This window comes from Nocardiopsis flavescens (genome assembly GCF_900141985.1).
In the GTDB taxonomy this organism is placed as follows: domain Bacteria; phylum Actinomycetota; class Actinomycetes; order Streptosporangiales; family Streptosporangiaceae; genus Nocardiopsis; species Nocardiopsis flavescens.
Genome location: NZ_FQZK01000008.1, coordinates 57672 through 173014, shown reverse-complemented (window position 1 = coordinate 173014; position 115343 = coordinate 57672). Strand labels below are relative to the sequence as shown.

Sequence of the window (115343 nt, the reverse complement as noted above, 5' to 3'; positions counted from 1 at the left end):
CAGCCTATCTCGCCCCCGGCGGACCGCCGCGCCGGGTCGGCCGTCGCAACCTGCGCGTTCACCCCCGGTCCCAGGCCGCCCGGTAGGTGTCCACCAGCCACCGGTCGGCCCAGGCGGCGTCCGGCTCCCCGGGCAGGTCGGCGCTCGTGCACAGCGCGGCCAGCCGCGCCTCCAGCTCCCCGGCGCGCTCCAGCGCCCGGGCCCTGGAGTGCTCGCCGCGGCGCAGCGCGCGCAGCCACGCCCGGTCGGGCTCGGGCATCGGCAGGGAGATGCGCCCGGTCTCCATCAGCTCCACGCCCTGCACCCCCAGCCGGACCATGTGGTAGGCGAACTTGGTGTCGAACCCGTACCGCTCCACGAGTTCGGGCCGGTTGGTGTGCCTGCCGCCGCGGGTGCCCTCCATCCGCTCGCGCTGGGCGCGCAGGTACCCCAGGAACCGGTGCCCGGCACGGCGGGAGACGATCCGGTCGGCCCGGGAGCGCAGGTCGCGCCCGGCGCCGGTGATCTCCACGACCTCCTCCTCGGGCACGAACAGCGGCAGCAGCACGGTGGGGTTGCCGTCCAGCGCCAGGCGCATCCACTTGCGCAGCGAGTAGACGGTGAGGTCGAGGTCGCCGTGCCCGGAGCGCTCGTGCTCGCCCTGGGAGCGGTACACGTACTGCTCGAACCCGCGCAGCCCGATCACGTACTCGGCGGGTTCGACGCAGATCCCCATCTCGTCGCGGTCGTGCAGGCCGGGCAGGCCGAGCCCGTGCGCGCCCGAGCCCACCTGGCAGCGCAGGAGGGTGTGCTCGGCGGCGATCGCGGCGAATTCCGGTGATGCGTGCTTCATGGGCGGCTCCCGTCGTCGGACCATCGGCAAACTACCGCTCCGGGGGCGGGGGCCGCCCGCGATTTCCGTACCGGACGCGCCGACGGGAGAGGCGTGTCCGGAATGTGCATTATTTGAAGAAACGGCCTTGAAGGGGCCTCCGGTACTTGCCCGTCGGGCCCGGGAACCGTTTACTGGGCGGCATATCGCGCGAACGGTGTTCCACCGCTCCCGAACCAGGAAGAAGGAACGTGTCCTCCGAGACTCCCCCCAAGATCGACACCACCGTCCCCCACAACGCCCGGATCTGGAACTACTGGCTCGGCGGCAAGGACAACTACCCGGTCGACCGCGAGATGGGCGAGCAGATCCGCTCGTTCTTCCCCGAGATCGTGGACAACGCGGTCGCCGACCGGGCCTTCCTGGTCCGGACCGTCACTTACCTCGCCCGCGAGGAGGGCATCCGCCAGTTCCTCGACATCGGCACCGGCCTGCCCACCCACAACAACACCCACGAGGTGGCGCAGTCCATCGCCCCGGACGCGCGCGTGGTCTACGTCGACAACGACCCCCTGGTGCTCACCCACGCCCGCGCCCTGCTCACCGGGAGCGGCGAGGGCGTGACCGCCTACATCGACGCCGACCTGCGCGACCCCGCGGGCATCCTCGCCAAGGCCGCGCAGACCCTGGACCTGTCGCAGCCGGTCGCGCTGATGCTGCTGGGCGTGGTCAACTTCATCGACGACGCCGCCGAGGTCCGCACCGTCCTGGACACGCTCCTGGAGGCGCTGGCCCCGGGCAGCTTCCTCGTCGTGTCCCACCCGGTGGACGACATCGACCGCGAGCGCGCCCACCAGGTGGCCGCCGCCTGGAACGAGAAGGGCACGCCCAAGCTCACCGTCCGCTCCGGCAAGGACGTCGAGGCCCTGTTCGACGGCCTCGAACTGCTGGAGCCGGGCGTGGTCTCCTGCGCGCTGTGGCGGCCGCTGGAGACCGAGGTCGGCGAGATCCGCCCGGTCGCCGAGTTCGGCGGCGTGGGCCGCAAGAACTGACCCGCCTCCTCCCGGTCCGGCGGGCCCCGCGCGGCGCCCGCCGTGCCGGGGAGACCACCGGCCGGTGCGCGGTCCTTTGCCCGGCCGGTGTCCTCCGGTGCGGGGCCGGCGCCGCCCTCTCCGGAGGCGAGTGCGCTCCGGGGCGGCCGGTCCGGCCGCCCCTCCCGCCGTGCGTCGGAGGCCGGCCGCGGCCGGCCTCCGCGTGCTCCACGAGGCGCCCGGCCCGCCTCTCGCGGCGGGGCACCGGAAACCGTCGGCGGGGCGTGCGAGGGTGGGCGCGGTACCGTCACGATCCGAGGAGAACGCCATGACCGAACGCGTGGACCGCGGGGAGCGGCGCGTCGCCGCCCCGGCCGGGGACGTCTACCGGGCCCTGCTGGACCCGGCCGCCCTGGAGCGGTGGCTGCCGCCCGAGGACATGACCGGCCGGATGGAGCACTTCGACGCGCGCCCGGGCGGCGGCTTCCGCATGACCCTCACCTACCGGGAGCCGGGCCACGGCAAGACGGACGCGGGCACCGACGTCGTCGAGGTGGGCTTCGCCGAACTCGCCCCGGGGGAGCGGGTGGTCCAGCGCGCGGTGTTCGACTCCGACGACCCGGCCTTCGCCGGGACCATGACCATGACCTGGACGCTCACCCCCGACGGCGACGCCACCGTGGTGTCCGTGGCCGCCCGGGACGTCCCGCCGGGCATCTCCGCCGAGGACCACGCGGCCGGGCTCGCCTCGTCCCTGGCCAAGCTCGCCGCCTTCGTCGAACCCGCCTGACCCCGGCCCGCCGGGCGCGTGGGTCGCCCGGACGGGGGCCTCGATGTGCCCGCGGATCATCGGCGGCCGGTGCGTCGAACGGCCCGGCCGGCGGGACCGGCCCCCGGCCCGGCGCTGCCGGGGCACACGGCTTTCCGCGCCCGGCCCGGCGGGACCGGGCGCTCTCCCGCCGGGGAGGCGTACACGCGGCGGGCCCGCACCGCACCGACCGCGGCGGGCCGCCTCCCGGCCACGGCGGGGTCCGGCGCGCCCACGGACGCGGGCCCGGCCGGGAGCACCCCGTTCCGCCCCCGGGGCGCCCGCAGCCGGTCCCCCGCAGCGGCCCCGGCGGGGTGCGGGCCGGGGCCCGGTCAGCGGTCGATCGGCAGGGCGTCCTCACCGGTGGCCCAGGCGGTGTTCGGCGTGGCCGACAGCGCGAACGACAGGTGGCCTCCTTCGAGCACGAACGACTCGGGCAGCCACGACCGCCCGTACGCGGCCCCGTCCAGCCGCACCGCGTGCACGTACACCGCGTCCGGCCCCGCCCCCGGGGCGGCGACGGTGATCGGCGGGCGCCCCGCCGGGGCGATCCGCGCGTAGGGGAACGCCGGGCCGGACAGCAGCAGCTCGGCCCGCCCCGGCGCCTGCGGGAACAGCCCCAGCGCCGCGAACACGTACCAGGCCGACATCGTGCCCAGGTCGTCGTTGCCCGGCAGCCCCTCCGGACCCGTCCCGTACTGGGACGACGCGATCTCGCGCACCGTCTCCTGCGTCTTCCAGAGCTGCCCGAGGGCGTTGTACAGCCACGGGGCGTGGATGCCCGGCTCGTTGGTCGGGTCGTAGCGCAGCGGGTCGCCGCCGCCCACCGACCACTCCCCGTCCGGCGTGCGGAAGAACCCGTCCAGGCGCTCGGCCGCCCGCTCCCGGCCCCCCATCGCCTCGGCGAGCCCGGCGACGTCCTGCGGCACCATCCAGGTGTAGGTGGCGCCGGAGCCCTGGGCGAACCCGTGCTGGGAGGCAGGGTCGAACGCCCCCGACCAGGACCCGTCCGCGTTCCACGGCCGGATGTACCCCTCGTCCGGGTCGAACACGTTGCGCCAGTACCCGCCCCGCGCGCCGAACAGCTCCGCGTCCGCGTCCCGCCCCGTGCGGGCCGCCCAGTGCGCCAGGGCGCCGTCCGCCACGGACGCCTCCAGCGTCTCGGCGGCGCCGCCCCAGCAGTGGCAGTCGTCCTGCGGCGCGTAGCGCAGCTCCAGGTAGCGCTCCAGCCCGGGGCGCTGGCCCTCGCACTGGCCCGGGCAGCCCGCGTCGGACAGCCCGTCCGGGTGCGGCTCGGTGGCCTGGGCCCGCAGGGACCCGTAGGCGGCCCCGGTGTCGAACCCGTCCGCGCCCATCGCGACGAAGGTCGCCAGGGTGGCCGCCGACGGGTCGCCCGTCATCACGTGCGTGGGCCCGTTGACGTGCACCCAGCGGTCCCACACGCCCCCGTTCTGCCCGGCGAAGTTCAGCAGCGACTGCGCGAAGTCCCCCGCCACCTCCGGCTCCAGCAGGGCGAGCAGCTGGATCTGCGCCCGGTACTGGTCCCAGCCGGAGAAGTTGGTGTACTGCGCCCCCTGCCCGTCGGCCACCCGGTGCGCCTCGCCGTCCATGCCCGGGTAGCGGCCGTCCACGTCGCTGACCAGGTTGGGCTGGAGCAGGGCGTGGTAGAGCGCGGTGTAGAACACCGAGTACTCCTCCTCCGTGCCGCCGCCCACCCGGACCGCGCCGAGCCGGTCGTCCCAGGACCGGCGCGCGCGCTCGGCCACCGCGTCCACGGTGTCGCCCGCCGAGACCTCCGCGTCCAGGTTGGCCGCCGCGTTCTCCCCGCTCACGTAGGAGATGCCGACCCGCACCCGCACGTCCGACCCCCCGGGGAAGCCCACGTACCCGCCCGAGCCGGTGCCCCGGCGCGCCGAACGGTCGTAGCCCTCGCCGCCGGAGGCCTCGGTGGTCCCCGGCCGCAGCCGGTCGTCCTCCCAGGTGCCCACCTCGCTGAAGGCGGTGTCGAACCGGGCCGTGAAGTGCAGCCGGTAGTAGGAGCGGCGGTTGTTCTCGCCGCCGTTGGCGCGCTGGCCGCAGAACGCGCCGGTCAGCACCGACCCCGACACCGTGCGGGACTCCTCGTCGATGCGGATCTCGGCGTCCTCGCTGCCGTTGAGCGAGTTGGACGTGCGGAACAGCAGGGCGGCGGGCTCCCCCTCGGGGAAGGAGAACGCGCCCAGCCCGGCCCGGTCGCCCACCGCCAGGTCCGTGCGCACCCCGTTGTCCAGGGTCACGGTGTAGCGGCCCGGCTCGGCCGACTCCCGGGCGTGGTCGAAGTCGCTCGCGAAGACCTCGTCGGCGGCGTCGGCGCTGGGGGAGGAGTCCACCGGCACGGTCACCGGCATGATCGGCACGTCCCCGGCCGCCCCGGGGTGGCAGCCCGCCCCGTTGACGTGCGTCAGCGCGAAGCCGCGCACCCGGGTGGTGCCGTAGTGGTAGCCGTTGGCCGCCCCCGTGTCGGTCTGGTCGCCGGGGGTCGTGGTGGGGCTCCACGAGATCATCCCGAAGGGGCGTACGGCGCCGGGGTAGGTGTTGCCGCCGCCCGCGGTCCCGACGAACGGGTCCACGTGGCGGGAGGGGGACGTGACCGTGGCGGGCGCGGGCGCCTGCACGGGGGCCGCCGCCGCGGGCGGCGCCAGCAGCGCGGCGCCCAGGGCCAGGGCCAGGACGGCGGTCGGGGGGCGGGGGGAGCGGAGCGGGGCGAACATCCTGGGTGCGTTCCTCCGTCGGGGGCGGTGCCGCAGCCGAGTATGCGCCACACGCGACCGCACCGGCAGGCCCCCAACGGCGGCCGGGGGCGAATTCGCCGTTTCTTCCCCGCCCTGTCACCCCCGGCTCCGTCACCGCGGCCCGCCACGGGCGCGGCCGTCGCCGGACGGCACCTGTGCCCGGGCCGCCTCCACCGGCCCGCACCCGACCCGGCCCGCCCCCGCTTCGACGACGTGGCCGGGCCCTCGGAGCGTGGCCCGCCGGGCCCGGACGGACCGGCCGCGCGTGCCCGTCGACGAGGGGACCGGCCGGCGCGGTGCGCGCGGCCCCGAGCACGCTCCCGGAGCCGGCCCGGCGGGCGCCCCACCCCGGGGCCGTGCGGCGGGGGGAGTGCCAGCGGTGTTTCCGGGGGTTGACAACTGGCCCACTGGCATATTGGCTAGGCCAATCGCTCATATGAGCTGAGTCACACCCCTCAGTCGAAGCTCGAACGGTCGGTCATGACACCCCAGTTGCTCACCATCATCGTGCTCGCGGCGATGTTCGTCGTCGCCACGGTCTTCCCGATCAACATCGGCGCCCTCGCCTTCGTCGCCGCCTTCCTCGTCGGCACCCTCGCCCTGTCCATGGCCCCCGAGGCGATCCTGGGCGGCTTCCCCGCGGACCTGTTCCTGACCCTGGTGGGCGTCACCTACCTGTTCGCCATCGCCAAGAACAACGGGACCGTCGACCTCATGGTCCGCGCCGCCACCCGCCTGGTCGGCGGCCGGGTCGTCGCCATCCCGTGGGTCATGTTCGGCATCACCGCCCTGCTCACCGCCGTGGGCGCGCTCAGCCCCGCGGCCGTGGCCATCGTCGCGCCCATCGCCCTGGGCTTCGCCGTCAAGTACCGGATCGACCCGCTGATGATGGGGATGATGGTGGTCCACGGGGCGCAGGGCGGCGGGTTCTCCCCGGCCAGCGTCTACGGCGTCACCGTCAACACCATCGTGGCGGACAACGGGCTCGCCGTACACCCCGTCACCCTGTTCCTGGGCAGCCTGGCCTTCAACCTCGCGATCGCGCTCCTGCTGTTCGTCTCGCTGGGCGGCCACCGGCTCGTCGGGGTCAGGGTCGAGCAGATCGAGAACGAGCCCGTCACCGTCGCGGGCGGCTCCGGGGGCAAGGGCGGCGGTACCGCCGTGGCCGCGGGGGGAGCCGGCGGGGAGGCCGGTGCCGCGGACCCCGACGCCGGGCGGGCCCCCGGGATCCGCCTCGACCAGGCCGCCACCCTGCTGGGCATCCTCGCCCTGGGCGTCCTGGCCCTGGGGTTCGGCCTCAACGTCGGCTTCGTCGCCATCACCGTCACCGTCGTGCTGGCGCTCATCTCGCCCAAGGCGCAGAAGAACGCGGTCTCGCAGATCAGCTGGCCCACCGTGCTGCTCATCACCGGCATGCTCACGTTCGTCGGCGTCATGGAGAGCGCCGGGACCATCGAGTACGTGGGGCTGGCCGCGGCCGGGCTGGGCGCGGGCCTGCTCGTCGCCCTGCTGCTGTGCTACATCGGCGGTGTCGTCTCGGCCTTCGCCTCCTCCACCGCCATCCTGGGCGCGACCATCCCGCTGGCGGTGCCGTTCCTGCTCATGGGCGAGGTGAGCGCCACGGGGGTGATCGTCGCGCTCGCGGTGTCCTCCACGATCGTGGACGTCAGCCCGTTCTCCACCAACGGCGCCCTGGTCCTGGCCAACGCCACCGGGACCGACCCCGAGCGCTTCTACCGGCGCATCCTGGTCTACAGCGCGATCGTGGTGGTCCTGGGCCCGCTGGCGGCCTGGGGCGTGCTGGTGGCGCCCGGCCTGCTCTGACCCCGGCGGCACCGGTACCGGCCCCGGCCGCGTCCGGGGCGCGCGGGCGGCGGCCCGGCGCGGCGGCACCGCGCCGGGCCGGCCCGCGGGTTCAGCCCGCGGTGGGCCCGGCGGGGGCGCCGTCCACCTGCGACACCAGCCGCAGGTGGCGGCGCATGGCCTCGGCGGCCATGTCGGGGTCGCCCAGGCGGATGGCGGAGGCGATCTTCTCGTGCCCGGCCAGGGAGTCCTGCGGCCGTCCCGGCTGGGACAGCGACTCCAGTCGGGTCTCCCGGATCATCGGGGCCAGCTCGTTCATCATGCGGGTGAGCAGCCGCGAGCGCGCGGCCTCGGTGACGGCGGCGTGGAAGCGCTCGTCGCCCTCCACCCCGCGCCCGCCCCCGCGCAGCTCGGCGCGCATGACGTCCAGGGCGGTGTCGATGGCGGCCAGGTCGCCGTCGGTACGGCGCTCGGCGGCCAGCTCGGCGAGCTTGACCTCCAGCGCCTGGCGCGCCTCGATGATCTCCGCCCGCCGGTTGGCGCGGTCGCGCAGCAGGGCCAGTACCCCCTCCTCGGAGGTGGTGCGGCGGATGATGGCGCCGTCGCCGTGGCGCACGTCGATGATGCCCTGCACCTCCAGCGCCACCAGCGCCTGGCTGAGCGAGGCGCGGCTCACGCCCAGGGAGGCGGCCAGCTCCCGCTCGGCGGGCAGGCGGTCGCCGGGGACCAGCCCGGCCTCGCGCATGTACTCCGCCAGCCGTTCCACCAGCTGCTCGTAGAGACGAGGCCGTACCGGCGGCCGGGGGGTGGGCTTGGTGGGCACGCGGGCGCGCTCCTTCCGGCTTCGGCGGGGCAGGCCTCCAGACTAGTCCGGGCCCGTCGCTCCGGTCGACTCGGCCCGACGCGGCGGGGCGCGGGGTCCCGGTGCGGGTAGGGGGATGTCGGCCTTCCCAAAGCCACGGGCGTGTGCCATGCTGGCGAAGAGACCTAGTGGCCTAGCCACTGAGCCAATAAGGAGCTGACGATGGCCACCCGGTACGGCGCCCGCGACCTCCTCGACCGGATCCTCGACCCCGGGAGCCTGCGCTCCTGGGACACCGCCCCCGTCGACGTCCGCCCCGACCCCGCCTACGCCGCCGACCTCGCCCGGGCCCGCGCCGCCTCCGGCTGCGACGAGGCGGTCCTGACCGGCGAGGGCCTGCTCCGCGGGCGCCGCGTCGCCGTCGCCGCCGGGGAGTTCGCCTTCCTCGCCGGATCCGTCGGCGTCGCCGCCGCGGAGCGCCTGGTCACCGCCGTCGAACGCGCCACCGCCGCCCGGCTGCCCCTGCTCGTCTCCCCGGCCTCCGGCGGCACCCGCATGCAGGAGGGCACCGTCGCCTTCCTGTCGATGGTCAAGATCACCGCCGCCGTCGCCGCCCACAAGGCCGCCGGGCTGCCCTACCTCGTCTACCTGCGCGACCCCACCACCGGCGGGGTCCTGGCCTCCTGGGGGTCCCTGGGCCACGTCACCGTCGCCGAGCCCGGCGCCCTCATCGGCTTCCTGGGCCCGCGCGTGTACACCGCCCTGTACGGGGACGACTTCCCCGAGGGCGTCCAGCGCGCCGAGAACCTCCTGGACCACGGCCTCATCGACGCCGTCCTGCCCCCCGAGGACCTGCCCGCCATCGCCGACCGCGCCCTCACCGTCCTGCTCTCGCGCGACGCCGGGCCGGTCCCGCCGCCGCCCCCCGAACCCGCCGCCGCCACCCCCGCCTGGACCGCCGTCACCCGCTCGCGCCGCCCCGACCGGCCCGGGGTGCGCGCGCTACTGCGCCACGCGGCCACCGACGTCGTGCGCCTGCGCGGCAGCGGCGAGGGCGAGTCCGACCCCGGCCTGCTCCTGGCCCTGGCCCGGTTCGGCGGCACCTCCTGCGTCCTGCTGGGCCAGGACCGGGACCGCCAGACCCCCGAGCACCCCCTGGGACCGGACGCCCTGCGCGCCGCCCGCCGCGGCATGCGCCTGGCAGACGAGCTGGGCCTGCCCCTGGTCACCGTCATCGACACCCCCGGCGCCGCCCTGTCCCGGGAGGCCGAGGAGCAGGGCATGGCCGGGCAGATCGCCCGCTGCCTCACCGAGATGGCCACGCTCGCCGCGCCCACCCTCGCCCTGCTGCTGGGGCAGGGCACCGGCGGCGGGGCGCTCGCCCTCGTCCCCGCCGACCGGGTGCTGTGCGCCCAGAACGCCTGGCTGGCGCCGCTGCCCCCCGAGGGCGCCAGCGCCCTCGTGCACCGCACCACCGACCGGGCGCCCGACCTGGCCCGCGACCAGGGCATCGGCTCCACCGACCTGCGCGCCCACGGCATCGTCGACCGGATCGTGCCCGAGCACGACGACGCCGCCGACGAGCCGGAGGAGTTCTGCCGCCGCGCCGGCCTGGCCCTGCGCCACGAGCTGGCCTCCCTCACCCGCGCCCCCGGGTCCGCCCGGCGCGCCGCCCGGGCCGCCCGCCACCGCCGCCTGGGCCTGCCCTCCTGACGGGCCGCACCACCTTCCACCCCTCCACCGAAGGAGCCGCATGGACCGCGAAAGAGGACCGCTCCAGGGCATCGTCGTCGTCGACCTGTCCCGCGCGCTGGCCGGCCCGCACGCCGCGATGCTGCTGGGCGACCTGGGCGCCCGCGTCATCAAGGTCGAGCAGCCCGGCACCGGCGACGAGACCCGCGGCTGGGGGCCGCCCTTCACGGGACCCCAGGACGCGCGGACCAGCACCTACTTCCTCTCCTGCAACCGCAACAAGGAGTCCGTCGAGCTGGACCTCAAGTCCCCCGACGGCGTCGAGCAGCTCACCCGCCTGGTGCGCGCCGCCGACGTGCTCGTGGAGAACTTCCGCCCCGGCGTCCTGGACCGGCTCGGCTTCTCCACCGCGCGCCTGGGCGAGCTCAACCCCCGCCTGGTGGTGTGCTCCATCAGCGGGTTCGGCCACGACGGCCCCGAGGGCGGCCGGGCCGGGTACGACCAGATCGCCCAGGGCGAGGCCGGGCTGATGAGCCTGACCGGGCCCTCCCCGCAGGAGCCGACCAAGGTCGGCGTCCCCATCGGCGACCTCCTCGCCGGGATGAACGGCGCCCAGGGGGTGCTGGCCGCGCTCGTCCAGCGCGAGCGCACCGGCGCCGGCACGGTGGTCCGCACCTCGCTGCTGTCCTCCATCGTGGGCGTGCACGCCTTCCAGGGGACCCGCTGGACCGTGGCGGGCGAGGTGCCCCGGGCGATGGGCAACCACCACCCCTCCATCTCCCCCTACGGCGCCTTCGCCTGCGCGGACGGGGTCCTCCAGGTCGCCGTCGGCGGCGAGGCCCAGTGGGCGAAGTTCGCGGGCCTGCTGGGCCTGGACCCCGGCGACCCGCGGTTCGGCGACAATGCCGCCCGCGTCGTCCACCGGGAGGAGCTGGTGGCCGAGGTGGAGGCGGTGCTGGGCACCGCCCCCCGCGACGAGTGGCTGCGCCGCATCGGGGACATCGGCGTCCCCTGCGGGGCGGTGCGCACCGTCGACCAGGTCTACGCGTGGGAGCAGACCCGCTCCCAGGGGCTGGTCCTGGAGGTGGAGCACCCCGTCCTGGGCCGGGTGGAGCTGCCCGGGTCGGCGCTGCGCTTCGCCCCGCACGGCGGGGGGGAGGGGGAGCCCCCCGCCGCGGAGGGGCACCTGCCGCCGCCGCTGCTGGGCGAGCACAACGAGCGGGTCCGGGCCTGGCTCGACTCCGTCGAGCGCACCCCCGCCGCCTGAGGCGCGTCCGCCCGCGCCTCAGGCCCGTACGCCGGGGCGCGGGCGTCCCGGTGCCAGGGACCCGGGGCGCGCGGTGCCCGCCCCGGCCCGCCCGCGCGGGCGGGCCGGGGCTCCCGGTCCTAGGGTGGCGGTGGGTCCCGGGCGGGGCCCGGAGCCACCGGCCACGACCGACAAGGGGACCACCTTGCCCGACGAACCCACCGCCATCGACCCCGGCCGCTGGGCCGCGCGGCTGGCCGAGCTGGCCGGGCGCCACGGCGTCCCCGGAGCCCAGTTCGGCGTCCTGCGCCTGGCCCCCGACGGCCGGGAGGAGGCCTTCACGGTGGCGCACGGCGTCCTGGACACCGACACCGGCCACCCCGTCACCGCCCGGTCCGCCTTCCAGATCGGCTCCATCACCAAGCTCTGGACCGCCGCGGTCGTCATGGGCCTGGTCGAGGAGGGCCTGCTCACCGTCGACACCCCGGTCGCCGAGGTCCTGCCCGAGGCCGTCCCCTCCGACGGGGCGACCACCGCCGGCGTCACCGTGCGCCACCTGCTGACCCACACCAGCGGTATCGAGGGCGACCTGTTCACCGACACCGGCCGCGGCGACGACGCCGTGGAGAAGTACACCGCGCTGCTCGCCGGGGCTGCCCGCATCCACCCGCTGGGCGCCACCTTCTCCTACTGCAACTCCGGGTTCGTGCTGCTGGGACGCATCATCGAGCGGCTGACCGGCCGGGTCTGGGACGAGGCGATGCGCGAGCGCCTCTTCGTCCCCCTGGGCCTGGAGCGCACCGGCACCCTTCCCGAGGAGGCCCTGCTCAACGACCCCGCCGTCGGCCACGTCACGGGGCTGCCCGAGCCGGTGCGGGCACCGCGGTGGGGGCTGCCCCGCTCCGTGGCGCCCGCCGGGGGAGTGACCGCGGACATGGGCGACCTGCTGCGCTTCGCCGCCGCCCACCTGCGCGGCGGCACCACGGCCGACGGCACCCGGCTGCTGTCCCCGGACACCGTCCGGGCCATGACCGAACCGCAGGTCCGGCTGCCGGACGTGCGCACCCTGGGCGAGGCCTGGGGGCTGGGCTGGATCCTCTACGACTGGGACGGCCACCGCGTCGTCGGCCACGACGGCAACACCGTCGGCCAGTCCGCGTTCCTGCGCCTGCTGCCCGGGTCGGGCCTGGCCGTGGGCCTGCTCACCAACGGGGGCCGCACCCGCGACCTCTACCAGGACCTGTACGGCGAGGTGTTCGACGCCCTGGCCGGGGTGCGGGTCCCCGGCCCGGTGGAGCCGCCCGCCGAGCCCTCGCGGACCGACGTCTCCGCCCACACGGGGGTGTACGAGAACGCCGCCGAGCGCTTGGAGGTGCTGGCGGGCCCGGACGGCCCGGTGCTGCGCACGACCGCCCTGGGGCCGCTGGCCGAGCTGGACCCCGAGCCGTTCCAGGAGCTGCCCCTGGCGGCGGTCGCGCCCGGCGTGTACGCCGTCCGCCCGCAGGGGGCGCGCACCTGGACGCCGGTGACCTTCTACCGCCTGGAGACGGGGGAGGAGTACGTCCACCACGCGGGCCGCGCGCTGCCCCGGGTGGCCTCACCCGCCGAGTAGGGCCGCGGCGGTCGCCGTGCCGCGGATCCGCGCGGGCGGGCCCTGGTACAGGACCCGCCCGCCGCGTTCGCCCGGCCCGGGGCCCAGGTCGATGAGGTGGTCGGCGTGGCGCATCACGTCCACCTCGTGCTCGATGACGACCACGGTGTGCCCGCGTTCGATGAGCCGGTCCAGCACCCCGAGCAGCACCGCGACGTCGCTCGGGTGCAGCCCGGTGGTGGGCTCGTCCAGGACGTACAGGGACGGTTCGGCCGCCTCGCGCAGCTCCCGGGCGATCTTGAGGCGCTGGCACTCGCCACCCGACAGGCTCGTCAGCGGGCGGCCCAGGCGCAGGTGGCCCAGGCCCACCCGGTCCAGCCGGCCCAGCGCCGTTCGGATCCGCGGGTCGGGCAGCAGGTCCAGGGCCTCGGCGACCGTCAGGGCGTCGATGTCGGCGATGGTCAGCCCGGCCACCCGGTGGCGCAGCACCTCGTCGGTGAACCGCCGTCCCTCGCAGATCGGGCAGCGGACCTCCTCGGCCTCCAGGAACGCCAGGTCCACGCGGACCGTGCCCAGCCCGCGGCACTCGGGGCAGGCGCCCGCGGAGTTGGCGCTGAACCGGCCTGCGGGCAGGCCGCTGCGTGCGGCGAACAGGGCGCGCAGCGGCCCGGCGATCCCGGTGTAGGTGACCGGGGTGGAGCGCCGGTGGACGGCGACCGGCCGCTGGTCGAGCACCACAGCCCCGTGCCGGTCCACCAGCTCCGCGGCCAGGCTGGACTTGCCCGACCCGGCCACGCCGGTCAGCACGGTGAGCACCCCGGTGGGGACGTTCACGGTCACGTCCTTGAGGTTGTTGCGGCGGGCGCCGCTCACGGTGAGCGCCCCGGTGGCCGGGCGGGGCTCGGCCCGGACCGGCCACCGGGCGGCCAGGGCGGCGGCGGTGGCCGTGCCCGCGGACCGCAGCGCCTCGAAGGTTCCCTGGTGGACGACCCGGCCGCCGTCGGCCCCGGCGCCCGGGCCGATCTCCACGACCTCGTCGGCGGCCGCCATGACGGCCGGGTCGTGCTCGACCACCAGTATCGTGCCGCCCTGGTCGCGCAGCCGGGCCAGCAGCCCCGTCATGGACGCGGCGTCGCACGGGTGCAGGCCGGTGGTGGGCTCGTCGAAGATGTAGGTCATCCCCACCAGGCCGCCGCCCAGGTGGCGGACGGTCGTGATCTTCTGGGACTCCCCGCCCGACAGGGTCGTGGTGGCCCGGCCCGGGTGCAGGTACCCCAGCCCGACCTCGACCAGGGCCCGCAGGCGTGCGCCGAGCCCGGACACCACGGGGGCGACGGCGGGGTCGTCCACCTCTCGCAGCCAGGCGGCCAGGTCGGCGATCTCGGTGCGGGCGAGCTCGCCCGGGGTGCGGCCGCGCACGGTGGCGGCGCGGGCCGCCGCGTTCAGCCGGTCGCCTCCGCACTCCGGGCAGGGCGCCGTGCGGGTGAACCGGGTCAGCACCTCCCGCTTGCGGTCGGACACCTCCCCGGCGGCGCGCAGGTGGATGCGCTCGAACCGCTCCACGATCCCCTCGTACTCGCGGGCGGGCCGGGTGCCCAGCCGTGCCGCGTGTTCGCCGCCGTACAGCAGGGCGCGGCGCTCGTCCCCGGTCCATTCGCGCAGCGGGGTGTCGGCGGTGAAGGCGCCGACGTCCTTGAAGCGCTCGTACCAGTGGTGGCCGGCGCCGAACCCCGGGACCCGGATCGCGCCCTGGGCGAGCGACAGGTCCGGGTCCAGGAACCGGTCGACGGCGCTCACCACGGTCTCGCCCAGCCCCGAACAGGTGGGGCACATCCCCGCCGGGTCGTTGAACGAGAACCGGGACGCCTCGCCCACGTGCGGCGTTCCGATCCGGGAGAACAGCAGCCGCAGGTAGGTCCAGACCCCGGTGGCGGTGCCGACGGTGGAGCGGGCGTTGCCGCCCAGCCGCCGCTGGCCGACCACGACCACGGGGGACAGCCCCTCGATGAGGTCGGCATCGGGGCGGGTCCACCTGGGCAGCCGCTCCCGGGCGAACGGGGGGAAGGTCTCGTTGAGCCGACGCCCGGCCTCGGCCGCGACCGTCCCGAACACCAGCGACGACTTGCCCGACCCGGACACCCCCGCGAACACCACCAGGCGCCCGTGCGGGATGTCCAGCTCCAGGGACTTGAGGTTGTTGGTGCGCACTCCGCGCAGGCGGATCACCGCGTCGTTCTCCATACGGGCGACGCTAAAAGCAGATGTGGCCGGAATCCGGCCGTGATTTCGGCGAGACTGGAACCATGGCCGACGTCACCGGGCGCATCCTCGCCCTGCTCACCACGTTGCAGTCCGGGCGGTCGTTCACCGGGGAGGAACTGGCCGCGCGGCTGGACGTCAGCCCCCGGACGCTGCGCCGCGACGTGGAGCGCCTGCGCGGCTACGGCTACCCCGTCAGCACCCGCCCGGGGCCCGGCGGACACTACCGGCTGGTCGCGGGCAGTGCCGTGCCGCCGCTGGTGTTCGACGACGACGAGGCGACCGCGACCCTGCTGGCCCTGGCCGCCATGGCCACGGGCGGCTCCGCCGAGGGCGGCACCGTGGAGGAGGCCGCCACCCGCGCCTACGGCAAGGTCGACCAGTACCTGCCCGCCCGGCTGCGCCACCGCGCCGCCCGGCTCCGGGAGAGCCTGGAGAGCACCACCCCGCCCGGGCCGGGCACCGCGGCCGGGAACCTGGCGGTGCTCGCCGACGCGGTCCGGGACCGGCGGATCGTCGCGTTCGACTACCGGGGGCGCACCGGGCGGGCGTCCTCGCGGCGGGTCGAGCCCCACCGGCAGGTCCACCACCGGAGCCGCTGGTACCTGCTGGCCTGGGACACCGGGCGCGGGGACTGGCGGGTGTTCCGCACCGACCGCGTCGACGGGCTGCGGACCACGCACGACGTGTACGCGCCCCGACCGCTGCCCGCCGACACCGCCGCGGAGTACCTGCGGCGCGGCCTGGACAAGGAGCGCACCCGGGTTGTCCTCACCGTGGCCGCGCCCGCGGCGGCCGTCGCCGACGCCTTCGCCGAGCACGACGCCGAGGTCGGGGCGTTGACGGGGGAGCGGAGCCGGGTGGCGGTCATGGTCGACACGTGGCAGTGGCTGCTGACGCCCCTGGCGTTCCTGGACGCCGAGGTCACGGTGCAGGAGCCGGAGGGGGTGCGCGCGGCGCTGGAGGGCTTCGCGGGGCGGCTGGCGGGGAAGGCACCGGTCGTTCGACAGCGGTCGTAGTACGGTTGTCGTCGTACCAACGTCCCGACGTCCGGACATCCCAGGTCTGCGACCCAGCCCCCCGACACCCCGACACCCCGCGCCCAGGAGTAGTGAGGACCCGCCGTGAGCGCCCTGTTCACCCCGCTGGAACTGCGATCGCTGACCGTCCCCAACCGGGTGTGGATGGCCCCGATGTGCACGTATTCGGCGGTCGGCCGGGGCCCAGAGGCCGGCGTCCCCACCGACTTCCACCTGACCCACCTGGCCTCCCGCGCCGCGGGCGGGGCCGGCCTGGTCATGGCCGAGGCCACCGCCGTGCGCCCCGACGGCCGGATCAGCCCCGCCGACCTGGGGCTGTGGAACTCGGCCCAGCAGGCCGCCTTCTCCCGGATCACCGCCGCCGTCGCCTCGCACGGCGCGGTCCCCGCCGTCCAGCTCGCCCACGCCGGGCGCAAGGGCTCCAGCCGGCGGCCCTGGGACGGGCCGGGCACCGTCCCGCCGGAGGAGGGCGGCTGGGAGGGCGTCTCCTCCGACGACGCGCCCTTCCCCGGCCTGGCCGCGCCCCACGCCCTCACCGTCGCGGAGATCGAGCGCCTGGTCGGGGACTTCGCCGCGGCGGCCGAGCGCGCCCTGGCCGCCGGGTTCCAGGTCGCGGAGGTGCACGGCGCCCACGGCTACCTCCTCAACACCTTCCTGTCCCCGGCGGGCAACCGGCGCACCGACTCCTACGGCGGAAGCTTCGAGAACCGCCTGCGCTTCCCCCTGGCCGTGGTCGAGGCCGTGCGCGCGGTCTGGCCCGAGGACCTGCCGGTGCTCTTCCGGACCTCGGCCACCGACTGGCTGGCCGAGGACCCCGGGGACCCCCGCCGGGGCTGGACCGGGGAGGACACCGTGCGCCTGGCCGAGGAGCTCCGGGCCCGCGGGGTGGACCTGCTCGACGTCTCCACCGGGGGCGTGGCGGCCGGGGCGCGCATCCCCGTCGCCCCCGGGTACCAGGTGCCCTTCGCCGAGCGGGTGCGCGCCGAGACGGGGATGCCCACCGCCGCCGTCGGACTGGTCACCGAGCCCGCGCAGGCGGAGGAGATCGTGGCCTCCGGCCGCGCCGACGCCGTCATGCTGGGCCGCCAGCTGCTCCGCGAGCCCTACTGGGCGCACCGCGCCGCCGCCGAACTCGGCGCCGAGCCCCGCTGGCCGGTTCCCTACGGCTACGCCGTGGCGCCCCGCCGGTAGGCGCACCGGCCCTGGAGCCCGCCGCACCCGCCGACCGCCTCACGTCGGCCCACCACCACAGGGCGCCGGACGGGCCGCCGGCGCGAACACGGCGGGACCGACGGGCGCGACCGGCGCAGCCACCCCCACCACGGCCCGGGGCGCCCTCCCGCGCCGCCCCGGCGGGGACCGCCGGTGACACGCTCCCGCCCCTGAGCGGGAACGCCGCACCGCAAGGTGGGGGAGCACCGGTGAACCGCTCCCGTCCCCGGGCGAAGGCGCCGCACCGCACGAGGGCATCCGCCGCACACGCCCCGGGACCCGCGGACGCCTCCCCGGGCCGCACCGGAGCGGGCTCAGGAGGAGAAGGCGGGCGGAGGCGGGACCCACCGGGCGGTGCGGGAGGCGGCGGAGGCGACGCCGTACTCGTCCCTGAGCCGTTCGGGGACGGCGTACTGCATGACCCTGCCCCGGGTCAGGGAGCTGAGCTCCAGGTGGGTGGTGAGGTGGCCGAGCCGGTCCAGCGCCCAGGCCCCCAGCGGGGAGCGGTCCTCGATGCCCTCCAGGACGCCGAGCAGCGCGGGGGAGGCCTTGACGCCCGTGTCCCAGGCGCTGCGCGGCACCTGGAGCCAGTCGGCGCAGGTGTCGCCGATGAGGTAGCGGATCAGGGCGGCGACCACGGGGTCCAGGAGCGTCCCGGGGACGACCTCCTCGTAGAGGTCGATGAGCTGGCGGGTCAGCCGCGCGCCCTCCTCGGAGGGGCCCATGTACCGCGTCATGTACAGGTCGGAGAACAGGCGGGCCTCCTCCAGGTCGGCCGGGGCCCGCCCCGGGGCGATCCCGAGCATCTCGCCGACGACGCGCCAGGCGTAGAAGTAGGACGCCGCGCCCTCGGCCGACATGTGGACGCCCAGGCGGTGCAGGGCGTCCAGGACCTGGATCGAGAAGATCATCAGGCCGCCGATCATGTCCTCCTGGCAGATCGGGGTGCCCAGCGCCTCCTCGTCCCAGAGCCCCTCGCGGCGCATGTGGTGGCGGATGGAGGCGTGCAACAGGCGCACCTTCTGGACCGCGGGGACGAACCGGCTCCCCGCCTCGAAGGCGTCGGGCTGCATCAGCCAGACGGTGAACTGCCCCGTCTCGGCCATGCGCCGCGAGGGGTACTCCAGGCCGTGGGTGGCGCTGAGCAGCCTGGCCACGTGCGGGACGGCGTAGCAGGCGGGCATGGCGGAGAAGGCCAGGGCGGTGGAGATGTGCACGTTGTTGTCGATGAAGAAGAGCCGGGCCCGCTCCATCTCGCCCCAGTCGACCCAGTCGGGCGGGGCCGCGGTCGCCCGCAGGTACTCGTGGGCCACGTCCGGCAGCCCCTCGGGCAGCTCCTGTCCGGCCGTGGAGAAGTAGCGCATGAGGGTGTTGAACCTGCCGACCTCGCCGCGCTCGAACAGGGTCGCCACCGTGCCGTCGGCGAGTTCGTCCCCCACGAGCCGTAGCGCGCTCATGGACTCCGGTGTGTGCTGCATGCCATCCTCTCTGCGGCCGAGCCCCTCTGCGGCTCAGTTCTGCCGGTCCGCGGCCAGGGCCGCCATGTGGGTCAGGGCGGTGGCCGCCTCGCCGGGCAGGCCCGCGCGGGCCAGGGCGGCGGTCGCCTCCCCGGTGCGCAGGGTGATCATCTCCTCGACCCGTTCGGGCGCCCCGGTGCGCCGCGCGATCGCCCGGACCCTGGACAGGCCCGCCTCGTCCAGGTCGCGCCGGCCGAGCAGGCCGCGCAGCTCCCGCCGCTCGGCCGCGGTGGCGGCCGACCAGGTCTGGGCGAACAGGACCGTCGGCCGGTCGCCCCGGGCGTCGTCCAGGTTCGACTTGCCGGTGTGCGCCGGGTCGCCGAAGAGCCCCAGCAGGTCGTCCCGGAGCTGGAAGGCCTCGCCCAGGGGGATCCCGTAGGAGGTGAAGGCCTCCATCAGGGCCCGCGGGGCGCCGGCCAGCGCGCCGCCGATGTGCAGGGGGTGCTCGACCGTGTACTTGGCCGTCTTGTAGCGGATGACCTGGAGCGACCGGTCCGTGTCGGGTCGGGAGCCGGTGCGCAGGACTTCCAGGCACTCCCCGGCGACCAGCTCGCGGGCCATGGTCGACCACGGTCCGCGGGCACGGGACAGGTAGGCCGCGGGCAGGCCGCACAGGAGGAACATCTGCCCGGCCCACGCCATCAGCAGGTCCCCGGTGAGGAGGGCCAGCGCACGGCTCCGGGCCTGGGGCCGGGTCCCGCCGGCCAGCGCCGCTCGCAGGGCGGCGTGGGCGCTCGGGGCGCCGTGGCGCGTCGGGCTCTCGTCGATGAGGTCGTCGTGGACGACCGCCGCCGCGTGCACCAGCTCCATGGCCGCGGCGGCCCTGACCAGGGCGTCGCTGTCCGGCTGGCCGGCCGCGCGCCACCCCCAGTAGCAGAACGCGGCGCGCAGGCGCTTGCCGCCGGACACCGCCGCGGTCAGCTGCTCGGCGACCGGCAGCAGGTCGGCGTCGACGGCGAGGAGCTGCTCGGTCTCCTGCCGTGCGAAGGCCTCCAGCTCGGCGTCCACCCGCGCCCGGAACAGGGCCTGCCCCGGCGGCTCAGGCATCGCCCCGGCCGGGTTCCCGGGAGGCGGCGCGGCGGGCGAGCAGCTCCATGTGGGACTCGGGCGTGGGGGAGTACCGCCGCAGCGCCAGGATCCCCCGCTGCCGCAGCTCCTCCCGGCCGTCCCGGGCGAGTTCGGCCAGGTCCGACCGGCCCAGCAGCGCCCCGGTCCTGCGCAGGGCCGTTCCGATGCCCTCGATGACCAGGTCGGCGGCCCCGGCCGCGATCAGCACCGGATCGCCCACGCGCCCGCCCTCGGCACCGTCCTCGGTGTGCGCCACAGTGTTCTCCCGTTCGCGTCCCGTACGACAGGGACCACGGCTCCGGAGAGGGGGCCCGGGTATTTCGCGGGTGCGCCGTGGATCCTTTTTCGAGGATCATCTGGGGCCATGAACTCATTTGTCAATGCGCCGGTGTGATTCCGTGCGTTTTTCCGGGGGAGAGGAGCGCGCCGCCTTTTCGGGAGAAGCGGACAAGGGTGATAAGAATCAGACAGGGAGTGGGAAAAGATCCGCGACATTCTTTCCGGGACGGTGCTCCCGGGCCGGAACCGTCGCGGTTCCGGCGTCTCCGGCCGGAGTTCGTGCCAGGTCGCACGGCCGCGGGCGGACGACCGCAACCCCCGCTGCCCGGGGCGTCCGTGCTCGGGGTCGTCCGCGCGCCGGAAGGAGTGCGCGTGCGCGGCCGACCGCCCGCGCCGTTGGCATTCTCCGTATTTCTAATTTTTCTGCGGAAAAGGTGTTTTCTTTGTGAATTGCACGCTTTCCGATGCCGCCGGATGCGGGCGGTCGTATGCGGTCGTGCGGCCTTGCGCGCGGACCCCGGTCCCGCGTCGGCCCGGCCGGGGGTCCGCCGGCGGGGGACGCCCGGCACCCGCCCCTGCGGACGCGTCGGGGGCGGCCGCAGGGGCGGGGCGGGTTCAGGCCCGGGTGCTCTCCGCGCCCTCCGGCTCGGGGTCCCAGCACCGCACGTGGGGCAGCTCAGGCATCCGGTCCGCGGTGAACACCGGGTCCAGGCCCTGCCTGCGCTGGGCCGTGTAGTCCTTGAGGAGCTTGAGCGCGACGCCCGCCAGCGGCACGATCGCGGCCAGGTTGACCAGCGCCATGAACCCCATGGTGGTGTCGGCCAGCGTCCACACCAGCTGGATCGAACCGACGGAGCCGAGGAAGGTCGCCACCAGGAAGACCCACTTGTAGGCCGTCAGCAGCCGCTCGCTCGGGTTGAGGAAGCCCACGTTGGACTCGCCGTAGTAGTAGTTGCCCAGCACGGAGGTGAACGCCAGCAGGAAGATGATCACCGCGAGCGCGTGCACCGCCCAGCCGCCCAGGTTCGCGCCCAGCGCGTCCTGCGTCATGGTGGCGCCCAGGTCCTCGCCGTAGACGGGGTTGGAGACCAGGATGATGAAGGCGGTGATGGAGCAGACGACGAGGGTGTCGAAGTAGACGCCCAGGGTCTGCACCAGGCCCTGCTTGACCGGGTGGCTGACGCTCGCCGTCGCGCCCGCGTTGGGGGCCGAGCCCAGCCCGGCCTCGTTGGAGAACATCCCGCGCCGCACGCCCTGGATGATCGCCGTGCCCAGGCCGGCCGCGGCGACCTCGCGCAGGCCGAAGGCGTGCGCGAACATGAGGGAGACGACGCCGGGGATCTTCTCCAGGTTCATCAGGACCACGGCGATGCCGAGCAGCAGGTAGGCGAGCGCCATGAACGGCACCAGCAGCTGAGCGACGTTGGCGATGCGCCGGATGCCGCCGAAGATGACCGCGGCGGTCAGCGCCACCAGCCCCAGGCCGATGGCGGCGGGCAGCCACGGCATGGCGCCGGTGTCGGCGCCCGCCTGCGCGGCGGAGCCGACGAGGGTCGTGGAGATGGTGTTGGACTGCACCGCGTTGAACACGAACCCGAAGGTCACCGTGATGGTGATCGCGAAGACCACGCCCAGCCAGCGCCTCCCGAGCCCGTACTGCATGTAGTAGGCCGGGCCTCCCCGGAAGCCGTCCTTGTAGGGCACCTTCCACAGCTGGGCCAGCGTCGACTCCACGAAGCTCGCCGCGCCGACCAGCAGCGCCATCAGCCACATCCACACCACGGCGCCGGGACCGCCCAGCGAGATGGCGGTCGCCACCCCCGCCACGTTGCCGGTGCCGACGCGTGCCGCCGCGGACACCGCGAACGCCTGGAAGGAGGAGATGGAGCGCCCGTCGCCGTCGTCCGCGCGGCCCGAGCCGCCGAACGAGCGGAACATCTCGGGCAGGAGCCGGAGCTGGACCAGCCCCAGGCGGACGGTGAAGTACAGGCTCGCGGCGACCAGCACCACGATGACCAGGGGCCAGAAGAGGTCGTTGTTGAAGACGCCGATGGCGTCGGTCAACGCTTGCATGAGAGGGCGGTCCGCCGTTTCCGCAGAGGAGATCGGTACGAAGGTCCTTTCTCGCCTGATTCACCCGGAGCAAACACGGTGCGACCGAAAAGGCACTCTATGTCACATGATCGTTGCCCGACCGTGCCGGAACCGGAACCGGTGTGGAGGGGCTCACAGCGGACCGCCGCCGGGTCCCCGCCGCCACCCGGACGGTCCGTCGCCGGGTGTTCCCCGAGGTCCCAGTGGCGCGAGTGGCACCGGAACGGTCACGGGGCGCTGTACGGTCGAGGCGGGCGCTACCTCCGCCCCCGCGCACGGGGACGCGCCGCGGGGACGGCGGACGGGACCGCGCGCCCCGAACGACAAGGACCACCGTGAACGACAACGACCGGTACGGGCACGCGGCGTCCGCGCGGGTGGACGCGGCGCAGGTCGAGGAGGCCGCCGCCCGCCTCGCCGACGTCATCGGGCCCACCCCGCTCCAGCGCAGCGAGCGCCTCTCCGCCCGCTACGGCCTGGACGTGCGGCTCAAGCGCGAGGACCTCAACGCCGTCCGCTCCTACAAGGGGCGCGGCGCCCTCAACTTCGTGCGCTCCCTCTCCCCGGGCGAGCGCGGGCGCGGGGTGGTCTGCGCGAGCGCCGGCAATCACGCCCAGGGGGTGGCCTTCGCCTGCGCCTCCCTGGGGATCGCGGCCCGCGTGTACCTGCCCCGGACCACGCCGCGCCAGAAGCGCGAGCGGGTCACGGCGCTGGGCGGGGAGAGCGTGCGCGTCATCGTCACCGGCGACACCTACGACGACGCCGCCGCGGCCGCCCTGCGCGACGCCCACGAGCAGGGGGCGACCCTGCTGCCCGCGTTCGACGACCCGCGCACCATCGCGGGTCAGGGCACCGTCGTCAAGGAGGCCGTCGAGCAGCTCGGCCGCGCCCCCGACGCCGTGGTGGTGCCGGTGGGCGGCGGCGGGCTGCTGGCCGGGACCCTCACCTGGCTCCGCGCGCGCCACCCGCGGGTCAGGGTGATCGGCGCCGAACCCGCCGGGGCCGCGAGCATGGCCGCCGCCCTGCGGGCGGGCCGCCCCGTGGACGTCGACGGCCTCGACCCGTTCGTGGACGGTGCCGCCGTCCGCCGGGTCGGCCGCATCACTTTCGCGGTGGCGGCCGAGCGGCCGCCGCGGCTGGTCGCCGTGCCGGAGGGGCGCCTCTGCCGCGAGATGCTGGACCTGTACCAGGTGGACGGGATCATCAGCGAGCCCGCGGGCGCGCTCGCCCCGGCCGCGCTCGACGCGGGCGTCGACCTCCCCGAGGGCGCGACGGTCGTGTGCGTGCTCTCCGGCGGCAACAACGACGTCAGCCGGTACGCGGAGATCGTGGAGCGGGCGCTGGTCCACGAGGGGCGCAAGCACTACTTCCTGGTGGACTTCCCCCAGGAGCCGGGGGCGCTGCGCCGGTTCCTCGACGACGTCCTGGGGCCGGACGACGACATCACCCGGTTCGAGTACGTCAAGCGCAACAACCGCGAGACCGGGCCCGCCCTGGTGGGGGTGGAGCTGGGCGCGGCGCAGGACCTGGATCCCATGCTCAAGCGCATGGAGGCCGCACCGCACCGCATCGAGCGGGTACGTCCGGACAGCGCGCTGTACGGTTTCCTGGTGTGAGCGACGAACACGTGCGGGCGGCCCGCTCGACCGACCGCTGTCCCGGATGCGGCGGCACCCGCACCTGGGAGGCGGCCCAGTCGGTGGAGGGCCGCCGGCTGTGCTGGACCCTGGACCGGCACTGCGCCGCCTGCGGGGTGCAGAGCTGCGACCGGGGCCGCGGCCCGGCGCCGGAGGCGGTGCGCGCCGCGGTGGTCGCGCGGCACGGGACGCACCTCCTGCGCCTGGAGGATCCCGGCGCCCGGGGCGGGACGGTCCCCAAGGTGTTCCGCGACGTGTTCGACCTGTCCCTGGCCGGGACGGCGCGGGCGGCGGCGGCGCTGCGCGGCGACGGCTACGAGGGCACCCACCCCGAGGTCCGCCTCCTCGCCGCGCTCCTGGCCGCCGCGGGCCTGCCCGCGGTGATCGACGGCTGACCGCCCCCGGAGCCGCGGACTCCTCCCCGGAGCACCCGTCCCCAGGGCGCGCCGCCACGCGGTGCCGACCGCCGCCCTGCGGGCCGGGCGGCCGATCCGCACCGGGCTCCACCCCCGGTCGACGGACACGGGGAGCCCGGCCATCGCGCGTCGGCCCCCGCGTCACCGGTCGGACACGGCCCGCCCGCCCCCGGGACGGCCCGGTCCGCCGCCCCCTTCGAGGGGCGCCGGCGCGGTCCGGCCGACGGGACGCCGCCGCTCACGCCCCCCATCCCCGCTCCCGGTCGGCGAGGAACCCGTCCAGCAGCCGGAACAGGACGGCGACGGCGTGCGCGTCCTCCTCCGGCGCGAGGTCCGTGACGCGGTCCCGGTCCGGGAAGGCCACCCGGTGCGCCTGCCCCCACCAGCCCGTGGCCCCGCGCGGAGTCCCCCGCTCCTCGATCCACCGGTCGAAGCCGTCCAGCACGGATTCCCCGCGCCGCCGCGCCTGCATCTCGTAGCCGTGCAGGAACGCGACCACCCTCCCGTAGGTCGCGCTGAGCGTGTACATGCCCGGACGCCTTCCCACCAGTGCCAGGAACTCGCGGTCGCTCATCGCCGTCATGTCCACCCGTGCCCCGCCTTCGCCTGTGCTCACCGATCCGGCGAATCCTAGTCCGTGCCCCACCCCCGACGGCGCTCGCGCCCGTCGCCGCCCGCGCCCCTGACCCGGGGCGGGACCCGTACGGGCACCCCGGATGTGCATTATCGGCCGGGGCCTGACAGGCTTCCCCCACGGTGCGACCGGGTGGGAAGCGCAGCCCCGCGGGGCCAACGACACCCGTCCGGCGCACGGTCGCGCCCCGCAGGGCGACGGCCCCGCCCCCGCCCGCCGCGGCGGAACCGCCGTGCGGGTGGGAACGGGGCCGTGACGCGCCCGCGGAGGGGCTACTCCTTGGGGCGGTTGTCGATGATGCGGCGGAACTTGCCCACCGACCGCTCGATCTGCTCGGGGTCCACGACGTCCACCGTCACGCTCACCCCGACCCGGTCCTTCACGGTCGCGGTGATCTCCCGGACCAGCGCCGCGCGCCGGTCGGACGTGCAGTCGGGCGCGGCCTCGATGCGCACCGCCATGCGGTCCAGCCGGCCGTCCCTGGTGAGCACCAGCTGGAAGTGCGGGGCCAGTCCGTCCAGGCCCAGCACGATCTCCTCGATCTGGGTCGGGAACACGTTCACCCCGCGCAGGATGATCATGTCGTCGCTGCGGCCGGTCACCTTGTCCATCCGCCGCATCGGCCGGGCGGTGCCCGGGCGCAGCGTGGTCAGGTCGCGGGTGCGGTAGCGGATGACCGGCATCGCCTGCTTGGTGAGCGAGGTGAAGACCAGCTCGCCCTCCTCGCCGTCGGCCAGCACGTCCTGCGTGACCGGGTCCAGTACCTCGGGGTAGAAGTGGTCCTCCCAGACGTGCAGCCCGTCCTTGGTCTCCACGCACTCGTTGGCCACACCCGGCCCCATGACCTCCGACAGCCCGTAGATGTCCACGGCGTGGATGTCGAACCGCTCCTCGATCTCCGCGCGCATCTTTTCGGTCCACGGCTCGGCGCCGAAGATGCCGGTCGTCAGGGAGGTGCTCCGCGGGTCGATGCCCTGGCGCTCGAACTCGTCCATGAGCGTCAGCATGTAGCTGGGCGTCACCATGATGATCTCGGGCCGGAAGTCCTGGATCAGCTGCACCTGCTTGGCCGTCTGCCCGCCCGAGGCCGGGATGACGGTGCACCCCAGCTTCTCGGCGCCGTAGTGCGCCCCCAGGCCGCCGGTGAACAGCCCGTACCCGTAGGACACGTGCACCTTGTGCCCCGGGCGCCCGCCCGAGGCGCGGATGGAGCGGGCCACCACGGTCGCCCAGGTGTCGATGTCCTCGCGGGTGTAGCCCACCACGGTCGGCTTGCCGGTGGTGCCGCTGGAGGCGTGGACGCGGGCCACCCGCTCCTGCGGGACGGCGAACATGCCGAACGGGTAGTTGTCCCGCAGGTCGGCCTTGGTGGTGTGCGGGAAGTGCCGCAGGTCGGCCAGCTCCCGCAGGTCCCGCGGGTGGACGCCGGCGTCATCGAACTTCTTCCGGTACAGCGGCACGTTGGTGTACGCGTGCTCCAGCGTCCACTTCAGGCGGTCCAGCTGGAGGGCGCGCAGCTCGTCGACACCCATGCGCTCGGCCGGGTCCAGGATCTCGGGGGAGGGGGCCTCCCCGAGCCGTCGGGTGCTACCGGTGACACCGGTCGACCGCCGGATGGTGTCGTGGCTCGCCATATGAGACTCTCCGTGTGCGAGTGCGCGGTGGGCCGCCGGGCCGACGCCCGGGAGGGTGGTGCGACGAGTGTTCCGCGCGTTCGAGGTGGGTTCACGCCTGCTCAGAGGCGGTCCGACTTGCTTACTGACCGAACGTTCGGTTACTAATGCATTAAGTCAGTCTCCGGGACCCGTGTCAAGGAGACGTGTCGATCAGTTCACTGTCGACGGTGGCACAGGCCACCGTCAACCATCATGGGAGGCCGTTCGTGAGCGACGTTTACGTGGTCGACGGGGTACGCACCCCCCAGGGCCGGTACGGTGGCGCCCTCGCCGCAGTCCGCCCCGACGACCTGGCCGCCGCGGCCGTCGCCGAGGCGGTCCGCCGCGCCGGCGTCCCGCGTGACGCGGTCGACGAGGTCGTCCTGGGCGCCGCCAACCAGGCGGGCGAGGACAACCGCAACGTCGCGCGCATGGCCGCGCTGCTGGCCGGGCTGGACCCGAGCGTCCCCGGCTACACGGTCAACCGCCTGTGCGCCAGCGGGCTGACCGCGGTCTCCTCCGCCGCCCAGGCCATCCGCGCGGGCGAGGCCGACGTTGTCGTCGCGGGAGGCGTGGAGTCCATGACCCGCGCCCCCTGGGTGATGGCCAAGCCCGGCACCCCCTGGGCCAAGCCCGGCGAGGTCGCCGACACCTCCCTGGGCTGGCGCTTCACCAACCCCCGCTTCGCCGCCCACGACGCCGGCGTCCCCGCCGGGGCGACCCCCGACGACCTGCGCTACACCCTCTCCATGGGTGAGACGGCCGAGGAGGTCGCCGCTCTGGAGGGCATCACCCGCGAGGAGTCCGACGCCTTCGCGCTGGCCAGCCACCGCAGGGCGCTCGCCGCCGCCGCGGCGGGCCGGTTCGACCGCGAGATCGTGCCCGTCACGGTCACCGGCCGCAAGGGCGCCACCCACGAGGTCACCGCCGACGAGGGCCCCCGGCCCGACACCGACGAGGCCACCCTCGCCGGGCTGCGCCCGGTGTTCCGCAAGGGCGGCATCGTCACCGCGGGCAACTCCTCCTCCCTCGCCGACGGCGCCTGCGCCCTGGTCCTGGCCTCGGCCGCCGCCGTCGAGCGGTACGGACTCACCCCGCGCGCCCGCGTCGTGGCCTCCGCCTCCGCCGGGGTGCCGCCGCAGGTCATGGGCCTGGGGCCGGTGCCCGCCACGCGCAAGGTCCTGGCCCGCGCGGGCTGGACCCTGGACGAGGTCGGCTCCGTCGAGCTCAACGAGGCCTTCGCCGCCCAGTCGCTGGGCGTCATCCGGCAGCTGGAGCTGGACCCCGCGCGCGTCAACGCCGACGGCGGCGCCATCGCCCTGGGCCACCCGCTGGGCAGCTCCGGCGCCCGCATCCTGGTCACCCTCCTCAACCGCATGGAGCGCGAGGGCACCGACCGCGGCCTGGCCACCCTGTGCGTGGGCGTGGGCCAGGGCGCGGCCCTGCTGGTCGAGCGGGTCGGCGGAGGCGCGGCGTGACCGGGGCCGGCGAGAACGCCTTCGAGACCCTGCGGGTCGAGCGGCGCGAGGACCGGGTGGTGGTGGAACTGCACCGCCCCCGGGCCCGCAACGCCATCAACGGCACGATGATCGCCGAGCTGCACGAGGTGTGCGCCCGGATCGAGGCCGACCCGCTCCCGCTGCTGCTCATCGGGCACGGGAACGTGTTCGCGGGCGGAGCCGACATCTCCGAGCTGCGCGAGCGCGGACGGGAGGAGGCGCTGGCCGGCATCAACAGCCGCCTGTTCGAGCGCCTGCACCGCCTGCGGGTCCCCACCGTCGCCGCCGTGGACGGCTGGGCGCTGGGCGGGGGCGCCGAGCTGTCCTACGCCTGCGACATCCGCATCGCCACCCCCGCCGCCGTGTTCGCCCAGCCCGAGCCTGGCCTGGGCATCATCGCCGGCGCGGGCGCCTGCTGGCGGCTCAAGGAGCTGGTGGGCGCGTCGGTGGCCAAGCAGGTGCTGCTGGGCGGCTACCGCCTGGACGCCGAGGCCGCGCTGCGCCACGGCCTGGTCGCGGAGATCGTCCCCGCCGAGGAACTGGGCGAGCGCGCCCACGCCCTCATCGACCGCATGGCCGCCTCCTCCGCCCTCGCCCTGCGCATGACCAAGATGGTGCTGGACGCGGACGGGCCCCACCCGCTGGCCGACGACCTGACCCAGGCGGTGCTGTTCGAGACCGCCGACAAGCACGACCGGATGACCCGGTTCCTGGAGAGGAAGAAGCGTTGACCTCGGGCACCACCGACACCGCGGCGTCCGCCGCCGCCCCCGCCCGCGTCGCCGTCATCGGCGGCGGCACCATGGGCGCCGGGATCGTCCAGCAGTTCCTCGCAGCGGGATCGGCGGTGACGCTGGTCGAGGCCACCGCCGAGGCCGCCGCGGCGGGCCGCGCCCGGGTCGCCTCCGGCCTGGCCGCCTCCGCCGCGCGCGGCCGGCTCGACGGGGACCCCGACACCCACCTGGCCCGGCTGTCCACCGCCACCGACGCCGCCGGCATCCCCGCCGGGACCGGCCTGGTGGTCGAGGCCGTCCCGGAGCGGCCCGAGCTGAAGATCGCCGTCCTCACCGCCGCCGAGGCCGCCGTGGGCGAGGAGGCCGTGCTGGCCTCCAACACCAGCTCCCTGTCGGTCGCCGAGCTGGCCGCCGCCCTGAAGCACCCGCGCCGGTTCCTGGGCACGCACTTCTTCAACCCGGTCCCCGCGTCCAAGCTGGTGGAGATCGTCACCGCCCCCGACACCGACCCGGCCGTGGTCGCCTCGGTGCGCGGCTGGGTCGCCGCCCTGGGCAAGACCGAGATCGTCGTCCGCGACGCCCCCGGGTTCGCCACCAGCCGCCTGGGCGTCGTGCTCGGCCTGGAGGCCATCCGCATGGTCGAGGAGGGCGTCGCCTCCCCGACCGACATCGACACCGCCATGGAGCTGGGCTACCGCCACCCGATGGGGCCGCTCCGGCTCACCGACCTGGTCGGCCTGGACGTGCGCTTGGCCATCGCCGAGTACCTCGCGTCCGAGCTGGGGGAGCGCTTCTCCCCGCCGGAGCTGCTGCGGCGTATGGTCGCAGAAGGGAAGCTCGGCAAGAAGTCCGGACAGGGCTTCCACACCTGGAACAAGGGAGCATAGGGCGTTGAGCGAGCAGAAAGCGGCGGAGTTCTCCGAGGCCGACGGGCTGGCCGTGGTGCGGCTGCACCGTCCCGCGCTCACCCGGCAGGTGAAGGAGGAGCTGCTGGCCGCGCTGCGCGGGGCCGCCGCCTCCACCACCGCGCGCGCGGTGCTGCTGCTGGGGTCGGACCGGGCGTTCTGCGTGGGGCAGGACCTGGCCGAGCACGCGCGCGTCCTGGAGGAGGCGCCCGACCAGGCGCTCACCACCGTGCGCGAGCACTACAACCCGATCGTGCTGGCCCTGGAGTCGATCCAGGTCCCGGTCGTGGTGGGCATCGGCGGCGCCTGTGTGGGCGCGGGGCTGGGCTTCGCCCTGGCCGGGGACGTGCGGGTGGCGGCGCGCAGGGCCAGGTTCGGCACCGCGTTCACCGGCATCGGCCTGGCCTCCGACTCCGGCCTCGCCTCCAGACTGGTCACCGCGCTGGGCCGGGCGCGGGCCATGGAGCTGATGCTCCTGGGCACCGTGTTCGGCGCGGACCGGGCCCTGGAGCTGGGCCTGGTCACCGAGGTCGTCGACGACGACGCCTGGGAGGAGCGCGCCCGCGAGGTGGCCGCGGGGCTGGCGGCCGGGCCGACCGCGGCGCTCGTGGCCGCCAAGCGCGAGGTGGCCGCGGCGGCCGAGGGCGTGCGCCCGCTGGCCGAGCTGCTGGAGGAGGAGGCGGACCTCCAGAACCAGCTGGGGGTGACCGCCGACCACGCCGGTGCGGTGCGGGCGTTCCTGGACAAGCGCAAGCCGACCTTCACCGGGGGCTGATCCGCGGCGGTACGCCGCCGCCGGACCGGTCACGGCCCGGCGGCGGTGGCCGACCCGCCCCCGCGCCCCGCGTGCGGACTTGACCGGCGCGGTCGGATGTGGGGATACTAATTACTGACCGAACGTTCGGTTATGAATGGGGAATGAGCAATGACCGTGACGCAGGAGGCGCCCCCCGGCGCCGACGACGCGTTCCAGGCCGACTTCGACGCGAAGATCGCCGCGGACCGGCGCATCGAGCCGCGCGACTGGATGCCCGAGGCCTACCGCCGGAGCCTCGTGCGCCAGGTCTCCCAGCACGCCCACTCCGAGATCATCGGCATGCAGCCCGAGGGCGACTGGATCGCCTCCGCGCCCAGCCTGCGCCGCAAGGCCATCCTCCTGGCCAAGGTCCAGGACGAGGCCGGCCACGGCCTGTACCTGTACGCCGCCGCCGAGACCCTGGGCGTCGACCGCGCCGACCTCACCGCGCGCCTCATCGAGGGCCGCCAGAAGTACTCCTCGATCTTCAACTACCCCTCGCTGACCTTCGCCGACGTCGGCGTCATCGGCTGGCTGGTGGACGGCGCCGCCATCTGCAACCAGGTCCCGCTGTGCCGCAGCTCGTTCGGCCCCTACGCCCGCGCCATGGTGCGCATCTGCAAGGAGGAGTCCTTCCACCAGCGGCAGGGCTACGAGCTGCTCCTGCGCATGATGGAGGGCACCGAGGGCCAGCGGGCCATGGTCCAGGACGCCGTCGACCGCTGGTGGTGGCCGTCCCTGATGATGTTCGGCCCGCCCGACGCCGACTCCCCGAACACCGCCCGGTCCATGGCCTGGCGGATCAAGCGCGACACCAACGACGACCTGCGCCAGAAGTTCGTCGACATGAGCGTCCCGCAGGCCGAGAAGCTCGGCGTCACCCTCCCCGACCCCGAGCTCGCCTGGAACGCCGAGCGCGGCCACTACGACTTCGGCGAGCCCGACTGGGTCGAGTTCAAGCAGGTCGTCTCCGGCGCCGGCCCCAAGAACGCCGAGCGCATCGCCCGCCGCCGGGCCGCCCACGAGAAGGGCGCCTGGGTCCGCGAGGCCGCCACCGCCTACGCCGCCAAGCGGGCCGCCCGGGCGCAGAACACCACGGACACCCAGGAGGCCACGGCATGAGCAAGGACACCACCGCGGGCTCCGGCGCGCAGGACGGACGCCCGGAGGGCGGCAGTGCAGCCCGCCCGGAGTGGCCGCTGTACGAGGTCTTCGTCCGCGGCAAGCGCGGGCTCAACCACGTCCACGTGGGCTCCCTGCACGCGCCCGACGACACCATGGCGCTGCACAACGCCCGCAACCTCTACACCCGCCGCAACGAGGGCGTCAGCATCTGGGTGGTCCTGGCCGAGGACATCACCGCGTCCAGCCCCGACGAGAAGGACCCCTACTTCGCGCCCAGCGGAGACAAGGTCTACCGCCACCCGACCTTCTACCCCATCCCCGAGGACGTCCCGCACATCTAGGCGGCGACCCGGGACGACGAGGCGACGAGGAACAGAGCACATGAGCGGCGACAACATTTTCACCGGCCTGGTCGAAGAGCACGACGGCGACGCCCGCTGGGCCTTCGGCACCGGTTTCACCGACGCCCTCGCGGGCGTCGACACCACCCTCCCCGAGGGGGTCGACGGCGCCGACCTGGCCCTGTACTGCCAGATGCTCGGCGACGACGCCCTGGTCCAGGCCCAGCGGCTCGTCGACTGGGTGACCGACGCGCCCGAGTTGGAGGAGGAGGTGGCCCTGGCCAACATCGCCCTGGACCTCCTGGGCCAGGCGCGCCTGCTGCTGGCCCGCGCCGGGCAGGCCGACGGCACCGGCCGGGACGAGGACGCCTTCGCCTACCGGCGCGCGCCGCGCGAGTTCCGCAACGTGCACCTGGCCGAGGCGCCCCGCGGCGACTTCGCCCGCGCCGTCGTCACCCTGCTGGTGCTCTCCAGCCACCGGCTGGCCCTGTTCACCCGGCTGGCCGACAGCGCCGACCCCGTGGTCGCGGCCATCGCCGCCAAGGGCGTCAACGAGCTGGCCTACCACCGCGAGTACGCGGTGTCCTGGGCGCTGCGCCTGGGCGACGGCACCCCGTACTCGCACGAGCGCGCGGCCGAGGCCGTCGCCGACGTGTGGCCGCTCACCGGCGAGCTGTTCGCCGCCCACCCCGTCGAGTCCCGCCTCGCGGCCCGCGGCGCCGCCGTGGACCCCGCCGACGTCCGCGAGGAGGTCCACACCGTCCTCACACGGGTCCTCACCGAGGCCACCCTGCCGGCCCCCGGCCCCTTCCCCGAGGGCACGGTCGCCGGGCGCGAAGGCCGCCACACCGCCGAGCTGGCCCCCCTGCTGGAGGAGCTCCAGCGGGTGGCCCGGGAGCACCCGGAGGCGACGTGGTGACCGCCGCACCGGCCCGGGGGGCCGCGCGCGCCCGCGCCGCGGCCGAGGCCGTCACCGACCCCGAGCTTCCCATGCTCACCCTCGCCGACCTGGGCATCCTGCGCCGGGTGGAGGTCGACGGGGCGGGCGCCGTCCAGGTGTGGATCACCCCCACCTACTCCGGCTGCCCGGCCCTGGCCGAGATGCGGGCGGACGTCGACCGGGCGGTCCGCGCCGCCGGGTTCGACGCCGTGGAGGTGCGCACCGAGCTGTCCCCGGCCTGGACCACCGACTGGATCACCGACGAGGGGCGGCGCAAGCTCGCCGAGCACGGCATCTCCCCGCCGGGGGCCGCCCCGCGCCGGGACGCCGGGCCCGTCCCGCTGACCCTGCTGCCCACCCGGACCGTCCCGCACTGCCCGCTGTGCGGGTCGTCCGAGACCGAGGAGCTGTCCCGGTTCGGGGCGACCTCCTGCAAGTCGCTGCACCGCTGCAGGTCCTGCCTCGAACCGTTCGAGCACGTCAAGGAGATCTGACCGTGACCACACCCGTCACCGACGCCCCCGCGGCCCCGCGCCGCGGGTCGGTGTTCCACCGGCTGCGCGTGGCCGCCGTCGAGAGGCTGTGCGACGACGCCGTCGCCGTGAGCTTCGACGTGCCCGACCACCTGGCCGCGGAGTTCGCGTTCGCCCCCGGCCAGTCGCTGACCCTGCGCCGGGAGGTCGACGGGGCCGAGGAGCGGCGCAGCTACTCCATCTGCGCACCCGCGGGCGACGCGCCCCGGGTGGGCGTGCGCCTGGTCGCGGGCGGGCTGTTCTCCACCTGGCTGGTGGAGGAGGTGCGCCCCGGCGACGAGATCGAGGTGGGCGCGCCCACCGGCCGGTTCTGCCCGGACCTGTCCGCCTCCGCCCGCCACGTGATGGTCGCGGCGGGGTCGGGGATCACCCCGGTGCTGTCCATGGCGGCGTCGCTGCTGCGCGGCACCGGCTCCCACGTCACGCTGCTGTACGGCAACCGGCGCAGCGACACGGTGATGTTCGCCGACGAGCTGGCCGACCTCAAGGACGCGTACGGCCCGCGCTTGGAGCTGGTGCACGTGCTGTCCCGCGAGCCGCGCGAGGCGGAGCTGTTCACCGGCCGCCTGGACGGCGCCAAGCTGGGGGCGCTGCTGGACACCGTCGTGGCGGCCGACGCCGCCGACCACTGGTGGCTGTGCGGGCCCTTCGAGATGGTCACCGACGCCCGCCGGGTGCTCGCCGAGCGCGGGGTGTCCGCCGAGCGGGTCCACCAGGAGCTGTTCTTCGTCGAGGGGGCCGAGCCGCCGCCCACGGCCCGCCACGAGGACCCGGGGGTGGACGGACCGTCCAGCGAGGTCACCGTCGTCCTGGACGGGCGCACCACCACGCTCACCCTGCCGCGCGGGGTGCCCGTGCTGGACGCCGCCCAGCGCTACCGGCCCGACCTGCCCTTCGCCTGCAAGGGCGGGGTGTGCGGCACCTGCCGGGTCAGGGTGTGCGAGGGCGAGGTGCGCATGCTGCGCAACTACGCCCTGGACGAGGCCGAGGTGGCGGCCGGGTACGCCCTGTCCTGCCAGGCGCTGCCCCAGACCGACGCCGTGACCGTGGACTTCGACTCGTGAGCGGGGAGGGAGCGGTGCGCAACGAGGCCGCCTGGACGATGTTCGAGGCCGACCGGGCCTCCAAGAACCTGGGGATGCGCCTGGTGCGCGCCGACCTCGGGATCGCGGTGGTGGAGATGGCCGTGGGGCCGCTCATGGTCAACGGCCACGGGATCGCCCACGGCGGGTTCGTGTTCACGCTGGCCGACACGGCGTTCGCCTGCGCCTGCAACGTGGACGGGCGCGGGGTGACCGTGGCCTCGGGCGCCGACGTCACGTTCGTGGCGCCGGCCCGGGAGGGCGACCTGCTGGTGGCGACCGCCGAGGAGCGGACGGTGTTCGGGCGCAGCGGCCTCTACGACGTCACCGTGCGCCGCGGCGGCGAGGTCGTCGCCGAGTTCCGCGGACGCAGCCGCACCCTGCCCGCCCGCGCCTGACGCCGCCCCCGGCCGGAGCCCCCCGCGGGGACTCCGGCCGGGGCGCCCGGCGTTCGGTGACGTGCCGTTCGTCGGGCGCGCGGTGGGTCGTGGCCGGCCCGGAGACGTCCCGGGGCCCGTCGGTGCCCGGATGCGCCGGCCGTCGCCGGTACTCCTCGGTGCGGCCCCGGTCCCGCAGCGGTTCCGGGGGCGCGGCGTCCCGCGGCGTGACCGGTTGCGGCCAGGGGGGCCGCGGGAAACGGAAAAGTATGGTGGCGGCCTTTCACTTATGTATAGGTTTCCTATGCTTTTCGACCTGTTTCCTCCTCTGGTCCCTTGAGGGCCGGATAGACGGGTGATCCCCCTGATGCGTCGTTCCCTGACCCGTTCGGCGGCGGCCGCGGCCGTCCTCGCCCTGGTCGCCTCCCTGTTCGGGCCGGCCCCCGCGTCCGCGAACGAGAACCGTCCCCCCGACCGGCCCGACACCGCCTCCCTCACCGCCCGGGGCGAGGCCTGCTCCACCGACAGGACGAACCCCACCCTCCTCAACAGCACCCAGCTCACCCTGGCCGGGGTGTTCTCCGACCCCGACCCCGCCGCCACCGGGGTCTCCCAGCAGGTCAAGGCCGAGTTCGAGTGGGGGCCGGAGGACTCCGGGGAGCCTTGGGGGCGCGCGGAGTCCGCGTACACCACGCAGAGCCCCGGGGCCGCGCCGCCGGGCCGGTCGGTCACGGCCCGGGACCTGCCCGAGAAGACCCTGATCGGCTACCGCGCCCGTGCCCACGACACCCGGACGGCGGGGGAGTGGTCCGCGTACTGCTGGATCGAGATCAGCACGGCAAAGCCCGCGTCACCGCCCTCGGTCACCTCCGAGGACTACCCGAACGACAACCGGTTCCACGGGGCGCCCGGGAAGCCCGGCGCGTTCACCTTCGACGGCAACGGCGTGGACACGGCCGTGGCCTACGACTACGGCCTCCAGGGTGCCTGTGAGACCCGGGTCGAGCCCGAGACGCCGGGCGGACCGGTGACGGTCTCCATCACGCCCTCACGAAGCGGTCCGAACCTCCTCCACGCCAGGAGCGTGGACGCCTACGGCAATTCCTCCGGCTGCGGGCTGGTCCACACGTTCGGGGTGGCCCCGCCCGCCGACCCCGTCGCCCACTTCCCCCTGGACGAGGGGGAGGGGGACGCCTCGGCCGACGCCATGGTCGACGACCGCGTCGCCACGGCCGTCGGCGGCATCGACTGGACCCGGGGCCGAGCCGGAGTGCACGAAGGCGGCACGGAGTACCGGCTCGCGGGCACGGCCGTTTCCACGGCGAACGGTGCCCTGCGGACGGAGGCCCCCGTCGTCGACACGGACGGCACCTTCACGGTCTCCGCGTGGCTGCGCCTGGACGACACCGGCGACGACGCGGTCGTGCTCTCCCAGGACGGCGAGGCCGTGAGCGGGTTCCGGCTCGGCTACGACGCAGACGAAAAGGCGTGGTACTTCGACGCCCCGACCGCCGACGACCCGGCCGCGGCGCACACCCGCGTCTCGTCCACCGCGCCGGTGCGCACCGGCGCCTGGACCCAGCTGATCGGCGTGCACGACGCGGACACCGGGGAACTCGGCCTGTACGTGGACGGCTCCCACCAGGGCGCCGCCGAACACGATGGGGCTTGGAACGCCGAGGGCGCCTTCGTGATCGGCGGCGGGCACGGGCCGCAGGGGCCGGGGTGGCCCGGCGCCGTCGACCACGTCCTGGTCTGGGACCGCCTCCTGTACACGGAGGACACCACGACCACTTTCTCCGGCCGCTCCGAGGTCTGGGAGGCCGCCACCAGGCCCGTCGTCCCGGAGGGCGTCTGGCATCTGAACGAGACGGGGGGCACGGTCGCCGCGGACGCTTCGGACCACGGCCTCGACGCCACGCTGCACGGGGATCCGGCAGAAGTGTGGAACGGCGAGCGCAACCCGGTGACCCGGGACCCCAGCGCCCGATTGGACGGAACCGCTCACCTGAGTACTGAAGGCCCGGCCGTGCGAACGGACAACGGATTCTCCGCGTCCGCGTGGGTGCGCCTGGACGACGCGGACCGCGACGCCGTGTTCCTTTCCCAGAGCGGGGAGGACACCGACGGCTTCGCCCTGGGGTACGACTCCTCGACAGGGAGGTGGTTCTTCGAGACCGCCGTCGAGGACGCTCCGGGAGCCGAGACCCACCGTGCGGCTTCGAGGTCGTCGGCCCGGACCGGCCGGTGGGTCCATGTCGCCGGAACGTACGACCACATCGACGGGACCCTGACCCTCTACGTCGACGGGGTCTCCCAGGAGGCCGTCGGGCGCGAGGGCTCCTGGAACGCTGACGGAGGGGTCCTCATCGGTGCCGGCACCGCAGGGACGGCGGCCGAACGCCACTGGACAGGGGGGATCGCCGTCGTGCAGGTCCACCAGGGGGTCGCTCTGGAGGATGACGTCAACCTGATCTCCATGGGGTTCCCACCCGTCTGACCGGCGGTGGCGGCGGACCTGTACCGGCCCGTCGCCACCGGCTCCGGTCGGCCGTGCCCGGCGTTCGGTGACGTGCCGTTCGTCGGGCGCGCGGTGGGTCATGGTCAGCCCGGAGACGTCCCGGGGCCCGATGCCCAGGCCATCGCCGACGCCGCGTCCGTGCGCGCCGGGGAAGTACCCCGGCACCCTGGAGATCCGGCACTGCGACGGCGGTGGCGCGCCGCCCGCCTGCACGGCACCGCCCCCGGAGGCGCCTGAGCGCCCCCTGGACCCGACCGATCTGACGGTAAGGGGTGTTTGGGGCTAAGATGACCCAGCGTGCGTACCCCCATGGTCTTCCTCCCGATAGCCCTCCTCGCCACCGCGCTCACAGGCTGCTCTCCGCTGCGGATCGCGCTGCCCCAAGGGGGCGTCGAACCGGACCAGGGCCTGTTCGACCACCCGCCCTCGGAACTCAGCGCCGAGGAGCCCCTGCTGTGCCTGGACGGTGAGCGCGACGGCGCCGACTGCACCGAGCCCGGCGCCCTGCGCTGGTCGGTGCCGCTGGAAGGAGTGCACTACGTCGGGCTCAGGAAACCTGAGGTCGTTTTCGACACCCGCAGCCGGCTGAACCGAAGCGACCATCTCAGAGGACTTGTCTCCGACGGGGCGCTGCACCATTTCTCCGACGACCTTGTGCTCGTCCACGATCTGGAGACCGGTCGGCACCTCTGGACCGCGGACCTGCGCCGGGGCGCCCCCAAGCAGGTCGACATTGCCGCTCGGACCGGAGACCGCGTGTTCGTCGGGCTCCAGGACGGCCGTCACCTCTTCGAGGGTTTCGACGAACTCGTGGTCCTGGACTCCGAAGACGGTACGGAGACGGCCCGTCTGGTGCTGGCCGACACCATCGAGGGGGTCTCCAGGGCCCACCTGGTGGGGATCGCGGAGGAGGGCGGGGCGGTGGTGCTCCGGCACTCCGAGAACGGCTTTTTCGGCATGGACCCGATCAGCGGTGACGAGCTCTGGCGGGTCGAGACACGCCTTCCATGGCTCACGGACGCCCTCCATGATCGGACGCACTGGTTCGCGGACGGGTCCCTCGACATCATCGCCTGGAGCAAGGAGACCCCGCACAGCGACTGGGAGGCGGTCGACGCGCAGCGCTTCGACGGGCTCTCCGGGGCGGAGCTGGCAGCCCCGGAGTCCGGTGTCGAGTACCGACGAGAACCTGGTTTCTGGCCGGGTGCCTATCGCCCGGGCGAACTTTTCGACGAGGAGGGCGACGGTGCCGCCCGGCCCGTCCCCCTGACGATCCCTTCCTATGACATCCACCCCGGCCGGTGGGAGGCCCTGTCCGGAGTGGGGACGAGGACCCTGTCGAACCGGGGCGGGGGAACCGCGGAGGCCGTGTCCGTCACATGTGCTCCGGACGCTCTGCGGGTCGAGTACCCCCCGCCCCTGCCGGAAGCGGTGCGCTGCGACAACGCACGGTTGTTCGTGGTCAACCTCTGAGGGTGCGCGATCAGTCGCCGAGCCCGCATCCGGGCTCGGCGCAGCGGTGCAGGGCCACGACACCGTTGAGGCCGTACCCGTCGGCCCTGACCGCGGCGGGGTCGATGAAGGCCGCGACCACCGGGCGCCCCCCGTCGTCGATGAGCAGTTCGGCACCGCTGCGCACCCGCACGGCGTCGTGGAGGACGAGGCTGTCCCACTCGCTGCATCCGGTGTCCGTACAGGCCACCAGGGAGAGCATTGCCGTGCCGCTGTCGGCCAGCGCCAGCACGGGACGGCCCTGCGGGTCCAGTGCCAGGCCGGGCAGGTGCTGTTCCCAGCCGGGCCCGGTGAGCACCCGCTCCGTGAAGTCCGCGCAGTCCGCGGAAGCGCAGTCCACGAGCCGGGCCGAACCGTCGGTCGCCCGGTAGGCGACCACCGGGCGGCCGTCGGGGCGGACCTCCGTCCTGGCTCCGGTCCGTGTCCCGTCCCACGCCGCCGGTTGGAGGATGTTGTGGGCGGCGACGGCCGGCGGGACGATCTCGGTGCTGCTGGTGGCGGTGCAGGCGGTGTCGGAGCAGCGGAGCAGGTGCACCGCGCCGGTGTTGCGGTCGTAGAGCGTCGCCGCCGGTTCTCCGGCGGGCCCGGTCGCCGTGTCCAGGAGGTGTTCCGGCAGACCCCGTTCGGTCGAGGCGGGGAAGCGGCCCACGGTGACCGGTGCCGAGCACTCCTCGTCACAGGAACGCACGTCGACGGCCGTCTCGCCGTCCTCCGGGAACGCCGAGACCACGTGGAAGCCGTCGTCGTACTCGGCCACGTCGGCCAGGTACACCGGCTCATGCACGGTGTCTCCGAAGACCTCCAGGGTGTCCAGCTCCTGCTCCGGGCCGTGGCATCCCCGAGCGTCGCAGTCGGTGCCCAGGGTCAGCGTCCATGCCCTGTCGGCGTCGGAGTCCGCCGGTGGGCGTCCCCGCTCCCAGACGGCGCGCACCTGCCCGCCCGGGACACGGGAGTGGGTGCCCTCTCCGGCTTCGGCCTCCTCGTCCCGGGGGTGCAGTGCCACGGTGCAGCGGGGGGCGCACCACAGTTCCACCGTCGGTGCGGACAGTCTCAGGCCGTCATCGAAGGCGGCCATGTTCAGGACATCCCACCCGGGCCACTGTCCCCTGTCCATGGAGACGTACTCCACCGAGAAGTCGACGGGCTCGCCCGGGCGCACCCACAGCGCACCGGGCAGGACCAGCACCGCGGCCACGGCCGCCCCCAGTACCGGGAAGGCGTTCCGAAGCCGGGACTCCGAGGCCTTCCCACCGGCCGGAGCGGGGGCCAGGGGCCCGAGCAGGGCCGCGCGCAGTTCCTCCACCGAGGCGTCCCGCCGGGCCGCGCGCTCCTCCCCGTGCTCGTTCCCGACCGCACCCGGGGAGTCGGAGTCCCGGTACTCCATGGCCCCCGTCACCAGGAGCGCGGCCAGCCAGGAACCGCCCGCCACGCACACGGCCCCCACGAGGAACAGCGCCGTGGTCCAGCGGAACGGGGGCGGTCCGGGCAGGAAGGACGTTCCCCAGCCGACCAGGAGGGCCACCGCGAGGGTGGTGACGACGGTCACGGCGGGACGGAGCGTGTAGGAGGGCATGCGGCCCCGCGGGACCGGCCACCACGCACGCCCGGTGCGCGGCCCCGCCGCACGGGGCGGACCGGCGACCAGCCGGGCTGCCCGGTGGGCCAGGACGGTCGCGGCCCACAGGGGGACCGCGCCGGCCGCCAGTCCCCAGAGCACCGTGAACCGCTCGGCCACCACCAGCGCCGGCACCGGGGCGGCCAGGAACAGGGCGGCGGCCAGCACCGCGGCTCCGGTGGCCCGCCGGGGGCGCGCCGCCCAGCGGACGGCGGTCCGCGCGCTCACGGGCACGTCCAGGCAGGAGGCGGTCGCGACCACCAGCGCCGCCGTCAGGGAGATCCCCAGGGCCAGGGGGAGCGCCAGCGCGAACACCGCCAGCGCGGCCGACTCCGGACCGGTCAGCGGGGCGGTGGCGGGACCGGCGGTGAAGACGATCGGCCCGTCGGTCCACGCGAACCGCTGCGGGACCAGGAGCGCGAACAGCACCGACCCCAGCACCACCACCGGCAGCAGCGGTACGGCGAAGGCCGACGTCAACAGCCCCGGGGCCAGGCGGGCCAGGGCCAGGGCGGCGGCCTGGGTGGGCTCGCCTCCGTCACGCGGCGGCTGCCGCTCCGCGGCCTCGGCGGCGCTCTGCTCACTCGATCGGGGGACGGGTGTTCCGGGGGAGGGCAAGGGGACCTCGGGATGGTTCGGCGGCCGGGGGACGGAGTACAAACTACTGGGCGGTTTCCCCCGCTGCCACTCAGCGCCGTGTCCGGTGGGCAGGCCGGGTAGCAGCACTCCCCGGCGCGTCGGGAGAGGCGGCCGGCCGCAGGGGACGGACGTTTCGAGGCCTGGCCGGGAACACAGGCCCCCACACCTCGGCCTCGGCGCCACCCGTCGCCGCACTCCGCCCACCGGCGTGGACAGGACCCGCCCCGGAGGCGCTCACCACCGGCCGGTGAACCGGGGAGGGGCCACCGCCACACGCCGCGGCAGCCCTCCCCCTGCCGGCGGTGAACGGTTCCGTCCCGGTGGGCGATAGAAAGGGTGTCCCCGACGATCACCGAACCCCTTCCCCCGTTCCCCCGTGAGAAAGCCCCCCATGCCCGCCGAACCCTCTTCCCCCCAGGAGCCGACCGCTCCCGCCGACGTCCCGTCCGCCACGGGCGCCGGTCCCTCTCTCGCCCACGCCGTGTCCTGGTGGGCGGTACGCCTGGCCGCTCCGGGGGCCGTGCCGTGGGCGCTGTGGGGGCTGGTCCCGCCCCTGGCCGCGATCGCCGCAGGCGCGGCCCTGTGCTTCCTGTGCCTGGTGTTCCTCGCCCCCGGGGACCTGCCGTGGCGCCCGCTGCGCCCGAGCGGTGCCGCGATCGTCCTGTGGGACCTGCTCCTGGTCACGGTCCTGGTCGCGGCCCTGTTCCTCATCGTTCCCGGGCACGCCCTCCTGGCCCCGATCCTGCTCACGGCGCTCCTGGTGCTGATCCGACTGAAGCACTGGATCCGGCTGACCGGGGAACCCCACCACCGTGCCGCCACCGGCCGCCGCCTGCGCTGGCTGGCCACGGGCGTGGCCGCCCTGCTGCTCCTCGGCCTGGCCTTCCCGCTGCACCCCGAACCGATCAGGGCGGCCGTGGACTGCGTGCTCCCCTCCACCGCCCCCTGGAGCGGTTCCCGGTGGGCAGATGCCGCCCCGCCCGCCGCGGACACCGACCCCGAGCACCTGGTCGGGCCCGCGCGATGGGCCGTCCCGGAAGGCGAGCGCGTGGTGGCCGGGCACCGGGACACCGTGGTGCTGTCCGGCGGGGAGGGCTTCGTCGTGCGCGCCGCCGACGACGGCCGGGCCCTGTGGCACGTGGGCACCGGCCGTCTGCGCAGCGTGCGCGGTGCCTCCCTCCCGGGCCCGGAGTACGAGCCGGGCCGACTCCACCAGGTCGGCGACACGGTGATCGCCGAGTACCGCGTCCCCGGGGACGGGGACGGGGACGGTGGCCGCCCGCAGGCCCACGGCCTGGCCGTCGGCTACGAAGCCGCCACCGGAAGGCTGCGCTGGTGCGGCCGGGGACTCTGGAACCTGGTGAGCGATCCGCACGAGACCGCGCGATTCGCCGCCCGCGACAGCCGCGACGGCCACCACTGGGGCCTCTACGACGCCGCTGACGGAGGGCTCGTCGCCAGGGTGGCGGCCCACAGCTGGGACTCCTCCGCCGGTGTCGCGGACCCCGACCAGGACCGGATGCTGCTCGGTGACGGCCGGGCCACGGTCTGGTCCGGCCACGGCTACTCCAGCTACGCGGTCGACTCGGGTGAGCGCCTCGCCGCCGTCGCCGCCCCCGTGGACCTGGACCGCACGCTCTCCGGGCTCCTGCACGTCGAGGACGTCACCGTTCTCGCCTTCGGCCCTTCCTCCGCGGACGGGACGGGGGACCGCCAACGGCACGAGAGGTATCTACTGGCCGCGCACGGCGCGGACGGCGCGCCCCTGTGGGACTCCGAGGGCACCGGCCCGCTGGCAGAGGGGGAGCCCGTCGTCGGGTCGACCTTCGACCAGTGCAGGGGGCAGGACGAGGACTTCGGGGTCGTGAGCCACCGGGGTTTCGACGGGCACTTCGTCGCTCTGGACGGTGCGAGGGCCGAACACCGGGCCGTCGTCGTCCGCGCCGAGGACGGCACGGTCGCCTCGGTCTTCGACTCGGACCTTTTCATGGCCGGCTGCTCCGTGCGGCGGTACGAGCTGGACGGCCGGCTCCACCTCGGCAGCGGCGCGGTCCTGGACACCGGGGGCGTCGTGAGGCGACCGGAGAACCCCTTGTACGCGGAGCTGGTCACGTTCACCGGCAACGGCGTCGCGGTCCGCACCGGTTCCGCCTCCACGTTCCACGCCCTGCCCTGACGGGAGAACCTCCGTGCCGCCACCCGTCCGGGTGGCGGCGCCGGCACGGCCGAGGAGCCGGTGCCCGGACGGGGGCGGGGCACGGCCACGGGTTCGCAGGCCTGCCCCCACCGGTCAGTGGCCGGGCCGAGGAGCCGCAGCGCGGAGCACTGTTCCGGTGCTCCTCGACCCCGTGCCGGAGCCGACCCGCGGGCGGGGCCGTGCATCGGGCGGGTGCCGACCCGTGGGAGAAGCCATGCACACGGGAAGCGGGGCCCGGCGGCGGCGCTCCCGGACCCGGGCACCACCGGTGACCGCTGGTCCGTCCGAGACGTATAGGGGGCGGCTTCGGTGCCGCGACCGCCCCCGTGGGACGGGTGCGGCGGATGCCCGTCCTTGTGCCGGCTGAGCGAGAGGTGGGTCCGTGTTCTCCTATGAGTTCTCGGTGGTCGAGTGGATCTGGACCGAGGGGTCCATCCGGGTGAACCTGCCGGGGGGCGAGGAGCGGATGCTCTCGGGCACCTACGGCGAGGTCGTCGCCGTGCTCTCGGAGCTCGGCTCCCAGGGGTGGGACGTGGCCTCGTGCGCGAGCGAGGGGAACTGGCTGCTGTGGACGCTGCGCCGCCACCCCTGACCCGGACTCGGGTCGGGCACCGGTGGTCGGTGCGGGGGCGCACGGCTCCCTCCGTGGGCGGGCGCCGGACCCCGCTCCGAGCGGTGCCCGGCGTTCCTTCCACGGCGGCGGGGAGGCCGGACATCACCGTTTCCACGGGGCGGTTCGAAGCGATCTGAGCGAAGAGGTCCGCGGTGGCGTCCAGCACCGGAGCGTCCTCGTGCCCGGCGACGCGCTGGTCCAGCGGGCGCGCGTCCGGCCGGTCATCGTCGGCGCCCTGATGAACGGTGGGCCGCGCGCACAGGGTCGCCCCGGAGGCCGGGGGCCGGTACCAGGGCGACAGCAGTCCGGCGAAGACGGCTGCGGCCGTCGCGGCGGCCACGGCCCGGGCGGCGGTCCTGACCGCCCGATCCGGGCTCCCGTTCATCGTGCGCGGACCAGGGGTGTGCCGTCGCGGCGGGGCACCTGGCACGCGATCAGGGCGAGCACGACGACCGCCGCGCCCCGGCCGCGACGGGTGAGAACACGATGAGCGTCCCCACCACCGCCGCCGCCGAGCTCAGGAGGAGCGCCGCGGTATGCAGGAGGGCTCGGCCGATGCGCGCGGGCGTTCAGGTCTCGAAAAGCCGTTTTGTGTGGGATGCGTGGGACATCCCGGAATCCTCTCACCGCCCTGGGCCCCGTTGGCCGCGGTCCGGGTGCAGGCCGGTACGGTCCCCGGCATCATCCGCCGAGGCGGTGACCTGAGCGGACGCTCCGACCGGAGCGATACCACCACGAGCGGGTGCGCCGTGCTTCACCCGCGACCGTGTACCGACCCGCCACCGGGGCCGTACGTGTGCCGCGCGGCGGGAGCCGCATGGGAGGCTTTCGCGGGAGCGGGCGGACGGTTGGCAGGAGACCGGCACAGGGCCCGGACAGGGGTGTGCCCGGGGGCGCCGTCGGGTGGGGACGGCGCACTCCCGGGCACGGGCCGGGCCCATGTCCCCCAACACGGGCCCGGTGGGCGCGGCCGGTGTGCACAGGGTGCGGTCCGGCCGCTGGGAAGGCGAACGTGGCGGTCGGGTACGTGCCGGAAACCCCCATCGCCGGCACGAGCGCTCACGTTCGCGCATGGTCTGTCGTTGTCACGCCCGACGTCCCCTTGCGGGTTCCGTCCGCGTTCACCTGAGAGAACGTGCCGGAGCGGCCGGATGTTCCCGACTAGCACGTTCGCCGGGAGATGTCCAGGTCACACTTTTGTACCCCGCGCCCCCGGGGCCGCGCGGTAGCGTCGGGGACGCCCCGGGAACGGGCGCACCGCCGGACACGGGGAGGACCGCCCACCATGGCCGACCGGACCATCGGCGTCGTCGGCGCCGGGATCGTCGGACTCGCCACCGCCCGCGAACTCGCCCTGCGCCGCCCCGGCACCCGCGTCGTCGTGCTGGAGAAGGAGGACCGGGTGGCCGCCCACCAGACCGGCCGCAACTCCGGCGTGGTGCACGCGGGCCTCTACTACGCGCCCGGCGGCCTCAAGGCCCGCCTGTGCACCCGGGGCCGGGGCCTGCTCCGCGACTACTGCGCCGACCGGGGGCTGCCCTACGAGGAGTGCGGCAAGCTCGTCGTCGCCCTCACCCCGGACGAGGAGGCCCGGCTGGACGCCCTGCACGCCCGCGCCGACCGCAACGCCGTTCCCGGCCTGCGCCGCCTGGGCCCCGAGGGAATCCGGGAGGTCGAGCCCGCCGCGGCCGGCCTGGCCGCCCTGCACTCCCCCCGCACCGCCATCACCGACTACACCCGGATCGCCCGCTCCTTCGCCGCCGACGTCGCCGCCGCCGGGGGAGAGATCCGGCTCGGCGCGCCGGTCACCGCCGCGGTGTCCGACGGCGACGGGGCGCGCGTCACCGCGGGGGGCCGGGACCTGCGCGTCGACCGGCTCGTCGTCTGCGCCGGGCTGCACGCCGACCGGGTCGCCCGCGCCGCCGGGGACGGCGCGGAGCCCCGGATCGTGCCGTTCCGCGGCGAGTACATGCTCGTGCGCCCGGAGAAGGCCGCCCTGGTGCGCGGCCTCGTCTACCCGGTGCCCGACCCCCGCTACCCCTTCCTGGGCGTGCACTTCACCCGCCGTGTCTCCGGCGACGTGGAGGTGGGCCCCAATGCCGTCCTGGCGCTGGCCCGCGAGGGCTACCGGCGCTCCGACATCCGCCTCGCGGACCTGCGCGACACCCTGGCCTGGCCCGGGTTCTGGACCCTGGCGCGGCGCCACTGGCGCACCGGGCTCGCCGAGGCGCACGGCTCCCTCTCCACGCGGGCGTACATGCGGTCGGCCCGCCGCTACATCCCCGGTATCGGCCCCGCCGACGTCGTGCGCGCCGGCTCAGGGGTGCGCGCCCAGGCGCTGGACCGCGACGGCTCCCTCGTGGACGACTTCCGCATCCACCGGGTGGGGCCCGTCACCGCCGTGCGCAACGCCCCCTCGCCCGCGGCCACCTCCTGCATGGCCATCGCCGAGCACATCGCCGACGCCCTGGACGGGGACCGGGGCGGCGCACCCTAGGGAGGCCTTCGAGTACGTCCCCGGGTGCGACCTGCGCGCCCACGTGCGGGCGTTCGGTCCGCTGGAGGGCGAGATGCTCCGGGCGTTCGCCGTCGGCACCGCGGAGGGCGGCCTGGCCGCCCTGCACGCGGCCGGGATCGCCCACCGCGACATCACACCCGGGAACGTGGTGCTCGCACCGGACGGCCCGCGGATCGTCGACTTCGGCATCGCCACCGACATCGGCGCCGACCGGACCGCGGACCGCTCCGCCTCCTACGGCACCCCCGGCCGGGTGGCGGTGGACGCCGACGGCGCCCCCGTCCCGGCGGAGTACGCCTCCGGCGACTGGGAGGTCCGGGTGGAGTTCACCGACACCGGGGGCGGTGCCGGGGTGGAGGACCCGCAGATCACCTCCGCCGGGGACGGGTTCGGCGATCGACGACCACGCCGTCACCTGACCCGCCGGCGCCGGGGAGAGAGGTCCGGGGCCCGCCGCGGTGCGGCGGACCCCGGACACAGGCCGGGCCCGTGTCCCCCAACACGGGCCCGGCGGGCGCGGCCAGAAGCACTGAGTGCGGTCCGGCCGCTGGGAAGGCGAACGTGGCGATGGATTCGTGCCGGAAACCCCCATTGCCGACACGACGCGCACGTTCGCGCTTGGTCTGTGATGTACGGTGAGGCGCCTTCGGGACCTGCTGCGGCGGGTGCGGGATCGGGGACGGCGGGGTTTCGAGGTCCGGGGTTCGGGGCGCTTCACCTGTGAGAACGCTTTGTACAGTTCCTGTGTTCCCCGTGGCTCCGGGGATTTTCTCCCCCCGTGGTAAAAACCGGGTGCGGACCCGGCCATGGAATCCCTAAGCTCCTGGCCGCGCGGGGTCGCCGATCCGCGCGGAAGCGACGAAGGGGGCGGTCGGTGTGGCCGGTGTCATGACGCTGTGGCGTCCGACGGGACCGGAGGAGCTGGACCTGGTGCGCGGCTCGGGCTGGCGGGAGTGGCCGCCGCGCCTGCCCGACCAGCCGATCTTCTACCCGGTCCTCAACGAGGACTACGCGGTGCGCATCGCCCGGGACTGGAACCTGCCCCGGTCGGGGGCGGGGTACGTGACGCGCTTCGGCGTGGACGCGGACTTCGCCGCCCGCTACCCGGTGCGGCAGGCGGGCGGGCGCACGATCCTGGAGCTGTGGGTGCCCGCGGAGGAGCTGGCCGCGTTCAACGCGCACCTGGTGGGGCCGATCCGCCTGGTGGTGTCGTTCCTGCCCGGCCACCCCGGGGGCGTTCGCCACGGCGGCGGCGCAACGGCCTGACCCGGCCCCGCTCCGTGCCGGAACGGATCGTCGGCGACCGGCCCGGCAGGGCCGGGGACGTTTCCGTGCGGGCCCCGCCGCCGTTCCCCCGCGTCCCCGGGCGGCCGGCGGGGCGTGACCGCGCTCCCGCTCGCCAGGCCCCGTCCGCCGGACCCCCGGCGTCCCGGCCGGCCCCGGGCTCAGCCCCGGGCGGTCTCCCGCGCCCGGAGCTCCTCCATGGCCCGCCGTCCCAGGCTCTGGGAGATGTGCAGGCGCATGACCTCCTCGGCCCGCTCCCCGTCGCCGTCGGCCACGGCGTCCGCGAGCGCCTGGTGCTCCCCGCGCACGCGCTCGACCTCCGCCTCGGAGTCGGAGCGGTACTTGAGAGTGAACTGCCGGTACCGGTCGGCCTTGTCCCACAGGCCGTCGAGGATCTCGATCAGCGGCGTGTTGTGCGAGGCCCGGTACACCGCCCGGTGGAACTCCCGGTGCGCGGTGAGGGCCGCGATGCCCGCGGCGCCGGTCAGCGGGTGCAGGGCCCCGACCGCCTCCCGCAGCGCCGCGACGTCCGCCTCGGTGCGGCGGTCGGCGGCCCACCGGGCGGCCAGCGGGTCGATGGTGAGCCGGACCTCGTACAGGCTCTGGGCCTCGGCGAAGGTCAGGTCGGTGACCCTGGCGTCCCGGTGGGTGGCCAGCACCATGAGCCCCTCGGTGGCCAGGCGCTTGAGCGCCTCGCGCACGGGTGTGGTGGAGACGCCCAGTTCGGCGGCGATGCCCTCCTGGCTCACCGGTGCCCCGGGGGGCAGTTCGTCGGTGAGGATGCGCCGCTTGATCTCCTCGTAGGCGTACTCGCTCTTGCTGAAAACCGGTTTCGGTGTCACGTGTCCCCGTCCCTTTCGCGGGACCAGGTTACCGGCCGGGCCCGATGTCTGACATCGTGTAGCCTATAGGCTAGTAGGAGGTCAGATGTCCCTAGATTCACACCGCAGCAGACGCAGGCTCGGGTACGCCGGGAACGAGGTGGACTTCTTCCACGTCGGCGCCGTGCCGGGAACGGAGGACCTGCCCTTCGCGCACAAGGTCATGGTGGAGAACCTGCTGCGCCACGAGGACGGCGACCTCGTCACGGCCGACGACGTCCGGGCGGTCGTCCAGGGCCGGACGGGCACCCACGAGATCGCCTTCCACCCCTCGCGGGTCTTCCTGCACGACACCAACGGCGTGCCCGTCCTGACGGACCTGGCCGCCCTGCGCGACGCCGTCGCCGAACGGGGCGGGGACCCGGCCGCCGTCGACGGCGCGGTCCCCGCCGAGCTGACGGTCGACCACTCGGTCTCCACCGACTTCTTCGCCCGCCCCGACGCCCCGCTGCTCAACGTCCGCCGCGAGTACGAGCGCAACCGCGAGCGCTACCGCTTCCTCAAGTGGGGGCAGCGGGCCCTGAGCACCCTGGAGGTGGTGCCGCCCGGCGCGGGCATCATGCACCAGATCAACGTCGAGTACCTGGCCCGGGTGGTCGAGGTGCGCGACGGGGTGGCGCTCCCCGACACCGTGGCCGGGACCGACTCCCACACCACCATGGTCAACGGCCTGTCGGTGCTGGCCTGGGGCGTGGGCGGGATCGAGGCCGAGGCCGCCGTGCTGGGCCAGCCCGTGTCCCTGCTCATCCCGCCCGTGGTCGGGGTCGAGCTGGTCGGGGAGCTGCGGCCGGGGGTGACCGCCACCGACCTCGTCCTCACCGTCACCGAGCGGATGCGGCGCCTGGGCGTGGTCGGCGCGATCGTCGAGTTCACCGGGCCCGGAGTGGGCGCCACCGGCATCGCCACCCGCTGCACGCTGGCCAACATGAGCCCCGAGTTCGGCTCCACCGCCGCGGTCTTCCCCGTCGACCGCACCACCCTGGACTTCCTCCGCCTCACCGGCCGCTCCGAGGACCGGGTGCGCCTGGTCGAGGCCTACGCCAAGGAGCAGGGGCTCTGGCACGACCCCGACCGCCGCACCCGCTTCGACCGCACCGTCACGGTGGACCTGGACGAGGTCACCTCCAGCCTGGCCGGGCCCCGGCGCCCCCAGGACCGGCTCGACCTGGGCGGCACCCGGCGCGCCCTGCGCGACGCCCTCCCCGCGTCCGGGCTCGGGGACGCCGGGGACGCCGGGGAGCCGGCGGACGGTCCCCGGGACGGCGCGGTCGCCATCGCCGCCGTCACCTCCTGCACCAACACCTCCAACCCCGCGGTGATGATCGCCGCCGGGCTGCTGGCGCGCAACGCGGTGCGCCGCGGCCTGCGCCCCCGCACCTGGGTCAAGACCAGCCTGGCCCCCGGCTCCCGCGTCGTGGCCGACTACCTGGAGCGGGCCGGGCTGATGCGCGACCTGGAGGCCCTGGGGTTCGGGCTGGTCGGCTTCGGCTGCATGACGTGCATCGGCAACTCCGGCTCCCTGGTGCCCGAGCTGGCCGCGCGGGTGGACGAGGGCCTGGTGGCGGCCTCGGTGACCTCCGGCAACCGCAACTTCGACGGGCGCGTCAACAACGACGTCTCCCTGAACTTCCTCGCCTCGCCGCCCCTGGTCGTGGCGTTCGCCCTGGCCGGGACCGTGGACGTCGACCTCACGGCGGAGCCGCTGGGCACCGGCGCTGACGGTGGGCCCGTGACCCTCGCGGACCTGTGGCCCTCCGAGGCCGAGGTGGAGGCGGTGGCCGCGGCCTCCATCGACCCGTCGATGTACACCGAGGCCTACCGCACCCTCTTCGACGGGGACGACAACTGGCGCGGCCTGGACGCCCCCGGCGGCGCCCGGTTCTCCTGGGACCCCGAGTCCACCTACCTCCAGCGCCCCCCGTTCCCGGACGGCGGGCGGGACCCCGGCGCACCGCTCAGCGACATCACCGGGGCCCGCGTCCTGCAACTGCTCGGCGACTCGGTCACCACCGACCACATCTGCCCCGCCGGGCGCATTCCGGCCGACGGCGCGGCCGGCCGGTTCCTGGCGGAGCGGGGCACGGCCGTCCGGGACTTCAACACCTTCGCCTCGCGCCGCGGCAACTGGGAGGTCATGCTGCGGGGAGGGTTCGCCAACCCGCGGCTGGAGAACCGGACGACCCCCGGCCTGCCCGGCGGCCGGGCCGTCGACCTCGGCCCGGACGGCACCGGGCGCGTCGTGGACGACGTGCACGCCGTCGCCGAGCGCCACCGCCGGCGCGGGCAGCCGCTGGTGGTGATCGCCGGGAAGGAGTACGGCACCGGCTCCTCCCGGGACTGGGCCGCCAAGGTCACCGCCCTGCTGGGGGTGCGCGCTGTCCTGGCCGAGTCCTTCGAGCGCATCCACCGCTCCAACCTGGTCGGCATGGGCGTGCTGCCGCTCCAGTTCGAGGACGGGCAGGGCGCGCGCTCCCTGGGTCTGACCGGGGAGGAGGAGTACACGTTCACCGGGGCTCAAGGCCGCTCCGAGTACCCCGGGCGCCTGCGCGTGAGCGCGCGGCACGCGGCCACGGGCGAGGCCGTTGCGGAGTTCTCCGTGCGGGTGCGCCTGGACACCTCGCGCGAGCGGCTCTACCACCGCCACGGGGGCCTGCTGCCGTACATCCTGGACCGGGTCCTGCACCCGTCCTGACCGCGCCGGGGCCGCTCCCGGCCCCGCACACGCCGAGGGCCGCCCGGGAACCCCGGGCGGCCCTCGCGCCGTCCCGCGCGGCTACGCCCCGCGGGGGCCGGACGCGTCGGTCTCCCCCGCGACCCCTTCCGCGTCCCCGGCGGGGCGGTCGGGGACCGTCGGCCGCAGCCGCTGGCGGACCGCCCAGGCGATCCCGAGCAGCAGCAGCGCGTACAGGGACAGGGTGATGGGGCTGCCCACCAGGGTGAGCGGGTCGTTGCCGGAGTTGGCCATGGCGTCGCGCAGCGAGTACTCCGCCAGCGGGCCCAGGATCACCGCGATGAGCACCGGGGCCAGCGGCACCCCCGTGCGGCGCATCGCGAAGGCCAGCGCGCCCAGCACGCACATGATCGCCAGGTCGGTCCGGCTCGCCCCGGTCGCGTACACGCCCAGGCAGGCGAACACCGTGATCCCCGCGTACAGGTAGGACTGCGGGAGCAGGAGCAGCTTGGCCCACAGCGGCGCGAACGGCAGGTTGATGATCAGCAGGGCGACCGTGGCCAGCAGCAGCCCGGCCAGCAGCGCCCACACGATCTCGCCGTTGCGCTCGAACAGCAGCGGTCCCGGCTGCATGCCGTACTGCTGGAACGCGGCCAGCAGCACGGCGGCGGTCGCGGAGGTCGGCAGTCCCAGGGACAGCAGCGCGCCCATCGCGCTCCCGGCGGTGGCGTTGCCCGCGGCCTCGGGCGCCGCCACGCCCTGGATCGCGCCCTTCCCGAACATCGGCCTGCGCCTGCGCCGGTCCAGCTGGCGCTCGGCGCTGTAGGCCAGGAACGTGGGCACCTCGGCCCCGCCCGCCGGGATGATCCCGAAGGGGATGCCGATGCCCGCGCCGCGCAGCCAGGCGGGCAGGGCGGCCCGCAGGTCCCGGCCCGACAGCCAGGGCCGTCCGGCGGAGGGCACGATCTCGTGCGCGCCGCGGTGCCCGACCCGCCCCGCGGTGTGCAGCACCTCGCCCACCGCCAGCACGGCCACGGTGATCACCACGATGCTGACGCCGTCGAACAGCGCCGGAACCCCGAAGGTGAACCGCGCGGTGCCCGTGGACTGGTCGGTCCCCACCAGGGCGAGCCCGAGCCCGATGGTCAGCGCGGCCACGCCCTTGAGGGGCGAGTCCGAGACGATGGAGGAGATCGCCACGAAGGCGAACAGCGCCAGCGCGAAGTACTCGCCGGGCCCGAACTCGGTGGCCAGGTCCGCCATGGCCGGGGCGAAGAACACCACCAGCACGGTGGCCAGCAGCCCGCCGACGAAGGCGCCGATCGCCGAGGTGGCCAGCGCCTGGGGCGCCCGGCCGGTGCGGGCCATGGTGTGGCCCTCGAAGGTGGTGGCGATGGCGGTGCTGTTGCCGGGGGTGTTCATCAGGATGCCCGCGGTGGAGTCGCCGAACAGGCCGCCGAAGTACACGCCGCTGAACAGGATGAGGGCGGCCAGCGGGTCGAGGGTGAAGGTCATCGGCAGCAGCAGCGCCACGGCCATCGCCGAGCCCAGGCCGGGCATCACGCCCACCGCGGTGCCCAGGAAGGCGCCGACGACGATCCACACGAGGTTCATCGGGGTCAGGACGGCGCCGAACCCGCCGACCAGGTGCGTCAGCTGCTCCATCACAGGCCCCCCAGCACGCCGGAGGGCAGGTTCAGGCCGAGCATGCCGCTGAACACGATCTGGACGACGGCGGCCATCACGAACCCGACGGTGAGGTTGCGCAGCAGGTTGCGGTTGCCGAGCCCGGTCGCCACCGTCGCGAACATCAGGGTGGCCATGACGAGCCAGCCGACGGTGTCGATCAGCGCGCTGAAGGCGGCGATGCCGAGCATCACCAGGCCCACGGCCCGCCAGTTGGTGCGTTCGGCGGCGGCTGCGGCGCGCCGCCGCTCCGGCGACCGCCGCAGCGACGAGGCGGTCAGCAGGGCGCCGGTGGCCGCCGCCAGGACGGCCACGAACCAGCCCGCCCCCTGCGGGCCGAGCGGGCCGCCCTCGCCGATGACGTCCATTCCCAGGGTCCCGGCCAGCAGCACGCCCGCCAGGGCCAGCATGATGAGGCCGATGACCAGTTCTCCGCGCCCGTCCCAGAAGGAGAGGGGGCGCGGTGCGTCCGCCTCCCCGGGGGCGGCGGGCGGGGGTTCCGCCGGCGGACGACCGGCGCTTGTGTCCGACATGGTGTCTCCGTGTGGTCCTGGAGGGCTCAGCGCCCGTCGATGAGGCCGAGGTCGGTCATGAGCGTGCGGATGCGGGTCTCCTCCTCGGCGAGGAACCCGGTGAACTCCTCCGGCCCGGCCCAGTTGGGCTCCCAGCGGTTGCGTTCGACCGCCTCCTGCCAGGACCGCGCCCCGTACATCTCCTCCGTGATCTCCAGCAGCTCCGCCTGCTCCTCCGCGCTGATCCCGGGGGCGGCCACGATGCCGCGCCAGTTGACCAGGTCGACGGAGGGGTAGCCCAGCTCGGAGGTGGTGGGCACGTCCACGCCCTCCAGCCGCTCGGGGGCCACCACGGCCAGGGCGCGCAGGCGGCCGCCCTCGATGAGGTCGCGGAAGTCGTTGAACCCGCTGACCCCGATGCGGACGGTGCCCCCGGCGTCGGAGAGCAGGGAGAGGGTGAGCTCGCCGCCCCCGGCGTGCGGGGTGTAGTGCAGGTCGGCCGGGTCCAGCCCGGCGGCCTCGGCGAGCTGCCCCGCCACCAGGTGGTCGGGCGACCCGGCCGAGCCCCCGCCGACGGGGATCGCGGGGTCCTCGCGCCAGTCGTCGAGGAAGTCCTCCAGCGTCTCCCAGGGGGAGTCGGCCGGCACGGCGACGACCTCGAAGTCGTCGGTCAGCCGCGCGATGGGGGTGACGTCGCTCAGCCGCACCGGCGACCCGCCCATCTCGACGCCGCCGACCATGGCGGCGCCGGTGACCATCACGGTGGTGGGGTCGCCCTCCAGCCGGTCCAGGCCGCCCAGGCCGATGGTGCCGCCGGCCCCGGGGATGTTGACGACCTGCACGCTGTTGACGATCGACTCGGTGCGGGTGGCCTGCTGGAACTCGCGGGCGGCCAGGTCCCAGCCGCCGCCCGCCGCGGCCGGGGCGATGACGGTCAGGGCCGACCGCGCGGGCGCCCCCTCGTCCTGCCCCGCGGCGTCGCGGACCGCGAAGAAGCCGGTCACCAGGACCAGGGCCGTGCCCGCGGCGACGCCCAGGAGCCCTCTGTCGCCGATCATCGGCCCGCCTCCCGGGCCGTGTGCGCGCCGCTCACGCCTTCACCGCCAGGACCGGGCACCGCGCCTCCAGGAGCAGCCGCTGGGCGGTGCTCCCCAGGAGGAGCTTGCCGACGGCGGACCGGCGGCGCACGCCCACGACCAGGACCTCCGCGTCCTCCTGCTCGGCGAGCGCCAGCACCGCGCCGGCCGCGTCGGCGTCGCTCAGGCGCACCGGCCGGGCCCGCACCCCGGAGCGCCCGGCGCGCTCGGCCAGGTCCCGCAGGGCCGGTGCGCCGACGGCCCGGCTGTCGGCCAGGGCGTCGTCGGAGGCGGCGTTGGCGATCACCAGGTCGCGCCCGCGCAGGCCCGCCTCGTGTACGGCCGCGGCGAACGCGGCCTCGGCCGAGGGCCCCGGCGCGTGGGCCAGTACAACCGTCATCTGCATCCGTTCCTCTTCACCCGCGGCCGTGATCGGCATCACAGCCTGTAGTGTATAGGCTGTATCATTCTTTGCATCTCGTCAACTCCGGGGAAACACGGGGTTCACGGTGCGGGAGGGGAGAAAGGTGAGGACAGCGCCCGGAAGCGGGCCGGAGCCGGTTCGCCGCAGGCCCTCCCGTGTCCCGGGGCGGCCCGGCGCGGACGGGGCCGCGAAGGCCCGGGGGAGGGGCACGTGTGGGAGGCCCGCGCCCGCAGGCCCTCGGGAGGCGGGCCCGCCGCCACGGGCGGTCGCGGCACAGGGAGCCCGCGTGTCCGCGGGCCGTCCGGGGCGGCGGCGGGCGGACGGGCGGGGTCAGGGTGCGGCGTGCTCCGCGCGCCCGGCGAGCAGGCCCGCCAGGTCGTCGGTGAGGAACGCGCCCTCGGCGGCGACGCCGGGGCACAGCGCCCCCAGGTCCAGGAGGAAGACCTCCGCCGACTCCCGGCCCGCGGCCGGGTCGAAACCCGGCCCCGTCCGGCGCATGAGAAGCCCCCGCCCACCGCCGTCGTCACCGACGAGCACCCAGCCGGGCGCGTAGCGGTCCACCTCGGCGGTCGCGTTGCGCTCGGCCAGGGAGTGCGGGCCGTACACGGCCGTGCCGTCCGGCAGGTACAGGCCGGGCGTGCACCGCCACACCCCGGCCACCGCCGGGTTGGGCGCCGGTGCGAGCGCTCCGCGGTGCGCCTCCAGTTCGGCGCGGGTGCGGGCGTCCTCCCGCAGGGCGGGGCCCTCGGACGCCTCGCGCAGCCAGGAGTCCCGCAGCGGACCGGCGGGGTTGAGCCGCCGGACGGCCCCCGCGTCCCCCGGGTCCGGCGGCAGGGTCCCGGACAGCAGCAGGACGCCGCGCCGGTCGGCGCCCGCACCGAAGAACCCCTCGGCGTCCAGCAGGCGCAGCGCCTCCTCCATCGACGCGAGCCGGGCCGCGTACTCGGCGTCGCGGGCGGGCCCGCAGGAGAAGGAGAACAGGTCGCCGCGCGCCTCGAACGCGCCCACGACCGCGCCGAAGTGCTCCTCGTGGCCCCACACCGGATACGGGCCGTCGGGCAGGCTCCAGCGGTCGCCGCCGGTGCGGGCGACGCCCTCGGTGGAGAGCGCCGCCGGGTACGGGGGCAGCGCCTCGCCGGTCGTCAGCAGGGCGAAGGCGTAGAAGTCCTCGGGGTGCCGGGCGCGCAGGTCCGCGACCGCCGCGCGCGTGGCCGCGGCGATCACCCCTGTGAGCGCCGGGTCGGGGACCGGCCGCGGCGGGTCGGGCGCGCCCGCGGCCCCGGCGAGGACCGCGAGCAGGGCCGCCGCGTCGGTACGGGTCGCCGGCCCCGGGCCGGCGCCGCCGACGCACTCGTGCACCTCGTGGCGGTAGGGGGACACCAGGTCGAGCACCGCGCGCAGGAGCCGGGCCGCCTCCGGGTGGTCGTTGCCGAACAGCGCGCGCCGCAGCAGCGGGGCGCCCGACCCGGCGCGGCGCGCCACCTCGGACACGCCCAGCCCCAGCAGCCGGTGCAGGGCCATGAGGACGGCGGCGGGCGGGCGCTCGCGCAGCACCACGCAGGCGCTCACGGCGTGCGGATCGTCCACGCGTGCCCTCCCGTTCCCGTCGGCGGCGCCAGGTTAGCCCGCCCCACCGACACGGTTCCCGCGGCGCCCCGCGTCCCCGCCCGCCGGGCCCCGGGGCCGGGGCGTGCCCCCGCGGGGTGCCGTGCCGGACGCCCGGCCCGGGCGCCCGGCACGACCGCGCTCACAGCCGGGCGACCAGCTTGATCTCCACCAGGAGTTCGGGGAAGGCCAGCCGCGGCGTCCCGACCAGCGTGCTCGCCACCTGCGGGTCGGGCCGCCCGTAGGCCTCCTTGCGCACGGTGCCCGCGACGGCGTTCCCCTCGGCGGCGTCGACCACGTAGATCACCTCGTCCACGACGTCGTCCAGGGAGGCGCCGAACCGCTCCAGCAGCAGCGCCGCGTTGACATAGCACCGGCGCATCTGCGCGGCCGTGTTGCGGAAGTCGGTCACCCGCCCGTCGGCGTCCACCGGGGCGGGGGCGACCAGGTCCGCGCCCTCGTGCGCCACCTGGCCCGATATGTAGACGGTGTCCCCGTGCCGCAGCGCCTGGACGTACCCGTAGCCCTCCTCCCAGGGCACCCCGTGGGATTCGGTCTTATTCTTGCCGGACATGGTCCTCCACCTGTTCGGTCGCCTCCGTGTTCGCTGGAAACGCTACGGAGCCGCCGGAGGACGGACCAGACCGAGGAGTGCCGTCCACGGCAGGGATCGTGCCAGGGGGGAGTGCGGGGCATGGGGGAACAGGAGTCCGTGACGGTGGGGGTCCTCGCGATGCCGCGGCTGTACGCGCTGGACGTCGCCATACCCGTCCACATGCTGGGCCGCCTGCCGGCGTACCGGGTCCTGGTCTGCGGCGACCCGCGGGACGCGGCCCCCGCCGGGATCGCGGTCACCCACACGCTCCGGGACGCGGCGGAGGCCGACATCCTGGTCGTCCCGGGCTACGGGGAGCCCTACCTGCCGGTCGACGACCGCCACCGGGAGGTGCTGCGCGCCGCCCACGCGCGGGGCGCGCGCATCGTGGGCATCTGCACCGGCGTGTTCGCGCTCGCCGACGCCGGGCTGCTGGCGGGCCGTACCGCCGCCGTCCACTGGCACTACGCCGACCTCCTCCGGGAGGCCTTCCCGGACGTGGAGGTGGCCGGGAACCGGCTGCTCGCCGTGGACGGGCGCATCCTCACCTCGGCGGGGGCCGCCGCCGGGATCGACACCTGCCTGTACCTCATCGAGGCCGACCTCGGGACGGTGGCCGCCGACGAGGCGGCCCGGGAGGTGGTCGTGCCGTCGGCCCGCGCGGCGGGGGAGGCGCAGTACAGCACCGCCGCGCCGCACAGCCGCCGGGACCTGCGCGCCACGCTCGCCTGGGCGGACGAACGCCTGGGGGAGCCCCTCACCGTCGCCGCCCTGGCCGAGCACGGGCGCATGTCGCGCCGCACCCTCATCCGGCACTTCACCCGGGAGACGGGGCTGCCGCCCATGCGGTGGGTGACGCTGCGGCGGATCACGGCCGCGCGCCGGCTGCTGGAGTCCACCGACCGGACGGTCGAGGCGATCGCGGCGGAGACGGGGTTCGGCTCCCCGGTGAACTTCAGGACGATCTTCCGGCGCGAGGTGGGGGTGAACCCCGGCGCGTACCGCAGGCTGCGCGGCCCGGACGGCGAGCGCGCGGTGGAGGACCCGCGCTGACCCGCCCGGGCGCCCGGGCGCCGCCCGCCGGGCGGGGGCGCCCGCCGCCAGTGCCGCCGTGTCACCTCCCTCCGGCACGAACGTCACGGTGCGGAGGTGACACGGTGCGACTGCCGCGGGAGGGCGGCTGCGGCTGTACTGGGCGTATGGCCACTGCACCAGTCATCGACGTTCGGGACCTGAACGTGAAATACGGCGACTTCCACGCCGTCAAGGACCTCTCCTTCCAGGTGGAGCGGGGGGAGCTGTACGCCCTGCTCGGCACCAACGGGGCCGGCAAGACCTCCACGCTGGAGACCGTCGAGGGCCACCGCCCCGCCACGTCCGGCGCCGTGCGGGTCTTCGGGCGCGACCCGCGCGACCGCCGCGAGGTCCGGCCCCGGGTGGGCACCATGCTCCAGGAGAGCGGCTTCTCGCCGGACCTGACGGTGCGGGAGTCGGTCCGGCTGATCGGGAGCCTCACCGGCCGCACCGACCGGGTGGAGCGCCTGCTCGGCGTCGTCGGCCTCGCGCACAAGGCCGGCACCCGGGTGTCGCAGCTCTCCGGCGGCGAGAAGCGCCGACTCGACTTCGCCACCGCCGTGTACGGCACACCCGAGCTGGTCTTCCTGGACGAGCCCACCACCGGCCTGGACATCCAGTCCCGGGACGCCCTGTGGGACGCGGTGGACCGGCTGCGTGAGGAGGGCGCCACGGTCGTGCTCACCACGCACTACCTGGAGGAGGCCCAGCAGCGCGCCGACCGCATCGGGCTCATGCACCGCGGCACGCTGCGCCGGGAGGGCACGGTGTCCGAGCTGACGCGGGCGCTGCCCGCCACGATCCGCTTCTCCCCGCCGGCCGGCGCCCCGGACCTGCCGCTGCCGGCCGTACCGGAGGGCGGCGGGACGTTCCTCGTCGAGACCCCGGCCTTGCAGAAGGACCTGCACGTCCTCCTGGACTGGGCGCGGGACCACGGGGTGGAGCTGCGCGACCTCCAGGCCGGGCCGACCCGGCTCGACGACGTCTTCCGCGCCCTCGACGGCGAGTGACCGCGCGGCCCGCGCAGCCCGAACCGAACCCCAGTCAAAGGATGACGCCATGCTCGCGATCGCTCAGGGTGAGCTGATCCAGATCTTCCGCAACCGGCTGGTGCTGGTGACCATGCTGGTCATGCCCGCCGCGGCCAGCGCGTTCTACATGTACGTGCAGGACAGGATCCCGTTCCTGGACGTCGGCGGCGTCGCCGCGGTGCTGGTGTTCCTGGTGGTGGTGATGGGGCTGTACACCACGGCCGTCACCACGCTCGCCTCCCGCCGCCAGAACCTCTTCCTCAAGCGGCTGCGCTCCACGGCGGTGGACGACGGCCGCATCCTCACGGGGCTGCTGCTCCCGGTCACCGCCATCACGGTCGTCCAGGTGACCGTGATCCTGGCGGTCCTGTCCGTGGTCGCCTCCCCACCGGCCCACGCCCTGCTGCTGGGGGCGGCGGTCCTGGCGACGGTCGTCATGATGACCGGCCTGGCCCTGGCCACGGCCGGGGTCACCAACTCGCCCGAGCACGCGCAGGTCACCACCCTGCCGGTCCTGCTGGGCGTGCTGGCGGTGTCCGGCTGGGTGGGGTTCACCGGGACGGAGGAGCTGACCGTGCTCAAGCGGGCGCTCCCCGGCGGTGCCGCCGCGGAGCTGGTCGTGGACGCCTGGAACGGCGGGGCGCCCGTGGCGGACTCCCTGCTCCTGCTGGCCCCGACCGTGGCCTGGGTCGTGGTGGCCGTCGCCCTGGCCGTGCGGATCTTCCGGTGGGAGCCGCGCCGCTGACGGACCCGGGTCCCCGGTCGGGGACCCGGGCAGGGGCCCGTCCGGTCCCCGGGTTCCCGTGGTGGTCGCAACACCCCGGCTTTCAGGGGGTTGCGGCCACCGTGTCGTTCGCACAGGACCGCCGGGCACTCAGAACCGGGTTCCCGCGACCGACGGCGGAGACCGGTGACGTCGCCGGGTTCGCACGCCGCCCCGGGATGAAGGGAAGCCACTGGGACATAGCGTGCCGTATCGGTGCGGTCGGAGCGGACTTTTATCCCTTGGTGGTGCGGGGGAGGCGCACGGCCTTTTGGGTGACGTGAGCGGAGGTCACGCGGTCGTGCCGTTGCCGTCGGGGTGTTCGGTCAGGGGCGAACACCCCGGGTGGGGATGACAGTGCAGGTCGCAGGGGGTTCGGTCGGGCTGACGGCGGGCCGGTCGCCGGGACGGCGGCGGGGAGCGGCGGCCGGGGTCCGGCCGGGCCGGGGGCCCGTGGGCCGGGACGGCGGCGGTCGCGCAGGCGCGACCGCCGCCGCGGTGTCAGAGCAGGGACAGCTCGCGGAGCCTGGCCTCGACCTCGGCGTCGGCCGGTTCGACCTGGTGGGTCCCGTCCGGGTAGACGACCACCGGGATGTTCGTCCGCCCCGAGATCTCCCGGGCCCGCTCCGTCGCCGCCGGGTCGTGCTCGACGTCGATGTACTCGAAGGGCACGGCCAGTTCGGTGAGCCGCTTCTTCGTGCGTCGGCAGTCCCGGCACCAGTCGGCCCCGTAGACGCGGATCGCCGCCTCGTTCATCCGTCCTCCCCTGGGATGGTCGTCCGGCCAGTGTGCCCGACGGCGCGGAGCGTCCGGCCCGGGGGGCAGGGGCGCGTCCGGGACCCCTCGGCCGGAGTTCGAGCGCCTCGCGAGGCCGGTCGTCCCCGGGAGGCCGGTGCGGTGGCCGCGCACAACTTCCCTGTCCGGTGCGGTGGCGGCCGGGAAGCGGGCGGGCCCCGCCTTCCCGAGGGGGCCGGTGCACCGCTCGGCCCGTGCGCCCGGCGGCTGTCCGCCCCGCCCCCCGGCCGCAGGCCTACCCGAAGAGGTCGACCCCCTTCTCCTTCGCGAGGGCCTGGAGCTTCTCGGCATCGTCGGCGGGGACGCACACGAAGGCCCGGAACCCCTCCTCGCCCCGGCGCAGGACGTAGGCGGCGAAGCCGTCGGTCATCTGCCGACCGTCGCCGTCGTGGAAGAGCCAGCGCACCCGGACCAGGAAGACGGCGTCGCTGAGCCGTTCGTGGCCCAGCCGCTCGAATCCGACGGAGGCCAGGCCGAGCCTGCGGTAGAGGGGGTAGGACCGCTCCAGCCCCGCGGCCATGGCCTCGCGCGACTCCAGGACGCCCGCGCCCTGCCGGTCGGTGAGGATCATGCCGGGGCTTCCCCACAGGTCGGCCGCGGCCCGGGAGTCGTAGGCGGTGAGGGTGGCCGCGTAGCGGGTGAGGTAGTCGTCGAGTTCGGCTTCGATGGTGTCCATGCGACCAACGTAAGCGGGAACGCCGTCAGGGCTGTGGCGGCGTTCCGGGGGACTCTCGGGAGGGGGCCAGGGCGTCGGTGAGCTTGGCGAAGGCGCTCTGTGCGCCGGCCGAGCCGAACGGGCCGACCGCCACCGGCGCGGACGGCGGGGCGGACACCTCGCCCGGTGACAGGGAGACGCTCAGGTCGTGGGTCCGCGCGCTGATCCGGTAGCCGCCGTGCAGGCCCGTCACGGTTTCGAGCGGGATGCCCGCCTCGCGCAGCCGGGCCGCGTCGCGTTCGATCGTGTGCGGGCTGACGCCGATGAGGTCGGCCGGCCGTCGCACCGTCGTCGGCTCGGGGCGGCGGGCGCGCAGGTGCTCGATGATCGCGTGCCGGCGTTCCACCAGCGGGAGTGCCTGATGGAGCTGCACGGCGTTCGGCATGCCGACGGGCTCGCACACCGCGGACGTGCTCCGGCCGGGCGTGGTCGTGCACGGGCCGGGGTCCGCGTCCAGGGGGCGCCGGGCGCCGGGTGCGGTGGTGAGTCCGCGGCCGTGGGCCGTCCCCGAGGGGGAGGGAGGCCACGGCCGCGGGCCGCCGGTCGGGGCGGGGCGGCTACGGACGGTGGAGGGTGAGCGCAACGGGGGTTCAGCAGGACACGGACCGGCCGTCGCGGCCCGGCGGGCGGCGGGGAACCGGGTGGGTGTCCCCGCCCGGGGGGCCGTCGGCCACCGGGACACGGGGGCTCACACGTGCTCCCGGCGGGAGGACGGAGTGAGGGTCGACGCCGAGCGCAGCCCCCAGAACAGCCCCTGGAGGAGGTGGCGGGGCGCCCGCAGCGTCCAGTGGTCGATGCCGTGGCTGGTGTAGGTGGCGTCGAAGCGGTGGGTGTACGCGCGAAACGACGAGGGGGTGGACTCCAGGCGGCGGGCGGAGACCCCCGCCCGCATCCGTGGGGAGTAGGCGACGCGGATACCGGTCTGCTTGAGGTGCACGGCCAGGTCGATGTCCTCGTGCAGCAGGTCGTCGTGGTCCGGGCAGGCCGTGTGCTCGATGGCCTCCCACGCCCGCGCCCGGATCGCCATGTTGCTGCCGTACAGGAACGGGCAGCGCCTGCCCAGGTGCCACAGGGAGCGCCGCACGAGGTCGTCGGAGACGGGGGAGGAGCGGAACACGGGCACGTCGTAGTAGGTGACCGGTCCGGTGAGGGCGCCCACGGTCGGGTCGGCCATGGCGTCGGAGACGTTCTCGACCCAGGCGGGGGAGAGCACGGAGTCGGCGTCGATGCGCCCCAGGACCTCGCCCCGCGCCGCGGCGAACCCGGCGTTCCTGGTGGGGACCAGGCCCTGGGCGTCGAACTGGGACAGCAGCCGGATGCCCGCGTCGGGGTGGGCCCGCGCCAGGCGCCGCACGATGGCCGCCGTGCCGTCGGTCGAGCGGTTGTCGACCACGATGACCTCCAGGGCCGGCCGTGTCTGCCGGAGGGCGGCGAGCACGCAGCGCTCGATCGTGGCCTCCTCGTTGTAGGCCGGGATGACCAGCGACACCGTCGGCGCGGGCGTCGTCACCCGGGCCGACCTCCTGCGCGACCTTCGCGGGACCTCGATCTCCGTCACGGCTGTCCTTCCTTCCACACCGGTGCGGGCACTGCGGGGACGGCGCCCGCGCCGGGCCGACGCCACCGGGTGCCCGGTCCCGCCCGGCGGGGGCGCCGGGAGGGGCGGTCGGTCCCCCGCTCCGGGCGGGGGAGGGGGCCGGCGCGTCCCGTCCCCGGAGCCGTCGACGGGCTCCGAGGACCATGCGACCCCAGGGAGGGCAACGGTCGGCGCGATCCCCGTGACGACCAGGGGAACGTCCGGTGACCGGCTCCGGGTGGGGCCTCGGTGCTGGTGCGAGGACGCGGCGGCGCAGGGCTCCGCGGAAGGGGAGGGGGCGGTGGAGCCCCGGGGGAGGAGGTCCCGCCGGCGGGACCGGGTGGGGGCCGGGGAGGGGCCTGCGCGGGCCTCGGATCGCTCACCTTGTCCCCCGGCACGCCCGTGCGGGGCGGTGGCGCCCGGTTCCGGGCCGCCTGCCGCGCCCCGGTGTGCCGCACGGGAGGGCGGTGCCGGTTCCGGGCCGCTCACCTCGCTCGCCGGTGTACCGCGCGGGGTGGCGGCGCATGGCTCCGGGCCGTTCCCGGCACCTCCGGTACGACCGTGCGGGGTGGCGCACCGGAGCGGGCACCGGGGTGTGACCGGAGTGCAGGCCACGGCCCCGGGGCGGTGCCCGGGGGCGAGCGGTCGGGGCGGGCAGTGGTGCCCGGCGGTCCCCCGGGGACACGGGCAGGACCGGAACGCGGGGTGTCAGCCGGTGCCCAGCGGCGCGGCCACCCTCGCCTGCGCCTCGATCTCGCTCTCCCGCAGCACCGCGAGCCGGGGCTCGTCGGCCACCGGCGGCAGCGGGGCCCGGCCGGTCCGGGCCCGGACGAACGCGTACCCGCTGTCGGCCGCCACCTCCCCGGCCTCCTCGGCGGCCCCCGAGTCCGGGTCCAGGCGCCCCAGCGCCGTCAGCGCGTTGAACAGGTCGGCCTCGTCCCCGATGGCGCGGCTGACGTCCGCCGCCCGGCGCAGGAACCGGCACGCGTCCTGCGCCCGGCCGTGCTCCGCCACCACCCCGGCCCCGGCCAGGAGCACCGTCACCAGGTCGGCGTCGCCGGGCTCGGAGTCCAGCAGGTCGAGGACCCCGGTGAGCCGCCCCGCCCGGCCGGGGTCGGCCCCGGCCGCGTGGACCTCGACGGCGGCGTCGGTCAGGGCGGGGGAGTCCCCGCGGCCGGGGGCGGGCAGCGGGCGCCCCCCGTGCAGGGCCAGGAGGGCGTCGGCCTCGTGCAGGTGGGGGAGGTGGTCGGCGGCCTCGCGCCAGCGCTCGACGTGCGCGGCCAGCAGGTCCGCCCGGCCGCCCCGCAGGTACGCCTTGGCGGTCTCCGCCACGTGGGTGTCCACCACGAAGGCCCTGCCCTCGGCGGAGCCGAGGAGGAGGTCGGCCTCCTCCGGGGTCAGGCCCCCGGTCCCGGCCGGCCATCCCTCGAAGAACCGGGGGTCGCGCAGGGACTCGGGGGAGGGGAAGTGGGCGAGCGCCTCCTCCCAGCGGCCCTGGATCACCCGCAAACGGCCGATGTTGATCCACGGCTGGAGGATCCGGGGCAGCTCCGCGGCGGGCAGGGAGCCGTCGCGGATGAGCGCGAACAGGATGCGCGCCTGCCGTCCGCAGGAGCGCTCGCTCTCGGCGGTGTCACCGGCCATGGCCATCGCCAGGGCTCCGCGGTTGGCCGCCTGGCAGAAGGCCGCGGCGTCGAAGGGCCGGGCACTGGACGCCTCCCGGATCTGCCGGGCGGACGCGGCGGCGCGCTCCCACAGCGACACCTTGGGGAGCCGGGTCTCCGGGGACAGGAGGCGGTGGGGGAGGCGGTCCAGGGGGGCGGGCATGCGTGATCACGAACCTTTCTTCGCGGCGGCCGGGTGTCCGCCGCCGTGTGCTGCACGGTGGGCGGGACGGGGAGGGCGGTCCCGGGGCGGTGGACCGGAACCCCGCGGTCCCCGGCCGGCCCGGACCGGTGCGGAAGTGTAACAGCAGGAATCGCCGGGCGGGCTTTCCCGAGTGGCGCGGATTCGACGGCGTTCCCCGCGCATTCCTGTACGTCGTGCATTTCCCGAGCCGCGATCGGCGGGGCGGGTGGCCCCGAGGCCGGCGCCCGCAGGATGCGCTGCTCTCCCGGGACACGGCGCCGGCGCTGGGCTCGGATTTTTCGGTTCCCGGGTGCCGGGAGGTATTTTCGAGACGGGATTCCCTTTCCCCTCGCAGGGTGATTTCCCCGTCGCGCTCCGAAAGGGGAGGGAATTGCGTGGAGTCCGCCGCCCGCCGCGCCCGGGGCGTGCCGGGTCCGTGCCGGCGGCGCCGACCCGTACCGGGACCGGGGTCCGCGAGGGAGGCGTCCGCACCTGCGGGCCCGCCCGGGACGGGGCCTGCCCGGACGCGGATGGCCGCGGTAGCCGTGCCGGTGGGCGCGGGGCCTTCGTCGCGGACCGACGGACGCCCGGCCGGGGCGCGTCCCCCCACGCCACCCCGACCCGCCGTCGGCGACACCACCCCCTGCCCGAACCGGACCAGAGAGGCACCTCCCCCCATGGCCACCACCCCTCCGGCCGCCTCCACGCCCCTGCCCGCCGCCGGGGACCGCTCCCCGGCCCCCGACCTGGCCCGCGGCGTCATGCTGCTCGCCATCGCGGTGGCCCACACGCCCCCGCTCCTGGCCCACTGGGGCACGGGGGCGCTCGACCGCGCGGCCCTGTTCACCGCGACGCTGCTGGCCGAGGACCAGGCCCGCCTGCTGTTCGTGCTGCTCTTCGGCTACGGCCTGGGCCAGCTCGTGCGCCGGGAGGCCCAGCGGGGGAGCGACTGGCCCGACACCCGGGCTCTACTGCGCCGCCGCGGCGCGGTGCTGCTGCTCATCGGGTTCCTGCACACCCTGCTGCTCCCGCTCGACATCGTCGCCGTGTACGGCACGGCCCTGCTCCTGGTCGCGCCGCTGGTCCGCGCCCGCACGTCCACCCTGGTGTGGACGGGGGCCCTGACCGCCGTCCCGGGAGTGCTGATGCTGTCGGTCCCCACGGTGCTGCTGGAGCGCTCGGGCGTCTCGGCCACGCTCGCGCCGATGATGGCCGAGGGCCCCCTCGCGCACGTGCTCGGCAACCTCCAGGCGGGCTGGCCGCTGGAGACGCTGCTCTCCCTGGTGACGGTGCTCCCCGCCCTGGTCCTGGGCATCGCGGCCTCCCGGCTGCGCGTCCTGGAGGAGCCGCACCGCCACCGGGACCTGCTGGTGCGGGCCGCCGTGGTCCTGGGCGCCGTCTCCCTCGCCGGGCGGCTGCCGCACACGCTGGTCGTCACCGGGCTCTGGCCCACCGAGTCCGCGCCGCTCCTGCACACCGCCTCGGCGCTGCACGTCCTGAGCGGGCACGCGGGCGGCTTCGCGGCGGCTGCGCTGGTCGGCCTGTGGGCCCTGCGGCCGGTGGACGGGCCGTTCGCCACCGCCGTCGCCGCCCTGGGCCGCCGTTCGCTGACCTTCTACCTGTTCCAGTCGGTGGTGTTCGTGGCGCTGCTCTACCCGTTCACCCTGGGCCTGGCCGACGACCTCGGCGCCGCCGCGGGGCTGTGCGTCGCCACCGCCCTGTGGGCGGTGTCCCTGGCCCTGGCGGAGTGGATGCGCCGCACCGGGCGCCGCGGCCCGGCCGAGACCCTGCTGCGCCGCCTCACCCGGAGTCCGTGGCGCGTCCCCGCCGGGAGGTGATCCGCACCCGGGGCGCGCGGGGGCCCGGAGCCTTCCGGGGGGAGGCTCCGGGCCGACGGTGCCGGGGCAGGGGGAGGGGTCAGGAGATCTTCCGGCGGTAGGTGGCCATGGCCAGCGCGTAGGCGGCCACGAGGATGCCCGTGCACCAGGCCAGGGCGGTCCACAGGTCCTCCCCGCCCGACCCGCCCGCGAGCAGGTCGCGGAGGGTGTTGACGATGGAGGTCACCGGCTGGTGCTCGGCGAACCAGCGCACCGGGCCGGGCATGGTCTCGGTGGGGACGAACGCCGAGCTCAGGAACGGCAGGAAGATCAGCGGGTAGGAGAACGCGCTCGCGCCCTCCACCGACGAGGCCGATAGCCCCGGGATGACGGCGATCCACGTCAGCGCCAGGGTGAACAGCACCAGGATCCCGGCGACGGCGAGCCAGGCGCCCGCCCCGGCGTCGGAGCGGAAGCCCATGAGCAGGGCCGCGCCCACGACCACGGCCAGCGAGACGACGTTGGCGACGAGCGAGGTCAGCACGTGCGCCCACAGCACGCCCGACCGGGCGATCGGCATGGACTGGAAGCGTTCGAAGATCCCGCCCTGCATGTCCGTGAAGAGCCGGAACGCGGTGTAGGCGATGCCCGAGGCGACGGTGATGAGCAGGATGCCGGGCAGCATGTAGTCGATGTAGGCGCCCTGACCGGTGTCGATGGCGCCGCCGAACACGTACACGAACATCAGCATCATGGCGATGGGCATGACCGCGGTCGTGATGATCGTGTCCGGGCTGCGGGTGACGTGGCGCATGGTGCGCCCGGTGAGGGCGGCGGTGTCGCTGAGGAAGTGCGTTGCCATGGTCGCGGTCCCCTACTTCTCGCTCGGTGCGGTCCGGCGGGCCGGGCGGCCGCGTTCGGAGCCGCCGGTGACCGCGAAGAAGATCTCCTCCAGGGTCGGCTGCTTCTCGACGTACTCGACCTCGGCGGGCGGGAGCAGCCGCTTGAGCTCCTCCAGCGTGCCGTCGACGATGATCCGGCCCTCGTGCAGGATCGCGATCCGGTCGGCGAGCTGCTCGGCCTCCTCCAGGTACTGCGTGGTCAGCAGCACCGTGGTGCCGTTGTCGGCCAGCCCCTTGACGGCCTCCCACACCTCGACGCGCGCCTGCGGGTCGAGCCCGGTCGTCGGCTCGTCCAGGAAGACGACCGGCGGGTTCCCGATGAGGCTCATCGCGATGTCCAGGCGGCGGCGCATGCCGCCGGAGTAGGTCGACGCCCGGCGCGCGCCCGCGCCGGTCAGCGAGAAGCGGGCGAGCAGGTCGTCGGCGACCGCGCCCGGGTCCGCCACGTGGCGCAGTCTGGCGACGAGCACGAGGTTCTCCCGGCCGCTGAGGATCTCGTCCACCGCCGCGAACTGGCCGGTGAGGCTGATGGACTCGCGCACCCGCGCGGCCCGGCCGGCGACGTCGAAGCCGTTGACGGTGGCCGTACCGGCGTCGGCCCGCAGCAGGGTGGACAGGATCCTCACGAGTGTGGTCTTGCCCGCGCCGTTGGAGCCGAGCAGCGCGAAGACGCCGCCGCGTTCCACGTCGAGGTCGATCCCGCACAGCACCCGCAGGTCCTTGTAGGACTTCTCCAGGCCGCGCAGGCGGATCGCGGGGGGATTCTTTTCGTTCATCGGGGGGATTCCCCCTCCTTTTCGCTTTCCTCGCCGGCGGCGCGCTCGACGGCCCGCCGCAGCCGGTCGCGCTCCTTGTTGATCCACATGCCGTCCGCGTAATTCGCCAGGAACTCCTCGGCGAACTCCACGGGATCCTCGCCGACGACGTCGCGGACCGGGGTCCCGTCCGCCGCCGCCCGCTCGAAGAGGTCGATGAGGTCGTCCACCATGCGCAGCAGGACGTCGGATTTCCCTATGGACCCGAAGTACATGAGGTACCGGTCCAGAGCCTCGACCGCCGTGCGGTGGCTCTCGGGGAGCAGCTTGGTGCGGGCCTTGTACTCCCTGTAGCGCTTCTTGTCCTCGAACGGTCCGGTGATCTTCTCGATCCATTCTCCGGCCACGGTCATGCGCCTTCCTCTCGGATTCCTTCGAGCCTTTCCGCGAGGAACATGCGGTTCCTCCGGAATTCTTCGGGGTGTTCCCGGACCTGTGCGTCGGGCGGGTGCACCTTGTTCGGCGACCCCTTCCCGGCGGGGGCCTTCTCCGCGTCGGCCGGGCCGCGCCGCGCGAACCCGGCGGCGGGCAGTGCGTGGGCGGTGCCCCCGGCGATGCCGGAGAAGCCCCGGTCCCGCAGTCGCGCGGTGGTCTCGCGGCCGTACGCGGGCCGCCGGGACGGTGCCCTCCAGGACTCCCCCGGGCGCCTCCGTCGCCCGCCTGTCCACGGCGCACCTCCTCCAACTACTCGCTCACGCTGAGTACCAGTGCATAGTAGCGCTGACTACCGGTACATAGCAAGACTGAATACCGAGGGCTTCGGAGGTGGGGTGGCGGCGCGCTGAGCGCGGGCTGCTGGAGCCCGCTGCGCTTGGCCGACCTCGGTGAACGCGGGCGGGGGTGTCGTCGCGGGTCTGTTCCCGTGGGGCGGCGGACCGGACGGGTGTGAAGAGCGCGGGGTTCCGAGGTGCGCGGAGACCGGGTCCGGCCCGGGGGAGGGGCGCGTGTGCGACGCCCCCGAAGCCGTGGGGTGCGGGGAGGTCGAGGCGGCGGGAGCGCGTGGCCGGTGCGGGTGGGGCATGGGCCGCGCCCGCGCCTGCTTCGCGGGGCCGGGCACGGGCGGGAAGGCCGCGGTGGCCCCGGTCCGGGGTGGTCCGGCCCCGTTGTCCCGCCCGGGACGCACCGGACGTGGTCCGGTGGCCGGGGCGGTCCGGTGCCGGTGCGCCTCGTTTCGGCTCAGGTCCCGGCGGGCGGCCGGGGCGGCGGGACGCGGGTCCGTCCGCCGGTCGGCGGAGACGGGTCGGTCCGGTGCGGGTGTGCTCCGTCCCGGTCCGGACGCGCTGAGGAAGGGCAGGCCCGGGCCAAGTCCCGGCGGGTGGCCGCGACATCGGGGTGCGGGGCCTTCCTCCCGGTGGCGTGGTCCGGGGCGGTTCGGACGCGCGGCGCCGGGACGCCGCCCGGCCGGGCCCCGCGCCTGTCGCAGTGGCGGACCCGGCGGAGGATCCCGGGCCCCGTGCTCAGCGCGGCGGTGCCGCGCGGCGGCCCCGGGGTCGGACTACCGGGCGGCGGTGCCGGGCCAGGTCAGGCGGGCGGCGCCGCCGTCCAGGACGGACACCTCCACGACGCGCAGGTCCGGGACCCGGTCCAGGTCCCGGGTCGCGGGGGAGCGGTGGGCGCCCACCACGAGCGTGCGGGCCCCCGAGGCGACGCCCGCGCGGATGCCCGCGTCCGCGTCCTCCAGCACCAGGCACCGGTCCGGGGCCGCGCCCAGGCGCGCCGCGGCGTCCCGGTAGCCGGAGGGGTCGGGCTTGCCGGCCGCCACGTCCTCGGCGCAGACCAGGACCTCGGGGGCGGGCAGGCCCGCGGCGGCCAGCCGCACCTCGGCGAGGTCGCGCGGGGCGGAGGTGACGACGGCCGTGCGCGCGCCGCGCAGCGCCTCCAGCAGGCGGCGGGCGCCGGGGATCTCCGTGATGCCCTCGACCCGGTCCGCCTCGGTCCGTTCCAGCTCCTTCGCCACCGCCTCGATGTCGTGCCCCGGCGGCAGGAACCGGGCGAGCGTGTCGCGGGTGCGCCGGCCGTGGGAGTACGCGAGCAGGTCGGCGAGCACCAGGCCGTGGCGTGCGGCGAACACCGCCCACAGGTCCTCGACGACCCGGGTCGAGTCGACGAGGGTGCCGTCCATGTCGAACAGCACCGCCTCGACCTCCAGCGTTGTGCGGGCGGGTCGGTCCGCGGTCATCGGGCCTCCTCGGGGCGGCGGTCGGGCGGGGCGGGCGGCGGGGGCCGTCGCGCGGTACTTTACTCGGAGCACGAGTATATTGCCCGGACGAAAGGACCACCAGCGGTGAACAGAGACCGGATGCCCCGCTCGGCGCGCCTGCGCTGGTCCACCGCCTCGGAGCTGCTGCGCCTGGTGCACGCCGAGCCCGGGATCGCCCGCACCGCGGCCTGTGAGCGCCTGGCCCTGTCCAGCGGCGCGGCGGCCGAGCTGGTCGAGCGGCTGCGCGGCGCCCGCCTGCTGGCCGAGCACCGCGCCGGGCGGGGCGGGCGCGGGCGGCCCACCACCTCCCTGGGCGCGCACCCGCGCGGACCGCTCACGGCCGTGGCGGACCTGGGCGCCGGGGGCTGGCGGGTCCTGCTGGGCGACCTCGGCGGCGCCGTGGCCGAGGTGGCGGCGGGCTCCTACGGCGACCGGTACCCGGCGGAGTTCCTGCCGGAGGTCGCCGCGGCCGTCGACGCCGCGGCGCGCGGCGAGCCCGGCCGGGTCCGGGCGGTCGTCGCGGCGGTCGCGGGGGCGGTGAGCGGCACCCGGCTGCTGCAGTTCTCCACCCGCGGCTGGCACGAGGCCAACCTCGGCGTCCTGGCGGGCGGCACGGCCGCCGTCCCGGGGGTTCCGCTGCTCGTGGGCAACGACGCCACGCTCGGGGGGATCGCGGAGGCGCGCGGCGGCGCGGCCCGGGGGGCCGGGGCCGCCCTGCACCTGCTGGTCGCCGTCGGGGTCGGCGGCGCGCTGCTGGTCGGCGGACGCCCGGTGACCGGCGCCCGCGGGGCCGGGGGCGAGTACGGGCACCTGCCGTTCGGGGACCCGGCCCTGGCCTGCCCCTGCGGGGCGCGGGGCTGCTGGGACCTTCTGGTCGACGGCCGCGCGCTGGCCCGCTACCGCGGCGACCCCGAGCCCGCGGACCCCCTCGCCTACGGCCGGGACGTCATCGGGGCGGTCCGGTCCGGGACGGCGCCGGCCGGCGACCGGCGTGCGGTGGAGACCGCCGCCCGGGCGCTCGGGGCGGGCGTCGCCGGGCTCGTCAACCTCCACGACCCCGACGCGGTCACCGTCGCCGGGCTCGCGCCCGGCCTGCGCGCCGCCGCACCGGAGGCGTTCGCCGCCGCCTACCGCGCCGGCCTCATGGCGTTCCACCGCGCCGACCCGCCGCCGGTGGCCGACGCCGTCCACGGCACCGACGGCCCGGTCCGGGGCGCGCTCGGCCTCGGCTTCGACGAGATCACCGGCCCCTCCGCGCTCGCCCGCTGGGCCGCCCTCCCGCACACGTGAGTGCGCCCGGGGGCTCGCCCCGCGGGGGCCGTGCCGCCCCGGGCCCCCGCGGTGCGGCCCGGTCCGTGCCGCCGCTGCGTAGCGGCACGCCGGGCAGAGCGGGCATCGACCGCGCCGCCCACGGACATCGCCCCGGCCGGCCGGGGCGACCCGCGGCTCGCGGCCCGCGCTCACTCCGCAGGCGGTGCGCCCTCCGGGCCCCGCGCGGCGGCCGTGCGCAGCACGAGCCGCATGGTCAGCCCGCCGCCCGGCGTGGACTCGGGGGCCAGGGATCCGCCCATCGCCTCGGCGAACCCCTGCGAGAGCGCCAGGCCCAGCCCCAGGCCGGTCTCGTTGTCGGTGTCCCCGAACCGCTGGAAGGGCACGAACATCCGCTCCCGGTCCTCCTCCGGGACCCCCGGGCCGTGGTCGGCGACCAGCACCTCCACCGTGTCGCCGCCCCAGGACGCCGACACCGACGGCGGCCGGCCGGCGGGGCTGAAACGCACCGCGTTGCCGACGACGTTGGCCAGCACCCGGTCCAGCAGCCCGGGGTCGGCCCGCACGTCGGGCAGCTCCCCGGGCACCTCCACCCGCACCGCCGCCCCCTCCGGGCCCAGCTGCGCCAGCGCGGCGAACACCGACTCGCGCAGAGCCAGCGGCTCCAGCCCCACGCCCAGCACCCCCGCCTGGAGGCGGCTCATGTCCAGCAGGTCGGTCACCAGCCGCGTCAGCCGGTCCAGGGACTCGTCGGCCAGCGCCAGCAGCCCCTCCCGGTCCTCCTCGCCGAAGTCGACCTCCCGGCTGCGCAGGCTGGTCACCGAGGCCTTGGCGGAGGCCAGCGGGGCGCGCAGGTCGTGGCTGACCGCCGACAGCAGCGCGGTGCGCATCCGGTCCGCCTCCGCCAGCGGCTTGACCGTGGCGGCCTCCCGGGCCAGCCGCTCCTGGCGCAGGGCCACCGCCGCCTGCGCCGCGAACGCCTCGATCACGCGCCGGTCCCCGGCCTCGGGCTCGGGCCCGCGCACCACGAGGGTGAGCCGGTCGTCCACCGGCACGTCGATGTCCGCCCCGGCCGGCGCCGGGCAGGGGTGCGCGCCCTCGCGCGCGGCGGAGGCGACCACGGCCCAGGCCCGGGGGTCGGCCCGGTGCCCGGGGCCGCCGGCCGCCTCCGAGCGCCGCTCCAGCAGGGCGACCGAGGTGAAGGAGAAGGTCTCCAGCAGCCGCTCCATCAGCGCCTCCAGGGGCCGCGAGCCGCGCAGGACGTTGCCGGCGACGGTGGCCAGCAGCTGCGCCTCCGCCCCCGCCTGCGCCGCCTCCCGGGTGCGCCGGGCCGCCTGGTCCACGACCAGGCTCACCGACACCGCCACCACCACGAACCCCGCCAGGGCGATCAGGCTCTGCGGCCGCGCCACCGTGAAGGCCAGGTAGGGCTCGGTGTACAGCAGGTCGAGCAGCAGGGTCCCGCACACCGACGCCAGCAGCGCGGGCCACAGACCGCCCACCAGGGCCACCACCGTCACCGTGGCGAAGACCAGCACGACCCCGCTGGCGAGGCTGTCCTCGTCCGAGGGCAGGCCCATCACGAACCCCACCGCCACCAGCGCCGTGAGCGCCAGCGCGCACGCCGCCAGGCGCCGCCGCCGCGACACCGGGCTCGCCGTGCGGGCCCGCACCCGCATCCCCACCTGCTCGTGCGTGACCAGGTGGACGTCGATGGGCCCGGACAGGGCCGCCGTGGTGGCGCCGATCCCGGGGGAGAACATGCGGGCGACGCGCCCCCGGCGGCTGGCGCCCAGCACGAGCTGGGTCGCGTTGACCCCGCGGGCGAACGCGATGAGGGCGCGCGGCACGTCCTCGCCCAGCACCTGGTGGTAGGTGCCGCCCAGGCTCTCCGCCAGCAGGCGCTGGCGGGCCAGCAGCGCGGGGTCGGCCCCGGTGAGGCCGTCGCTGCGCGCCACGTGCACGGCCAGCAGGTCGGCGCCCCGCCCGCGCTGGGCGATCCGGGCGGCCCGGCGGATGAGCGTCTCGCCCTCGGGGCCGCCGGTGAGGGCCACCACCACCCGCTCCCGGGCCTCCCAGGTGTCGGTGACCCCGTGCTCGTAGCGGTACTTCTCCAGCTCGGCGTCCACCCGCCCGGCCAGCCACAGCAGGGCCAGCTCGCGCAGGGCCGACAGGTTGCCGGTCCGGAAGTAGTTGCCCAGGGAGGCGTCGATCTTCTCCGGGGCGTAGACGTTGCCGTGCGCCAGCCGGCGGCGCAGCGCCTCGGGGGTCATGTCGACCAGCTCGATCTGGTCGGCGCCGCGCACCCAGGCGTCCGGGACGGTCTCGCGCTGGCGGACCCCGGTGATCTGCTCGACGACGTCGTTGAGCGACTCCAGGTGCTGGATGTTGAGGGTGGACAGCACCGTGACGCCGGCTTCCAGCAGGACCTCGATGTCCTGCCAGCGTTTGCCGCCGCCCGCGCCCGGGACGTTGGTGTGGGCGAGCTCGTCCACCAGCACCACCTGCGGGCGGCGCCGGAGCACGGCCTCCAGGTCCATCTCCTCGAAGGCCGTCCCGCGGTGGGAGACCCGGCGCCGGGGGACGGTCTCCAGGTCGTCGACCATGGCCTCGGTCATCACCCGGCCGTGGCACTCCACGAACCCGATGACCACGTCCGCGCCCCGGTCGCGGCGCCGGTGCGCCTCGTCCAGCATCCGGTAGGTCTTGCCCACCCCCGGGGCCGCGCCCAGGTACACCCGAAGCTCACCACGTGTCGCCACAGCGCCTCCTCCGGCACCCATTGTGGCCGGTCAGCGGGGTGACGCGCGGCACTTGGGTGCTAATTGTCCGCTAAATCCCCCCGTGTCGGCGCTAAGGAACCGCTACGGCCGCGCCCCGGCCCCCGCCGCCGGTCGCAGAGTCGGTCCGGCGCGCACCGCGAGCGGCGGTGCGCGCCGGCGGGGGCCGGCCGGCCCCCGCGCGACCCCGACAAGGAAAAAGGACATGGCGGACACACTGTTCCTCCTGGCGACCACGGGCTTCTTCGGCCTGTGCGCCGCCTACGTCCGCGGATGCGCGCGCATCGTCGGCGCACCCGCGGCCGACCCCGCCCCCGGCGGCGGGCACGCCCCCTCCCGCGGAGCGGAGGACCCCCGATGACCTGGGAGGAGACCACCGCGCTCGTCCTCGCGGTCCCCCTGGCGGCCTACCTGGTGGCCGCCCTGCTGTTCCCGGAGAGGTTCTGATGGCCGCCACCGCGTGGGGCCAGTTCCTGGCGCTCGTCGCCCTGCTGGCCCTCACCGCCCCGGTCCTGGGCCGCTACGCCGGCGCCGTCTACGGGGGCGGCGGGGCCCCCGGCGACCGGCTGTTCCTGCCCGCCGAGCGCCTGGTCTACCGGATCTGCGGCGTGGACCCCGGCCGCGAGCAGCACTGGACGCGCTACGCCTTCTCCTTGCTCGCCTTCGGCCTGGTGTCGTTCCTGGCCCTGTACGCGCTGCTGCGCCTCCAGGGGGTGCTGCCCCTCAACCCGCTGGGGCTGCCCGGCCTGGACCCGCACGCCGCCTTCAACGCCTCCGTCAGCTTCACGACCAACACGAACTGGCAGGCGTACGCGGGCGAGGCGGCGATGAGCCACCTCTCCCAGATGAGCGGGCTCACCGTCCAGAACTTCGTGTCGGCCGCCGCGGGCATGGCCGTGATGGCGGCGTTCGTCCGCGGCATCGCCCGCCGCGGAGCCGAAACCGTCGGCAACTTCTGGGTGGACCTCACCCGCGGCGTGGTCCGCATCCTGCTCCCGCTCTCGTTCCTGCTGGCGCTGTTCCTGGTGGGGCAGGGGGTGGTCCAGAACCTCAACGGGCACACCGTCGCCACCACCGTCGAGGGCGCCGCCCAGGCGATCCCCGGCGGACCGGCCGCGAGCCAGGTGGCCGTCAAGCAGCTGGGCACCAACGGCGGCGGGTTCTTCGACGCCAACTCCGCCCACCCCTTCGAGAACCCCACCGCGCTGAGCAACCTCGTGCAGACGTGGGCGATCCTCATCGTCCCGTTCTCCCTGGCCCTCGCCTACGGCCACCTGTGCGGCGACCGCCGCCAGGGCCGCGCGGTCTTCGCCACCATGTTCGCGGTGTGGGCGCTGGTGTCCGTCGCCGTCATGCTCCTGGAGAGCGCCGCCAACCCGCTGCTGGCCGGCACGGGCGCGGACCAGGCGGCCGGGCACCTGGAGGGCAAGGAGACCCGGCTGGGCGCCGCCGCCTCGGGCCTGTGGGCGGCGTCGACCACCGGCACCTCCAACGGATCCGTCAACGCCATGCACGACAGCCTCTCCCCGCTCGGCGGCGGGCTGTCGATGCTGCACATGATGTTCGGCGAGGTCAGCCCGGGCGGCGCGGGGGTGGGCCTCAACGGCATGCTGGTCATGGTGCTCCTGACGGTGTTCCTCGCCGGGCTCATGACCGGCCGCACCCCCGAGTACCTGGGCAAGAAGATCACCGCCGCCGAGATCAAGCCCGTGGTGCTGTACCTCCTGGCGGTGCCGGTGGTCCTGCTCGGATTCGCGGCGGCCTCCGCCGTCAACGGCGCCGCCCTGGCCTCGCTGAACAACACGGGGCCGCACGGGCTGTCGGAGATCCTCTACGCCTACGCCTCCACCGCCAACAACAACGGCTCCGCCTTCGCCGGGCTCGACGCCTCCACCCCGTGGTTCACGGTCACGACGGGCGTCGCCATGCTGGCCGGCCGCTTCCTGCTCCTCATCCCGGTCCTGGCGATCGCCGGGTCGCTGGCCCGCAAGAGGCCGGTGCCCGCGGGCGTCTCCACCCTGCCCACCCACACCCCGCTGTTCGGCGGGCTGGTCGTCGCGGTGGTCGTGGTCGTCGCCGGACTGACCTTCCTGCCCGCCCTGACCCTCGGCCCGCTGGCCGAGTACTTCGCCCTGTGAGCCGCACCGTGAACGACACCCCGAAACCCGCCACCGCCACCGTCACCGCCGCCACCGCGGCGGGGCCGGACCGCGCCCGCCCCGGCGCGCTCGGCGCCCCGCTCCTGCGCCGCGCCCTGGCCGACTCCGTGCGCAAGCTCGACCCCCGCGTCCAGTTCCGCAACCCCGTCATGTTCGTGGTGCTGCTGGGCAGCGCCCTGGCCACCGTCCTGTCCGCCGCCGCCCTGTTCGGGGGTGAGACGGACCGGGCCGCGTTCGGCGGGCTCCTCACCCTCTTCCTCTGGGCGACCCTGCTGTTCGCGAACTTCGCCGAGGCCCTGGCCGAGGGCCGCGGCAAGGCCCGGGCCGCCGCCCTGCGCGCCACCCGCAGCGCGACCGAGGCCCTGGTCCGCACCCCCGACGGGACCCTGGTGAGCGTGCCCGGCACCGAGCTGAGGGTCGGCGACGAGTGCGTGGTCTCCGCCGGAGGGGTCGTCCCCGGCGACGGCGACGTCGTCGAGGGCATCGCGACCGTCGACGAGTCCGCCATCACCGGCGAGTCCGCCCCGGTCGTCCGAGAGTCCGGCGGGGACCGCTCCGCCGTCACCGGCGGCACCACGGTGCTCTCCGACCGGATCGTCGTGCGCATCACCACCCCGCCCGGCGAGACCTTCCTGGACCGGATGATCGCCCTGGTCGAGGGCGCCGAGCGCCAGAGGACGCCCAACGAGGTCGCCCTGACCATCCTGCTGTGCGGGCTCACCGCCGTCTTCCTCGTCGCCGTGGTCACCCTCCAGCCCCTGGCCGCCTACTCCGGGGCGCGCCAGGACCCCGTCGTGCTCATCGCCCTGCTGATCTGCCTCATCCCCACCACCATCGGCGCCCTGCTCTCCGCGATCGGCATCGCCGGGATGGAACGGCTGGTGCGCCGCAACGTGATGGCCACCTCCGGGCGGGCGGTGGAGGCCGCCGGGGACGTCACCACCCTGCTCCTGGACAAGACCGGCACCATCACGTTCGGCAACCGGCGGGCCGCGGAGTTCCTGTCCCTGCCCGGCGTCCCCGACGCCGAACTCGCCGAGGCGGCCCGCCGCTCCAGCCTGGCCGACGGGACCCCGGAGGGGCGCTCGATCGTGGACCTCGCCGCGGCGGGCCGCCCGTCCGGCGACGCCTCCGGGGAGAGCGGCGTCCCGGTCCCCTTCACCGCCCGGACCCGCATGAGCGGCCTGGACGACGGCGGCCGGCGCGTGCGCAAGGGGGCCGTCGACGCCGTCGCCCGCTGGACGCGCGAGAACGGCGGCGAGGTCCCCGACCGGCTCCGCGCCCTGGCGCAGGACGTCTCCGACCGGGGCGGCACGCCGCTGGCCGTCGCCGAGGTCCCCGCCCAGGGCGCGCCCGCCCGGCTTCTGGGGGTGGTCCACCTCAAGGACACCGTCAAGCCCGGCATGCGCGAGCGCTTCGAGCAGCTGCGCACCCTGGGCATCCGCACCGTCATGGTCACCGGCGACAACCCCGGGACCGCCGCGGTGATCGCCCGCGAGGCCGGGGTGGACGACTTCCTGGCCGAGGCCGCGCCCGAGGACAAGCTCGCCCTCATCCGCCGGGAGCAGGAGGGCGGCGCCCTCGTCGCCATGACCGGGGACGGCACCAACGACGCCCCCGCCCTGGCCCGGGCCGACGTGGGCGTGGCCATGAACACCGGGACCCAGGCGGCCCGCGAGGCCGGGAACATGGTCGACCTGGACTCCGACCCGACCAAGCTCATCGAGATCGTCCACATCGGCAAGCAGCTGCTCGTCACCCGCGGCGCGCTGACCACGTTCTCCCTCGCCAACGACGTCGCCAAGTACTTCGCGATCCTGCCCGCGATGTTCGCCGCCTCCCTGCCGGGGCTGGAGCGGATGAACGTCATGGGGCTGGCCTCGGCCGAGTCGGCGATCCTGTCGGCGGTGGTGTTCAACGCCCTGGTCATCGTCGCCCTGGTGCCGCTGGCCCTGCGCGGCGTCGCGTTCCGGCCCCTGTCGGCCGCGGCCCTGCTGCGCCGCAACCTCCTCGTCTACGGGCTGGGCGGCCTGGTGGCCCCGTTCGTCGGCATCAAGCTCATCGACCTGCTCATCAGCGCCCTGGGAGTGATCTGACATGCTGCGCCAGCTCTTCGCGGCCCTGGCCATGACGGCGGTGGCCACCGTGGTCCTGGGCCTGGCCTACCCGCTGGCCGTCACCGGGATCGCGCAGGTCCTGGCCCCGGAGCGGGCGGACGGGTCCCTCGTCGAGCGCGACGGGGAGGTCGTCGGCTCGGCGCTCCTGGCCCAGGGGTTCACCGGACCTGAGTACTTCCACCCGCGCCCCTCGGCCGTGGACCACGACCCCCGCGACAGCGGGGGCTCCAACCTGGGCCCCTCCGCCCCGGCCCTGGCGGCCGACGTGGCGGCCCGCGCCGCGGCCTACCGCGGGGCCAACGGCCTGGCGCCGGACGCCCCGGTCCCGGTCGACGCGGTGACCGCCTCCGCCTCCGGGCTGGACCCGCACATCTCCCCGGAGAACGCGCGGCTCCAGGCAGACCGGGTCGCCCGGGCCCGCGGCCTGGACGCCGCCGCGGTGCGGGCCCTGGTCGGGGAGCACACGGTGCCGCGGGCGCTGGGGGTGCTGGGCGAGCCGGGGGTGAACGTCCTCGGGCTCAACCTCGCCCTGGACCGGGCCGCGGACTGACACCGGCCGGCACCCGCGGTCGCCTGCGGGCGGAGCGGCCGTGCCTTTCCTACGATCGGTGCGGTGGGGGAGACCCCGCCGCACCGGACACACGAAGAACGGACCGACCATGAGCGACGGGAACGAGGCACCTCCCACGGTGCTCGTCGTCGACGACGACCCCCGCCTGCGCAAGACCCTGGAGCTGAACCTGCGCGCCCGCGGGTACACGCCCTACCTCTCCGACAGCGGCGAGCACGCGCTCAGGCTCGTCGCCCACCACCACCCCGGCCTCGTGCTGCTCGACCTGGGCCTGCCCGGGATGAGCGGGCTGGACGTCCTGCGCGGGCTGCGCGGCTGGACGCAGGTCCCGGTCGTGGTCCTGTCCGGGCGCGACACCGAGCAGATGAAGGTGCGGGCCCTGGACCTGGGCGCGGACGACTACGTGGTCAAACCGTTCGGCATGGACGAGCTGTTCGCCCGGGTGCGCGCCGCCCTGCGCCGCACCGCGCCCGCCGCCGGGCAGGGGGCCGTGGTCGAGACCGGCCACTTCACCGTGGACCTGGCCGCGCAGCAGGTCACCCGGGGCGGGGAGCAGGTGCGGCTGACGCCCCGCCAGTGGCACATCGTGGAGGTGCTGGTGCGCAACCGGGGGCGCCTGGTGACCCAGCGCGAGCTGCTGCGGGAGGTGTGGGGGCCCGAGTACGAGCGCGAGACCAACTACCTGCGCGTGTTCATGACCAAGATCCGCCAGCGGCTGGAGCCCGACCCGCCGCGCCCGCGCTACTTCCTCACCGACCCGGGCCTGGGGTACCGGTTCCAGGAGGAGGGGCGCCCGCCCGGGGACGCGGGCGGCGCCGGCTGACGCGTGGGAGCGGCTCCGCCGGGGCGGGGAGGGCTCGCGCCGTCCCGGGCACGGGGGAGGAAGAAGGGGCGGAGGTGGGTGCGCCCGGAGGCCGGCCGTGCCCCGTGCGGTCGCGCGGTCGGCGGCGCGGACCTTGCGGGGGTCTCCGGTCGGTGCCCGGGGCCCGGAGGGGCGGGTGCGCCCGGCGGCCGGCCGGGTCCGCCGGTGGGGCCTGGCCGGGCGGGGCCCACACGGCCCGCGGCCCCGACCGCCCGCCGAACCCGCGGGCGCCCGGCCGGGGCGGCCGGCCACCGCCCCGGCCGGAGCGCGCCGCGCGCTCCGGGGAACGCTTCGCGGCGGTGCGGGTCCTCGCCCCGGACCCGCCCGGCGACGGTGCCGCGGTCAGGGGGAACGGAGCCGCCGGGCCCTTCCGGGCGCGTCCGGCCGCCCGCCTCAGCGGCGGGCGAGGGCGCGCAGCTCCGCCAGGCCCGCGGCCCGGGACTCGGGGGCGTCGGCGTCCACCCGTCCCCCCACCGGATCGTCGACCCGGCCGGCGCAGGAGCGCAGCGCCTCCAGGGCGGTCAGCCCCCCGCCGCGCAGGCGCACGTGCTCCATCGTCCACCAGCCGCGGGCGACGTTGCCCGCGACGTCGGGCGGGAGGAGGGGCTGGAAGTCGCCGGCCTCCTCGGTCTCGGAGGCCCACAGGTACCCGATGAGGCCGCCGTCCCGGTACACGGGGACGTACAGCACGGGACCGGCGGTGACCGGGGCGTAGGAGCGGCCGACCAGCTCCGGCGCCAGCGCCTCGTCGCTCCACCGGTCCAACGCGCCGCCCCCGGCGCCCGCGTGCGCCTCCGCGCCGCCGGGCGGGTCCGCCGCCGGCCCGCCGGGGTCCGCGCGGTACCCGTCCTCCTGGGAGCGTCCACCGTCCATGGGCGTCCTCACTTCCTCTCGTCTCCAGCGGTCGCAGCGGTGCCCGGGACCCCTCCCGGATCAGGGCTCGGGCAGGTCCCGCAGGCGGTCGGCGCGCTCGGGCGCGCTCTCCGGGGGGACCGCCCCCGCCCGGTCGTCCTGCGGGGCCCCGGTCCAGCGTGCCAGGGCGCCGAGGGCGTCCAGGCCCTCCGCCCGGGCCTGGATCAGGCGGCGCACCCACGCGCCCTTGGCGTTGAGCCCCGCGGCGCCGGGCACGGGCACGAACCCCGCGGCGGCCCCGTCCCGCGACGCCCACAGCCGGCCCAGCGGGCTCCCGTCCCCCCGCAGAACCGGTACGTGCAGCACCGGTCCGTCGGTTTCGGCGTCGAACCGGGGCGCGGCGCCCGTGAACTCCGGGCGGAACGCGTCCCGGTCGGCCCGTCCCTCGTCGGTCATCTCTCCTCCGTCACGGTGCCGGGGCGAACGGGAGCACGGTGACCCGCAGGACCCACTGCCCGGTACCGGGGTCCTGGAGCGTGTCGTCGACCCTGAACCGCGTCCCGCGCGGCAGGAGGAGTTCGCGCTCGGACCGGTGCACGCTGCCGTCGCCGATCCACAGGGCGGGGTGCCCCGCGGGCACGGCCAGGTGGAACTGGTAGGCCGCGGTCCGGTTCACGGTCTCGACCCCCAGCGACGCCGAGAGGAACCCCCGCTCGACGAACTCCGTGCCGATCAGGTCCGTGGGGTCGCGGAAGGGCTTCCCGGGCGGGGCCATGTAGCCCACGCCGAACACCGACCGCCGGACCTCGACCGTCTCGGGGACCGGCACCATCGCCCGGTCGAGCATCTCCATCCCCTCGCGCAGCAGCCTCCAGGTCTCCCCGGCGTTCTCCCTGGTCGGGGTGTGCCCGTCGAACCACTTCTCGACCCACCCGCCGAAGAACCGGTGCTCGCTCAGCCGCAGCACCTCGCCCTCGGGGGCGGGGTGTCGGGAGAAGTCGTTGTAGAACTGCGCGTTCTTCGTGTAGGCCTGTGCGGAGTTCTGCTGCTCGGGGGCCAGGGACGGGAACCGGTCGCCCAGGACGAGCCTGCCGTACCCCGCGCCGTCGCCGTCGGTGTCGAACCGGCGCACGCCGTCGGGGTCGACCCGCCCGGGGCGGTCGGCGGGCAGGTCCGGCCCGGCGTCCTGCGTCGCGGACGCCGGGCCGGCGGAGTCCTGCGCGGCGGTCGCCGGGGGGTCCGCCGCGGCCTCGGCGCCGGCGGTGTCCAGCCCCAGGAGCGCGGTCATGAAGGCCTCGGTGCCGGCGTTCAGGCCGGGGTCGTCGGGGCCGGTCACGACGGTCTCCGTGTCGGTTCGCACGGTGAACACCTGGACGTCCGGGGCGTCCCCGGCCTGCGGCTGCGGCTGCGGCTGCGCGGGCGGGGCGGCCTCCGGCACCGGCGGCACGATCACCTCGGCCTCGATGTGGAACCCCCGCACGCCCGCCGGGCCGCCCCAGCCCGCGCGGGTGATCCGGTAGGAGGTCCCCCGGGCGAGGGCGATCTCGCGCTCCTCCGGGTACTCGCTCCGCTCGCCGATCCACAGGCCGCGGCTGCCGGCGGGCACGGTCAGGTGCAGGACGTGGTCGGATTCGGCCGCGAGGTGGTCCGCCTGTCGGCCGCCCAGCGAGACGGACATGAACCCCGGCTCCCGTTGGACGGTGCCCACCAGGGCGTAGGGGTCCAGGTCCCGGAACCCGTCGAGGAACGCCACGTCCTGGAGGCCGCGGACCGCCTCGACGGTCTCCGGCAGCGGCCGGTCGACGGTTCGGTCCAGACGCTCCAGCAGCGCGTCCACCATGGGCGCGGTGGGGAACACGCCCCCGTTGGACCGCGCCACGGTACCGGCGTCGCCCGCGTTGGCGTACCAGGCCGCCAGCTCCGCCCGCGGGTCGTCGGCGGCCAGGATGTAGCGGACGAAGCCCTCGGCGTGCTCGGGGACGCGGCCCTGCGCGAGCAGTTCCCCGAGCCGTTCGACGGTGGGCCAGGACAGGTCGTTCAGCTCGTACAGGATCCAGCCGCGGGCCGCCATCGGGTCCGTGTCGGTCTGGAAGAGGGTGGACTCCCGCACCCGGTCGAGGGACTCCTGGATCCGCTCGGTCGAGAGCCGGTCCCGGACGATCGCGTTGAGCCACCCGTCGGCCGTGTACCCGCGGACGTCGGCGCGCCGGTGCTCGTCGAGGGTGTCGAAGGCGTGCGGGTTGTTGGCCGGGTCGTGGAGCCAGCGGCCGTAGGCGTCGGCCTCCTCCTCGGTGCGGAACCGGCGCACGCCCCGGTCGTCGACGTACCCCCTGCCGTCGCCGGCGGGTGGGTCGGCGGCGGGGGTCCCGGTGTCGGAGGTGGCCGGGTCGGCCGTGTGCTCCGGCGTCCCGCCCGGAGCGTCCGTGTCCGGCCCGGACCCGGCGGTCTCGGGGGCGGCCCGCGTCCCCGGAGCCCCGGGGCTCCGCTCCGGCAGGACGACCTCGGCGGACAGCTCCAGGCCCCGCGAGGTGTTCTCCGCGCCGGTGACGCGGTAGGACGTCCCGCGGGGCAGCACGATCTCGTGGTTCGACGGCCGGGGGCCGTCCGCTCCGAGCCAGAGCCCGTGCGCCCCCTCGGGCAGGGTGAGCCGGACGGTCGCCACGGGGTGCCCCAGGCCGGTCGGGGCCGGGTTCACCGAGACCGTGGTGTACCCCGGGCTGTTCTGGACCGTCCCCACCAGGGCTGCGGGGTCGTGCCCGTCGTACCCCTCCGGGAACCGCAGGTCGCGGGTGTGGGTGAGCACCCACGTCGCCTCGATCGCGTGGGGGAGCGGGCGCCCCACCGCCGCGTCGTAGGTCTCCAGCAGCTCCCGGACGCCCTCGGCGGAGGGGTAGGTCCCCCCGTTCGCCGCGGCCAGCGCCCCGGCCGGGCCGCTCCTGCGGTACAGCCCGTCCAGCCGTTCCCCGACGGACCCCATGCTGAGGACCCCCCGCAGGAAGCGCGTCCGGGGTGTCTGCTCCGCCGCGTCCACGATCTCCCGGAGCCGTTCCGGGGTGGGCCAGGTGAGGCCGTTGGCCTCGTAGACCTCCCAGCCGCTGCTGCCGTGGGGGTCCACGATCGCGGGCCGCTCGGTGCGGCTCATGGAGCGCAGCCGGTCGAGTTGCGCCGGCACGTCGTCCGGGGGCACCAGGGCCAGGTCCGCCAGCCACGGGGTGTCCGAGAACGCCTCGGCGACGCGGCGCTCCCGCGCGGGGAGCGTGTCCGGCCCGCGCAGGCCGTCCTCCGCGTGCACGGCCCGGTGCGCGTACCAGTCGGCCTCGGCGGGCGTGCGGAACCGCCGCACGCCCGCGGCGTCGACGTACCCGTGGGAGAGCGGGTCCGCGAAGGACTCCGGCCGCAGGACCACCTCCGCCGAGAGCACGGTCACGGTGTCGCCCGTGCCCGGGTCGAACGTCTCCTGGGCGCCGGTGACGCGATAGGCGGTGCCGCGGGCGAGGGTGAGCTCGCGCTGTTCGGGGTCGTGGCTGCGGGAGCCGATCCAGAGCCCGTGCGCACCCTGGGGGACGTCCAGGCGCAGGAGGTACCGGAAGGGGTCGGCGTCGGTCTTGAAGGCCCGGTCCCCCAGGGTGGTGGACATGTAGCCGGGCTCGGTGTGGACCGTGCCCACCAGGCCGTCGGCGTCGCGGGCGCCGACCGCGCGCAGGAGGTGGTCGACCGTGTGCATGCCGCGGGAGACGGCCACGCCCTCGGGCAGGGGGCGGCCGGTGGCGTCGTCGAGCAGGCGGAAGAGCTCCAGGACCCGGTCGACGCCGGGGTAGGACCCGCCGTTGTGGCGGGCGATGACCCCCGCGTACCCGGCGTTGTGGAACCAGTGGAGCAGTTCGGCGGCGGGGTCGCGCGCGGTGAGGATGTGGCCGATGAGTCCGGCGGTGCGCGGGGGGAGCGGGTCCGGCGACGCCTGGATCTCGCGCAGCCGGTCGAGGGTGGGCCAGGTGAGGCCGTTGGCCTCGTACAGGTCCCACCCGTGCGCGGTGGCCACCGTCGCCGCCTGCCCGGCCTCGTTCCGGGAGGCGTTTCGGACCAGGGCCAGCTGGCTCGCCACCCCGGCCGGGGACAGGGGGCGGATCCGGGCCAGGCGGGTGATCCACGCGGACCTGGTGTAGACGTCGACCATCCTCTGCCGGTCGGCGGGCAGGGTGTCGAAGGCGTGCGGGTTGTGGGCCGGGTCCTGGAGCCACCGGTCGTAGGCGTCCAGTTCCTCCAGGGAGCGGAACCGCCGGTACCCGTCGTCGCCGACGTGCCCGCGCCCGTCGCCCTCCGGGAGGCGCGACTGCTCGTCGACGACGGTGGAGGCGTCCGAGCCGCCGTCCCCGGACTCCTCCGCCGACGGTTCCGCGGGCACGGCCCGGGCCGGGAGCCACGCGGCGGAGATCTCCATCCCCTCGTCCGTGATCCGGACGTCGGTGACGCGGTAGCCGGAGTCCCGGGGCAGGATCAGCGCATTCCGGTCGCCCGTCGCGCCCCCGTCGCCGACCCACAGGCCCCGGGCGCCCTCGGGCAGGACCATGCGCACGACCGCCAGCGTGTCGCGCGGGTCGGTGGTGAAGGGGGAGGCGCCCAGCGTGACGGGGAGGTACCCCGGCTCGCGCTGGTCCCTGCCCACCAGCGCGGACAGGTCGTCCCAGTCGTACCCGTCGAGTTCGGTCAGGTCCCGGTCGACGTCCAGTGCGAAGGAGACCTCGACCGGGCCGGGCAGCGGCCGGTCCACGGCGGTGTCCATGTCCCGGAGGAGTTCCAGCGCCCGCTCCGCCGTGGGGTAGACGCCGCCGTCGGCCCGGGCCAGGGCCCCCGCCTCGTCCGCGTTCCGGTACCAGTGCTCCAGGCGCAGCCCCGGGTCGGAGGACCGGAAGACGTCGGTCGCGATCGCCAGGAAGCCGGGGGTGCCCGCTCCCGCGGCGTACAGCTCCCGCACCCGTCCGAGCGAGGGCCAGGACAGGCCGTTCGCCTCGTAGAGCACCCACCCGTTGGGGTCGTCGGGGTCGTCGGCCCGCCACAGGCTGCTCCGGCGCACGTCGTCCAGCGCGCTCTGGACGGTCGCCGGGTCGGAGGTTCCGAGCCGGGCGAGGTCGTTCAGCCAGCGGCTGCCGGCGTGCGCGGTGACGAGGGCGCGCAGGTCCGGCGGGAGCGCGTCGTAGGTGTGCGGGTTGACTGCGGGGTCGGCCATCCGCTCCGCGTCCGCGTCCGTGTCCGTGTCCGGGGTACGCGTGTCTTCCGGGCCGTCCGGACCGGGCCCCGCGGCCGGGTTCGCGGTGCCGGGGCCGTCCGCGCCGTCCCGCGGCGGCCCGTACCCGGGGGAGGGCGACGGGGCGGTGTCCGCGCCGTCGTCGGAGTCGGAGTCGGAGTCCCAGCGGTGCGGCGGGGGCCCGTCGTCGTCGGAGTCGTAGCGGTCCAGGAGGGGCCGGTCGTCGTCGGACTCGGAGTCGTCGAGCAGGGGCCGGTCGTCGTACGCGTCGTCCCCGGCGTCCTCGCGCCCGGAGTCCTCCAGCCCCAGGAGCGCGGCCAGCCCGGCCTCCGCCTCCGTGTCGGGCGCGTCGGGACCGGTGACCGTGGCGTCCGTGTCGGTCTCCGCGGCGAACACGTGCAGGTCGGCGGAGCCCTCGGCCCCCGCCGGGGCCGGGGCGGCGCCCGGCTGCGGCACGACCACCTCGGCCTCGATGTACAGGCCCTCCAGCCCCCGGGAGCCGCCCCAGCCCGCCCGGGTGATCCGGTAGGTCGTCCCCGGGGGGAGGATCAGCTCGCGCTCCTCGGGGTACCTGCTCCGCGAACCGATCCACATGCCCCGGGAGCCGCGGGGCAGGACCAGGTGCAGCGCGTGGGTGTACCGGGCCGTGATCCCGGCCGGCTCGCCGCCCAGCGACGTGGACATGAACCCGCGCTCGGTGTGGAGGGTGCCCACGAGGGAGTAGGGGTCCTTGCCGTCGAACCCCTTGATGTGGTTCAGCTCCTCCAGCCCGCGGGTCACCTCGATCCCCTCGGGCAGCGGCCTGTCGATGGCCTCCGTCAGGACCCGGAGGTGTTCCAGCGCGCGCTCGGGGGTCGGGAACGCGTCGCCGCTCGACCTGGCGATCTCCCCGGCCTCGCCGGCGTGCACGTACCAGTGCAGCAGCTCCCCCCGCGGGTCCGGCGCGTCCAGGATGTACCGGACGAAGCCCTCGGCCCGCTCCGGGACGCGCCCCTGGTCCAGGAGGTCGCGCAGCCGGTCCAGGGTCGGCCACTCCAGGCCGTTCATCTCGTACAGCTCCCAGCCGCGCGAGCCCATGGGGTTGATCTTGAAGCCCGCGACGGTGTCCTGGCGCATCTGGTCCAGCACGGTCCCGACCTGGTCCGGTCCCATGGACTCGCGGGCCACGGTGTTGAGCCAGCCCTCGATCGTGTAGCCGGTGATCCGGTCCCGGTGCGCCTGGTCCAGGGCGTCGAAGGCGTGCGGGTTGTGGGCCGGGTCGTGCAGCCAGCGGTCGTAGGCGTCGAGTTCCGCCGCGGTGCGGAACCTGCGGATCCCGTTCCCGTCGACGTACCCCCGCCCGTCGCCGGGCCCGTCCCCGGCACGGGGGGAGTCCGGCCCGGCGGCGCCGTCGTCCGCGCCCTCGGCGGCGGCCCCGTCGGGCGCGTCGGCGGGTGCCGGGACCGGCGCCGGAGCGGCCCCGGCGGCGGGCGGCGCGGCGGGCGGCGCGGCGTCCGCCACCGGCACGTGCACCCGGGCGGTGACCACGGGCCGGCCCCCGGAGGTGTCCACGGAGTCGATCCGGAACGCGGTCCCCGGCGGGAGCACGATCTCCTGGTTCTGCGGGTGCGTGCCCGCGTTGCCCAGCCAGAGGCCGTGCGCCCCGGCCGGCAGGACGAGCCGCACGACCGCGCCCGCCCCGTCGCCCCGGCCGGCCGGGCGCGGGTTGAGCGCGACCGCGGTGTGGCCCCGGGTGGCCTGCTCGCTCCCGGCCAGCGCGGCGGGGTCGGCCGGGTCGTATCCGTTCAGCTGTGCCCGCGCGGCGGCGGGGTCCAGGTACCAGGTGGCCTCGACCGTCTCGGGCAGGGGACGGCGGACGAGCCGGTCGTAGAAGGCCAGCATGTCCCGCAGCCTCGCGGGGGAGGGGAAGCCGCCCCCGTTCGCGCGGGCCAGGGTTCCGGCGTCCCCGGCGGTGGCGTACAGCCGCTCCAGCCTGCGGGCCGCCTCCTGGGGGCCGTGCCGGAGGATGTCGGTGATGAACCGCGCCCGTGCGGGGTTGCGCCCCTGCTCCACGGGCAGGAGCTGGAGCAGCCGCTGGGGGGAGGGCCAGGCGAACCCGTTCGCCTCGTACAGCTCCCACCCGAGGATCCGCTGTCGCTGCTCCGGGGTGGAGGCGGGCGTGACGCGGCTGGCCGCGCGCAGGGAGTCCAGCAGCTCCCGGGTGCCGTCCGGGTCGGTCCGGGTGAGGTCGTACCCGCCCGCGAGCGCGCTGAGGGCGCGGGCCAGGTCGTGCTGCGCCCGGGGGAGCGCGTTGACGGCGTACGGGTTGTACGCCGGGTCGTGGAGGCGGTGGCCGTACCAGTGGGCCTGCTCCGCGTTCCAGAACCTGCGGACGCCGTCCTCACCGGTGCTCCCCTCGGAGAAGAGGTCGGGCACCGCCCGCGGCAGGGCGGCCACGGTCGCCGTGACCACGGTCTGCGGGCCGCCGGACTCGGGGTCGATCCGGTCCTCGACGCCGGTGACGCGGTACGTGGTGCCGCGGCCGAGGGTGAGCTCCATCTGCTCCGGGTCGTGGCTGCGCGTGCCGATCCACAGGCCGCGGGTCCCCTCGGGCACGTCCAGGCGCAGCAGGTAGGGGAACCCGTCCACGTCCGTCTTGAACGGGGAGTCGCCCAGGGTGGTGGACATGTAGCCGGGCTCGGTGTGGACGGTGCCCACCAGGGCGCGGGGGTCCGTGCCCCCGGTCGTGCGCAGCAGGTGGTCGATCGTCTGCATGCCGCGGGACACGGCCATGCCCTCGGGCAGCGGGCGGTCGACCGCGCCGTCCAGGAGGCGGAACAGCTCCCGTGTGGCGGCGGCGTCGGGGTAGGTCCCCCCGTTGAGCCGGGCGATGACCCCCGCGTACCCGGCGTTGTGGTACCAGTGGCGGAGTTCGGCGCGGGGGTCGGGGGCGTCGAGGATGTTCCGGATGAGGCCCAGGGTCCGCGGGGGCGGCGGCTGCGGGGACGCCGCGATCAGCCGCAGCCGCTCCACCGACGGCCAGGCCAGCCCGTTGGCCTCGTACAGGTCCCAGCCGTGGGCGGTCTGCGCCGTGTCGGGGTCGGCCGCCTCCGCCCGGGACTGCGAGCGCCACTCCGTCAGCTGGCGCATGACGGTCTGGGGCAGGAAGGGCCGGATGCGGGCGACACGGGTGATCCACGCGGACCTGGTGTAGGTGTCGACCATCCGCTGCTGCTCGGGGGTGAGCGTGTCGAAGGCGTGCGGGTTCTCGGCCGGGTCGTTGAGCCACCGGTCCTGGCGGTCGATCTCCCCGGGGGAGCCGAAGCGGCGGATGCCGTCCTCGCCCAGGGTGCCCCGGCCGCCGGTGCCGGTGCCGGCATCGCCGTCCGTGTCCGGGAGCGAGGCCTCCGAGGCCGTGTCGTCGCCGGTGCCGTCCCCGGTCCCGTCGTCCGAGCGCTCCCCGTCGCCGTGGGCCGCCGCGGGCTCCGCCGGGGCGTCCGCGAGCGGTCGCGGACGCGGGGGCAGGGCCACGGCGGTGATCTCCACGGTCCCGTCCGACTCGGTGACGCCGGTGACGCGGTAGCCGGTGCCGCGGGGGAGGAGCAGCGTGTACGGGTCGGAGGTGCCCGCCCCGTCGCCGACCCACAGCCCGCGCCCGCCCCCGGGCACGGTCAGGCGGACCAGGACGGTGACGTCCCCGTCGCCCGCGGTCGCCGCGGAGCGGTCCAGGGAGGCGGGCAGGTATCCCGCCTCCCGCTGCTCGGTGCCCACCAGCGAGGAGGGGTCGCCCTCGACGTACCCGGTGAGGCCGTGCAGGCCCTCGTCCGGCGCGAAGGCCACCTCCACGGGGCCGGGCAGCGGCCGGTCGGTCGCGGCGTCCAGGGTGCGCAGGGTGTCCAGGACCTCGCGGGCCGTCGGGTAGGCGCCGCCGTTGGCCTTGGCCAGGGCCCCGGCCTCGTCCGCGTTGTCGTACCAGTGCCGCAGCCGCTCCGCCGGGTCGGGGGCCTGGAAGACGTCGTCGGCGAGCGCGTTGAAGGCGTGCGAGCCCGTGCGTTCGGAGTAGAGCTCCCGGACCTCGGTGAGCGTGGGCCACCGGTTCCCGTTCCTCTCGTAGAGGGGCCAGCCGTTGAGGTCGTCCCCGGTGGCGTTGTCGCCCGCGTCGTAGGTGAGGTCCTCCAGCCTGCTCCGGAGGGAGGGGACGTCCAGCGAGGGGGTCCAGGTGAGGGACGAGAGCCAGCCGGTGGCCGCCTGCGCGGCGACGGCCTCGCGCTGGTCCGCGGGCAGCGCGGTGAAGGTGTGCGGGTTGGCGGCGGGGTCCCGCAGCGGCGCGGCGCGGTCGGCCGGGTCCTCCAGCCCCAGGAGGTCGGCCATCCCGGCCTCCTGCGCGCGCGTCCACGCGGGCTCGGGGAGGCGGCCGTCCTCCTCGCCCGGGTCCGGGTCCGCCCGCTCCATCAGGAACACGGTGGTCTCTTCGTCCGCGCTCGGTTCGGGGACCGGGGTGCCGTCCCGCGGCTCCGGGGCCGGGGGCGCGGGCGGCGTGTTGAGGGCGGTGCGGAACACGTCCGCGAGCGAGGCGGGCGCGTCCGTCAGCCCCAGGCCGCGGGCGAGGCCGTCGAGGTCGGCGCCGCTCATCACGGCGTCCCCCGCGTCCGGCTCCCGGACCTCCCCGCCGGTGTCGGTCACGGCGAAGACCGCGGGGCCGTCCGTGTCCCCCGGACCCGGCGGCCGTGCCGCGGACGCCTCGGAGCCGTCCGGTGCGCCGATCCCCGGCATCTTCAGGCGCATCGCCAGCCGCATGCGCGCCCCGGAGCCGGGGGAGGTCAGCTCCGCGAGGGCCCGCGCGCGGGCGAGGGCGGAGGCCTCCGCCGCGGCGTCGCCGCGGGCGGCGGCCATGTCGCCGAGGGCGAGGCCCACCGCGACGCCGGCGGCGATGTTGACGTCCTCGACGAGGGAGTCGTGCCGTGCGGCCGCGTCGCGGGCGGCGGCGACGGCGGCGCCGCGGTCGGCGTCGGCCGCCCGCGCGACGGCGCGCACCTCCTCGGCGCGCGCCCGGTCCCCGGCCGTCCGCGCCGTACGGACGGCGGACTCCGCCGCCTCGTAGGCGATGCGCGCGGCGCGTTCGGCGTTCTCGCGCGCCGCGCCGGCGTCCGCGCCCCGTTCGGCCGCCGAGTCGCGCTCCCGCGCGGCGGCGAAGATCGTGTCCGGGTCCTCGGGGGTCGGCTCGGAGCGCCCGGGCAGGGCGTCCCGGGCCGCGGCGGCCCCGGCCGCGCCGCGGGCCGCGATGCCCCCCGCGGCGGCTGCGATGCCCCCCGCGGCGGCTGCGATGCCCGCGGCCGTGTCGATCGCGGCGCCGACCGCCTCCGGGGCGGTGCCGGCCATCGCCGCGGCGCGGTCCGCCAGCCGCTCGGCCGCGTCGCGCAGCCCTTCGAGGCGGTCCAGCGCCGCGGTGCGGGCGGGGCCGTCGGCGCTCCGCTCCGCGGCGGCCTCCGCGGCCTCGGCGGAGAGCCGCTCCGCGGCGCCGCGCACCTGCTCCAGGGCCGCCGCGGCGTCCTCCCCGGACAGGGCGTCGTCGATGCGGTCCAGCACCCCGCCGATCCCCGCCGGGGCCGCCGCGGCGGCCCCGGCGGAGCCGTGCGCGGGCGGCAGGACCTCGGCGTGGAACAGGTAGCCGCGCCCCCAGGGCTCGACCGCCGTGATCCGGTACCGGGTCCCCCGGGCGAGGATCGCCTCGCGTTCGTTCGGGTGCTCGCTGCGGTCGCCCACCCACAGGCCCGGCGAGCCCTCCGGCACGGCCAGCCGCATGAGGTCGACCGGGGCGCCGCCCGCCGCCGCCGGTGAGGTGCCCAGGGAGACCGACAGGTACCCGTGCTCCACGTGGGTGGTGCCCGCGAGGGAGAGGGGGTCGGCGGAGCCGTCCAGCAGGTGCCGGTGCTCGTACATGCCGTGCACGGCCTCGAAGCCCCCGGGGAGGGGCCGCCCGGTGGCGCGGTCCAGGCGCCGGACCATCGCCAGGACCTCCGAGGCGTCCGGGAAGCGGCCCGGCTCCCCCCGCAGGGCGAGGGACTCGGCGATCCGGCCCGCCCGCCCGGAGCGCTCGGCGAGGGCGGCCAGCGCCGCCGGGGGGTCCGCGGAGTCCAGGACGCCGCGGACGACCCGTTCCTGCTCGGGGCCGAGGCCGCCCCGCTCCGCGGCCTGCTCCAGGCGCGCGAGGTCGGGCCAGCGGCCGCCCCCGGCCTCGTAGACCAGCCATCCGGGGTGGGCGCCGCTCTCCCGGCGGATCCGGTCGAGTTCGGCCTGCACGGTCGCCTCGTCGAGCGGGCGCAGCCGTGCGAAGCCGCTCAGCCACGGGTCCCGGGTGTGGGAGGAGACCGTGTCCCTTGCCGCGGCGGGGAGCGCGTCGAAGGTGTTGGGGTTGTGGGCGGGGTCGTGCAGGAGCGCGCCGTAGCGGTCGGCGTCGGCCCCGGTGGGCAGGCGGCGGATCTCCCCGGCCCCCCGCGCGCCGGTGTCGGCGGAGGGGTCGTCCGTGTCGGTCAGCCCCAGGCCGCGGGCGAGGCCGTCGAGGTCGGCGCCGTCCCCCTCGGGGGCGCGCACCTCCCCGGCGATGTCGGTCACGGCGAGGACGGCCAGGTCGGGCGCGGTCCCGGAACCGGACGGCCGTGCCGGGGGCGCCGGGACCGTCGTCGTACCGTCGGCCGGCGCCTCCCGGAGCCCGGTGCCGAACACGGGGCGGAGCTGGTCGTCCAGGGGGGCGTTGGCACCGGGGCGCTCCCACGGTGGCGGGGCGTCGGGCGGGGTGATGCCGGCCAGGTGGGCCGCGGTGGCGTTGACGGCGTCGGTCCAGGCGGTGATCGCGCGCTCGTAGGAGGCCAGGGCGGTCCGGTAGGCGGTGTCCTGGGCCTCGTAGGCGGTGCGGGCGCCGTCCAGGGCGGCGCGGTCGGCCGCGGCCCCGTCGGCGGCGTGGGTCCGGTGCGCGTCGAGGTAGGCCTTGACCAGGGCGGGGAGCTTGGCCCGCTCCTCGGTGTAGGCCGCCTCGGCGTCGGCCATGGCCTTGGCCGCGTCGTACTCGGCGGTGACGGGGGCCTCGGCCGCGTCGGCCTGCTCGGCGGTGAGGACGCCCAGGGCGATGGCGTCGCTCCGGGAGATCCAGGCACTGGCCCTGCCGGTGTGGTGGGAGGTGAACTGCCGGGGGGTGGTCCCCCCGAAGAACGCCTTCTCCTCGGTGCGGGCGCCGACGGTCCAGGTGGTGTCGAACTCGACGAGGTAGGCGGTGCCGAGCCGCTGGCGCTCCACCTCGGAGGGCTCGCCCGTCGCGAGGCCGTCGCCCGTGGGCGAGTCGCCGCCGATGGTGCGGGCCGCTGCCTCCCCGGAGCCGGTCAGCATCGCGGTGCGGTTGTTGTCGTCGGCGTCGACGGTGTGGTGGCCGGTCGGGCGGAAGGCCGTGGTGGCCGTGGTGCCGCCGCCCTGGGAACGGCCGTGGGAGATGCCCTGTCCCTGGGCCTCCTTGTGGACGAGCCGGGCGTCGGGGCGGGCGGTGACGATGCGGGAGCCGGTGAAGTCGGGGGTGGCGGCGACGCGCCACTGCGTGCGACCGATGCGGAGGATGTCGGTCCCGGAGGGGCGGCCGAGGTTGTGCGACAGCAGGCCCTTGAGGGCGACGGGGTTGAGGGAGTTGTCGATGGGCGTGTAGCGGGGGTCGAGTTCGAGGTGGTCGGCGATGTGGCGGCGGGCGTCGTCGGCGGCCCGGGTGTGGTGGGCGCGGATCCGGTCGAGCTGCTCGGCGGTCGGGGCGGGGCCGAAGTCGGGGGCCGCGGGGGCCTTCCAGCCCAGCGACGTGGCGATGGTCCGCAGTGCGGTGTCGCGCACGTCGGGTCCGTGGACTGCGGTGGGCATGATGACCGCGTCGCGCAGGGCGGCCGGGGGCGGGGTGAGCTCACCGGTGGCGGTGGTGACGGCGCCGGCGAGGGTGTCGCCCGCGCGGGGTGTCACGGGGGGCGGCGCGGGCACCGTGTCCAGGGGCGCCGCGGGGGCCGCCGGCGGGGTGAGGTCCAGCGACGAGCCCAGGTGGAACGTGCGGATGCGCCCGCCGTCCACGGTCACCGTCTCCACGACCGCCCGCTTGTGCTCCAGGTAGGGCGCCTTCCCGCCCTCGCGGACCCCCGCCGTGGGCACCAGCCCGTCGCCGTCGACCTCGATGGTCAGGGTCAGGGTCGCGTCCTGCGACACCTTCACGTAGGGGCCGGAGGACTCCATCACGATGGTGTGGGTGGTCTCCGAGGCCGAGGACCGCGACTGGGACCCGTTCCGGGCCGCGGCGGCCCCCGCGGCCGGCGAGGCCAGCATGAGGCTGCTGTCCGCCGGGCGGTCGCCGCCGCCGTTCATGCCGCTGGGCTGCCAGGGGAGGAAGTCCGCGCCCGTGGTGCTGGACTTGTGACGGGAGTCCTCGTGCGCGTGCTCGGCCTGCCAGGAGTGGGCCTCGATGGTGGCGGCGGCCGAGGTGACGTAGTCGACCCGGGGGGCGGTCCTGGCCAGGTCCACCAGGACCCGCGCCGGCTTGGAGAAGTGGGCGTTGCGGTCCGTGGACACCACGTTGACCGGGACCGGGGGGAGCGCGTCCGTCGCGGTCCCCAGCTGCTCGGACAGGGTCACGAGCAGGCGCTCCTTGCCGCCCCGGCTGAGGGTGAGGCCGTGGGTGCGCAGCCGCGTCTCCAGCGTGTCCACGGCGTGGGCGGGGTCGACGGGCAGGGCCTGGCGGCCCGCGCTGTCGAACCCGGCGCGGACGCGGGCGTGCGGCGGCGGCGCGGGGTTGGCCTGGGTCGCGGGTTCCGGTGCGCCGTCGTCGCCGTGGGTGACGGCGTCGGTGACGATGCCCGTCTGCTCGGCGTCGCGGGCGGTGATGTAGCCGGACACGAGGTCGGAGACCCGGGCCTTCCACCCGGAGTACCGGTGGGTCCACCAGTGGGGGAAGTTGAGGCCGCGGTGCTTCTTGAACTCCCACGCCTGCGCGATCGTGCCCGCGGCGGTGAAGGCGTAGACGGCCGCGGACCTGGGCAGCAGCAGGAGCCCCGAGGCGGAGGAGACGCCCGAGTCGCTGGTCTCGCCCCGGCGGAGGAAACTCCGGCTGTGGGAGGGGCCGGCCATGGGGACGATGCCGTTGGCGGAGGAGCGGTCGGCGCCGGAGTCGGCCCCGCCCTCCTCGATGGTGTTGGTGGTCCCTCCGGCGTAGCCCGTGAACCGGGCGAAGAACCCGCCGATCCTGGTGACGGCGGCGGACGCCGTCGAGGACGTCTCGGACTGGACGGTGACCTGTGCTTTGGTCAGCCGCAGGTCGGTGATCTCGCCGACCGTGACCTTGGTGACCCCGGTTGCCCGCATGTCGTTGGGGGACAGCCAGGTGCCGGGCACCTCGATCCGCCTGCGGCGGCCCGACTCCGCGAAGGAGGCGGGGTCGGAGGCGACCGCGGTGGGGGACATGAGGTTGGACAGCAGGGTCGCGCCGCCGACGCCGTCCAGGAAGGAGGACAGTTTCCTGAGCCCTCCGTCGGACCAGAACCGGCGCGGACGGGAGAACGTGTCGAAGGTGCGGCGCAGGAGGTTGCGGACCGGGCCCGCGCCCTCGGCCCCTCCGGCCTCCTGGAGCAGGGGGTTGACGTGCTCGATGATCGCGCCGTTGTCCAGCAGGACGCGCGTGTTGTCGGCGGGCGGGCCGGCGGCGGGCCCGTTCTCCGTTCCGGCGGTCTCGCCGGTCTCGCCGGTCGCGTCGGTCACCTCGGCCGGCGGGGTGCCGGACTCGGTCCGCGGCGCCTCCCGGGTCCCCTCCGCCGGGGTCGTGCCGGTGCCGTCCCCGGTCTCCGGGGCCTCCTCCTCGGCGGGGGCGCGGCGCCCCGGGCGGGGGTCGAGCATCTCCCGCGCCTCGTCGGGGGTCAGGGCCGACCCCTCCCCGTCGGCCCGGCCGGCCGCCGGTTCCGCGGAGACCAGGTTGTCGCCGACGGTGGTGGCCGTGATCAGGGAGTAGGTCGCCTTGAGGGGCCGGTCCAGCAGGTCCGTGCCCCCGTCGGTGCCGTAGGCCTGCTCGTCGGCGTCGTAGCCGTGCAGACGCGCGCTCAGGGTCACCTCGCCGTTCCACCGGTCCGAGCCCTCGGGGAAGAACAGGCGTGCGTCCGACTTGTGCCCCAGTCCGTAGGCCGCGTCGAAGTGGTTCACCCGGTTCCATCCCACCGCGGCCATGAACCCGCCGAGCAGCCGGGCGAGCCCGCGGGCGTCGCCCTCGGCCGAGCGCACCATGCCCGAGCCGGCGGAGACCGCGAGGGTGAACGCGCTCCCGGTCGCGGACTCGGTGGAGGCCGAGGCGGCTCCGCGCACCCGGAGCCCGGTCTCCGCCGTGCTCGGCCCGCCGTGGGACAGCCGGCCGAACTCCGCGTGCAGCCGGACGGTGATCGTGTCCGGGCGGAAGAACTCCTTCAGCCTCGCCATCAGGGTCGGGTCGACCGTCGCCGACTCCCGGAGCCGGACGGGCAGGCCCTCCCCGGGGCGGGCGAGCCTTTCGAGGTCGTCCTTGCCCAGGGTGCTCTGGAGGGTGTCGCGCACCAGCATCGTGTTCTTGTAGGCGACGTCGTAGGAGCGGCGGAACCCCCAGCGCTCACGGAAGGAGCGCTCGAAGTAGGAGGCCTCCTCCCGTCCGGGCCTGCGGGCGTAGGTGTCGCGGTCGCGGGCCAGCTCGGGGATGACCAGGCCCGGGTGCTCGCGCGCGATCCCGGCCAGTACGTCGTCCAGGTACCGCTCCAGTACGCCGCGCCGGTCGTCCGACGTGACCGGGGCCGCCGGTCCGCCGGAGGTGTCCGGGCCGCCGTCCTCCCCGGTGCCGTCGGAGTCCCGGCCGGCCGGCCCCGCGCCGTCGCCGCCGTCCCCGGGGGCGGGGCGGCTCCACTCCAGGCCGAGGAAGTGGGACCCGCGGAAGTGCACGGGGTTGTCGGAGTCCAGGTGCGGGAAGGGCGGGCGCCGCTCGGCGTCGCCCCCGGTATCGGCGGCCCCCTCGCCCCGGGCCGCCCGGTCCAGCTGGGCCGCGGTCTCGCCGGGGAGGAGTTCCACACCGGTGACGGTGAAGCGGTGGGGCTCCGTCTCGCCCTGGATGCGCACCGACAGCTCGTGGGAGGACTCGTAGGCGGCGAACTTCTCCGTGGAGGAGACGTAGCGGCTCAGGGACCGGTGCTCTCCCGATCCGGAGGTGTTGTGGCTCTCGGAGTGGAGCGACTGCCACCAGGTGGCCTCCACGTGGGGTGCGTTGACGCGGAGCGTGCCGCCGGAGGGGAGTTCGGCCACGATGCCGAAACCGGCTCCCCCGGTCAGGGTGAAGCTCGTGTTGCGGCTCTGGGAGAGGCTGGTGCCGTCCTTGATGCTCTCCTTGAAGGTCGCGTCGTCGATCAGGGGGCCGTGGTCCTTGATCCGGTAGTCGCGCGGCGTCGCGGAGAACTCCATCATCACCTCGCCCAGGCGGGGGTGGGAGACGCTCACGGTGACCGGACCCCGGTCCAGGTGGGGGAGGTACTCCTGAAGGGAGTCGTTGTCGAGGACGGCCCGGACCTCCTGCTTCCACCGCCCGATGTCCTGGCCGGTGCCCGGCCCGGTGACGTCCTTCATCCACTGGACCGCGGCGTTGTCGCTGCTCGCCTGCCGGTTCAGCCGGTAGGCGTCGGACACCAGGTGGTCGGCGATCCAGGAGCCCAGGTCGGTGTGCGCGGGGCCGGACCCGGCCGGGGTGCGCGGCGTGACGCTGTGGACGGCGATGGGCAGGCCGCCCAGGGGGCCGAGGCCGCGGTGCCGGTGTCCCGGTCCGCCCTCCCCGCCGGCGCCCGGGGCGAGGTCGATGTGCCCGGGCATCTCGTCGGGACGCGCCTGGACCTCGCCGGCCAGCGTGAACACCATGCCGTCGCGGATCACGGAGGAGCCGACCGGAAGGTCCACGGCGGGCGCGGAGGCCTCCCCGGTGCCGCTCCCGCCGTCGTCGCCGTCCGTCCCGGGGTCCGTTCCGCCCGCTTCCGGCCGTGCGGTCACCTCGGCCCACACCCGCAGGTCGTTGGCGTAGAACTCGGGCGCGGCGAAGGTCGAGTACTCGATCTTGGAGGCGGCCTCGGTCGTTCCCCCCTGGGACGCCGCGCGCTGTCCGCGCGAGAAGCTGCCGCCGACCGTCACCCACGGGCCCGCCGCGGACCCGGTGACGTCCCCCAGCAGCAGCGGGCTCCCCGTGAAGCGCGCCGCGAGGACGCGGCGCGGGTCGTAGGACGAGGAGCCGCCGGTGGTGGTGGAGCGGCTGCGCTCCTCCTCGCGGGACTCCAGCGGCGCCCCCGACTCCCGGTGCCCGACGTCCAGGTGCCGGTACCCGGCGGGGTCGTCGGAGGCCAGCGAGACCCGGACGGTCCAGGACCGGGGGCCGGCGCCGTCCGCCCCGGGGTCGGTGACGGTGATCTCCCGGCCCCCGGGGACGAAGAAGGCGGACATCCCGTGCTCGTGGGCCACCCGGTTCAGGGCCGCGTCGACCAGCCGCGGGAGGCCGGGCGGCGGGTCGGTGATCCGCGCGCCGACGATGTCCGCGACCGCCTGGTGGACCGCCCGGGTGAACAGGCGGTCGGGGCCGCTCAGCCGCGAGGTGACGAGGTAGTCCAGGTCGTACCGCGCACCCGTCTTCTCGCGCAGGCGGGACGCCGACGGCAGGTCGCGGGGGAGCAGCGCCTCGGCGCGCGCGGCCGACTCCTCGGTGCGCAGGGCGTGGCGCCGGGCGTCGGCGAGGTCCTGCGCGGTGCGCCCGAGGAGGTCGCGGGCGCCGTCCACCAGCGCGTCCGTCCGCCGCAGGTCCGCCCCGATCCTCGTGGCCGCCGGGTGGTCCGCGTCCGGGGCGGCGCGCAGCGCGGTGGCCGCCCGGCCGAGCGCGTCGAGGGCCGCGGTGGTGGCGGCGACGCGCGCGGGACCGGCGGCGGACTCGGCGGCGGCACGCGCCCGCCCGGCCCCGTCCGCGGTCTCCCGGGTCTGCCGGACGGCGTCGGTGACCCTGTCGGCCGCGTCCCGGACGTCCTGTACCCGCCGGGGGCGGGCGGCGTCGGCCTGCTCCGCGGCGCGGACGGCCTCCTCCACCCGTGCGCGCCGGTTCTCGGCGATCCCGGACCGGCGGTAGGCCTCGTCGGCCGCGATCCGGGTCCCCGCGGAGTCGAACGCGGCCCGGTCCGCGGCGGCGGTCAGCGCGTCGACGGCCGCGGCGGTGGAGTCGTGGCGTGCGGTGGCGGCCTCCGCCACGAGCGCACGCGCCTCGGCCTGCCGACGGTCCGCACCGTCGCGGCCGGACCGGACGGCCGCCTCGTCGTCGGAGGCGGTGCGGTGGGCGTCCGTGCCGGGGGTGGCCGCCCGGGTGATCCGTCCGGCGAGTTCGACCGACGCGGCGGTCCGGCGGGCGAACCCCGCGGCCTGGTCCGCGGCCACCCGGACCGCTCCCGCCCCGGTGGCGGCGGCCTCCCGTTCCCGGATGCCCTGTTCGGCCGCGGTGACGGCCGTCGCGGTGGCGGCGGCCCCGGCCGCGTCCCGTGCGGCCTGCGCGGCCCGGTCCGCGGCCTCGCGCGTGACGCGCAGGGCGTTGGCCGCCCCCGCGGCGGCGCGCTCCGCCGCGGCCGAGGTCCGCCCGGCCTCGGCGGCGACGCGGCGGGAGACGGTCGTCAGGGCGTCGTCCGCGGTCGTGCCGGCGTCGCGGAGCGCGGTGTCGGCGTCCCGCGCGTGGCGCTGCGCCTCCTCCCGCAGCCGCACCGTCTCCTCGTGGCGGGTGCGGGCGGCGGCCTCGTCGTCGGAGGCGGCGCGGTGGGCGTCCGTGTCCGCGGCGGCCTCGCGGACCGCCTGCCCGGCGCGGTCGAGCGCGGCGGCCGTCCCGCGGGCGGCCTCGGCCGCCAGGCGCGCCGCGTCCCGTGCCGCGCCGGCCGCGCGGGCGGTGTCCTCGCGGGCCCGGGCGGCCTGCTCCGCGGCGGTCACGGCGTCGGCGGTGCCGGTGGCGGTGTCGGTCGCGGTCCGGGCCGCCGCGGACACCCGCTCGGCGGCCCCGCGCGCCAGGTCCAGGGCGTTCTCCGCCGTCCGGTGGGCCCGCTCCGCCACGGACCCGGCCTCGGAGGGGGAGAGGAGCGCCGGTGTCCCGGTGTCCCCGTCCTCCGTGCGCGCTCCGGTGTCCTCCGTGCGCGCCGGCGCGGAGGACCCGCCGGAGGTCCCCGCCGTGTCCGTCGTGATCCCTCCGCCGTCCACCCGTGCCATGTTGACGGTCGTGGCCGGGGCCGGGGCGCCGTAGGGGGAGGGTCCCCGGTCCGCGGGGTCCTGCATCGCGTAGCGGACGTAGTCCGTCGTCAGCCGTCCGCCGGGCAGCCAGAGCCGGGCGCGGACCGGGTCGTTGCGGTCCCGCAGGTGGCGGCCGATGCCGCGCGCCAGGGTCTGGGCGTCCCGGACGCGCTCGGGCGGCAGGGCCCCGGCGTCCACGGGGCGCTTGCGATCGGACGGGTCGGAGGTGACGTACACCAGCGCCTGCGCGAGCGTGCGCGCCTCGCGGACGGAGCGGTTCTCCGCGGCCGGGCCGCCGACCGGGCCCAGCAGCCTCCAGAACTCGGCACCCAGGGCCCGGGCGCGGGGGGCGTTCCCGGCCTCCAGGGCCGAGGTCAGCTCGGGCAGGCGGTCCAGGACCGACGCGGCGCGGGCGTCCGCGCGCGGGTCGGTCCCGGAGGCGGCGGGGCCGGTGCGCACCTCCCCGGGGGCGTCCGCTCCCTTCCCCGTCGCGGGCGCGTCCGTTCCGGCGGGTCCGGCGGGGGGCCGTGCCGCGGGTGTGTCCGTGTCGGTGCTCTGGGTGGTGACCGGCGCGCCGCCGGTGGTGCCGGGCGCCGTGGCCGCGGCGGGCGGGGCGTCCGCGGTGCGCGGCGCAGGGGCCGGGCCGCTCTCCGTGGCGCTCGCCGCGGGTGCGGCGGGCAGGGTGTCGCGGACGTACTGCGTGGTCAGCAGGCCGCCCGGGAGCCAGAGCCGGGCGCGGACCGGGTCGTTGCGGTCCCGGAGGTTGCGTTCGACGCCCGCCAGGAGGGTGGCGGCGTCCTCGGCCCGGTCCGCCGGGAAGGTGCCCCCGTCGGCGGGGGCCCGCCGGTCCGCCGGGTCGGACAGGGTGAAGACCAGCCCGAGCGCCAGGGTGCGGGCCCTGCGCACGGAGGGGTTCTGCCCGGCGTCGTCGCCGGACCGGGGGGAGAGCAGGCCCTGGATGTCCGCGCTCACCGCCCGGGCCCGCGCGAGGTCCCCGTCGCCCAGGTGCCGGCGGGCCTCGGCGACCAGGTCCGCGGCGCGTTCGGCACGTGCGTCCGCCGGATCGGCGGCGCGGGCCGCCTCCCCGGTGGCGGGCTCCCCGCCGGTCTCGGAGCGGACCGCGGGGGCGTCGCCGCCCCGGTCCCGTGCGGCGTCGCTTTCGGTCCCGGGCCCCCGGGCCGTGTCCGCGTCCCCGGTGTCCCGGGCGGCGGGGCGGTCCCCGGAGGGGGCGGCCGTGCCGGGCGGGGGCGCCTGCGGGGCAGTGCGCTCGGCGGCCGGGGGCCGCTGGTCCGCCGCCGGCGAGGGGCGCGCGGACGGGGCCGACCCGTCCGCGGGGGCCGAAGCGTTGGGAGTGCGCCCCGCCGGACCGCCCTCGGTCACGGGGAAGGCCAGGATGTCGGGAGCGGGGACCGCGCCGGGGGCGTCCGGGACGCCCTCCGGGGCCTTGGGGTCCTTGGCCGCCGGGTGCGGGGCGTCGGCCCCGGCGAACGGCGCGTCCTCGGTGTCCGACCACGCGGTGTCCAGGCTCGACGTGTCGGACGCGGCGTCGTCGAACAGGGAGGACGTGTCGGAGTCCGTGTCGCCGACGGAGGAGGCGTCGTCGAAGCCGTCGGTGTCGTCGGCGTCGTCCCGGGTGGCCGGGGCGCCGTCGACGGGGTTGAGCGAGGCGTCGAACGAGTACGGGGGCGTGCTCCCGCTCCGGTCCGCGGCGGAGGGGGCGGCGGCCGGCGGAGCCGGGGGCGCGTCCGTCCCCGGACGGTCGGTTCCGGCGGTGGCCGGGGCGTCGGAGGCGGCGGTGCCCTCCGCGCTCTCCGTCCGCGGGGCCGGCGTCTCCCGGCCGTCGGCCGGGGCGGGGGACTCCACGGTGGCGGGGGAGCCGTTGTGCCCGGGGCCGGTCTCCCCGGCGGGGGACGGTTGCGGACGGGACCCCGGTGCCTCCTGCGTTCCCGGGCGGGACTGCTGGCCCGCCTCACCCGAGGGGCGGCCGGGGGGAGCCGTGCCCTGCGGCGGTGCGGTGCGGTCGGCGCCGGCCGGGGACGGCGGGGCCACGGCGGCCGGGGACGCCGGCGGTTCGTCGGCGCCCTGCTCCCGGGAGGGGACCGGAGCGACCGGCCGGGTGCCGTCCGCCGTGTCGGGGTCGCGGTCCCGGGGTCCGCGGACGGCCGGGGCGTCCCGGTCCTGGGCGTTCGGGTCCGGGGTGTCGCCGGTGCGGTGCGCGTCCGCGCCGTCGTTCCCGTCCGGGGCGCGGTGCTGCGGCCCGCGTGCCGCCGGGGTGTCCCGGTCCCCGGTGCGGTCCGCGCCGTCGGGGTCGCGGTCCCGGGGGGCCCGCGTGTCCGGGGTGTCGGCGGCCCGTTCGGGAGGGTTCCCGTCCGGGGCGCGGTCGTCCGGTCGTCGGGTCGCCGGGGCGTCCCGGTCCTGCGAGTTCGGGTCGGGGGAGCCTCCGGGGAGGTGCGCGTCGGCGCCGTTCGCCGCGGACCCGTCCCCGTCGCCCTCGCCGGCGGGCGGGACGAGGGTGATCTCGGGGATGACCGGGCCGCGGGCGGGCGTCGGCCTCCCGCCGCCGTCGTTGCCGGCGGCGGGTCCCGTCGCGGGGGACTCGCCCCGGGCCGGGTCCTCCTCGCCCCGGACGGGCCGCTCCGGCTCCAGGGGCGGGGGCAGGTCGGGGGGGAGGATGGTGCCGCCGGGACCGCTGAGCGCGTCCATGCCCGCCAGCGCCGAGTCGGTCGTCAGCTGGTGGGCCGTGTTCATGGTCGCGCCGGACGTGGCGGACCAGGGGGTGACGGTGAACCCCTGGCCGCTGGCGGCACTGCCCAGGCCCTCGCCGAGGAACCCCTCGGCGGCGCCGGTCCCCGCGCCCAGCCCCAGTCCCCGCATGTAGGGCAGGAACCCCTGCATGCTCTGGTGCAGCGAGCCGGCGAGGTTGTGCGGGACGTCGGACAGGTGCTCGCGCAGGGGCGGGGGCAGCCGGTCTCCGATCGTCCGGGAGAGGTGGGAGCCCAGGTCCGGGTCACCCCACGAGCGGACCAGCGTGTCCGCGTAGTCGTCGCCCAGCCGCCTCGCCTGGTCGGTCCCGAGGCGTTCGGCGAAGGCGCGCTGGAACACGTCCGCGACCTCCGTCCGGAACACGTTCCGTTCGACCGCGTTGTCCCAGGCCCGGGCGCCGGTGGGGGAGTTGGGGTGGAACGGGACGAGCATCTCGTCCCGGTGGCGGGTGAAGAGGTCGGCGAGGTCGTCGTTGAGCGTGCCGGGCGCGGGGACGGGCTCGGGTGTGCCCTCCCTGATCGGGGGTGCGGGTGTGGGGTCCGGCGGGCCCTCCCTGACCGGCGGGGGTACGGGTTCGGGTGCGCCCTCCCTGACCGGGGGCGGGGGCACGGGCTCGGGTGCGCCTTCCCTGATCGGGGGTGCGGGTGTGGGGTCGGGTGCGCCCTCCCTGACGGGCGGCGGCGGTGCGGGCTCGGGTGCGCCCTCCCTGACGGGCGGCGGGGGTACCGGGTCGGGCATGCCGCGCAGGTCGTCGATGTTGCGGGTGAAGGTCGTCGCGAAACCGTTGTTGATGAAGGCGCCGATGCCCCCGGAGATCCCGGCGGAGACGAGGCCCTCGATCACGGCCCCCACGTGCGCGTCGCGCAGCAGGGTCTGGTCGAACCCGTCCCGGTCGCCGTTGGCGATCTGGACGCGCTGGATCAGCGCGCCGAAGCTCGCGAAGACCTGGCTCACGATCTGGTGGCTGGGAACCGTGAAGAGGAACCAGGCGATGAGCCGCCGGATGGCCAGGCTCCGGATCGCCTTGAAGACCGGGATCCACTTCAGGGACGCGCCGAAGGTGAACTTGGCCGTCGCGATGGCCCAGGTGATCTCGGCGATGAGCTGCGCCACCTGCACCCAGACCATGGCCACCATGTAGTCGACGTTCGCCGCCGCCTTGCGCAGCTCGGTCGAGAGCATGCGGCTCGTGCTCGCCGCGTTGCCGAGGTAGTCCTTCTCCCCGCGCGTGAACGCCGCGAGGGACCGGTCGTAGTAGTCGGAGGCCGCCCCGCCGAAGTTGCGCCTGATGCGGCCGCGCGTGACGTCCATGACGTCGGACAGCTCCTTGAGCTGCCGGTCGAGGTTGTCGTAGACCTCCGAGGCGGCGCGCATGGCCGGTGCGCTGGCCCGTGGCAGGTCGATCCCCAGCACCACTTTGACGAAGCCGTGTGCCGAGTCGCCCATTTTCTGGGGGTCAAACAGCATGCCCGACCCCTTCCTTGCCACATGCGCCTGAAGCGACGGTAAAGATATCACCGGTATACGGCGACGTGGAAGCGGCCCCCGGATTGCGTCGTGTTCCGCACAAGCCGTCCGGCGTCCGATGTTGCGTCCGTGTTTCCGAATGGAATTCGATCGGTTGCCGAATGCGGAGGGGCGTGACCGATATGTATAGTCGTGGCCGCGCGGGTTGCGTTCGGCTCGCTCGGCGCGGTACCTCTGGTGTCGGGCCGGAAGGAATGCTCCGCCGGGACGGGCCCGCCCCGTGCGGGGTGCCCCCTGTCCTTCGTCCTGCTTCTCCGTTTCCCGTGGTCGCTTTTGTGTCCCCTCTCCCTCCGGTGCGTGCTGTCGGACAAGGACCCCTGGTCGGGTCCCTTTCCGGTCCGCGGGTCCCCGCCCGTGAACCGGGGTCCGCCCGGGCGCGCGTCCGCCTCTCCGGGGCGGTCGCAGATCCGGACCACGGGAAATCGGGTGGGGTCCGACGGCTAATGGAGTTCTTCGTCTCATTCGGAAGGGCTGTCGGCGCGGTGTTCTCCTTTGTGTGAGGATCTGCGCGACCGCGATCGTATTTGTGAAGAGTCTGTTTTCGTGTCCCGGCGCGGTACTCCGGGAGTCACCGGGAAACAGCGGGGCGCCCGGTGGTGCCGACCGTGGTGTGGAACACACCGGCAGGGGTGCTTTCCAGGGTTCGCCCCTGCCGTGAACGACCTGTGTAAAACCTTGAAGGAGATCCGGCGGCATGAGTTCACCGATGCGCGAGCAGATGGAAGCCGAACTGCGGCGGCTCGATACCACGATGAGGGAGCTCTCGGACGCGGGCGCGAGCCTGGAGTCGGCGACCGAGGAGGCCGTGGCCAAGAACCGGCTGGCGACCGCGAAGGTCGACGCGGCCGGCGCCCTCACCGGACTCGTGTTCCACACCGAGGGCTACCGGAGCATGGCCGCGGCCGAGCTGGCGGCGACGCTGGTCGAGGTGATCGACCGCGCCCAGCGGCGGATGGCGGACCGGGCCGCGCAGGCGTACGACTTCTTCGCCCCCGAGGGCATCGACACGGCCGCCGCGGTACGCGGCGAGATCGACGTCGACGAGGCCCTGCGCGCCCTGGGGTTCTCCCCGCGCGACTTCGAGTGACCGTCCGCCCGCAGTGACCAGACAGCAACAGGAGGAGAACGATGTCCGTATCACGTGAGAGCCTCTCCGTCGACGCCGACGGGATCAGCCGGGACAACAGGCGCGTCTACGAGGCAGCCGACTTCACGGACGAGATCGTGGACCACGCGCACAGCGCCCGTACGTCCATCGAGGTGCCCTGGGGGGACCGGGGGGACTACTCCAAGCGGATGCAGGAGACCCTCGGCGAGGCCGAGAAGATCCTGTGGCAGCTGCTCGACTATGTGGCCGTCGCCCAGAGACAGGCGGCCGACGGTGCGATCCGCACCGCCCGCGGCTTCTCCGCCACCGAGGACGTCAACATCGACACCTCCGGCTCGTTCGACCCGCGCACCCGCGGCGGCCGACGCTGACGGGGACCCGCCCGCCGGCCGGACCGTAGGTCCCGCCCCCGCCCCCGCCGTCACCGGGGGCGGGGGCGGTCCCCGTTCCGGTCGGTCCTCCGTGGCGGACGCGCGGGGCGGTCCGGGGAGGCGCGGGCGGTGCCGACGCTTCTCGGCAGGGGTGACGGACCCGTCGGCGGGCGGTGCCGCCTGCGGTGTTCGCGCCCCGGGGTGGCCTTGTGCGGTGGACGCGTAGGGCCGCCCCGCGGGGAGCCGCCGGCGGTGCCGACGCTCCCGACACGGGCGCCGGCACCGCTCCGACCCGGTTCATCCCCCGTCAGGAGGCACGGCGGACCCGCCGCGTCGCGGGCCGCCCCCCGGCCGGGGGACCACCGGGGCCGGTGCCCGCGCCCCCGGAGCGGGCGGCGGCCCGGACCGCCTCGCGCGCCCGGGCCGAGCCCGCCCCCAGCGCCAGGCCGGCCAGGCGCCGGCACTCCTCCGGGGTGTGGCGGCCCAGGGCCTGGCGCACCGCGGGCAGGGCCGGAGCTGCCATGGACAGGCTGGTCACTCCCAGCCCCGCCAGCACCAGGGCCAGCAGCGGGTCGGTGACGGCGTCCCCGCACACCCCCACGGGGACGTGCAGGCTCTGGCCCGCGAGCCCGACCGAGCCGATCAGGGACAGCACCGCCGGCTGCCACGGGTCCAGCAGGCCCGGGGGGAAGTGCGCCGCCCGGTCGACGGCCATCGTGTACCGGGCGAGGTCTGTCGCGCAGACCGTCACGAAGTCCACCTCGTACAGCAGCCGGTCGGCGAGCAGCGCCGCCGCCGGGACCTGCACCATCACCCCGGCCCGGGTCAGTCCCTGGGCGCGGGCGAGGTCCGCGAACTCCCCGGCCTCTTCCGGCGTGGACACCATCGGCGCCATCACCCCCACGTCGGCCCCGGTCCGCGCGGCCCCCGCCGCGATGGCGGCGAGCTGCTCCACCAGCATGTCCCGTCGCGGACCGCCGGCGGGGGCCGGCCGCCGCGCGGACCGGTGGCGGTCCACCGCACCCGGGGCAGGGGGCGCCGGCTCGCACGCCCGGGCGTTGAGCACGCGGACGGTGAGGGGTCGGCCCGGAACCGCGGCGAACATCCGCGTGTAGGCGGTGGTCTGCTCCTCGCGGGTGGGCGGCTCCGCCCGGCCGCGGAACAGGAAGTCGGTGCGGAGCAGCCCCACGCCGTCGGCCTCGCCCGCGGAACTCGGTTGCAGCGCCTCCCCGCTGATGTCGAGGAGCAGCCGCACCGCCGCGTTCCCGGTGGCGGACACCGGTTCGCGCGGTGGCCGTGGCGAGGCGTGGGCGGGGGGAAGGCGGGGGGCGATGTGTGCCACGGTCTCTCCAGAGGACGGCGTGTCGGGCCCGGGCGGCCTGGGGCCGCAAGAGGGGGCTGTCGCACGCACGGCGGGGGACCCGGCGGGTCCCGGGCCTGTGCGGCAAGGGGCGCCGGAACTGGATCGGCGCCGCCCGCCCGCCGGGACGAGGGGAGAACGGCGGCACGGGGGCGCCGACCGGGCGGAGCCACACGGCGTACGGGGGGAACCGGAACCGCCGGGTGGTCCGCCGCGGACCGGTTCGGGCGCCCCGCCGCGGTGCCGGGAACGCCGGCGGGTGCAGCGGGACGGCCTCTCCGGAGCAGGGGAGGGCCGATGGGTGCGGCGGGGACGAGAACCGCGCACCCCGAGGCGGCACGCCCGGGTATCCGGGCTCTCGCGCGCCACCTCGATGTTGGAACGTTTGTGTTTGCTTGTGGTTCGGTTGATTTTATGGAGTTCGTGCATGTGCCGTCAAGGTGTTCCGTGCCGGTGGGACGTGCGCCGCAGGGGCGGGGGACCCCCGGGGTGCACGGCGCTCTGAGACCCCCTCGGGCCGGCCACCGGCAGGGTCCCCCGGAGGGAGCCCGTGGGGGCGGGGATGCCGTGGGCCGGGCCTGGCGGCCGGTGTGTTTCGCGGACCCGTGCCCTGTTCGGGTCGGCGGCGGTCGTTCGCGCGGTGCGCCGGTCCGGGGCCCCCGGTGCCCGGTGCGTTGTGCGCACCCGTGTTCCGTCCGGGCCGGCGTACCGGCCGCGGGACCCGGCTCCGCCGCATGACGCGCCGGAGCCCGGCCCCCCCCTTCGAGGGCCGGGCTCCGGTCGCGGGGCGCCGCGCGGGCGGACCCGGGTCAGGAGGCGGCGGTGCCCGCCGCGGCCGTGCTCTGCGTGGTGCGGTACGTCCGGCCACAACAAGGCCGTGCTCGGAGCGCATCCCGGTTTGCTCACAACGAAAGAAGGGGGGTGCGGTTACTGCCCGGGGGGCGACCGGCAGGCCCTCCCGGCGGCGGCCCCGCCCCGGGCGGGGCCGCCGCGCGGGTCACGGCGGGGGCTGCGCGCCGCCGTCCCCGTTGCGGTGGCCGCGGCGCGCGTCGCGGTCGAAGATCCCCAGGATCTCGCAGGGCCCGCCCTCGGCACCCAGGGCGTGCGGCAGCATCGTGGGGAACTCCGCCGCCTGGTCGGTCTCCACCCGCAGGCGCCGGTGGCCCAGCATCAGGGTGGCCGTGCCGGACAGGACCACCAGCCACTCGCGGCCCGGGTGCGCCCGCATCCGCGCGGGGTCCTCGGGCGGCGGTGCGGTCAGCCGCTGGCGCATGACGGTCATCCCGGGCTCGGCCCGGATGGGCCAGCGCAGCAGGCCGTGGGCGCCGTCGATCATCGGGCTGAGCACGACGTCGTCCGAGGCGGTCTCCACCAGCTGGTCCAGGGTCGTGTCCAGGGCCCGCGCGAGCGTGACCAGGCTGTCCAGGGCCAGGCGCCGCTGCCCGTTCTCGATGCGGCTGAGCGTGGACTGGCTGAGCCGGGCGCGGGTCGCCAGCTCCTCCAGGGACCAGCCCTGGGCCACGCGCAGGGCGCGGATGCGTTTGCGCACCAGGCCGTCCAGGTCGTCATCTTCTTGCTTCATGGACAACAGTTTATGCCTCGAAGGCAAATTCGGGTCGGTGCCGTCCCTGCCGTCCCTGCCGGCCCCGGGCCGGCCGGACCGGACCGGACCGGACCGGCGCGCGGGACGTGACGCCGGGCCCCGCGGGGCCCGTGCGCTCCCGCCGGACGCGGGCCCGCGGGGGAGGGGGCGGTGCCCCGCGTCGAGGTCAAGTGATATGCCATGTATTGAATGCACATGGGGTAACCTGAATTTGCGCCCGGAGTGGCCGCCTTCGGAGCACCCCGGTCCGGCGCACGCCCCTGCGAACCCGAGAAGAGAGACGCCCCCGTGAGCGAAGCGATCCAGAACCCCGCCGCGAGCCCCACCGGTGAGGGGCGCACCTTCGTGCTCGGCACGGAGATGCGCACCACCATCCTGACCACGGGGGAGGAGACGGGCGGGCGCTTCGACGTCACCGACTCCGTCCAGGTCCCGGGGGCGCGCACCCCGCTCCACCTCCACACCCGGTACGAGGAGCGCCTCTACGTCACCGAGGGCTCGCTGACCGTATGGCTGGGCGAGGAGACGCACCGGCTGGCCCCGGGCGACCACCTCACCATCCCCCTCCGGGTGCCGCACGCCGTGGAGTCGGGGGAGGAGGGCTCGCGCGCCCTCCTCATCACCTCCCCGCCCGGGTTCGCCGAACTCATCGCGCGTACGGCCACCCCCGCCGACCAGGCCACGGACACCACCGAGATCGACCTCGAACTCTTCGCCCGCGTCTCGGAGGAACTCGGCGACGTCGTGCTCGGCCCGCCCGGCGCGGTCCCCGCCGACCTGGAGCGCGACGGGGCCGCCTAGCGCCGGTCACCGCCGTGCCCCGGACGGGGCCCCGTCCCGGACCCGGGCGGACGCGCTCCCCGCGGTCCCTCCCCGCACCGGGGAGGGACCGCGGGGCCGCCGCCCCTAAGGTCGGAATGTGACAGAGAGCCGTGCCTACCACTCGCCCCGCCGCCGGCAGGAGGCCGCCAACACCCGCAGGGCGGTCCTCGACGCGGCCCTGCGGCTGTTCGCCGACCGCGGGTACGACCGCGTGACCGTGGCGGAGATCGCGAGCCGCGCCGGGGTGGCGACCAAGACCGTCTACGCCAGCGTGGGCGGCAAGCCGGACCTGCTCAAGGAGGTCATCTCCGCCGCGGTCGACGAGTCCCGCGGCCAGGGCACCGCGGACCTCGTCCGCGCCTGCGACGACCCCCGGCGGATCGTCGAGCTGATCGCCGAGGGCACCCGCGGGGACAACGAGCAGCACCGGGACCTGCTGGCCGTCACCCACGCCGCCATGAGCGCGCACCAGGAGGAGGCCGCCGCGCTCTGGGAGCGGACCACCTCCCTGTACCGGGCGCTCCTGGCCGAGACAGCCGAGCGCCTGGACGGGCTGGGGGCGCTCCCCGAGGACCTGTCGGTGGAGGAGGCGTCCCAGATCCTGTGGTTCTGCTTCGGGATACCCGCCTGGCGGACCGCGGTCCACGACTTCGGCCTGGACTGGGACGCCGCCCAGCGGTGGCTGCTGCGCCGGGCCCTCGCCCTGCTGCTCCGCTGAACCGGGCGGGGCCGCCGCCGGGCCGGAACCGGGCCGGGTGCACCGGCGGCCCGTACGGAGTCGGAAGAAGTCCGCACGCGCGCCCATGGCCCCCCGCCGCCCCCCGCAGCACACTGGAGCCATGGCAGAACACCCCGCCCCCGCCCCCGCCGCCCCGGACCGGCCCGTCGCCCTGGTGACCGGCGCCGCCCACGGTCTGGGCCTCGAAGTGGCCGTGCAGCTCGCCCGGCTCGGAACCGACGTCCTGGTCGGAGCGCGCGACCCCGACCGGGCCGCGTCCGCCGTGCGGGGCCTGGCCGGTGTCGACGCGCTCCCGTGGCCGCTCGACATCACCGACCAGGACTCCGTCGACCGGGCGGTGCGCACCGTCGAGGAGACCCGCGGGCGCCTGGACATCCTCGTCAACAACGCCGCCGCCCACCCCGACCACGGGGCGGCCGTGACCGGCCCCGACCTGGATGCGGCGGCGCGGACGGTCGGCGTCGACCTCATCGGCACCTGGCGGATGACCGTCGCCGCCCTGCCGCTGCTGGAGCGGTCGCCCCGGCCGCGCGTGGTCAACGTGGGGTCGGGCGCGGGCTCGCGCACCGACCCCCGTTACGGGACCGCCGTCTCGGGCGGGGGCCACCCCGCCCACGCCTTGGGCAAGGCGGCGGTCCACGCCCTGACCGGCGTCCTGGCGGCCGGGCTCGCCGACTCACCGGTCGTGGTCAACGCCGTGTGCCCCGGCTTCACCGCCACCGTCCCCGGCGCCCGGGAGGCGGGGGCCCGGGACGCGGCCGAGAGCGCCCCGGGCGTGGTCTGGGCGGCGACACTGCCCGACGACGGACCCCGGGGCGGCCTCTTCCGAGACGGCGAGCCGCTGGGATGGTGACGCCGCCGCCGGGCGACCCCCTCGCGGACCTCCTCCACCGCTCCGCGGTCGGTGCCGAGGTTTCCGGGGGGTTCACGGCCACCGCCCCCTGGGTGTCCCGGGGTGCGGTGGCCGCGGACGTCAAGGTCATCGCGGTCCTGCGCGGACGCGCCGTCCTGAGCAGCGACGGCGGGGCCCCGGTGGAGCTGGAGGAGGGCGACGTCGCCGTACTGGCGCGCCGCTCCCGGCTCGTGCTGCACAGCGCCCCCCGGCAGGGGGCGCCCCGCGAGATCCCGCCCCCGGTGGGGTGGGAGGGGGCCGGGGGCCGGGACGGGGACGCCGCAGGCCTCCCGGACACCGTGGTCGGCGGGCACCTGCGGATGGGGCCCACCGGCCGCGAGCCGCTGCTCGCGGGCCTGCCCCCGCTCACCCGCGTCCGCGGCGCCGAGCCCGGGGCGCGGCGGATCCGGACGGTGCTGGGGCTCCTGCTCGATGAGGCCGCCGCGGGGGAGGCGGGGGCCGCCTTCGCCACCGCGCAGTACGCGCGGCTGCTCGCCCTGGAGTGCCTGCGCGCGGCAGTGCGCGGGGACGGCCTGCCGCCGGGGTGGCCGCGCCTGCACGCGGACCCGCGGCTGCGGCCCGCGGTGCTGCTCCTGCACGGGGACCCCGGCCGGTCCTGGCGGCTGGAGGAGCTGGCGCGGGCGGCGGCGATGTCGCGGACCGCGTTCGCGGAGCGGTTCCGCCGCACCGGCGGGCTCACCCCCTTCGCCTACCTGCGCCGCTGGCGCGTCCTCGTGGCCGAGCACGCCCTGCGGACCGGCGACACCGGCGTCGGGGCGCTGTCCGCGCGGCTGGGCTACGCGTCCCCGGGCTCGTTCAGCACGGCCTTTCGCCGCGCCACCGGCCTGTCGCCCTCGGGGTACCGCCGCGCGCACGGGGGCCTCCCCACGGACCCGGAGCGGCCGGACCCGGGATGACCGGGCCCGCCCGCCCCCGCGCCGGGCCGCGCGTCTGGCCCGCCCCCGCGCCGACGCCACCCGCCCCCGTACCGCGGCCCCGTGTCCGGCGGCACGGGGCGCCGCGCCGGGCGGAAGGGGCCGGGCCGCGGGGGAGCGCCCCGTTTTCGGTCCGGTGCGAGCACCCCGGCCGGGGGTATCCGGACACCGGCGCCATCCGGGCCGGGGAGGGGAGGGAACGGTCCTAACCTCCCGCGCCCCGGTGCCCGCCGCCGGTGGTCCGCCCGTCCGGGGCGCGGGGCCGCCCGCCCTCCTTTCCCCGGCCGATTCCCTCCGGTGGGACCGTTCGGGCATCCGCGCGGGTCCGAAAACAAGGTCTTTCTCTTTTTGCTTGCGGGGCCCCCTCGATTCGGAGAGGATTGGCGCGGTGATCCTCCGTGTCATTGGCGCGCTAGGGGGTCATTTCCATGAATCGCGTACGAAATGAGAGAGGATGGTGGAATGAGGGTTCTGTCCACCGCGTTCGCCCTCGCCCTGGGGACCGCGCTGCTGGGGGCCGCCCCCGCCCACGCGGCGACCGGCGAGGTCGTCGTCTTCACCACCGAGTTCGAAGACCTCATGCGCTACCCGGACCCCGCGTCGGGGAGCTGCACCGTGCTGCCCCGGACCGCCCACGTGCTGGTCAACCTCACCGACGCGGAGGTGACCATGCACGCCGGGCGCGGGTGCTTCGGCCCCGGCGTCACGGTGTCCCCGGACCGCGGCTGGCACGCCCCGCCGAGCGGCCTGTTCAGCTTCTCGGTCGCCTGACCTATCGGAAGAAATCCGGGCATTGACGGGTGAAATTCTCCCATCATGACGGATTAATCTTTGTCGGATTTCTCATTCCGGTTGTGGAACGCGGTTCCCCGGATTTCGGTCCCCGAGAACCCGTTCCACTCCTTGACGCCATTTCCACCACGGGGCCAGTCTGTCGTTCCGTTCGATGGTTCCGCGTGCCCGAACCGGGCCGCGGAACGACGGGGACCGCGAACGGAAAGGTGTCCTCCCTCCATGCTGCACACCCTCATCGTCGGCCTGGGGAGATCCGGACGGGGGCTGCACGCGCCGTCGCTCGCCAAGGCGCGGGCGGCGGACCGCCGCCTCTTCGCCCCGGGTCCGGTGATGGGCCACGACCCCCTGCGCACAGGGGCCGAGGGGGTGACGGCCGTGGCCTCCCTGGAGGAGGCCGCGCGCCGCCTCCCGCCCCGGCGCACCGTGGTCCACCTCTGCACCCCGCCCCACCTGCGGGCGGAACCCCTGGAGCGGCTCGCCCGCCTGGGCTACCGCATGGTCATCGTCGAGAAGCCCCTCGCCCTCGACCTGGCCGAGCTGGCCGCCATCGCGCGCCTGCGCCGCCGCTGGGGCCTGCGCCTGGCCGTGGCCACGCCGTGGACGGCCAGCGCGCTGAGCGCGCGGCTGCTGGCGGCCCGCCGCTCCGGGGCCTTCGGGCGGCTGCGCTCGCTCACGGTGGTCCAGCACAAGCCGCGGTTCACCCGGAGCCTGGAGACCACCGGGCACCCCACCGCGTTCGACGTGGAGGTCCCGCACGCCCTCGCCGTCGCGGTCGTGCTCGCCGGGGACGCCGAGGTGGCCTCCGCCGGGCTCGACGACATGGCCGTGGACGGCGTGCGCCTGCCCGGCCTGGGGGCCGCCCGCCTGGACCTGGTGCACCACACGGGGGTGCTCACCCGCATCGAGTCCGACCTCACCGCGCCGCTGCGCGAGCGCCGCATCGTGCTGGAGTTCGACGAGGCCGTCCTCACCGGCCACTACCCGTGCAGCGACGCCGACCACACCGCGCAGCTCGCCGTGGCCGCCCGCGGGCGCGAGCCCTCCCGGTCGGTGTTCACCGACGACGCCCTGACCGCGTTCCTGCGCCGCTGCTACGCCCGCTACTCCCGCCCCGGCCGCGACCTGGGCGACCTGCCCGTGCACGTGGAGGCGGTGCGGCTGCTCACCGAGGCCAAGGACCTGTGCGCCCGCCGGGCCCTGGAGGAGGAGGTGGGCAGTGTCGTCGGCGCCTGAACGCCCCCGCCCCGCGGGGATCGGCGACGAGGCCGCCCCCGGGCTGGACGGCCAGCTCGACGCCCTGCGCGCGCTCGGCTGGGACCTGCTGGAGCTGCGCACCCTCAACGGGGTGCCCGTCGCGGCCCTGCCCGAGGACGCGGTGGTGCGGACCGCCGCGCGCATCCGGGACGCCGGTGCGACGGTGGTCGCCGTCGCCGCCAAGATCGGCGACTGGTCCCGCCCCGCCACCGGCGACTTCGCCGCGGACGTGGCCGAACTCGACGCGCTGGTCCGGCGCTGCGCCCTGCTGGGGACGCGCACCGTCCGGATCATGTCCTATCCCTCCGGCGGCCTGACCGCGGCGGAGTGGGGGCGTACGGCCCGCGCCCGCGTGCGCGAGCTGGCCCGCCGCGCCGAGGACGCCGGCCTGCTCCTGGTGCACGAGAACTGCGCCGGGTGGGCGGGCGAGGACGCCGACCGCGCCCTGGACCTGCTCGCCCACGC

General features: G+C 75.9%; 80 protein-coding genes and 1 pseudogene (1 of these 81 only partly in view). 48 read left to right on the top strand and 33 right to left on the bottom strand.

Going from position 1 to position 115343, the window contains the following annotated elements:
* Positions 1-58: 58 nt before the first annotated feature.
* On the bottom strand, positions 59-832 hold the full coding sequence (locus tag BUE45_RS15335) for a nucleotidyltransferase domain-containing protein (protein WP_073379999.1): 774 nt from the start codon (positions 830-832) through the stop codon (positions 59-61).
* 230 nt (positions 833-1062) lie between these two features.
* Here BUE45_RS15335 and BUE45_RS15330 point away from each other — a divergent pair, with 230 nt between their 5' ends.
* Positions 1063-1863, top strand: coding sequence for an SAM-dependent methyltransferase (locus tag BUE45_RS15330; RefSeq protein ID WP_073379998.1), 801 nt, complete (start codon positions 1063-1065; stop codon positions 1861-1863).
* Positions 1864-2170: 307 nt separating this feature from the next.
* Positions 2171-2632: an SRPBCC family protein gene (locus BUE45_RS15325; RefSeq protein WP_073379997.1), complete on the top strand. Its 462-nt coding sequence runs from the start codon at positions 2171-2173 to the stop codon at positions 2630-2632.
* Positions 2633-2982: 350 nt separating this feature from the next.
* Here BUE45_RS15325 and BUE45_RS15320 read toward each other — a convergent pair whose 3' ends face one another.
* Positions 2983-5400 (bottom strand): GH92 family glycosyl hydrolase, encoded by a 2418-nt coding sequence (locus BUE45_RS15320; protein ID WP_073379996.1) that lies wholly within the window; start codon positions 5398-5400, stop codon positions 2983-2985.
* A 501-nt stretch (positions 5401-5901) separates the two neighbouring features.
* Between BUE45_RS15320 and BUE45_RS15315 the strand changes: the two genes are divergently transcribed.
* Entirely contained in the window at positions 5902-7245 is a 1344-nt protein-coding gene (locus BUE45_RS15315) for an SLC13 family permease (RefSeq protein WP_073379995.1), read from the top strand.
* Positions 7246-7336: 91 nt separating this feature from the next.
* On the opposite strand, the gene BUE45_RS15310 is transcribed toward BUE45_RS15315, so the two are convergent.
* Positions 7337-8047, bottom strand: coding sequence for a FadR/GntR family transcriptional regulator (locus tag BUE45_RS15310; protein ID WP_073379994.1), 711 nt, complete (start codon positions 8045-8047; stop codon positions 7337-7339).
* 201 nt (positions 8048-8248) lie between these two features.
* Here BUE45_RS15310 and BUE45_RS15305 point away from each other — a divergent pair, with 201 nt between their 5' ends.
* The 3 genes from BUE45_RS15305 to BUE45_RS15295 all read left to right on the top strand — a co-directional run bounded on the left by BUE45_RS15305 (position 8249) and on the right by BUE45_RS15295 (position 12576).
* Positions 8249-9739 carry a carboxyl transferase domain-containing protein gene (locus BUE45_RS15305; protein ID WP_073379993.1) on the top strand — a complete coding sequence of 497 codons (1491 nt, stop codon included), beginning with the start codon at positions 8249-8251 and terminating at the stop codon, positions 9737-9739.
* Between the two features lie 40 nt (positions 9740-9779).
* Entirely contained in the window at positions 9780-10985 is a 1206-nt protein-coding gene (locus BUE45_RS15300; RefSeq protein WP_073379992.1) for a CaiB/BaiF CoA transferase family protein, read from the top strand.
* 184 nt (positions 10986-11169) lie between these two features.
* Positions 11170-12576 carry a serine hydrolase domain-containing protein gene (locus BUE45_RS15295; protein WP_084737313.1) on the top strand — a complete coding sequence of 469 codons (1407 nt, stop codon included), beginning with the start codon at positions 11170-11172 and terminating at the stop codon, positions 12574-12576.
* Here BUE45_RS15295 and BUE45_RS15290 read toward each other — a convergent pair.
* The gene (locus BUE45_RS15290) at positions 12562-14796 is read right to left on the bottom strand and encodes an ATP-binding cassette domain-containing protein (RefSeq protein ID WP_073379991.1); all 2235 of its coding nucleotides are present in this window, start codon (positions 14794-14796) and stop codon (positions 12562-12564) included. The two genes, BUE45_RS15295 and BUE45_RS15290, sit on opposite strands and share 15 nt — an antisense overlap.
* Before the next feature lie 62 nt (positions 14797-14858).
* Here BUE45_RS15290 and BUE45_RS15285 point away from each other — a divergent pair, with 62 nt between their 5' ends.
* Together BUE45_RS15285 and BUE45_RS15280 are read left to right on the top strand one after the other, a co-directional pair.
* A complete protein-coding gene (locus BUE45_RS15285) occupies positions 14859-15833 on the top strand; it encodes a helix-turn-helix transcriptional regulator (RefSeq protein WP_073379990.1) in 975 nt (324 codons plus the stop codon).
* Positions 15834-15938: 105 nt separating this feature from the next.
* Entirely contained in the window at positions 15939-17045 is a 1107-nt protein-coding gene (locus BUE45_RS15280; protein ID WP_073379989.1) for an NADH:flavin oxidoreductase/NADH oxidase, read from the top strand.
* Positions 17046-17380: 335 nt separating this feature from the next.
* Here the strand turns inward: BUE45_RS15280 and BUE45_RS15275 are convergent, their stop codons facing one another.
* The 4 genes from BUE45_RS15275 to BUE45_RS15260 form a co-directional block, all read right to left on the bottom strand.
* On the bottom strand, positions 17381-18544 hold the full coding sequence (locus tag BUE45_RS15275; protein WP_073379988.1) for an oxygenase MpaB family protein: 1164 nt from the start codon (positions 18542-18544) through the stop codon (positions 17381-17383).
* A gap of 33 nt (positions 18545-18577) precedes the next feature.
* Complete coding sequence (locus tag BUE45_RS15270; protein WP_073379987.1) at positions 18578-19630, bottom strand: polyprenyl synthetase family protein; 1053 nt, start codon at positions 19628-19630, stop codon at positions 18578-18580.
* The gene (locus BUE45_RS15265; protein ID WP_073379986.1) at positions 19623-19907 is read right to left on the bottom strand and encodes a hypothetical protein; all 285 of its coding nucleotides are present in this window, start codon (positions 19905-19907) and stop codon (positions 19623-19625) included. Before BUE45_RS15265 ends, BUE45_RS15270 begins: the two co-directional genes overlap by 8 nt.
* 638 nt (positions 19908-20545) lie before the next feature.
* Positions 20546-22003, bottom strand: a complete 1458-nt coding sequence (locus BUE45_RS15260; RefSeq protein WP_073379985.1) for an alanine/glycine:cation symporter family protein — start codon at positions 22001-22003, stop codon at positions 20546-20548.
* Positions 22004-22359: 356 nt separating this feature from the next.
* Here BUE45_RS15260 and ilvA point away from each other — a divergent pair, with 356 nt between their 5' ends.
* Both ilvA and BUE45_RS15250 read left to right on the top strand, forming a co-directional pair.
* Positions 22360-23640 carry a threonine ammonia-lyase IlvA gene (ilvA, locus tag BUE45_RS15255; protein ID WP_218619550.1) on the top strand — a complete coding sequence of 427 codons (1281 nt, stop codon included), beginning with the start codon at positions 22360-22362 and terminating at the stop codon, positions 23638-23640.
* Positions 23637-24056, top strand: coding sequence for a hypothetical protein (locus BUE45_RS15250; protein ID WP_073379984.1), 420 nt, complete (start codon positions 23637-23639; stop codon positions 24054-24056). The genes ilvA and BUE45_RS15250 overlap by 4 nt, the downstream gene beginning before the upstream one ends.
* 259 nt (positions 24057-24315) lie before the next feature.
* Here the strand turns inward: BUE45_RS15250 and BUE45_RS15245 are convergent, their stop codons facing one another.
* Together BUE45_RS15245 and paaK are read right to left on the bottom strand one after the other, a co-directional pair.
* A complete protein-coding gene (locus tag BUE45_RS15245; protein ID WP_143173367.1) occupies positions 24316-24693 on the bottom strand; it encodes a hypothetical protein in 378 nt (125 codons plus the stop codon).
* Between the two features lie 290 nt (positions 24694-24983).
* Positions 24984-26345 (bottom strand): phenylacetate--CoA ligase PaaK, encoded by a 1362-nt coding sequence (gene paaK, locus BUE45_RS15240; RefSeq protein WP_073379982.1) that lies wholly within the window; start codon positions 26343-26345, stop codon positions 24984-24986.
* A 248-nt stretch (positions 26346-26593) separates the two neighbouring features.
* Here paaK and BUE45_RS15235 point away from each other — a divergent pair, with 248 nt between their 5' ends.
* From BUE45_RS15235 to BUE45_RS15180, 12 genes are all read left to right on the top strand, one after another.
* Positions 26594-27844 (top strand): thiolase family protein, encoded by a 1251-nt coding sequence (locus BUE45_RS15235; protein WP_073379981.1) that lies wholly within the window; start codon positions 26594-26596, stop codon positions 27842-27844.
* Positions 27841-28596, top strand: coding sequence for an enoyl-CoA hydratase/isomerase family protein (locus BUE45_RS15230; RefSeq protein ID WP_073379980.1), 756 nt, complete (start codon positions 27841-27843; stop codon positions 28594-28596). Before BUE45_RS15235 ends, BUE45_RS15230 begins: the two co-directional genes overlap by 4 nt.
* The gene (locus BUE45_RS15225; RefSeq protein ID WP_073379979.1) at positions 28593-29486 is read left to right on the top strand and encodes a 3-hydroxyacyl-CoA dehydrogenase family protein; all 894 of its coding nucleotides are present in this window, start codon (positions 28593-28595) and stop codon (positions 29484-29486) included. The genes BUE45_RS15230 and BUE45_RS15225 overlap by 4 nt, the downstream gene beginning before the upstream one ends.
* A 4-nt stretch (positions 29487-29490) precedes the next feature.
* Positions 29491-30279 carry an enoyl-CoA hydratase/isomerase family protein gene (locus BUE45_RS15220; protein ID WP_073379978.1) on the top strand — a complete coding sequence of 263 codons (789 nt, stop codon included), beginning with the start codon at positions 29491-29493 and terminating at the stop codon, positions 30277-30279.
* 150 nt (positions 30280-30429) lie between these two features.
* Positions 30430-31422, top strand: a complete 993-nt coding sequence (gene paaA / locus BUE45_RS15215) for a 1,2-phenylacetyl-CoA epoxidase subunit PaaA (protein ID WP_073379977.1) — start codon at positions 30430-30432, stop codon at positions 31420-31422.
* On the top strand, positions 31419-31766 hold the full coding sequence (paaB, locus tag BUE45_RS15210; protein ID WP_073379976.1) for a 1,2-phenylacetyl-CoA epoxidase subunit PaaB: 348 nt from the start codon (positions 31419-31421) through the stop codon (positions 31764-31766). Before paaA ends, paaB begins: the two co-directional genes overlap by 4 nt.
* A 40-nt stretch (positions 31767-31806) precedes the next feature.
* Entirely contained in the window at positions 31807-32685 is an 879-nt protein-coding gene (paaC, locus tag BUE45_RS15205; protein WP_073379975.1) for a 1,2-phenylacetyl-CoA epoxidase subunit PaaC, read from the top strand.
* Positions 32682-33200, top strand: a complete 519-nt coding sequence (gene paaD / locus BUE45_RS15200; protein ID WP_245833229.1) for a 1,2-phenylacetyl-CoA epoxidase subunit PaaD — start codon at positions 32682-32684, stop codon at positions 33198-33200. The genes paaC and paaD overlap by 4 nt, the downstream gene beginning before the upstream one ends.
* A 2-nt stretch (positions 33201-33202) precedes the next feature.
* Positions 33203-34303: a 1,2-phenylacetyl-CoA epoxidase subunit PaaE gene (gene paaE, locus BUE45_RS15195; protein ID WP_073379973.1), complete on the top strand. Its 1101-nt coding sequence runs from the start codon at positions 33203-33205 to the stop codon at positions 34301-34303.
* A gap of 38 nt (positions 34304-34341) precedes the next feature.
* Positions 34342-34719, top strand: coding sequence for a hydroxyphenylacetyl-CoA thioesterase PaaI (gene paaI / locus BUE45_RS15190; RefSeq protein ID WP_073380068.1), 378 nt, complete (start codon positions 34342-34344; stop codon positions 34717-34719).
* Positions 34720-35065: 346 nt separating this feature from the next.
* Positions 35066-37198: a LamG domain-containing protein gene (locus tag BUE45_RS15185; RefSeq protein WP_073380067.1), complete on the top strand. Its 2133-nt coding sequence runs from the start codon at positions 35066-35068 to the stop codon at positions 37196-37198.
* 318 nt (positions 37199-37516) lie between these two features.
* A complete protein-coding gene (locus BUE45_RS15180) occupies positions 37517-38692 on the top strand; it encodes an outer membrane protein assembly factor BamB family protein (protein WP_143173366.1) in 1176 nt (391 codons plus the stop codon).
* A 10-nt stretch (positions 38693-38702) separates the two neighbouring features.
* Here the strand turns inward: BUE45_RS15180 and BUE45_RS15175 are convergent, their stop codons facing one another.
* The gene (locus BUE45_RS15175) at positions 38703-40964 is read right to left on the bottom strand and encodes a hypothetical protein (protein ID WP_073379971.1); all 2262 of its coding nucleotides are present in this window, start codon (positions 40962-40964) and stop codon (positions 38703-38705) included.
* Between the two features lie 412 nt (positions 40965-41376).
* On the opposite strand from BUE45_RS15175, the gene BUE45_RS15170 reads away from it, so the two are divergent.
* From BUE45_RS15170 to BUE45_RS15150, 5 genes and pseudogenes are all read left to right on the top strand, one after another.
* Positions 41377-43161: a hypothetical protein gene (locus BUE45_RS15170; protein ID WP_073379970.1), complete on the top strand. Its 1785-nt coding sequence runs from the start codon at positions 41377-41379 to the stop codon at positions 43159-43161.
* 403 nt (positions 43162-43564) lie between these two features.
* Positions 43565-43774 (top strand): hypothetical protein, encoded by a 210-nt coding sequence (locus BUE45_RS15165; RefSeq protein ID WP_073379969.1) that lies wholly within the window; start codon positions 43565-43567, stop codon positions 43772-43774.
* 1306 nt (positions 43775-45080) lie between these two features.
* On the top strand, positions 45081-46292 hold the full coding sequence (gene lhgO, locus BUE45_RS15160; RefSeq protein ID WP_073379968.1) for an L-2-hydroxyglutarate oxidase: 1212 nt from the start codon (positions 45081-45083) through the stop codon (positions 46290-46292).
* Positions 46279-46572, top strand: a pseudogene (locus BUE45_RS34135) (protein kinase domain-containing protein); the annotation flags it as partial. The gene lhgO and the pseudogene BUE45_RS34135, both read left to right, overlap by 14 nt.
* A gap of 629 nt (positions 46573-47201) precedes the next feature.
* Positions 47202-47579 carry an ADP-ribosylation/crystallin J1 gene (locus BUE45_RS15150; RefSeq protein WP_073380066.1) on the top strand — a complete coding sequence of 126 codons (378 nt, stop codon included), beginning with the start codon at positions 47202-47204 and terminating at the stop codon, positions 47577-47579.
* A 179-nt stretch (positions 47580-47758) separates the two neighbouring features.
* Here BUE45_RS15150 and BUE45_RS15145 read toward each other — a convergent pair whose 3' ends face one another.
* On the bottom strand, positions 47759-48439 hold the full coding sequence (locus tag BUE45_RS15145) for a GntR family transcriptional regulator (RefSeq protein WP_073379967.1): 681 nt from the start codon (positions 48437-48439) through the stop codon (positions 47759-47761).
* A gap of 85 nt (positions 48440-48524) precedes the next feature.
* Between BUE45_RS15145 and acnA the strand changes: the two genes are divergently transcribed.
* Complete coding sequence (acnA, locus tag BUE45_RS15140) at positions 48525-51170, top strand: aconitate hydratase AcnA (protein ID WP_073379966.1); 2646 nt, start codon at positions 48525-48527, stop codon at positions 51168-51170.
* An 81-nt stretch (positions 51171-51251) separates the two neighbouring features.
* Here acnA and BUE45_RS15135 read toward each other — a convergent pair whose 3' ends face one another.
* The 6 genes from BUE45_RS15135 to BUE45_RS15110 all read right to left on the bottom strand — a co-directional run bounded on the left by BUE45_RS15135 (position 51252) and on the right by BUE45_RS15110 (position 57026).
* The gene (locus BUE45_RS15135) at positions 51252-52814 is read right to left on the bottom strand and encodes a tripartite tricarboxylate transporter permease (RefSeq protein ID WP_084737307.1); all 1563 of its coding nucleotides are present in this window, start codon (positions 52812-52814) and stop codon (positions 51252-51254) included.
* Positions 52814-53368: a tripartite tricarboxylate transporter TctB family protein gene (locus BUE45_RS15130; protein ID WP_073379965.1), complete on the bottom strand. Its 555-nt coding sequence runs from the start codon at positions 53366-53368 to the stop codon at positions 52814-52816. The genes BUE45_RS15135 and BUE45_RS15130 overlap by 1 nt, the downstream gene beginning before the upstream one ends.
* Before the next feature lie 26 nt (positions 53369-53394).
* Positions 53395-54405 (bottom strand): Bug family tripartite tricarboxylate transporter substrate binding protein, encoded by a 1011-nt coding sequence (locus BUE45_RS15125; protein WP_073379964.1) that lies wholly within the window; start codon positions 54403-54405, stop codon positions 53395-53397.
* A 31-nt stretch (positions 54406-54436) separates the two neighbouring features.
* On the bottom strand, positions 54437-54823 hold the full coding sequence (locus tag BUE45_RS15120; protein ID WP_073380065.1) for a universal stress protein: 387 nt from the start codon (positions 54821-54823) through the stop codon (positions 54437-54439).
* A gap of 354 nt (positions 54824-55177) precedes the next feature.
* Positions 55178-56434, bottom strand: coding sequence for a DUF4303 domain-containing protein (locus BUE45_RS15115; RefSeq protein ID WP_073379963.1), 1257 nt, complete (start codon positions 56432-56434; stop codon positions 55178-55180).
* A 160-nt stretch (positions 56435-56594) separates the two neighbouring features.
* A complete protein-coding gene (locus tag BUE45_RS15110) occupies positions 56595-57026 on the bottom strand; it encodes a RidA family protein (RefSeq protein WP_073379962.1) in 432 nt (143 codons plus the stop codon).
* 120 nt (positions 57027-57146) lie between these two features.
* Here BUE45_RS15110 and BUE45_RS15105 point away from each other — a divergent pair, with 120 nt between their 5' ends.
* From BUE45_RS15105 to BUE45_RS15095, 3 genes are all read left to right on the top strand, one after another.
* Positions 57147-58100, top strand: coding sequence for a GlxA family transcriptional regulator (locus BUE45_RS15105; protein WP_073380064.1), 954 nt, complete (start codon positions 57147-57149; stop codon positions 58098-58100).
* Positions 58101-58246: 146 nt separating this feature from the next.
* Positions 58247-59131: an ABC transporter ATP-binding protein gene (locus BUE45_RS15100; protein ID WP_073379961.1), complete on the top strand. Its 885-nt coding sequence runs from the start codon at positions 58247-58249 to the stop codon at positions 59129-59131.
* Positions 59132-59180: 49 nt separating this feature from the next.
* Positions 59181-59897 (top strand): ABC transporter permease, encoded by a 717-nt coding sequence (locus tag BUE45_RS15095; RefSeq protein ID WP_073379960.1) that lies wholly within the window; start codon positions 59181-59183, stop codon positions 59895-59897.
* A 519-nt stretch (positions 59898-60416) separates the two neighbouring features.
* Here the strand turns inward: BUE45_RS15095 and BUE45_RS15090 are convergent.
* The 5 genes from BUE45_RS15090 to BUE45_RS15070 form a co-directional block, all read right to left on the bottom strand.
* Positions 60417-60671: a glutaredoxin family protein gene (locus tag BUE45_RS15090; protein ID WP_073379959.1), complete on the bottom strand. Its 255-nt coding sequence runs from the start codon at positions 60669-60671 to the stop codon at positions 60417-60419.
* 274 nt (positions 60672-60945) lie between these two features.
* Positions 60946-61386, bottom strand: a complete 441-nt coding sequence (locus BUE45_RS15085; protein ID WP_073379958.1) for a hypothetical protein — start codon at positions 61384-61386, stop codon at positions 60946-60948.
* 25 nt (positions 61387-61411) lie between these two features.
* Positions 61412-61810: a helix-turn-helix transcriptional regulator gene (locus BUE45_RS15080; protein ID WP_073380063.1), complete on the bottom strand. Its 399-nt coding sequence runs from the start codon at positions 61808-61810 to the stop codon at positions 61412-61414.
* A 303-nt stretch (positions 61811-62113) separates the two neighbouring features.
* The gene (locus BUE45_RS15075; RefSeq protein WP_218619548.1) at positions 62114-62983 is read right to left on the bottom strand and encodes a glycosyltransferase family 2 protein; all 870 of its coding nucleotides are present in this window, start codon (positions 62981-62983) and stop codon (positions 62114-62116) included.
* A gap of 726 nt (positions 62984-63709) precedes the next feature.
* Positions 63710-64828: a hypothetical protein gene (locus tag BUE45_RS15070; protein WP_073379956.1), complete on the bottom strand. Its 1119-nt coding sequence runs from the start codon at positions 64826-64828 to the stop codon at positions 63710-63712.
* 698 nt (positions 64829-65526) lie between these two features.
* Here BUE45_RS15070 and BUE45_RS15065 point away from each other — a divergent pair.
* Positions 65527-66687, top strand: coding sequence for a DUF418 domain-containing protein (locus BUE45_RS15065; RefSeq protein ID WP_073379955.1), 1161 nt, complete (start codon positions 65527-65529; stop codon positions 66685-66687).
* Positions 66688-66766: 79 nt separating this feature from the next.
* Here the strand turns inward: BUE45_RS15065 and BUE45_RS15060 are convergent, their stop codons facing one another.
* The 4 genes from BUE45_RS15060 to BUE45_RS15040 form a co-directional block, all read right to left on the bottom strand.
* The gene (locus BUE45_RS15060; protein WP_073379954.1) at positions 66767-67528 is read right to left on the bottom strand and encodes an ABC transporter permease; all 762 of its coding nucleotides are present in this window, start codon (positions 67526-67528) and stop codon (positions 66767-66769) included.
* Positions 67529-67540: 12 nt separating this feature from the next.
* Positions 67541-68344 carry an ABC transporter ATP-binding protein gene (locus BUE45_RS15055; RefSeq protein ID WP_073379953.1) on the bottom strand — a complete coding sequence of 268 codons (804 nt, stop codon included), beginning with the start codon at positions 68342-68344 and terminating at the stop codon, positions 67541-67543.
* Positions 68341-68736 carry a DUF1048 domain-containing protein gene (locus tag BUE45_RS15050; RefSeq protein WP_073379952.1) on the bottom strand — a complete coding sequence of 132 codons (396 nt, stop codon included), beginning with the start codon at positions 68734-68736 and terminating at the stop codon, positions 68341-68343. The genes BUE45_RS15055 and BUE45_RS15050 overlap by 4 nt, the downstream gene beginning before the upstream one ends.
* A gap of 1142 nt (positions 68737-69878) precedes the next feature.
* Positions 69879-70562, bottom strand: a complete 684-nt coding sequence (locus BUE45_RS15040) for an HAD-IA family hydrolase (protein WP_073379951.1) — start codon at positions 70560-70562, stop codon at positions 69879-69881.
* A gap of 105 nt (positions 70563-70667) precedes the next feature.
* Between BUE45_RS15040 and BUE45_RS15035 the strand changes: the two genes are divergently transcribed.
* Positions 70668-71873, top strand: a complete 1206-nt coding sequence (locus BUE45_RS15035) for an ROK family protein (RefSeq protein WP_218619547.1) — start codon at positions 70668-70670, stop codon at positions 71871-71873.
* A 170-nt stretch (positions 71874-72043) separates the two neighbouring features.
* Here BUE45_RS15035 and BUE45_RS15030 read toward each other — a convergent pair whose 3' ends face one another.
* A complete protein-coding gene (locus tag BUE45_RS15030; RefSeq protein ID WP_281256350.1) occupies positions 72044-74614 on the bottom strand; it encodes a sensor histidine kinase in 2571 nt (856 codons plus the stop codon).
* A gap of 223 nt (positions 74615-74837) precedes the next feature.
* Here BUE45_RS15030 and BUE45_RS32545 point away from each other — a divergent pair, with 223 nt between their 5' ends.
* From BUE45_RS32545 to BUE45_RS15005, 6 genes are all read left to right on the top strand, one after another.
* Complete coding sequence (locus BUE45_RS32545) at positions 74838-74993, top strand: hypothetical protein (protein ID WP_178378548.1); 156 nt, start codon at positions 74838-74840, stop codon at positions 74991-74993.
* A complete protein-coding gene (gene kdpF, locus BUE45_RS15025; RefSeq protein WP_073379948.1) occupies positions 74990-75079 on the top strand; it encodes a K(+)-transporting ATPase subunit F in 90 nt (29 codons plus the stop codon). Before BUE45_RS32545 ends, kdpF begins: the two co-directional genes overlap by 4 nt.
* Positions 75079-76770, top strand: a complete 1692-nt coding sequence (kdpA, locus tag BUE45_RS15020) for a potassium-transporting ATPase subunit KdpA (protein ID WP_073379947.1) — start codon at positions 75079-75081, stop codon at positions 76768-76770. The genes kdpF and kdpA overlap by 1 nt, the downstream gene beginning before the upstream one ends.
* On the top strand, positions 76767-78887 hold the full coding sequence (gene kdpB, locus BUE45_RS15015; RefSeq protein ID WP_073379946.1) for a potassium-transporting ATPase subunit KdpB: 2121 nt from the start codon (positions 76767-76769) through the stop codon (positions 78885-78887). The genes kdpA and kdpB overlap by 4 nt, the downstream gene beginning before the upstream one ends.
* A 1-nt stretch (position 78888) precedes the next feature.
* Positions 78889-79458: a potassium-transporting ATPase subunit KdpC gene (kdpC, locus tag BUE45_RS15010; protein ID WP_073379945.1), complete on the top strand. Its 570-nt coding sequence runs from the start codon at positions 78889-78891 to the stop codon at positions 79456-79458.
* A gap of 109 nt (positions 79459-79567) precedes the next feature.
* Positions 79568-80302, top strand: a complete 735-nt coding sequence (locus BUE45_RS15005) for a response regulator (RefSeq protein WP_073379944.1) — start codon at positions 79568-79570, stop codon at positions 80300-80302.
* Between the two features lie 432 nt (positions 80303-80734).
* Here BUE45_RS15005 and BUE45_RS15000 read toward each other — a convergent pair whose 3' ends face one another.
* The 3 genes from BUE45_RS15000 to BUE45_RS14990 are packed head-to-tail and all read right to left on the bottom strand — an operon-like array spanning position 80735 to position 104939.
* On the bottom strand, positions 80735-81214 hold the full coding sequence (locus BUE45_RS15000) for a hypothetical protein (protein ID WP_073379943.1): 480 nt from the start codon (positions 81212-81214) through the stop codon (positions 80735-80737).
* Between the two features lie 60 nt (positions 81215-81274).
* On the bottom strand, positions 81275-81649 hold the full coding sequence (locus BUE45_RS14995) for a hypothetical protein (protein WP_245833214.1): 375 nt from the start codon (positions 81647-81649) through the stop codon (positions 81275-81277).
* A gap of 10 nt (positions 81650-81659) precedes the next feature.
* Complete coding sequence (locus BUE45_RS14990; RefSeq protein ID WP_143173364.1) at positions 81660-104939, bottom strand: ADP-ribosyltransferase; 23280 nt, start codon at positions 104937-104939, stop codon at positions 81660-81662.
* A 754-nt stretch (positions 104940-105693) separates the two neighbouring features.
* On the opposite strand from BUE45_RS14990, the gene BUE45_RS14985 reads away from it, so the two are divergent.
* Together BUE45_RS14985 and BUE45_RS14980 are read left to right on the top strand one after the other, a co-directional pair.
* Positions 105694-106086: a hypothetical protein gene (locus tag BUE45_RS14985; protein ID WP_084737293.1), complete on the top strand. Its 393-nt coding sequence runs from the start codon at positions 105694-105696 to the stop codon at positions 106084-106086.
* A gap of 41 nt (positions 106087-106127) precedes the next feature.
* The gene (locus BUE45_RS14980) at positions 106128-106478 is read left to right on the top strand and encodes a hypothetical protein (RefSeq protein ID WP_073379941.1); all 351 of its coding nucleotides are present in this window, start codon (positions 106128-106130) and stop codon (positions 106476-106478) included.
* A 307-nt stretch (positions 106479-106785) separates the two neighbouring features.
* On the opposite strand, the gene BUE45_RS33845 is transcribed toward BUE45_RS14980, so the two are convergent.
* Together BUE45_RS33845 and BUE45_RS14970 are read right to left on the bottom strand one after the other, a co-directional pair.
* The gene (locus BUE45_RS33845; RefSeq protein ID WP_073379940.1) at positions 106786-107757 is read right to left on the bottom strand and encodes a putative PEP-binding protein; all 972 of its coding nucleotides are present in this window, start codon (positions 107755-107757) and stop codon (positions 106786-106788) included.
* 1078 nt (positions 107758-108835) lie between these two features.
* A complete protein-coding gene (locus BUE45_RS14970; protein WP_073379939.1) occupies positions 108836-109420 on the bottom strand; it encodes a helix-turn-helix domain-containing protein in 585 nt (194 codons plus the stop codon).
* A gap of 309 nt (positions 109421-109729) precedes the next feature.
* Between BUE45_RS14970 and BUE45_RS14965 the strand changes: the two genes are divergently transcribed.
* From BUE45_RS14965 to BUE45_RS14935, 7 genes are all read left to right on the top strand, one after another.
* Complete coding sequence (locus tag BUE45_RS14965; RefSeq protein ID WP_218619546.1) at positions 109730-110242, top strand: cupin domain-containing protein; 513 nt, start codon at positions 109730-109732, stop codon at positions 110240-110242.
* A 118-nt stretch (positions 110243-110360) separates the two neighbouring features.
* Complete coding sequence (locus tag BUE45_RS14960; RefSeq protein WP_073379938.1) at positions 110361-110981, top strand: TetR/AcrR family transcriptional regulator; 621 nt, start codon at positions 110361-110363, stop codon at positions 110979-110981.
* A gap of 121 nt (positions 110982-111102) precedes the next feature.
* Positions 111103-111855 carry an SDR family NAD(P)-dependent oxidoreductase gene (locus tag BUE45_RS14955; protein ID WP_073379937.1) on the top strand — a complete coding sequence of 251 codons (753 nt, stop codon included), beginning with the start codon at positions 111103-111105 and terminating at the stop codon, positions 111853-111855.
* Complete coding sequence (locus tag BUE45_RS14950) at positions 111849-112811, top strand: helix-turn-helix transcriptional regulator (RefSeq protein WP_073379936.1); 963 nt, start codon at positions 111849-111851, stop codon at positions 112809-112811. The genes BUE45_RS14955 and BUE45_RS14950 overlap by 7 nt, the downstream gene beginning before the upstream one ends.
* A gap of 480 nt (positions 112812-113291) precedes the next feature.
* On the top strand, positions 113292-113600 hold the full coding sequence (locus BUE45_RS14945; RefSeq protein WP_073379935.1) for a hypothetical protein: 309 nt from the start codon (positions 113292-113294) through the stop codon (positions 113598-113600).
* Between the two features lie 243 nt (positions 113601-113843).
* Positions 113844-114857: a Gfo/Idh/MocA family oxidoreductase gene (locus tag BUE45_RS14940; RefSeq protein ID WP_073379934.1), complete on the top strand. Its 1014-nt coding sequence runs from the start codon at positions 113844-113846 to the stop codon at positions 114855-114857.
* Positions 114841-115343: the 5' portion of a sugar phosphate isomerase/epimerase family protein gene (locus BUE45_RS14935; protein WP_073379933.1), read on the top strand. It continues 376 nt past the right edge of the window; 503 of the gene's 879 nt are visible here — the first part of the coding sequence; the start codon lies at positions 114841-114843; its stop codon lies beyond the right edge, outside the window. Before BUE45_RS14940 ends, BUE45_RS14935 begins: the two co-directional genes overlap by 17 nt.

What these genes read in the sequence shown, in the direction of transcription:
- BUE45_RS32545 (WP_178378548.1), top strand. Translation starts at nt 74,838, where the DNA reads ATGGCGGACACACTGTTCCTCCTGGCGACCACGGGCTTCTTCGGCCTG.
- BUE45_RS14945 (WP_073379935.1), top strand. Translation starts at nt 113,292, where the DNA reads ATGAGGGTTCTGTCCACCGCGTTCGCCCTCGCCCTGGGGACCGCGCTG.
- BUE45_RS15335 (WP_073379999.1), bottom strand. Translation starts at nt 832, where the DNA reads ATGAAGCACGCATCACCGGAATTCGCCGCGATCGCCGCCGAGCACACC.
- paaA (WP_073379977.1), top strand. Translation starts at nt 30,430, where the DNA reads ATGACCGTGACGCAGGAGGCGCCCCCCGGCGCCGACGACGCGTTCCAG.
- BUE45_RS14950 (WP_073379936.1), top strand. Translation starts at nt 111,849, where the DNA reads ATGGTGACGCCGCCGCCGGGCGACCCCCTCGCGGACCTCCTCCACCGC.
- BUE45_RS15050 (WP_073379952.1), bottom strand. Translation starts at nt 68,736, where the DNA reads ATGACCGTGGCCGGAGAATGGATCGAGAAGATCACCGGACCGTTCGAG.
- BUE45_RS14995 (WP_245833214.1), bottom strand. Translation starts at nt 81,649, where the DNA reads ATGACCGACGAGGGACGGGCCGACCGGGACGCGTTCCGCCCGGAGTTC.
- paaI (WP_073380068.1), top strand. Translation starts at nt 34,342, where the DNA reads ATGTTCGAGGCCGACCGGGCCTCCAAGAACCTGGGGATGCGCCTGGTG.
- BUE45_RS14985 (WP_084737293.1), top strand. Translation starts at nt 105,694, where the DNA reads ATGAGTTCACCGATGCGCGAGCAGATGGAAGCCGAACTGCGGCGGCTC.
- BUE45_RS15060 (WP_073379954.1), bottom strand. Translation starts at nt 67,528, where the DNA reads ATGGCAACGCACTTCCTCAGCGACACCGCCGCCCTCACCGGGCGCACC.
- BUE45_RS15300 (WP_073379992.1), top strand. Translation starts at nt 9,780, where the DNA reads ATGGACCGCGAAAGAGGACCGCTCCAGGGCATCGTCGTCGTCGACCTG.
- acnA (WP_073379966.1), top strand. Translation starts at nt 48,525, where the DNA reads ATGTCCCTAGATTCACACCGCAGCAGACGCAGGCTCGGGTACGCCGGG.
- BUE45_RS15040 (WP_073379951.1), bottom strand. Translation starts at nt 70,562, where the DNA reads ATGACCGCGGACCGACCCGCCCGCACAACGCTGGAGGTCGAGGCGGTG.
- BUE45_RS14970 (WP_073379939.1), bottom strand. Translation starts at nt 109,420, where the DNA reads ATGAAGCAAGAAGATGACGACCTGGACGGCCTGGTGCGCAAACGCATC.
- BUE45_RS15170 (WP_073379970.1), top strand. Translation starts at nt 41,377, where the DNA reads ATGCCCGCCGAACCCTCTTCCCCCCAGGAGCCGACCGCTCCCGCCGAC.
- BUE45_RS15080 (WP_073380063.1), bottom strand. Translation starts at nt 61,810, where the DNA reads ATGCCGAACGCCGTGCAGCTCCATCAGGCACTCCCGCTGGTGGAACGC.
- lhgO (WP_073379968.1), top strand. Translation starts at nt 45,081, where the DNA reads ATGGCCGACCGGACCATCGGCGTCGTCGGCGCCGGGATCGTCGGACTC.
- BUE45_RS15100 (WP_073379961.1), top strand. Translation starts at nt 58,247, where the DNA reads ATGGCCACTGCACCAGTCATCGACGTTCGGGACCTGAACGTGAAATAC.
- BUE45_RS15275 (WP_073379988.1), bottom strand. Translation starts at nt 18,544, where the DNA reads ATGCAGCACACACCGGAGTCCATGAGCGCGCTACGGCTCGTGGGGGAC.
- paaC (WP_073379975.1), top strand. Translation starts at nt 31,807, where the DNA reads ATGAGCGGCGACAACATTTTCACCGGCCTGGTCGAAGAGCACGACGGC.
- BUE45_RS15285 (WP_073379990.1), top strand. Translation starts at nt 14,859, where the DNA reads ATGGCCGACGTCACCGGGCGCATCCTCGCCCTGCTCACCACGTTGCAG.
- paaB (WP_073379976.1), top strand. Translation starts at nt 31,419, where the DNA reads ATGAGCAAGGACACCACCGCGGGCTCCGGCGCGCAGGACGGACGCCCG.
- BUE45_RS15105 (WP_073380064.1), top strand. Translation starts at nt 57,147, where the DNA reads ATGGGGGAACAGGAGTCCGTGACGGTGGGGGTCCTCGCGATGCCGCGG.
- paaK (WP_073379982.1), bottom strand. Translation starts at nt 26,345, where the DNA reads ATGGCGAGCCACGACACCATCCGGCGGTCGACCGGTGTCACCGGTAGC.
- BUE45_RS15065 (WP_073379955.1), top strand. Translation starts at nt 65,527, where the DNA reads ATGGCCACCACCCCTCCGGCCGCCTCCACGCCCCTGCCCGCCGCCGGG.
- BUE45_RS15090 (WP_073379959.1), bottom strand. Translation starts at nt 60,671, where the DNA reads ATGAACGAGGCGGCGATCCGCGTCTACGGGGCCGACTGGTGCCGGGAC.
- BUE45_RS14990 (WP_143173364.1), bottom strand. Translation starts at nt 104,939, where the DNA reads ATGCTGTTTGACCCCCAGAAAATGGGCGACTCGGCACACGGCTTCGTC.
- kdpA (WP_073379947.1), top strand. Translation starts at nt 75,079, where the DNA reads ATGGCCGCCACCGCGTGGGGCCAGTTCCTGGCGCTCGTCGCCCTGCTG.
- BUE45_RS15130 (WP_073379965.1), bottom strand. Translation starts at nt 53,368, where the DNA reads ATGTCGGACACAAGCGCCGGTCGTCCGCCGGCGGAACCCCCGCCCGCC.
- BUE45_RS15055 (WP_073379953.1), bottom strand. Translation starts at nt 68,344, where the DNA reads ATGAACGAAAAGAATCCCCCCGCGATCCGCCTGCGCGGCCTGGAGAAG.
- BUE45_RS15270 (WP_073379987.1), bottom strand. Translation starts at nt 19,630, where the DNA reads ATGCCTGAGCCGCCGGGGCAGGCCCTGTTCCGGGCGCGGGTGGACGCC.
- BUE45_RS14940 (WP_073379934.1), top strand. Translation starts at nt 113,844, where the DNA reads ATGCTGCACACCCTCATCGTCGGCCTGGGGAGATCCGGACGGGGGCTG.
- BUE45_RS15110 (WP_073379962.1), bottom strand. Translation starts at nt 57,026, where the DNA reads ATGTCCGGCAAGAATAAGACCGAATCCCACGGGGTGCCCTGGGAGGAG.
- BUE45_RS15005 (WP_073379944.1), top strand. Translation starts at nt 79,568, where the DNA reads ATGAGCGACGGGAACGAGGCACCTCCCACGGTGCTCGTCGTCGACGAC.
- BUE45_RS15185 (WP_073380067.1), top strand. Translation starts at nt 35,066, where the DNA reads ATGCGTCGTTCCCTGACCCGTTCGGCGGCGGCCGCGGCCGTCCTCGCC.
- BUE45_RS15085 (WP_073379958.1), bottom strand. Translation starts at nt 61,386, where the DNA reads ATGGACACCATCGAAGCCGAACTCGACGACTACCTCACCCGCTACGCG.
- BUE45_RS14980 (WP_073379941.1), top strand. Translation starts at nt 106,128, where the DNA reads ATGTCCGTATCACGTGAGAGCCTCTCCGTCGACGCCGACGGGATCAGC.
- BUE45_RS15325 (WP_073379997.1), top strand. Translation starts at nt 2,171, where the DNA reads ATGACCGAACGCGTGGACCGCGGGGAGCGGCGCGTCGCCGCCCCGGCC.
- kdpF (WP_073379948.1), top strand. Translation starts at nt 74,990, where the DNA reads ATGACCTGGGAGGAGACCACCGCGCTCGTCCTCGCGGTCCCCCTGGCG.
- BUE45_RS15095 (WP_073379960.1), top strand. Translation starts at nt 59,181, where the DNA reads ATGCTCGCGATCGCTCAGGGTGAGCTGATCCAGATCTTCCGCAACCGG.
- BUE45_RS15120 (WP_073380065.1), bottom strand. Translation starts at nt 54,823, where the DNA reads ATGACGGTTGTACTGGCCCACGCGCCGGGGCCCTCGGCCGAGGCCGCG.
- kdpC (WP_073379945.1), top strand. Translation starts at nt 78,889, where the DNA reads ATGCTGCGCCAGCTCTTCGCGGCCCTGGCCATGACGGCGGTGGCCACC.
- BUE45_RS15290 (WP_073379991.1), bottom strand. Translation starts at nt 14,796, where the DNA reads ATGGAGAACGACGCGGTGATCCGCCTGCGCGGAGTGCGCACCAACAAC.
- BUE45_RS15125 (WP_073379964.1), bottom strand. Translation starts at nt 54,405, where the DNA reads ATGATCGGCGACAGAGGGCTCCTGGGCGTCGCCGCGGGCACGGCCCTG.
- BUE45_RS15260 (WP_073379985.1), bottom strand. Translation starts at nt 22,003, where the DNA reads ATGCAAGCGTTGACCGACGCCATCGGCGTCTTCAACAACGACCTCTTC.
- BUE45_RS15315 (WP_073379995.1), top strand. Translation starts at nt 5,902, where the DNA reads ATGACACCCCAGTTGCTCACCATCATCGTGCTCGCGGCGATGTTCGTC.
- BUE45_RS14955 (WP_073379937.1), top strand. Translation starts at nt 111,103, where the DNA reads ATGGCAGAACACCCCGCCCCCGCCCCCGCCGCCCCGGACCGGCCCGTC.
- BUE45_RS15150 (WP_073380066.1), top strand. Translation starts at nt 47,202, where the DNA reads ATGACGCTGTGGCGTCCGACGGGACCGGAGGAGCTGGACCTGGTGCGC.
- BUE45_RS15305 (WP_073379993.1), top strand. Translation starts at nt 8,249, where the DNA reads ATGGCCACCCGGTACGGCGCCCGCGACCTCCTCGACCGGATCCTCGAC.
- BUE45_RS15000 (WP_073379943.1), bottom strand. Translation starts at nt 81,214, where the DNA reads ATGGACGGTGGACGCTCCCAGGAGGACGGGTACCGCGCGGACCCCGGC.
- BUE45_RS15320 (WP_073379996.1), bottom strand. Translation starts at nt 5,400, where the DNA reads ATGTTCGCCCCGCTCCGCTCCCCCCGCCCCCCGACCGCCGTCCTGGCC.
- BUE45_RS15135 (WP_084737307.1), bottom strand. Translation starts at nt 52,814, where the DNA reads ATGGAGCAGCTGACGCACCTGGTCGGCGGGTTCGGCGCCGTCCTGACC.
- BUE45_RS15070 (WP_073379956.1), bottom strand. Translation starts at nt 64,828, where the DNA reads ATGCCCGCCCCCCTGGACCGCCTCCCCCACCGCCTCCTGTCCCCGGAG.